Origin of the sequence: Streptomyces sp. R44, assembly GCF_041053105.1 — a bacterium.
GTDB lineage: Bacteria > Actinomycetota > Actinomycetes > Streptomycetales > Streptomycetaceae > Streptomyces.
In genome coordinates, this window is the sequence record NZ_CP163444.1 from 111965 (window position 1) to 224995 (window position 113031).

General features: G+C 70.4%; 100 protein-coding genes and 17 pseudogenes (2 of these 117 only partly in view). 54 read left to right on the forward strand and 63 right to left on the reverse strand.

Annotated elements, in window-relative coordinates:
• Nucleotides 1-968 carry the 5' portion of an N-acetylmuramoyl-L-alanine amidase gene (locus AB5J54_RS00580; protein ID WP_369141871.1) on the reverse strand. 880 nt of this gene lie to the left of the window's left edge, so 968 of the gene's 1848 nt are visible here — the first part of the coding sequence; the start codon lies at nt 966-968; its stop codon lies off the left edge, out of view.
• Between the two features lie 168 nt (nt 969-1136).
• A complete protein-coding gene (locus AB5J54_RS00585; RefSeq protein ID WP_369141872.1) occupies nt 1137-1358 on the reverse strand; it encodes a hypothetical protein in 222 nt (73 codons plus the stop codon).
• Between the two features lie 108 nt (nt 1359-1466).
• On the opposite strand from AB5J54_RS00585, the gene AB5J54_RS00590 reads away from it, so the two are divergent.
• The gene (locus tag AB5J54_RS00590; RefSeq protein ID WP_369141873.1) at nt 1467-2240 is read left to right on the forward strand and encodes a glycosyltransferase family 2 protein; all 774 of its coding nucleotides are present in this window, start codon (nt 1467-1469) and stop codon (nt 2238-2240) included.
• 110 nt (nt 2241-2350) lie between these two features.
• Here AB5J54_RS00590 and AB5J54_RS00595 read toward each other — a convergent pair.
• A pseudogene (locus tag AB5J54_RS00595) lies at nt 2351-2452 on the reverse strand (IS5/IS1182 family transposase); the annotation flags it as partial.
• A gap of 333 nt (nt 2453-2785) precedes the next feature.
• Between AB5J54_RS00595 and AB5J54_RS00600 the strand changes: the two are divergent.
• Entirely contained in the window at nt 2786-3100 is a 315-nt protein-coding gene (locus AB5J54_RS00600) for a hypothetical protein (protein ID WP_369141874.1), read from the forward strand.
• 143 nt (nt 3101-3243) lie between these two features.
• Nucleotides 3244-4326, forward strand: coding sequence for a hypothetical protein (locus tag AB5J54_RS00605; RefSeq protein ID WP_369141875.1), 1083 nt, complete (start codon nt 3244-3246; stop codon nt 4324-4326).
• Nucleotides 4327-4911: 585 nt separating this feature from the next.
• On the opposite strand, the pseudogene AB5J54_RS00610 reads toward AB5J54_RS00605, so the two are convergent.
• Nucleotides 4912-5102 (reverse strand): annotated as a pseudogene (locus tag AB5J54_RS00610) (IS481 family transposase); the annotation flags it as partial.
• 103 nt (nt 5103-5205) lie between these two features.
• Nucleotides 5206-6069 carry an NAD(P)-dependent oxidoreductase gene (locus tag AB5J54_RS00615; RefSeq protein ID WP_369141876.1) on the reverse strand — a complete coding sequence of 288 codons (864 nt, stop codon included), beginning with the start codon at nt 6067-6069 and terminating at the stop codon, nt 5206-5208.
• A gap of 60 nt (nt 6070-6129) precedes the next feature.
• Here AB5J54_RS00615 and AB5J54_RS00620 point away from each other — a divergent pair, with 60 nt between their 5' ends.
• The 6 genes from AB5J54_RS00620 to AB5J54_RS00645 all read left to right on the forward strand — a co-directional run bounded on the left by AB5J54_RS00620 (nt 6130) and on the right by AB5J54_RS00645 (nt 11809).
• Nucleotides 6130-6741 (forward strand): CGNR zinc finger domain-containing protein, encoded by a 612-nt coding sequence (locus AB5J54_RS00620; RefSeq protein WP_369141877.1) that lies wholly within the window; start codon nt 6130-6132, stop codon nt 6739-6741.
• A gap of 206 nt (nt 6742-6947) precedes the next feature.
• Nucleotides 6948-7346: an NTP pyrophosphohydrolase gene (locus AB5J54_RS00625; RefSeq protein ID WP_369141878.1), complete on the forward strand. Its 399-nt coding sequence runs from the start codon at nt 6948-6950 to the stop codon at nt 7344-7346.
• A gap of 547 nt (nt 7347-7893) precedes the next feature.
• Entirely contained in the window at nt 7894-9093 is a 1200-nt protein-coding gene (locus tag AB5J54_RS00630; protein WP_369141879.1) for a low temperature requirement protein A, read from the forward strand.
• Nucleotides 9094-9276: 183 nt separating this feature from the next.
• A complete protein-coding gene (locus tag AB5J54_RS00635) occupies nt 9277-10014 on the forward strand; it encodes a VOC family protein (RefSeq protein WP_369141880.1) in 738 nt (245 codons plus the stop codon).
• 415 nt (nt 10015-10429) lie between these two features.
• Nucleotides 10430-11158, forward strand: coding sequence for an SDR family oxidoreductase (locus AB5J54_RS00640; RefSeq protein WP_369141881.1), 729 nt, complete (start codon nt 10430-10432; stop codon nt 11156-11158).
• Nucleotides 11159-11524: 366 nt separating this feature from the next.
• Nucleotides 11525-11809: a cupin domain-containing protein gene (locus tag AB5J54_RS00645; RefSeq protein WP_369141882.1), complete on the forward strand. Its 285-nt coding sequence runs from the start codon at nt 11525-11527 to the stop codon at nt 11807-11809.
• A 199-nt stretch (nt 11810-12008) separates the two neighbouring features.
• Here AB5J54_RS00645 and AB5J54_RS00650 read toward each other — a convergent pair whose 3' ends face one another.
• The 4 genes from AB5J54_RS00650 to AB5J54_RS00665 form a co-directional block, all read right to left on the reverse strand.
• Entirely contained in the window at nt 12009-12383 is a 375-nt protein-coding gene (locus tag AB5J54_RS00650) for a PRC-barrel domain containing protein (protein ID WP_369141883.1), read from the reverse strand.
• 61 nt (nt 12384-12444) lie between these two features.
• A complete protein-coding gene (locus AB5J54_RS00655; protein ID WP_369141884.1) occupies nt 12445-12666 on the reverse strand; it encodes a DUF6458 family protein in 222 nt (73 codons plus the stop codon).
• 208 nt (nt 12667-12874) lie between these two features.
• Complete coding sequence (locus AB5J54_RS00660) at nt 12875-13180, reverse strand: putative quinol monooxygenase (RefSeq protein WP_369141885.1); 306 nt, start codon at nt 13178-13180, stop codon at nt 12875-12877.
• A 23-nt stretch (nt 13181-13203) separates the two neighbouring features.
• Nucleotides 13204-13590 carry a VOC family protein gene (locus tag AB5J54_RS00665; RefSeq protein WP_369141886.1) on the reverse strand — a complete coding sequence of 129 codons (387 nt, stop codon included), beginning with the start codon at nt 13588-13590 and terminating at the stop codon, nt 13204-13206.
• Nucleotides 13591-13653: 63 nt separating this feature from the next.
• Here AB5J54_RS00665 and AB5J54_RS00670 point away from each other — a divergent pair, with 63 nt between their 5' ends.
• The gene (locus AB5J54_RS00670; RefSeq protein WP_369141887.1) at nt 13654-14607 is read left to right on the forward strand and encodes a helix-turn-helix transcriptional regulator; all 954 of its coding nucleotides are present in this window, start codon (nt 13654-13656) and stop codon (nt 14605-14607) included.
• 8 nt (nt 14608-14615) lie between these two features.
• Here the strand turns inward: AB5J54_RS00670 and AB5J54_RS00675 are convergent, their stop codons facing one another.
• The 6 genes and pseudogenes from AB5J54_RS00675 to AB5J54_RS00700 all read right to left on the reverse strand — a co-directional run bounded on the left by AB5J54_RS00675 (nt 14616) and on the right by AB5J54_RS00700 (nt 19601).
• Nucleotides 14616-15239, reverse strand: a complete 624-nt coding sequence (locus AB5J54_RS00675; RefSeq protein ID WP_369149175.1) for a GNAT family N-acetyltransferase — start codon at nt 15237-15239, stop codon at nt 14616-14618.
• 126 nt (nt 15240-15365) lie between these two features.
• Nucleotides 15366-15884 (reverse strand): annotated as a pseudogene (locus tag AB5J54_RS00680) (flavoprotein); the annotation flags it as partial.
• Nucleotides 15885-16178: 294 nt separating this feature from the next.
• Nucleotides 16179-16493, reverse strand: a complete 315-nt coding sequence (locus AB5J54_RS00685; RefSeq protein WP_369141888.1) for a hypothetical protein — start codon at nt 16491-16493, stop codon at nt 16179-16181.
• Between the two features lie 466 nt (nt 16494-16959).
• Nucleotides 16960-17240: pseudogene (locus tag AB5J54_RS00690) on the reverse strand (transposase); the annotation flags it as partial.
• A gap of 242 nt (nt 17241-17482) precedes the next feature.
• Nucleotides 17483-18568, reverse strand: a complete 1086-nt coding sequence (locus AB5J54_RS00695; RefSeq protein ID WP_369141889.1) for a hypothetical protein — start codon at nt 18566-18568, stop codon at nt 17483-17485.
• Nucleotides 18569-18581: 13 nt separating this feature from the next.
• Nucleotides 18582-19601: a hypothetical protein gene (locus tag AB5J54_RS00700; RefSeq protein WP_369141890.1), complete on the reverse strand. Its 1020-nt coding sequence runs from the start codon at nt 19599-19601 to the stop codon at nt 18582-18584.
• Nucleotides 19602-19991: 390 nt separating this feature from the next.
• On the opposite strand from AB5J54_RS00700, the gene AB5J54_RS00705 reads away from it, so the two are divergent.
• From AB5J54_RS00705 to AB5J54_RS00720, 4 genes and pseudogenes are all read left to right on the forward strand, one after another.
• On the forward strand, nt 19992-20258 hold the full coding sequence (locus AB5J54_RS00705) for a hypothetical protein (protein WP_369141891.1): 267 nt from the start codon (nt 19992-19994) through the stop codon (nt 20256-20258).
• A gap of 195 nt (nt 20259-20453) precedes the next feature.
• Nucleotides 20454-20588 carry a hypothetical protein gene (locus AB5J54_RS00710; RefSeq protein ID WP_266608575.1) on the forward strand — a complete coding sequence of 45 codons (135 nt, stop codon included), beginning with the start codon at nt 20454-20456 and terminating at the stop codon, nt 20586-20588.
• Between the two features lie 41 nt (nt 20589-20629).
• Nucleotides 20630-21159: pseudogene (locus AB5J54_RS00715) on the forward strand (transposase); the annotation flags it as partial.
• A 578-nt stretch (nt 21160-21737) separates the two neighbouring features.
• On the forward strand, nt 21738-22709 hold the full coding sequence (locus tag AB5J54_RS00720; protein WP_369141892.1) for a quinone oxidoreductase: 972 nt from the start codon (nt 21738-21740) through the stop codon (nt 22707-22709).
• A 395-nt stretch (nt 22710-23104) separates the two neighbouring features.
• On the opposite strand, the gene AB5J54_RS00725 is transcribed toward AB5J54_RS00720, so the two are convergent.
• The 3 genes from AB5J54_RS00725 to AB5J54_RS00735 all read right to left on the reverse strand — a co-directional run bounded on the left by AB5J54_RS00725 (nt 23105) and on the right by AB5J54_RS00735 (nt 27176).
• Nucleotides 23105-23398 carry a putative quinol monooxygenase gene (locus AB5J54_RS00725; RefSeq protein WP_369141893.1) on the reverse strand — a complete coding sequence of 98 codons (294 nt, stop codon included), beginning with the start codon at nt 23396-23398 and terminating at the stop codon, nt 23105-23107.
• Between the two features lie 32 nt (nt 23399-23430).
• A complete protein-coding gene (locus AB5J54_RS00730; RefSeq protein ID WP_369141894.1) occupies nt 23431-25992 on the reverse strand; it encodes a GH32 C-terminal domain-containing protein in 2562 nt (853 codons plus the stop codon).
• A gap of 221 nt (nt 25993-26213) precedes the next feature.
• Entirely contained in the window at nt 26214-27176 is a 963-nt protein-coding gene (locus AB5J54_RS00735) for a carbohydrate kinase (protein ID WP_369141895.1), read from the reverse strand.
• A 256-nt stretch (nt 27177-27432) separates the two neighbouring features.
• Between AB5J54_RS00735 and AB5J54_RS00740 the strand changes: the two genes are divergently transcribed.
• The 4 genes from AB5J54_RS00740 (at nt 27433) to AB5J54_RS00755 (ending at nt 31560) form a co-directional block, all read left to right on the forward strand.
• Nucleotides 27433-28461: a sugar ABC transporter substrate-binding protein gene (locus tag AB5J54_RS00740; protein ID WP_369141896.1), complete on the forward strand. Its 1029-nt coding sequence runs from the start codon at nt 27433-27435 to the stop codon at nt 28459-28461.
• 140 nt (nt 28462-28601) lie between these two features.
• Nucleotides 28602-29621 (forward strand): ABC transporter permease, encoded by a 1020-nt coding sequence (locus AB5J54_RS00745; protein WP_369141897.1) that lies wholly within the window; start codon nt 28602-28604, stop codon nt 29619-29621.
• Nucleotides 29618-30454, forward strand: coding sequence for an ATP-binding cassette domain-containing protein (locus AB5J54_RS00750; protein ID WP_369141898.1), 837 nt, complete (start codon nt 29618-29620; stop codon nt 30452-30454). Before AB5J54_RS00745 ends, AB5J54_RS00750 begins: the two co-directional genes overlap by 4 nt.
• Nucleotides 30455-30528: 74 nt before the next feature.
• Nucleotides 30529-31560: a LacI family DNA-binding transcriptional regulator gene (locus AB5J54_RS00755; protein WP_369141899.1), complete on the forward strand. Its 1032-nt coding sequence runs from the start codon at nt 30529-30531 to the stop codon at nt 31558-31560.
• 91 nt (nt 31561-31651) lie between these two features.
• On the opposite strand, the gene AB5J54_RS00760 is transcribed toward AB5J54_RS00755, so the two are convergent.
• Nucleotides 31652-32395: a dienelactone hydrolase family protein gene (locus AB5J54_RS00760; protein ID WP_369141900.1), complete on the reverse strand. Its 744-nt coding sequence runs from the start codon at nt 32393-32395 to the stop codon at nt 31652-31654.
• Nucleotides 32396-32647: 252 nt separating this feature from the next.
• Between AB5J54_RS00760 and AB5J54_RS00765 the strand changes: the two genes are divergently transcribed.
• The 3 genes from AB5J54_RS00765 to AB5J54_RS00775 are packed head-to-tail and all read left to right on the forward strand — an operon-like array spanning nt 32648 to nt 34768.
• Nucleotides 32648-33010, forward strand: coding sequence for a MarR family winged helix-turn-helix transcriptional regulator (locus AB5J54_RS00765; RefSeq protein WP_369149176.1), 363 nt, complete (start codon nt 32648-32650; stop codon nt 33008-33010).
• Nucleotides 33007-34440 carry an MFS transporter gene (locus AB5J54_RS00770; protein WP_369141901.1) on the forward strand — a complete coding sequence of 478 codons (1434 nt, stop codon included), beginning with the start codon at nt 33007-33009 and terminating at the stop codon, nt 34438-34440. The genes AB5J54_RS00765 and AB5J54_RS00770 overlap by 4 nt, the downstream gene beginning before the upstream one ends.
• A 34-nt stretch (nt 34441-34474) precedes the next feature.
• Nucleotides 34475-34768 carry a DUF1330 domain-containing protein gene (locus tag AB5J54_RS00775; RefSeq protein ID WP_369141902.1) on the forward strand — a complete coding sequence of 98 codons (294 nt, stop codon included), beginning with the start codon at nt 34475-34477 and terminating at the stop codon, nt 34766-34768.
• 50 nt (nt 34769-34818) lie between these two features.
• Here the strand turns inward: AB5J54_RS00775 and AB5J54_RS00780 are convergent.
• From AB5J54_RS00780 to AB5J54_RS00795, 4 genes and pseudogenes are all read right to left on the reverse strand, one after another.
• Nucleotides 34819-34926: pseudogene (locus AB5J54_RS00780) on the reverse strand (IS5/IS1182 family transposase); the annotation flags it as partial.
• Nucleotides 34927-34966: 40 nt separating this feature from the next.
• Entirely contained in the window at nt 34967-37090 is a 2124-nt protein-coding gene (locus tag AB5J54_RS00785) for a xanthine dehydrogenase family protein molybdopterin-binding subunit (protein WP_369141903.1), read from the reverse strand.
• Nucleotides 37091-37198: 108 nt separating this feature from the next.
• A complete protein-coding gene (locus tag AB5J54_RS00790; RefSeq protein ID WP_369141904.1) occupies nt 37199-38200 on the reverse strand; it encodes a xanthine dehydrogenase family protein subunit M in 1002 nt (333 codons plus the stop codon).
• A complete protein-coding gene (locus AB5J54_RS00795; protein ID WP_369141905.1) occupies nt 38197-38730 on the reverse strand; it encodes a 2Fe-2S iron-sulfur cluster-binding protein in 534 nt (177 codons plus the stop codon). Before AB5J54_RS00795 ends, AB5J54_RS00790 begins: the two co-directional genes overlap by 4 nt.
• Nucleotides 38731-39288: 558 nt before the next feature.
• On the opposite strand from AB5J54_RS00795, the pseudogene AB5J54_RS00800 reads away from it, so the two are divergent.
• The 3 genes and pseudogenes from AB5J54_RS00800 to AB5J54_RS00810 all read left to right on the forward strand — a co-directional run.
• A pseudogene (locus AB5J54_RS00800) lies at nt 39289-40086 on the forward strand (alcohol dehydrogenase catalytic domain-containing protein); the annotation flags it as partial.
• A 670-nt stretch (nt 40087-40756) separates the two neighbouring features.
• On the forward strand, nt 40757-41422 hold the full coding sequence (locus AB5J54_RS00805; protein ID WP_369141906.1) for a nitroreductase: 666 nt from the start codon (nt 40757-40759) through the stop codon (nt 41420-41422).
• Nucleotides 41423-41734: 312 nt separating this feature from the next.
• Complete coding sequence (locus AB5J54_RS00810) at nt 41735-42997, forward strand: alpha/beta hydrolase (RefSeq protein WP_369141907.1); 1263 nt, start codon at nt 41735-41737, stop codon at nt 42995-42997.
• On the opposite strand, the gene AB5J54_RS00815 is transcribed toward AB5J54_RS00810, so the two are convergent.
• Both AB5J54_RS00815 and AB5J54_RS00820 read right to left on the reverse strand, forming a co-directional pair.
• Nucleotides 42994-43947, reverse strand: coding sequence for an IS481 family transposase (locus AB5J54_RS00815; protein WP_369141908.1), 954 nt, complete (start codon nt 43945-43947; stop codon nt 42994-42996). The two genes, AB5J54_RS00810 and AB5J54_RS00815, sit on opposite strands and share 4 nt — an antisense overlap.
• Nucleotides 43948-44135: 188 nt before the next feature.
• Nucleotides 44136-45740, reverse strand: coding sequence for an FAD-binding oxidoreductase (locus AB5J54_RS00820; protein WP_369141909.1), 1605 nt, complete (start codon nt 45738-45740; stop codon nt 44136-44138).
• 243 nt (nt 45741-45983) lie between these two features.
• Here AB5J54_RS00820 and AB5J54_RS00825 point away from each other — a divergent pair, with 243 nt between their 5' ends.
• A complete protein-coding gene (locus AB5J54_RS00825; protein ID WP_369141910.1) occupies nt 45984-46751 on the forward strand; it encodes a peptidase inhibitor family I36 protein in 768 nt (255 codons plus the stop codon).
• Nucleotides 46752-46753: 2 nt separating this feature from the next.
• Nucleotides 46754-48232 carry a phosphodiester glycosidase family protein gene (locus AB5J54_RS00830; RefSeq protein ID WP_369141911.1) on the forward strand — a complete coding sequence of 493 codons (1479 nt, stop codon included), beginning with the start codon at nt 46754-46756 and terminating at the stop codon, nt 48230-48232.
• A gap of 209 nt (nt 48233-48441) precedes the next feature.
• Here AB5J54_RS00830 and AB5J54_RS00835 read toward each other — a convergent pair whose 3' ends face one another.
• Genes AB5J54_RS00835 through AB5J54_RS00850 form a run of 4 tightly spaced genes read right to left on the reverse strand, consistent with a single transcriptional unit; the run spans nt 48442 to nt 52182 of the window.
• Nucleotides 48442-49683 (reverse strand): ABC transporter permease, encoded by a 1242-nt coding sequence (locus AB5J54_RS00835; protein ID WP_369141912.1) that lies wholly within the window; start codon nt 49681-49683, stop codon nt 48442-48444.
• Complete coding sequence (locus tag AB5J54_RS00840) at nt 49683-50543, reverse strand: ABC transporter ATP-binding protein (protein ID WP_369141913.1); 861 nt, start codon at nt 50541-50543, stop codon at nt 49683-49685. The genes AB5J54_RS00835 and AB5J54_RS00840 overlap by 1 nt, the downstream gene beginning before the upstream one ends.
• Nucleotides 50543-51688: a peptidoglycan-binding protein gene (locus AB5J54_RS00845; RefSeq protein ID WP_369141914.1), complete on the reverse strand. Its 1146-nt coding sequence runs from the start codon at nt 51686-51688 to the stop codon at nt 50543-50545. Before AB5J54_RS00845 ends, AB5J54_RS00840 begins: the two co-directional genes overlap by 1 nt.
• Complete coding sequence (locus tag AB5J54_RS00850) at nt 51685-52182, reverse strand: hypothetical protein (protein WP_369141915.1); 498 nt, start codon at nt 52180-52182, stop codon at nt 51685-51687. The genes AB5J54_RS00845 and AB5J54_RS00850 overlap by 4 nt, the downstream gene beginning before the upstream one ends.
• Before the next feature lie 89 nt (nt 52183-52271).
• Between AB5J54_RS00850 and AB5J54_RS00855 the strand changes: the two genes are divergently transcribed.
• Together AB5J54_RS00855 and AB5J54_RS00860 are read left to right on the forward strand one after the other, a co-directional pair.
• On the forward strand, nt 52272-52931 hold the full coding sequence (locus tag AB5J54_RS00855; protein ID WP_369141916.1) for a response regulator transcription factor: 660 nt from the start codon (nt 52272-52274) through the stop codon (nt 52929-52931).
• A gap of 86 nt (nt 52932-53017) precedes the next feature.
• Nucleotides 53018-54238 (forward strand): ATP-binding protein, encoded by a 1221-nt coding sequence (locus AB5J54_RS00860; RefSeq protein WP_369149177.1) that lies wholly within the window; start codon nt 53018-53020, stop codon nt 54236-54238.
• Nucleotides 54239-54307: 69 nt separating this feature from the next.
• On the opposite strand, the gene AB5J54_RS00865 is transcribed toward AB5J54_RS00860, so the two are convergent.
• The 3 genes from AB5J54_RS00865 to AB5J54_RS00875 form a co-directional block, all read right to left on the reverse strand.
• A complete protein-coding gene (locus AB5J54_RS00865; protein WP_369141917.1) occupies nt 54308-55198 on the reverse strand; it encodes an MBL fold metallo-hydrolase in 891 nt (296 codons plus the stop codon).
• Nucleotides 55199-55353: 155 nt separating this feature from the next.
• Nucleotides 55354-55821 (reverse strand): DUF5990 family protein, encoded by a 468-nt coding sequence (locus tag AB5J54_RS00870; RefSeq protein ID WP_369141918.1) that lies wholly within the window; start codon nt 55819-55821, stop codon nt 55354-55356.
• Between the two features lie 29 nt (nt 55822-55850).
• Nucleotides 55851-56768 (reverse strand): LysR family transcriptional regulator ArgP, encoded by a 918-nt coding sequence (locus tag AB5J54_RS00875; protein WP_369141919.1) that lies wholly within the window; start codon nt 56766-56768, stop codon nt 55851-55853.
• Between the two features lie 69 nt (nt 56769-56837).
• On the opposite strand from AB5J54_RS00875, the gene AB5J54_RS00880 reads away from it, so the two are divergent.
• Entirely contained in the window at nt 56838-57458 is a 621-nt protein-coding gene (locus AB5J54_RS00880) for a LysE/ArgO family amino acid transporter (RefSeq protein ID WP_369141920.1), read from the forward strand.
• A 57-nt stretch (nt 57459-57515) separates the two neighbouring features.
• Here the strand turns inward: AB5J54_RS00880 and AB5J54_RS00885 are convergent, their stop codons facing one another.
• The 6 genes from AB5J54_RS00885 to AB5J54_RS00910 all read right to left on the reverse strand — a co-directional run bounded on the left by AB5J54_RS00885 (nt 57516) and on the right by AB5J54_RS00910 (nt 64916).
• Entirely contained in the window at nt 57516-58787 is a 1272-nt protein-coding gene (locus tag AB5J54_RS00885) for a geranylgeranyl reductase family protein (protein WP_369149178.1), read from the reverse strand.
• A 203-nt stretch (nt 58788-58990) separates the two neighbouring features.
• Nucleotides 58991-60478 (reverse strand): SulP family inorganic anion transporter, encoded by a 1488-nt coding sequence (locus AB5J54_RS00890; protein WP_369141921.1) that lies wholly within the window; start codon nt 60476-60478, stop codon nt 58991-58993.
• Between the two features lie 14 nt (nt 60479-60492).
• Nucleotides 60493-61074 (reverse strand): carbonic anhydrase, encoded by a 582-nt coding sequence (locus AB5J54_RS00895; RefSeq protein ID WP_369141922.1) that lies wholly within the window; start codon nt 61072-61074, stop codon nt 60493-60495.
• A gap of 68 nt (nt 61075-61142) precedes the next feature.
• Nucleotides 61143-61520, reverse strand: coding sequence for a hypothetical protein (locus AB5J54_RS00900; protein ID WP_369141923.1), 378 nt, complete (start codon nt 61518-61520; stop codon nt 61143-61145).
• A gap of 266 nt (nt 61521-61786) precedes the next feature.
• The gene (locus AB5J54_RS00905) at nt 61787-63187 is read right to left on the reverse strand and encodes a DUF5685 family protein (RefSeq protein WP_369141924.1); all 1401 of its coding nucleotides are present in this window, start codon (nt 63185-63187) and stop codon (nt 61787-61789) included.
• A 229-nt stretch (nt 63188-63416) separates the two neighbouring features.
• A complete protein-coding gene (locus AB5J54_RS00910; RefSeq protein ID WP_369141925.1) occupies nt 63417-64916 on the reverse strand; it encodes a DHA2 family efflux MFS transporter permease subunit in 1500 nt (499 codons plus the stop codon).
• A gap of 313 nt (nt 64917-65229) precedes the next feature.
• On the opposite strand from AB5J54_RS00910, the pseudogene AB5J54_RS00915 reads away from it, so the two are divergent.
• Nucleotides 65230-65392 (forward strand): annotated as a pseudogene (locus AB5J54_RS00915) (IS1380 family transposase); the annotation flags it as partial.
• A gap of 183 nt (nt 65393-65575) precedes the next feature.
• Here the strand turns inward: AB5J54_RS00915 and AB5J54_RS00920 are convergent.
• The 3 genes and pseudogenes from AB5J54_RS00920 to AB5J54_RS00930 form a co-directional block, all read right to left on the reverse strand.
• Nucleotides 65576-65814, reverse strand: a pseudogene (locus AB5J54_RS00920) (IS1380 family transposase); the annotation flags it as partial.
• Between the two features lie 109 nt (nt 65815-65923).
• Nucleotides 65924-66169, reverse strand: a complete 246-nt coding sequence (locus AB5J54_RS00925) for a hypothetical protein (RefSeq protein WP_369149179.1) — start codon at nt 66167-66169, stop codon at nt 65924-65926.
• A gap of 240 nt (nt 66170-66409) precedes the next feature.
• A complete protein-coding gene (locus AB5J54_RS00930; RefSeq protein ID WP_369141926.1) occupies nt 66410-66844 on the reverse strand; it encodes a MarR family winged helix-turn-helix transcriptional regulator in 435 nt (144 codons plus the stop codon).
• Between the two features lie 118 nt (nt 66845-66962).
• Between AB5J54_RS00930 and AB5J54_RS00935 the strand changes: the two genes are divergently transcribed.
• The gene (locus AB5J54_RS00935; protein ID WP_369141927.1) at nt 66963-68090 is read left to right on the forward strand and encodes an NADH:flavin oxidoreductase; all 1128 of its coding nucleotides are present in this window, start codon (nt 66963-66965) and stop codon (nt 68088-68090) included.
• A 394-nt stretch (nt 68091-68484) separates the two neighbouring features.
• Nucleotides 68485-68886 (forward strand): SMI1/KNR4 family protein, encoded by a 402-nt coding sequence (locus AB5J54_RS00940; RefSeq protein ID WP_369141928.1) that lies wholly within the window; start codon nt 68485-68487, stop codon nt 68884-68886.
• A gap of 391 nt (nt 68887-69277) precedes the next feature.
• Here the strand turns inward: AB5J54_RS00940 and AB5J54_RS00945 are convergent, their stop codons facing one another.
• The 3 genes and pseudogenes from AB5J54_RS00945 to AB5J54_RS00955 all read right to left on the reverse strand — a co-directional run bounded on the left by AB5J54_RS00945 (nt 69278) and on the right by AB5J54_RS00955 (nt 71728).
• Nucleotides 69278-69997, reverse strand: coding sequence for a Clp protease N-terminal domain-containing protein (locus AB5J54_RS00945; protein ID WP_369141929.1), 720 nt, complete (start codon nt 69995-69997; stop codon nt 69278-69280).
• 163 nt (nt 69998-70160) lie between these two features.
• Nucleotides 70161-70918: pseudogene (locus AB5J54_RS00950) on the reverse strand (IS5 family transposase); the annotation flags it as partial.
• 378 nt (nt 70919-71296) lie between these two features.
• Nucleotides 71297-71728, reverse strand: coding sequence for a helix-turn-helix domain-containing protein (locus AB5J54_RS00955; protein ID WP_057606767.1), 432 nt, complete (start codon nt 71726-71728; stop codon nt 71297-71299).
• Nucleotides 71729-71825: 97 nt separating this feature from the next.
• Here AB5J54_RS00955 and AB5J54_RS00960 point away from each other — a divergent pair, with 97 nt between their 5' ends.
• Both AB5J54_RS00960 and AB5J54_RS00965 read left to right on the forward strand, forming a co-directional pair.
• Nucleotides 71826-72176 (forward strand): DoxX family protein, encoded by a 351-nt coding sequence (locus AB5J54_RS00960; RefSeq protein WP_369141930.1) that lies wholly within the window; start codon nt 71826-71828, stop codon nt 72174-72176.
• 169 nt (nt 72177-72345) lie between these two features.
• Nucleotides 72346-73425, forward strand: a complete 1080-nt coding sequence (locus AB5J54_RS00965; RefSeq protein WP_369141931.1) for an IS701 family transposase — start codon at nt 72346-72348, stop codon at nt 73423-73425.
• Nucleotides 73426-73747: 322 nt separating this feature from the next.
• Here AB5J54_RS00965 and AB5J54_RS00970 read toward each other — a convergent pair.
• Both AB5J54_RS00970 and AB5J54_RS00975 read right to left on the reverse strand, forming a co-directional pair.
• Nucleotides 73748-73899 (reverse strand): annotated as a pseudogene (locus AB5J54_RS00970) (IS5/IS1182 family transposase); the annotation flags it as partial.
• 28 nt (nt 73900-73927) lie between these two features.
• Nucleotides 73928-75412 carry an MFS transporter gene (locus AB5J54_RS00975; protein ID WP_369149180.1) on the reverse strand — a complete coding sequence of 495 codons (1485 nt, stop codon included), beginning with the start codon at nt 75410-75412 and terminating at the stop codon, nt 73928-73930.
• A 157-nt stretch (nt 75413-75569) separates the two neighbouring features.
• Between AB5J54_RS00975 and AB5J54_RS00980 the strand changes: the two genes are divergently transcribed.
• Nucleotides 75570-76136, forward strand: a complete 567-nt coding sequence (locus AB5J54_RS00980; protein WP_369141932.1) for a TetR/AcrR family transcriptional regulator — start codon at nt 75570-75572, stop codon at nt 76134-76136.
• Nucleotides 76137-76449: 313 nt separating this feature from the next.
• Here the strand turns inward: AB5J54_RS00980 and AB5J54_RS00985 are convergent, their stop codons facing one another.
• Nucleotides 76450-76905: a MarR family winged helix-turn-helix transcriptional regulator gene (locus tag AB5J54_RS00985; protein WP_369141933.1), complete on the reverse strand. Its 456-nt coding sequence runs from the start codon at nt 76903-76905 to the stop codon at nt 76450-76452.
• A 130-nt stretch (nt 76906-77035) separates the two neighbouring features.
• Here AB5J54_RS00985 and AB5J54_RS00990 point away from each other — a divergent pair, with 130 nt between their 5' ends.
• Complete coding sequence (locus tag AB5J54_RS00990; protein WP_369141934.1) at nt 77036-77905, forward strand: NAD(P)H-binding protein; 870 nt, start codon at nt 77036-77038, stop codon at nt 77903-77905.
• Nucleotides 77906-78098: 193 nt separating this feature from the next.
• Here the strand turns inward: AB5J54_RS00990 and AB5J54_RS00995 are convergent, their stop codons facing one another.
• Nucleotides 78099-79319, reverse strand: coding sequence for an alpha/beta hydrolase family protein (locus AB5J54_RS00995; RefSeq protein ID WP_369141935.1), 1221 nt, complete (start codon nt 79317-79319; stop codon nt 78099-78101).
• 206 nt (nt 79320-79525) lie between these two features.
• Nucleotides 79526-79768, reverse strand: coding sequence for a hypothetical protein (locus AB5J54_RS01000; protein ID WP_369141936.1), 243 nt, complete (start codon nt 79766-79768; stop codon nt 79526-79528).
• Between the two features lie 81 nt (nt 79769-79849).
• Here AB5J54_RS01000 and AB5J54_RS01005 point away from each other — a divergent pair, with 81 nt between their 5' ends.
• The 3 genes and pseudogenes from AB5J54_RS01005 to AB5J54_RS01015 all read left to right on the forward strand — a co-directional run.
• Nucleotides 79850-80419 carry a hypothetical protein gene (locus AB5J54_RS01005; RefSeq protein ID WP_369141937.1) on the forward strand — a complete coding sequence of 190 codons (570 nt, stop codon included), beginning with the start codon at nt 79850-79852 and terminating at the stop codon, nt 80417-80419.
• Nucleotides 80370-80726, forward strand: a complete 357-nt coding sequence (locus AB5J54_RS01010) for a hypothetical protein (protein WP_369141938.1) — start codon at nt 80370-80372, stop codon at nt 80724-80726. Before AB5J54_RS01005 ends, AB5J54_RS01010 begins: the two co-directional genes overlap by 50 nt.
• A gap of 428 nt (nt 80727-81154) precedes the next feature.
• A pseudogene (locus AB5J54_RS01015) lies at nt 81155-81265 on the forward strand (DNA-binding response regulator); the annotation flags it as partial.
• 68 nt (nt 81266-81333) lie between these two features.
• Here the strand turns inward: AB5J54_RS01015 and AB5J54_RS01020 are convergent.
• From AB5J54_RS01020 to AB5J54_RS01030, 3 genes are all read right to left on the reverse strand, one after another.
• Nucleotides 81334-83070, reverse strand: a complete 1737-nt coding sequence (locus AB5J54_RS01020; RefSeq protein WP_369141939.1) for a GAF domain-containing sensor histidine kinase — start codon at nt 83068-83070, stop codon at nt 81334-81336.
• Nucleotides 83071-83240: 170 nt separating this feature from the next.
• Entirely contained in the window at nt 83241-84101 is an 861-nt protein-coding gene (locus tag AB5J54_RS01025; protein WP_369141940.1) for a universal stress protein, read from the reverse strand.
• Nucleotides 84098-85006 carry a universal stress protein gene (locus AB5J54_RS01030; protein ID WP_369141941.1) on the reverse strand — a complete coding sequence of 303 codons (909 nt, stop codon included), beginning with the start codon at nt 85004-85006 and terminating at the stop codon, nt 84098-84100. The genes AB5J54_RS01025 and AB5J54_RS01030 overlap by 4 nt, the downstream gene beginning before the upstream one ends.
• A gap of 437 nt (nt 85007-85443) precedes the next feature.
• Here AB5J54_RS01030 and AB5J54_RS01035 point away from each other — a divergent pair, with 437 nt between their 5' ends.
• Nucleotides 85444-86448 (forward strand): nitroreductase family protein, encoded by a 1005-nt coding sequence (locus tag AB5J54_RS01035; protein ID WP_369141942.1) that lies wholly within the window; start codon nt 85444-85446, stop codon nt 86446-86448.
• 194 nt (nt 86449-86642) lie between these two features.
• The gene (locus AB5J54_RS01040; RefSeq protein ID WP_369141943.1) at nt 86643-87443 is read left to right on the forward strand and encodes a GNAT family N-acetyltransferase; all 801 of its coding nucleotides are present in this window, start codon (nt 86643-86645) and stop codon (nt 87441-87443) included.
• A gap of 287 nt (nt 87444-87730) precedes the next feature.
• Here the strand turns inward: AB5J54_RS01040 and AB5J54_RS01045 are convergent, their stop codons facing one another.
• From AB5J54_RS01045 to AB5J54_RS01055, 3 genes are all read right to left on the reverse strand, one after another.
• Nucleotides 87731-88132 carry a hypothetical protein gene (locus AB5J54_RS01045; protein ID WP_369141944.1) on the reverse strand — a complete coding sequence of 134 codons (402 nt, stop codon included), beginning with the start codon at nt 88130-88132 and terminating at the stop codon, nt 87731-87733.
• 122 nt (nt 88133-88254) lie between these two features.
• A complete protein-coding gene (locus AB5J54_RS01050) occupies nt 88255-89181 on the reverse strand; it encodes a hypothetical protein (protein ID WP_369141945.1) in 927 nt (308 codons plus the stop codon).
• 818 nt (nt 89182-89999) lie between these two features.
• Nucleotides 90000-91442 (reverse strand): aldehyde dehydrogenase, encoded by a 1443-nt coding sequence (locus AB5J54_RS01055; protein ID WP_369141946.1) that lies wholly within the window; start codon nt 91440-91442, stop codon nt 90000-90002.
• Between the two features lie 334 nt (nt 91443-91776).
• On the opposite strand from AB5J54_RS01055, the gene AB5J54_RS01060 reads away from it, so the two are divergent.
• Nucleotides 91777-92265, forward strand: coding sequence for a TetR/AcrR family transcriptional regulator (locus AB5J54_RS01060; protein WP_369149181.1), 489 nt, complete (start codon nt 91777-91779; stop codon nt 92263-92265).
• A gap of 349 nt (nt 92266-92614) precedes the next feature.
• Nucleotides 92615-95377, forward strand: coding sequence for an AAA family ATPase (locus AB5J54_RS01065; RefSeq protein ID WP_369141947.1), 2763 nt, complete (start codon nt 92615-92617; stop codon nt 95375-95377).
• Between the two features lie 51 nt (nt 95378-95428).
• Here the strand turns inward: AB5J54_RS01065 and AB5J54_RS01070 are convergent, their stop codons facing one another.
• Nucleotides 95429-96295: an alpha/beta hydrolase gene (locus AB5J54_RS01070; RefSeq protein ID WP_369141948.1), complete on the reverse strand. Its 867-nt coding sequence runs from the start codon at nt 96293-96295 to the stop codon at nt 95429-95431.
• 235 nt (nt 96296-96530) lie between these two features.
• Between AB5J54_RS01070 and AB5J54_RS01075 the strand changes: the two genes are divergently transcribed.
• Both AB5J54_RS01075 and AB5J54_RS01080 read left to right on the forward strand, forming a co-directional pair.
• Entirely contained in the window at nt 96531-96941 is a 411-nt protein-coding gene (locus AB5J54_RS01075; RefSeq protein ID WP_369141949.1) for an SsgA family sporulation/cell division regulator, read from the forward strand.
• 178 nt (nt 96942-97119) lie between these two features.
• Entirely contained in the window at nt 97120-98187 is a 1068-nt protein-coding gene (locus tag AB5J54_RS01080) for an alpha/beta fold hydrolase (RefSeq protein ID WP_369141950.1), read from the forward strand.
• A 60-nt stretch (nt 98188-98247) separates the two neighbouring features.
• Here AB5J54_RS01080 and msrA read toward each other — a convergent pair whose 3' ends face one another.
• The gene (gene msrA / locus AB5J54_RS01085; RefSeq protein WP_369141951.1) at nt 98248-98766 is read right to left on the reverse strand and encodes a peptide-methionine (S)-S-oxide reductase MsrA; all 519 of its coding nucleotides are present in this window, start codon (nt 98764-98766) and stop codon (nt 98248-98250) included.
• A 206-nt stretch (nt 98767-98972) separates the two neighbouring features.
• Between msrA and AB5J54_RS01090 the strand changes: the two genes are divergently transcribed.
• From AB5J54_RS01090 to AB5J54_RS01110, 5 genes are all read left to right on the forward strand, one after another.
• Nucleotides 98973-99824, forward strand: coding sequence for an alpha/beta fold hydrolase (locus AB5J54_RS01090; protein WP_369141952.1), 852 nt, complete (start codon nt 98973-98975; stop codon nt 99822-99824).
• 89 nt (nt 99825-99913) lie between these two features.
• Entirely contained in the window at nt 99914-100342 is a 429-nt protein-coding gene (locus AB5J54_RS01095) for a hypothetical protein (protein ID WP_369141953.1), read from the forward strand.
• A 564-nt stretch (nt 100343-100906) separates the two neighbouring features.
• On the forward strand, nt 100907-102160 hold the full coding sequence (locus tag AB5J54_RS01100) for an IS110 family transposase (RefSeq protein WP_369149182.1): 1254 nt from the start codon (nt 100907-100909) through the stop codon (nt 102158-102160).
• Nucleotides 102161-102212: 52 nt separating this feature from the next.
• Entirely contained in the window at nt 102213-102707 is a 495-nt protein-coding gene (locus tag AB5J54_RS01105) for a hypothetical protein (RefSeq protein WP_369141954.1), read from the forward strand.
• A gap of 295 nt (nt 102708-103002) precedes the next feature.
• Nucleotides 103003-103449, forward strand: a complete 447-nt coding sequence (locus AB5J54_RS01110; protein ID WP_369141955.1) for an SsgA family sporulation/cell division regulator — start codon at nt 103003-103005, stop codon at nt 103447-103449.
• Nucleotides 103450-103559: 110 nt separating this feature from the next.
• On the opposite strand, the pseudogene AB5J54_RS01115 reads toward AB5J54_RS01110, so the two are convergent.
• Together AB5J54_RS01115 and AB5J54_RS01120 are read right to left on the reverse strand one after the other, a co-directional pair.
• Nucleotides 103560-103733, reverse strand: a pseudogene (locus AB5J54_RS01115) (MFS transporter); the annotation flags it as partial.
• A gap of 39 nt (nt 103734-103772) precedes the next feature.
• A pseudogene (locus AB5J54_RS01120) lies at nt 103773-104109 on the reverse strand (IS5 family transposase); the annotation flags it as partial.
• 216 nt (nt 104110-104325) lie between these two features.
• Here AB5J54_RS01120 and AB5J54_RS01125 point away from each other — a divergent pair.
• Entirely contained in the window at nt 104326-104550 is a 225-nt protein-coding gene (locus AB5J54_RS01125) for a hypothetical protein (RefSeq protein WP_369141956.1), read from the forward strand.
• 78 nt (nt 104551-104628) lie between these two features.
• Nucleotides 104629-104946 (forward strand): annotated as a pseudogene (locus AB5J54_RS01130) (IS110 family transposase); the annotation flags it as partial.
• A 146-nt stretch (nt 104947-105092) separates the two neighbouring features.
• On the opposite strand, the gene AB5J54_RS01135 reads toward AB5J54_RS01130, so the two are convergent.
• The 4 genes and pseudogenes from AB5J54_RS01135 to AB5J54_RS01150 all read right to left on the reverse strand — a co-directional run bounded on the left by AB5J54_RS01135 (nt 105093) and on the right by AB5J54_RS01150 (nt 109236).
• Nucleotides 105093-105725: a hypothetical protein gene (locus AB5J54_RS01135; protein ID WP_369141957.1), complete on the reverse strand. Its 633-nt coding sequence runs from the start codon at nt 105723-105725 to the stop codon at nt 105093-105095.
• Nucleotides 105726-106046: 321 nt separating this feature from the next.
• Nucleotides 106047-107666: a tannase/feruloyl esterase family alpha/beta hydrolase gene (locus AB5J54_RS01140; protein WP_369141958.1), complete on the reverse strand. Its 1620-nt coding sequence runs from the start codon at nt 107664-107666 to the stop codon at nt 106047-106049.
• A 245-nt stretch (nt 107667-107911) separates the two neighbouring features.
• Nucleotides 107912-108621: pseudogene (locus AB5J54_RS01145) on the reverse strand (cytochrome b/b6 domain-containing protein).
• Nucleotides 108569-109236 (reverse strand): annotated as a pseudogene (locus AB5J54_RS01150) (molybdopterin-dependent oxidoreductase). The pseudogenes AB5J54_RS01145 and AB5J54_RS01150 overlap by 53 nt, the downstream one beginning before the upstream one ends.
• Before the next feature lie 466 nt (nt 109237-109702).
• Here AB5J54_RS01150 and AB5J54_RS01155 point away from each other — a divergent pair.
• Together AB5J54_RS01155 and AB5J54_RS01160 are read left to right on the forward strand one after the other, a co-directional pair.
• Complete coding sequence (locus tag AB5J54_RS01155; RefSeq protein WP_369141959.1) at nt 109703-111337, forward strand: ABC-F family ATP-binding cassette domain-containing protein; 1635 nt, start codon at nt 109703-109705, stop codon at nt 111335-111337.
• A gap of 79 nt (nt 111338-111416) precedes the next feature.
• Nucleotides 111417-113031 carry the 5' portion of an ABC-F family ATP-binding cassette domain-containing protein gene (locus AB5J54_RS01160; RefSeq protein ID WP_369141960.1) on the forward strand. 44 nt of this gene lie beyond the right edge of the window, so only the first 1615 of its 1659 coding nucleotides appear in the window; it begins with the start codon at nt 111417-111419; its stop codon lies off the right edge, out of view.

Here is a 113031-nt window from a genome sequence, read left to right on the forward strand (position 1 = left end):
CAGGTGGGTCCCTGGGCGGCGTATCCCTCCAGCTCGATACCGATGCCGTGGAGGTTGACCCAGTAGTTGCCGGCGTGGAAGGCGATGTCCTTGGTGGCGACCATCTGCGTCGCCTCAGTGCCGTCGGCCTTCAACACGTAATGCGGGGAGACCCCGCTGACGGGGTCCTCGAACCAGCTGACTCCCCCGTCATAGGACCCTTCGAGGTCATGGATGACGATAAAGTCGACGTCCATGCCGTTCGAGTTCCGGGCGGACACCTGGTAGTTCGAGGCAGCAGCGGGGACGAACCGGCAGTTCAGCTCGCTGGGGCACTCCGGCACTGCCGCCGCGGCCTGCGTCCGCAGCCCCAGAGACGCGAGCTGCGACCTCGCCGGACGAACGGACGGCGTCTTCGGCAACGCCACACTCTGGCCGTCCTTGCGCACCTTCTGCCTGCCGCCACGGATCACTTCGAACACCCCATCGGCGAACCGTCCGGCCGCGGCGGTGTCGGGGGCCTGGCTGTAGTGCGCCACAGCCCCGTACCAGCTGCCTGGGTCCCGCGGCATCACGCGGGTGATCCGCCGTTGATACGAGGCGAGCAGCGCGGCACCGCCTCGAAGGTTCTGCAGTTCGTCCCGCTTGAGAGCCTGGGGCGCGACGCCGATCATCGCGGCGGCAGCTTGCAACGTGTGTTCGGACGGGTCGTCGGTGCCCGTGGTGTCCACCGGCCCTTCGCCCGGGCGATGGGCGTACGCTCCCCCGGACGTCGTGTCCGTCAGCTGCATCGGACCGTAACCGCCCTTGGTGCTGGGGCGGCCGTCATTGGCCTCCCACCACGAGGACTCGTAGCTGACGCCGAGAAGTACTTCCTTCGGCACACCGAATTCCGCCGCCGCTTGCTCGGCCGCCCGCTCGAAGCCGCCGGGTGTCGCGTCGGAGGGCCGGGCATTCCCAGCAGTGGCACATCCCCAGATGAGGGCCACCGCCACTCCCGCAGCGCCGAAAACCCGGTGCCGCCTGTGTCTTCTGGTCACACCCTGTCCATTTCGCTCTGGCGGTCGTCGTTTGGTCAACGCCGATGGCGCGGCCGCCACCATCCTTTGGACCGAAGCCTCCCGGCCCCGCCGACACGCCCAACACACGCACGCCCGTCACCACACCAGAGCAGTGAACCCGCGCTCGGGGACCACGGTGCCGCCGACGATCGGCACGGCGTCCCTCGCGAAGCGCGTACGGGCCCGGACCCGCGCGCATGTCACGTCCTCCACGTACAAGTGGCCGACGGCGATCTGCTGCACACGCCGGTCGTCCACTTCGTAGCCGAGGGGACGGTGGCCCACCGCTGCGACGTGCACGGCAAGCGGCAGCCCCACATAGCCCCCGCATAGCTCTGACCTGGGACAACAACACGCGTGGCGGATCCCACTACGATTCCAGTGCTTGAATGGAGCGTCGTCTTTGACCGAGCGAGGAGAAGCGCTGTGCCCCTGGTGTCCGTCGTCATGCCCGTGTACAACTCGGCGGCGACGCTCGGCGCAGCCGTTCGGTCGGTGCTCTCGCAGACCCACAGCGACGTGGAGCTGCTGGTGACCGACGACAAGTCTTCCGACGGCTCCATGGACCTGCTGACGGAGTTCGCCCGGCAGGACGAGCGCGTCAAGCCTGTGTCGGCACCGGAACAGGGCGGTGCCGGGCGGGCCCGCAATCTCGCGATCGAGCGGGCCCGGGGGGATTACGTCGCGTTTCTCGACAGCGACGACCTGTGGCTTCCGGAGAAGACCGCGCGGCAGATCGAGTTCGCTGCTGCCGCTGATGCGCCCTTGACCTTCACCTCCTATTACAAGATGGACGCCGACTACGAAGGCGAGAGCACCGACTTCGTCCCGAACGGGCGGGTGGTCCGCGCGCGGGAGCACGTGGACTACCGGGCGATGCTGGTACGGGACTACATCGGCGCGCTGACCGCCATGTACGACCGCAGAGTCCTCGGCACACGGCTGATGCCGGAGATGCGAAAGCGGCAGGACTACGCGCTGTGGCTGTCGATCATGCGGGACGGTGCTGACGCCCGGGGCCTGGCCGAGCCGCTCGCGGTGTACCGGGCACACCAGGCGGGATCGCTTTCTTCCAACAAGATGTCGCTGATCCCGTACAACTGGGAGTTGTACCGCGAGCACGAGGGGCTGTCGGTCCCCCGGGCAACGAGGGCGCTGGCCGGCGCTGTGTGGCAGTCGCTGCGCAACTCGCGGATCTAGGCCGTGTTTCAGGCAGCGCGGGTGGCCAGCCACTTGGTGAGGTCGCCCGCGATCCTGTACTGGTCGAATGCGTGGCAAGCCTCGCACGACCCGCCGGCGGGGGTGGCCCACAGCCACTGATGGATTGCGGCGACGTGGACGGCACCCTCGAACCGGACAGCAAGCTTGTCAAAGCGGGTGCCCACAGCCCTGTGCTGCTTGAGCCGGCTGATCCACCGCTCGCCGCATGACGTCGGAAGCGAGGAGACCCACGGCGCACACCCGCGTCGATTCCGCCGGCGGGGTGCTGTGTGCCGGTCCCACGAAGCTGCTGCGGATGTCCGTCGTACGGCGGCCGATGCCTCGGCCGGTCGGCGGCCGGCTTCACAGGCGGGGCCGGGCAGACGGGGGAAGCCGAGGTGCTGGGAGCGTAAGCGGGATCCCAAGTGAGCCCGTGCGCTGTGCCCCATGCGCGTGACTCGTCCCTCATGCCATGGGAGGGGACCCGGGGCAGGGGTCATGTTGAGGGTGCGACCCCGACACCCTGACGAAGGAGGCGGCTCACCGTGGCCGACCACACGCAAGGAAGCGAAGAAGCAGCGGCGCCTGCTCGCACCGCCGTCTACATCAACAGGCGATCGGTCCTGCGGATCGACATCCCCATGGCGCACACCATGACACCGCACAACAACGGGTGGCGCATCACCTTCGACGCTGCGGGAAGGCTCCGTGTCGTCATGAACGAAGGGCACAACGACTTCATCGACGTCAAGGTAAACGACTTCCTGCTGTCCAGTGGGGAGGACTTCTTCCTCTCGCTGCTGGCGGCCACCCCCGTCAGTCCCGCCGCTCACCAGGCCATGGCGGGAGAGGCACGCTGATGACCACCCCCGTCACTCCCGTCAAGGACGTCCTCGACTCCCTCGCGCACACGCTTCAGGCAGTCGCCAGACCGCGACCGGGCGGCACACTCGTCGATGCCACGATCGAACCACTACCCGGCCAGGTCGAGATCGCGGAGATCGTGAAGGGCGCCGTCGACATGACGTTCATCACGAAGGACGTCAGGTTCTCGGGCTTCAAGCCCGAATCGGCCCTCACCCCGACTGAACTGGGCAACGCGATCACAGGCGGGCAGCCCCTGGGCGGCGTGACCGCGCCAGCCGGAGTCAACGGCCTGCTCGGCCAGCTCACCGGCTCCATCCCGATGCTCAGTAAGACGCAGGTGCCGGTTCAGATGGAGGTGGTGTGGAGCGTCCAGGACGAGAACGGCAACCAGCTCGCCGACGACCAGTGGGACATCAGCAAGGGAGCCCCCGCAGACGCCAGCAGCACGCCCCAGGTCAAGGGCACCGACATCGCCATCGCCTTCAGGCCGGAGGTGGCCGAACTCACCACGACAAATCCGGTGCCGGCTCCGGTCCGTCGCCAGCTCGTCGCCACCGTCACGCTCAAGGCCCTTGGGAAGAGCTCCGACCCCGTGGCGCTGCCGGCCGTCCCCGTGCTGATCCCCACGCTCCTCATCCCGAAGCTGATCGCGGCATTCAGGCACGGGGAGTTCCAGCCCAAGGCCGGCGACGACGACGGGTTCGTCTTCCTCATGGTCCCGGGGGCCTCGCCGCTGCGCAGCGTCGACCAGCTGAAGGCAACACTGGCGACCGTGCGGGACACGTTGACCACGCTGAAGTCTTTCGCCGATCTCGCGGCGTTCCTGCTGAGGCTCGACTCCCTGGTCAGCGGGATCACCGCCAGTCCGTACTTCGCGTTCGCCGCGGAGGACGGGGTGCCGGTGCTCAACGACACCACGGTGATCCAGAACGACCTGCTCACCAACGATATCGAGCTCGAGGACGAGATCAGCTCGATGATCTTCATCGGGCCGCCGGGCAAGACCGTCCATTGGTTCTGCGAGGACGACTTCAGCACCGAGAACGGCGACTTCAGTCTGAAGGTCGGGCCGCAGCTGTTCACCGTCATCCGGGACCTCGGCGGGGCCGTCCCCGTTTCGGATCCGGTCGGTACCCCTCCCCTGGTGACCGTGCATCACTCGCCGTCGGGGGGGTCGGACACTTTCAACGACTTCCTCTCCTCCGTGAGATTCGAGTGAGGCAGACGCTTCGCGTGGAGGTCCCCGGCCCGGAGTCCTGCTGGACGCTCTCCGTCGACGGAGCTCGCCATCCCGTCAACGAGAGCGTTCAGGTAGTGCCGGGCCGGCGCCATGTCGACCTTCGCTGTGACCTGCTCTGGGCCGCCGGACAGGCTGAAGGGCACCTCACCTGCACGGTCCACGTACCGACGGGAGGGAGTGTGCATCTCGCAGCGCCTGGTGCGGGGCTGGTGTCCCCACCACGCAGCGGGTCCTGATCCAGGCATGCCATGCACTGGACTCCCCCGGCGAGTAGTGGGCGTACCGGGCGGAGGCTTCGACCGGAGTTCCAGGAGACCGGGGACCGGGGACGTGGTTGGAGAGGGTGCCCGGGGACACGCCCAGCCGCTTCGCGATCGAGGTGATGCACAGCCGCCGGGCCGGGCAGCAGGTCACGGGCGGCGCGGATGCCTTCCTCGGTGGCGACGCTGGGCCGCCCGCCAGCCGTGACGCCGGAGCAAGTACGTCACGCCCGCGACCTGCTCTCCCGCACTGAGAAGGCCGTGACCTCGATCGCGCGGAGTCCTTCGGGGATGCGACCGGATTCTTCACGTCCACGTGCACCATGCGCCCGGGGCTGCGGGCGTGGATCTTCCGCAGTTCGCGGTCGTCTCCCCGATGGGGTCGATGAACTTCCGCCAGTTCAGCCCCAGCGCGGCGAGGTGGCGAGCGACCGTCCGGCGCGAGATCGCCACGTCGTCAGCGGCGGGGTCGAACATGAACCGGGTCGCGGACCACGTTCGACGGTCGGCGGGGCGTTGCGGTGCGGCACGGGCGCCATGTGGGCCTCCCTGCCCGGCGCTGGGCACCGCGCGTCGACGACCGTACGAGCGGGGGCGTTCATCGCGGCTGCTGCTCGGCGATCACAGCCCAGTCGTCCGCTGCGCGGCCGTCGGCGATCGCCTGGTCGAACACGCCTCTGAGGAGTTCACCGAACGGCAGGGAGACCTCTTGGCCGGCTGCTGCATCAAGGGCGAGGTGGAGGTCCTTGCGTCCGAGTGCCGTGGAGAACCCGGCCGACTGGTACCTCCGCTGCGCGATCATCGACCCGTACCCGGAGTAGACGGGTCCGGGGAAGAGTGTCGAGGCCAGCAGTTCGACGAACTGTTCCGGGTCGGCGCCGGCCGCGTCGGCGACGCTGACCGCCTCCCCGAGCGACTGGATCGCGCAGGCGATCAGGTAGTTGCCCAGGACCTTGGCGATGTTGGCCTGCTCGGGCAGCTCGCCCAGGCGCCACGTGCGGGATCCGATCACGTCGAAGAACGGCTGGGCCCTGTCGATGAGTTCGGGGTCTCCTGCGGCGAGGATGTTCAGCGCACCCGCCTCCGCGACACTGACCCGGCCGAACACCGGGGCGGCGACATAGCCGATCCCGTGCGCAGCGTGCGCCTCTGCGGCGCGGCGGGCCAGTCCGACGCTCACCGTAGCCACGTTGACGTGGACCGCCCCAGGCCGGGCCCCGTCGAGGGCCCCGGAGTCGAGGAACGTCTCCGCGAAGGCTGTGTCGTCGGACAGGACCGAGAACACCACCGGACACTGAAGTGCCTCCGCGACGGACGCGACGCGGAGGGCACCCGCTTCCGCGAGCTCTTCCGCGAGCCCCGCCGAACGGTTCCACACCACAGTCTCGTGACCTGCCCGCACCAGATTGTGCGCGATCGCCCGCCCCATCCCGCCCAGACCGATGACTGCAACCTCGCCCATCGCACGACCTCCATCCGCGAACCGTCTAAGACGGTTCCATTGTGGCGGGGATCGACGCCGGTGTCGAACCGGCTAAGCTGGTTCGAACAGCGGTCCATGGTGGTACGGGAGGTGGTGACCGTGGAGGCCCGTCAACTATTCCGGCTGGACAACGAGGTGCTGGCGTTCCGCTTCACCGCCACGATGAGCGACCGGGCCGACGGGGCGCCCCAGGAGCGGCTCTCCAGCCACGACCGGCTGAAGCTCTGGCTGCACGTCGCGGGGCTCGGCGTCCCCGACGTCTCACCCTCCGAGCTTCAGGAGGCGCTCGGCCTGAGGGAAGCGATCTACCGTGCCGGGCTGGCCGTCACGGTTACCCATCGGCCCGATCCGGGTGACGCGGCGATCCTGAACAGGGCCACGACCGCCGGACAGTCCAGGCCGGCACTCGACGAAAACGGGCTCGCGGTCTGGAACCTCGGCGAGGAAGCACCGGTACGGGACGCGCTCGGCGTGCTCGCCGCCGACGCCATCCACGTACTGGGAGGCCCCGACCGGGACCGGATCAAGGCATGCGAAGGCCCCGGCTGCGCCGGCCTGTTCCTCGACACCAGTCGTGGCGGGAATCGCCGTTGGTGCTCGATGAACACCTGCGGCAACAGGGTCAAGAAGGCCCGGCTCGCCAACAAATAGACGACTCCAGGGACTACGCGGGGGGGGGCCGCCTCCATCGGGAACCGATCTCCCTGTCGGGACACCTCGCCCTGTCCAGCCGGAAGGGGGCGGCAGATGCGCGGAGGGCCGAGGTCGCGACAGATCCAGTGTGCCCCGGCACTCGTGACCTTGATCGTCACCTGGCTGACCCCGTACACGCCCTCGCTCTTTGACATCCTGGAGCGGTGAATCCAGAAGATCTGCCTCTTCGTCCCCTGCTCGTGGTCGACGGGGCCAACGTCGTGGGATCCGTCCCGGACGGCTGGTGGCGCGACCGACGGGGAGCGGCCGAACGCCTGCGTGACCGGCTCGCCGCGACCGGCGGGCCTTCCGACGGCCCGTTCCCCGGCCCCTACGAGATCGTCCTGGTAGTCGAGGGCGGCGCCCGAGGCGTCGCTTCGGTACCCGGCGTGCGCGTCGAGGAGGCTTCCGGCAGCGGCGACGACCTGATCGCCGAACTCGCCCGGGGCGCGAACGGCCGGCCGTGCCTGGTGGTCACGGCGGACCGGGAACTGCGTGGACGAGTGGAGCGGGAAGGCGCCCGCTGTGCGGGCCCCCGAAGCGTGCTCCGACCGTCTCCGTAGGGATCCTGGATCCGTACCCGGACGGTTCGAGCCGCCGGCCCTTTCAGGCGCCGCCCGCCGGGGGACCCGGGAGGTCCAGCGGATCAGCCCGACCGAGCAGCTCCGCGAGTGGAGTGCCGGTACGAGCGGCGATGGTGCGGCGGACACGCAGCTGCGCACGGGTACGTGGGCGGAACTTGGGCTCTCGCCGACAACCACAGGTTTCAAAGCCTTCGTAACGCAACCCGGCGTTCAGGACCACCGCGACGACCGACCATGCCTTTCGGTTGCTCCGGCGGGGTGCCGCGAAGTCGTGCCCGGCGCACAGCAGCGGCCCGTTGCAGCGCGGGCACGTGTGTCCGGCGTCGCGCGGGTGCCTCTTGAAGCTGATCCGGCACGACACGCATGCGTAGTGCAGCTTGTAGTGGACGACGGCGTAGGTGCACACGCATGGACCGTATCGGCGGCCTTCGCTCGTGGCCAGGGGGCGGGTCGCGGGCGTGGGGAGGCGTTTCGTGGTCTGATGCAGGCAGTCCGTGTCCGGTCGTAACCTCACCCGGATGGCCTGATGAGCACTCCGTACCCTGCGGTTCCCTCGCCGCCGCCTCCGCCCTCGGGCGCTTGGGAGGCCGAGCCCGAGCCCCGGCACGCCGGCTGGCTGGAGCTCTTCTTCGACCTGGTGTTCGTCGCGTTCGTCGCCCAGCTCTCGCACGGTTTGCACGGCGACCCCGGCTGGCGCGAGTTCGGCGTGTTCCTCGGGCTGTACTTTCCGCCCTGGTGGATGTGGGCCAACCTCACCGTCTCCGCCAACCTCTTCCAGGACGACAGCGCCCGTCGCCGCCTCGCCATGCTGGCCGCCATGCTCTGCCTCGCCCTGATGGCCGCGGCGGTCCCGGAGGCCGACGGGGACCGCGGCCCCGCCTACGCGCTCGGTTACGCGGGGACCCGTCTGGTCCTCCTGGCACTGTGGTGGCCCGCCACGCGATTCCCCGCGCCTGTCAGGATTCCACGCTGGCGGCCGCTGACCTACTGTCTGATGTCCGCGCTGCTCTGGGCGGGCTCCGCGGCCGTTCCCGCGCCTTGGCGGTACGTGGTCTGGGCAGGGCTGCTCCTTGCGGAGATGGCCCTTCTGCTGACCGCGCGCGGGCGCGGCATCCCCCGGCGGGTGCACACCGGGCACCTGGTCGAGCGAGTCGGCCTGTTCGTGATCATCGTGCTGGGCGAATCGGTCCTCGGCCTCATCACCTCCACCGACCACACCTGGACCGTCCAGGCCGGTGTCGTCGCGGTCATCGGCTTCATCCTCCTGGCCGCGCTGTGGTGGTCGTACTTCGACTTCGCCTCGACGGCCGCGGAGCGGGTCATCGGAACCGCGAGCGCCCGTGAGGCGTACCTCCTCGCCCGTGATGTCGGCGGCTTCCTGCACTTCTTCGTCACTGCTGCCGTGATCTCCATGGCTGCCGGACTGGCCACGGCCGTGGACGATTCCGACTACGACCACCTCGCCCGGGGCACGGTGTCGGCGCTCGCCGGCGGGCTCGCGGCCTACCACGCGGCACACGGCCTGATCGGCCTCCGCTTCGGCCGGCCCGCTCGCGAGGTGGCCGTCTGGGCGGTGCCGGGGGTGGTCATCCCCCTCCTCCTGGTCCTCGGCGGGGACGTGCTCGCACCCTGGCTCGTGGTCCTGCTCCTGGCGGCCGAGGCCATCGCCCACCTGTTGTACGCGAAGGCCGCGATGGCCCACCGTGCGCGTGCCGCCATCGGCTAGAGCGGGTGTGCAGAGGGCTCGGAGGCCGCGAGCACCGCATCGGCGAGCCCGCCTTCAGACGCCCGAACCGACAGGGCCGGATGGAACGCCGACCGCTTACGCCCCGGTTCAGGATTCAGTCGCGACGGACAGGTCGTCCCCCTCACCTGAACGCCGACCGGCGGCAGCTTCTAACATCTGCGCATGGCGACACGACTCGTGCAGATCAACATGAAAGCCCAGGACGACGCGGCACTCGGCCGGTTCTGGGCGGAGGCACTCGGCTGGGAAGTCGACAGCGAGGCCCCCGGGGTGACCAACCTCGAACCCGTGGGCTTCACCTACCCCGACCCCGTGGCCGTCTGCGTCGACATCGTGAACAGCCCGGAACCCAAGACGGTGAAGAACCGGGTGCACCTCGATCTGGCCACCGACTCGGCCTCTCATCAGGCGGAGTTGGTCGCTCGCCTGCAGGATCTAGGCGCGACGCTCGCCGACGTGGGGCAGGGTGACGTCCCGTGGACAGTCATGGCCGACCCGGAGGGCAACGAGTTCTGCGTACTGGAGCCGCGTCCGGTCTACCGCGGCACCGGCCCGATCGCCGCGGTGGTGGTCGACTGCGCCGACCCACGGGCGATGGCCCGGTTCTGGGGAGAGGCCATGGACTGGACGGTGCACGAGGTCACCGACGGCCACGCCACCATGCGTTCCTCCGAGGGCGTCGGCCCCTACCTGGAGTTCGTCCGCACTCCCGACACCAAGCACGTGTGGAACCGCGTCCACCTCGATGTCCGCCCCTATCCCGGTGACGACATGGCAGCGGAGGAAGCCCGGCTGCGCTCCCTGGGCGCCACCGACCCCGGGATCGACCAGTTCGAGCTCTCCTGGACGGTACTTGCCGATCCCGAGGGCAACGAGTTCTGCCTCCTCACCCCTCGCTGACCCTGAGCAACGGCCCCGCTCTGTTCCATCCAGGCCGACGGCGAAGGTCGTGCGTCCTTCGCTCCGCTGCTCCTGGACGGCACGGTCCGTCGCTATCAAGTAGAGGTTCAGTCGTCCGCCCCGCAGCGCAACACGGACCCGCAGGTCGGGAGCCTGTGGGCCTCCGTCCGTAGCACGCGGGTGCGACTGACCGTGGCAGGCACGACGCATGCCTCGCTGACCGAGCCGCAGCGTGCGGCGGCGACCGACCGCGCTCTCCTCCCGCGGCGTCCCGGGAGGCGTTGGGCTCGTACTCGGAGATGGCCTCCCGCCTGCTCAGTCGCCCCCACGGGACAGCTCCGTCACAGCGAGACCAGGGGTTGGCGCGCCGCGGGCTAGGGTCGTGATGCTCATCTTGAAGTGGAGGGGGTACGCCATGGATCTCACCGGGCGAAGAATGGTCATCACCGGGGCGGGACGTGGGTTCGGGCGCGCGTTGGCGTTGCAGGCCGGACGGCTGGGTGCACAGGTGTTCGTGTCCGCGCGCTCGCTGGAGACCGCCCGGAAGGTGGCCGACGAGGTGAAGACGGACAGCGGTGCGCCTGCTCACCCGTTCGTCTGCGATCTGGCAGACCCTGCCTCGATCCGGGGCTTCGCCCAAGGCGTGGCGGGCCACACCGATCGGGTGGACGTCCTGGTCAACAACGGCGCCCGCTACCTCGACGGTCCCGACCTCTGGGACGCTGATGACGACGCGATCGCCGACACCGTCGCCTCGGGAGCTACGGGCACGCTGTTGACGAGCAAGCACTTCATGCCGCTGCTGCGTGCCTCCGCCGGCGCGGACGTGGTCAACCTGGTGTCCTCGGCCGCGGAGCCCCGCGATCACCGCTCCCAGGCGCACCCCGCGTTCTACGCCGCCAAGGCGGCCCAGGCCGGATTCGCCGACATCCTTTCGCAGCGGCTGCGCCCCGAAGGCATTCGCGTCATCTCCCTCTACCCTCCCGACTTCAGCGACGGTGACCCGCTGGCCTCCTCCTGGGACGACGCTCCGCGGACCGCCGGCGATCCGTTGACCGCCCAGTCCGTCATCGACTGCGCCCTGTTCGCGATCGCCCAGCCGAGGGACTGCTTCATCCGTTCCTTCCACTTCGAGCAGCTCTGACATCCGGCCTTCGGCCTGGCCGCTGGAACCGGTGCGGGCGCCGTTCGGCGATCCGTCTCGTAGGAAATCGAGGTCGACTCGGCGGCCGCCGCGGCACAATCGCGCACCCGCCTGTGCGAAGCGCTCCGCCCCGGGACAGTGCCCCGTGGCCGCGAAGCTGCCGGTCCCGTGGGCGGACGGCTGGAAGACGGCGCATCCGGACCGGTTCGTCCTCCGGTGAACCCGTCGACGCCCCGGGTGGGTCCATGAACCCGGGTTCAGGGGCGGGTCCCCCTCATGGCGAGCCAGGCGAGCGGCTAATCTGCAGATCAGGGCGCTGCCGGCCTGACGCGGCGCCCGGATCCGACGACCGCGAAAAGAGCGACCATGTCCACCACGGCCCGCGCGACGAAGCAGCACGAGGACGACCGGGTCCGCGTCACCCGCTGGGACTTCGAGCCAGGTCAGTCCACTGGCCGTCACATCCATGCGTACGACTACGTCGTCGTCCCCGTCACCGACGGGCGGACCCACGTGATCACCCCCAACGGCACGGTCACCGTCTCCGAGCTCAGGGCGGGTGAGTCCTACGCCCGTCCGGCCGGCGGCGAGCACGAGGTCGTCAACGCCGGCACCGCCCCGCTGGCTTTCGTCGAGATCGAGTCGAAGTAGCCCCGCCGCGCGCCGCGGACCCGTTCCTCGCGAACAGCCGACAGCCCCGCACCGGAGGAACCACGGTGCGGGGCTGTCGCGCGGCTGCCGGCCCGCATCTTTGCCTGCGGGCGGGGGTCGGGAGGCGGCCCCGGCGCTCCGCCACCCGCCTGCCCACGACCCGGGCGGCCATGAAGGCCCCGTTTCGAACCGCGTCCCCTCACAGAGCGCCCGTACCGCCGGGGAAGGGACCGCCGGGGCGGTAGTACTGGCCGAGCTCCTCGCGGTAGCGCAGGTCGGCCAGGTGCTTGTCGGAGACGAACTCGGGTGCGTCCTTGACCTGTTCCTTGGACAGGCCGAGGTGGATCGTGTGTTCCTCCAGGTCGACGCGGGTGACCGCGCTCGCCGGGATCAGCACTTCCTTGCCGAAAATCCAGACGCCCGTGTCCACGACCAGGTAGGAGTCCTCGACCTCGTCGGAGTGCTTGTCCACCCTTCCGATATGACCGTCGGCCGCCTCGACCTGCCATCCGGTGAGGTCGGTGCCCGCCAGATGGCCGGACTCCGTGCTGTAGGACCAGAGATGCTCGGTCATCGCTGAAACTCCTCTGTCGCTGTACTTCGTGTCCGTCGCGGCACCGAACGTGCCGGCCGTGTCAGAGCAGGTCGCGCCGGTCCTCGGTGACCGTCGGGTCCACGGGCGGGACCACCACCCGGCGACGGCGGAGGACGCTCGTGTAGACGGCGGTTCCGAGGAATCCGACGGCCATCAGGTTCAGTCCGACCAGATCGAGGTCGACCGCATCGAGTTCCCAGTCGGTCGCGAAGGTGAGGATGGCACCGACGGCGATCATCATGATGAACAGTCCCAGACGCATGCTTGCTCCCTCCATTGCGGGGTTGCACCGTCCGCGTACCCGGGTCACCAGGAATCACGCCGCCTCATCCCGGCGAACGGCGCTGCCGGCCGCCGTTACGTCAGCGCCCGCGTCGTCAGCGGCGCGACGGACAGTCGGGCCGGTCGTACGCGCCTCGGGCCGCAGGAATGACATCCGAGCGGGCCATTCCCGCGGCCAGGGGCGTGCGTCAGGCCTTGCCGTCGGCAGGAGGGGTGCCCACTCCGCCCAGGACCGTGAGGTCCGTACGGTGCGGTGGGGACGACAGCAGCGCCAGGACATCTGCGGGATCAGGACCGTCGGCGCGCGACGGAGCGGCGAGGGCGGCCTGCGCACTGGCCTCGTCCTGCCAGACCTCGGTGACGTACACCGTGTCCGGGTTTCCTGCGTCCTGGCTGATCAGGTAGATCTCGCAGCCAGGGAAGCCGTACAGCCTCTCCGCGACCCTCAGCAGGACGGCGGCGAGTTCGCCGCCCTTCCCTGGGTGCGCGGTCACGGTCATCAGTCTGCCGATCACGTTCAGACCAGGGTGGTGATGCAGAACGGATGGCCGGCGGGGTCCAGCAGGACCAACCACCGGTCGGGCTGTGGCTGGGTCGGGGGCTCGACAGCACCGAGGGCCAGCAGGTGCGCACGCGCGGTCTCCAGGTCGTCGACGCCCAGTTCCATGTGCGCCTGCTTCTCCTGGGAAGGGTCCGGCCAGGTGGGGCGCCTGTAGTCGGCCAGCCGGTTGAACCCCAGTCCGGCCGAGCCCTCCTGACCGAGCAGGATGAAGTCGTCGCTGGAGTAGGCGACGGGCAGGCCGAGGGCCTCTCCGTAGAAGCGGGCCAATTCGGCGGGGTCCGGGCAGTCGAACGTGACGGCGGCATAGCGGATCGCGGGTGCTGATGTGTTTCCAGTGCTCATGGGGAGGACGCTATGACGGGACCAGGACAGATTCGGTCCTGGTCATGCGGGACACTTCACGATGTGATGAGCACATCCGCCCGCCTGCTACGACTGGTCTCCCTGCTGTCCGCACGGCCGTCGTGGACCTGCGGACAGCTGGCCGACCACATGGCGGTCACCGAGCGCACGGTGCGAAGGGACGTCGCCAGGCTCCGGGAGCTCGGCTATGGAGTCGAGTCCGATCCCGGCCCATGGGGCGGTTACCGCCTCCGCGCCGGATCCCGGGTGCCGCCGTTGGTCCTGGATGACGAGGAGGCGCTCGCCGTCGCCGTCGGGCTGCGCGAGGCCGCGCTCAGCGGTGTTCTCGGCGACGACCAGGCCGCGCTGTCCGCTCTGCTGAAGCTGCGTCAGGTGTTGCCGCGCCGGATCGCGGACCGGCTGGGAGAGATGGATGCCGCTCTTGTTCACACCTCAAGGCTCGACGCACCACAGATCGCGCCCGGCATGCTGCTGGAATTGACCGGTGCCTGTCGCCGGGCAGAGCGTTGCCGCCTCTCCTACCGGGATCGGGCGGGGAAGGCCACGGTCAGGGAGGTCGACCCGTACCGTCTGGTGCACACGGGACGCCGTTGGTACTTCGTCGCCCGGGACGTGACACGGGACGAGTGGCGCACCTTCCGGGCCGACAGGGTCGGCCGGATACAGCCGACCGGGCGCCCGGTGGAGCTCGTCGACCCACCCGACCCGGCTCTGCTCGTCTCCCGCTCCATCGCGACCGGCGCCTACCCGCTCTACGTGACGATCCGCCTCCCGCTGCCCATGGACCAGGCGCTACGGCTGATCCCGCCGACGGTCGGTACCCATCGCCCGGAGGGAAGCGACGTCACGATCGTCGACATCGGCGGCCCCGACGCGGACGGGCTCGCCAGGTACCTCCTCAGCCTGGCCACACCACTGCGGGTCCTGTCACCTGACGACGTGCGGGAAGCTCTGCTCCGGCGTACCCGGCAACTGTTCGAGGACAACGCGGGATGAGTGTCTGCTCACCTGCGCCGACTGCCACCCCTGCCTGGTGAGGCGGTATCCGTCGTCGGACCGACCTCCAAGTCGCCGATCGGTGTCCACTCGTCCGCCAGGATCGAGTAGGTGATGGAATCCCGCCATGCTCCGTGAACGAAGACGTGGTCGCGGATCCGCCCGTCCTCGGTCATACCAGCCCGTAGAAGCGTCCGTGCGGAGGCCTCGTTGAGCGGCGAACGAGCCGCCCAGATGCGGTGGAGACCAAGGGTCCGGAAGCCGAGTGCGCACAGCAGGTGGACGGTCTCGGTCCCCATCCCCTTGCCCCACTCGTCCGGGTGCAGGGCGAATCCGATGGTGGCCGCCTGCTGCGGTTCGGTGGCCAGGCGCGCGTAGCCGATCAGATGACGCTCGCCGCGCCGGGTGATGGCGAGGCAGTACTCGGTCCTGGGGGTGTCCGTGGCGGAGGCGATGGACCGGTCGACAATCGACTGGACCTGCTCGGGGGTACGGGGCTCGAAGCTGAGGTGCCGCGTGGCGTCGGCATCTCCGTAGATGGCCAGAAGGCCGTCGGTGTCCTCGGGTTCGACTTCGCGCAGGGCCAGGCGCGGGCCGACCAGGTGGAGGGGCGTCACATGCACGGCACTCACCTGTGGGGAGAGTGGATCCCTCCCGTACTGCGCCGCTTCCGGCTGATGCGGTCCCCGGCCTCCGTCGACGTCTCGCTCCTGCGGCGGGACAACAGCGGCGCGCGGACGCCTCGACTCCTCGCCGCCCAGCAGTTCGAGCGCCTCCTCCCATCGGAAGTGCTCCGCTCCCCCACCGGCCTTGGGGCGGTGCGGTTCGTACGAGCCGACCAGTACGCCCATCTCCCGCAGCTGGTCCAGGCTCCGGCGGAATGCCGGGTGCGCGGCCATGGCCGCGTTCACGCACGGCAGCACCACGGTCAGGATCCCCAGGCCGTGGGCCTCGCACAGGATGCCCAGGGCGAGGGTGTCGGCGATCCCTGAGGCCCACTTGTTGACGGTGTTGAACGTGGCCGGCGCGACGGCGATGGCGTCGGCGGGCGGCAGCGGCCGCGGATCACCGGGGCTGCGCCAGGCGGAGCGGATCGGGTTGCCGGTCTGGGCCTCGATCGCCTCGGTGTCGAGGAAGCCGAGCCCCTGTGGTGTCGCAACGACCCCGACGTCCCACCCCTGTTCCTGTGCGGCAGTGATCAGCTTGTGGGCGTCGCCCGCAATGCCGGCGGCGCAGATGACGACGTAGAGGAAGGGGTTCTCCGGCCGGTCGCTCATTCTTCCTCTGCCTCCTGCGCCGATGGTCAGGCTCGCCGCTTCTTGGGCGCACCCACACGAGAGCATGACGCCGGGGCCGCCGGGCCCGTAAGGCCCTGGGCGCCCAGTACGGCGCAGTCGACGATCACGGTGGGCGGGTCGGCGTCCGCGAGGGAGGCCAGGCATCGCCGCGAGAACGACGGCGGTGGTGAGCCCTGCCGCCCCGGCCCTCCCGCGACGACGCCTTCTCCGGCAGTCGTGATCCTGACCCTAACGACGAGGTGGCGTCGACGGGGCATGTTCAGCAAGGACGCTTCAGTGGAGCGGGTGAGTCCGTTGATGCTGACCGGGTGGAGAGAAGCTCAGGCCGTTCTCGTCGAGAGCGTCGAAGACGGTCACCCGGCTCGCCTCGAACACAAAGCTGACGTCGACGTTTCCCTCGGCCAGGTCCCCGCCCGTCCACTCGATCAGCTCGACGCCTTGGAGCGGCAGTCCCTGCACAGCCTGAAGCCCGGGAAGAGGACCAGCACGCCACTGCAAGTCGGAGCCAGGCCACCGGACAGGAGCGCTGGGGTCGACCACGCTCCAGGTCAGGGAGAGATCATCAAGCTTCTGGTGATTGATCTCCACCTGCTCGCCCTCGAAGTCGAAGAAGACAGGGCAGTCTCGACGAGTACTGGGTCACGTGCGAGATCCGGTTCGCGAACGAGAGTGCGGAGGGTCCCCTGCCGGCCGACGTGCTGTGGGACGGCTACCGTCAGCGGCTGGAGGCGGACCTGGACGCCGAGGCCGTCACCTACTCGCTGTGGGTGGACTGGTTTGAGGACCACGCCACTTCCGTGACGGCCTTCGCCGAGGTTCTCGGTGACGACATCGACCGGGTGGTGGCCGAGCGATCGGAAGCCCTGCTCCGCCGAGCCCGTCGGGTTCTGGAGTGTTCGGGACCGGTGCGCTGGACGGTGAAGGAGCTGACGTACCGCACCGCCATGCGGCTTCCTGCCCTGCACTCGGCCGTCTTCCGCGGCCTCCTGGCGAGCTTCCACGACGTCTACGGCGACCTGGAGCCGACTGCCGCACTGACCTTCCTCAGTCGGCTGGATGCGTCCTGCTTCTCGGAGTGGGCCAGCACGAGCACCCCGTCCAGGTCCACGATCACCTGCCCCGCGGCATCCGGCGCCGCAGTGCCGGCCAGCTTCCACACGTGCTCGCGCACGCCGGCCCGAGCGGTCCTGATCGCGGGCAGGGCCTTCGGCCCGGCTGCGGCGAGGGCGTCGACGAGCCGGGAGACCGTGGGGCGGAGGCCACCGGCCCGAACACGCCGGGCTCGGCCCGCAGCGTCCCGACATCCGCGAGGCAGTCCCCGCCCAGCGCGACCGCGAGGTGCTGCGCCTGAACGTCGCACGCCTCTACGGATGGCCAGCCACCGCCACCACGTACGAGCACGTGGAGCAGTGGCTCCGCTCGCGCTACTGCACGATCGTCTGGCACCGCACCCGTGCGTCGGGCACGCTCGTCGACCTGGTCGCCGCCGACTCGATGCCGTGCCCGGCCAGCGTCGCGCTCTACCGGACGGGCCCGGGACGCGTCGCGCGCCCGGGCCCGTCCCGTATCGGTGCAGGTCAGTGGACCTGGACGGATGCGACCAGAGTGTTTAGGTCCGGCCAGATCTTCTTGTTCGTCTCCGGCAGTACGACCCACAGCACCGAGGGGCGGACCCGCCCGGTGTCGACCACAAGGACCGCGTTCAGGTCCATCGTGGACGGCACCCCGCGTTTGTGGAAGTGGATCTCGCTGACCAGCAGCCAGGCGTCATGTCCGTCGACCTTCAGCGGCTGCGAGGCGACGTCGACCAGGATCGCCTGGTCGCGGGGGTACTCGTAGCGCCGCCGCTCGTCCATCACCGCGCCCGCCACGCCCCGCAGCTCCCCGGTGCCTCCGGCTGCGGCCATGATGTCCTCGTCGACCTGCGTGGACTTCACGAGTGCGCGCTGGCGCCCCTCCTGCTTGCGGGTGAAGCCGTCGAAGACCGGATCCAGCGTCTTGCTCCGGTCCCACGTGCCGCCCAGCTCCGCGTACTCCAGGGAGGAGTCCGTGACGGTGCCGATGACCGGCGAGCCCTCGCCCGGGTAGTCCGGCACCTTGACGGTCCCGGTGAGCCGCCGCTCCTCGGGCAGCGGGGAGGCGCCGGGGGTGAGAGTGGGCACGGGGATGCCCCGCTGCGGGGCATCCGTGGTACTGCCCGCGCAGGTGGCGGACGAGGAGTCCGGTGTGCTGTGCGCCTGCTGGACCACCTTGCCGCCGACCAACACGGTGCACGTGAGAGTGCCCCCTTCCTGGTCCTCGCGGCTTCTGACGTCCAGATAGAAGTCGGCGCCCGCCGCCAGCTCGACGGTCTTGCGGTAAGGCAGGATGACGACCCCGTGGGGCTCGTGGTTGCCGTTCGCCTCCCCGACGGTGAGGTTCACCGAGGGGTGGTCGCCCGTCGCTATGTAGGTGACCTCGACCCGCCGGGATTCCTTGTCCGGGGATGCCCCGTCGCCGCTCGGGTCGCCGACGGCCAGGGCCAGGCCCACCGCGCCGAGCGTGACCACCTCGAAGAGGATCACCAGGGCGCCGACCAGGTAGAACCCGCCCGGGATCCGGTCGAAGGTCTTCTTGCCGCGGCCGGAGTGGAACTCGCGTCTTGGCTGTGATGTCTGGGTCATGTCGTCCTCCCCCTCACGCCCGGCCGCTGTCGCCGGACCGGCGGTCGGCCGGCTCGTCGGCGAACCGCGTGGCCAGCAGCCCCGCCTCCCGCGCCTCGTCCAGCATCCGGTGCAGGTCCTGGAGCCGGGACCGGTCGGCGAGCCCCTCGATCTCGGCGACGGCCAGCTCGTCCCGCACCGTGTTCACCACCAGCTCGTGCATGTCCTCGCCGAGTTGCTCCAGCTCTCGTACGGCCTCCCACTCGCGGTACGCCGCGTCCGCCGCGCGGGTGTTCTCGGCGTAGCGCTCCAGCGCCTCCACCCGCTCCTCCAGCGCGCTCGACGACAGCCGCAGCGCCTGCCGCTGAATCCGCAGCACTTCCTCCACCCGCGAGCCGGAGGCGTCCCCGGCAGCGGTGCGCACCTTCCGCGCCAGCCGGGTCAGCTCGGCCAGGCGCTGGGCGATCTCGTACTGTTGGGCGGGCAGCGTCACGTCATTGGCGATGTCGTCCAGCAGCCCGTCCCGGTCGACCTGCGACTGCAGTACCGCCGTCACGGCGGCCTGGGCGCGCTCCATCCGGCGCAGCGGCGAGTGGCCCAGCAGCTCGCGCAGGGAGTCGTCGCCGAAGTCCTCGGCCAGGTAGTAGCGACCGTGGCGCAGCCGGGCCACCCGCTGCCGCTCGTCGGTCCCGCAGCCGAGGACGACGATCAGCAGCCAGGCCAGCAGGTGCACGCCCACGACGGTCAGGATGAACGCCTCGAACCCGAACTGGACCCCGACCCAGATCAGCCCCGCCTGCGCCGCGAGCCCGACGGCCAGGCCGGGCCACACGCCGATCAGCGCCCACAGGATCGTCACCGGCAGTAGCGCGCACACCGCGGAGACCCCCAGGGCCGTCCAGATGTCCGCCTTGGTACGGCCGCCCAGCCCCTGTTCCTCGGGCAGCGGCAGCGTGGCTGGGAAGAGTCCGTCGGCGGACTTCTCCAGCAGCGCGCGCTCCGCGTCCTCGAGGGCCGGATCCACCACCGGCCGCAGCGCAATGTCCTGCGCCATTCAGCAACACCCCCCACAGGTTGGGGGAGATCGTGACACACGCCGGAGGGGCTGCCCACGCCACCCCTGTTCCCGGCCGCCGACTGAGACGGCGCGAACCCGAAGACAAACTGTCTTCCACCCTTGGCCTGATGCCGCTGAGGCCGACGGGGTGCGACGCGCAGCCAGAGGCGCGAGAGGCGCCCCTGTCCGGTAGTGGGCGTCCCCAGTCCTGCGCCCGGTGACCCCTGTCCGGGCGCTGGCAATTGCCACTTCACACGCTTCTGTGCATTCCCTTGAATGTAACTGGCGCGTGCACCACGCTAAGGGCTGTCCCGCTATGACCTGGAGGCCTCTGTCGGGGTTCGAAAAGTGGCGATGCCGTGCGAGCAGTGTGTGTACGGTGCCGGAGTGATCGACACTGATGGCGCTCGGTTGGGTGCGGAGGCCGCGAGGCGGTTGGCTGAGGCGGACTGCTGTGAGATAGCTCCAGGGCTCACGGATGAAGAGTTCAGCCGGATCGAGGCGACCTATGGGTTTGAGTTCTCCCCAGAGCATCGTGCCTTCCTGGCGGCAGGGTTGCCGGTTGCCTCACTTCCCGAGGAAGGCGCGTCGTGGCAGCAGCCCTGGCCCGACTGGCGTCACGCGGATGTAGACGACCTGCGCCATCGGCTGTAGTGGCCGGCACGAGAAGTGTTGGGCGACGTCGCTCACGGCAGCTGGCATCCGGCCCTGGGGGTGCGTCCCGCCACCACTGAAGAGGCCGTGGAGGTAGCCCGAGCGGTACTTGCGCAAGCGCCGCACCTCGTTCCCGTATACGCGCACCGCTTCGTACCTGCGGGTCGCGACACCCCAGGACATCCGGTCTTGTCGGTGTGGGGAACCGACATCATCTGTTACGGCCACGATCTGGCCGATTACATCGACCACGAGTTCGGCGAGGTTGACGAGGATGCGCCTTGGGCTCCGCAGGCGTCCGTGCCGTTCTGGAAGGACTTCCTCGGCTGAGACTGCCGCCAGCTGGCACCGACGGGTAAATCGAGCCCGGCGGCGAGATCCGCGACGGCGCCTGGGTCGCCGAACTGTCCGGCGACTGCCTGAAGGGCTGGCCGAAGGGAGGGCGGGGCTGATCGTCCGCAAGGAACGGCCCCACCCCGGTGTCCAGCTGCGGATCACCGACGCCGCTGGACTGCGACTGACCTGCTTCGCCACCAACACCACCGTCATGCCGATCGCGGCACTGGAGCTACGACACCGCCAGCGGGCGCGGGCCGAGGACCGCATCCGGGCCGCGCGGACCACCGGCCTGCGCAACCTGCCCCTGCACGACACCGCGCAGAACCGGATCTGGCTGGAGATCGTCCAGCTCGCCCTGGACCTGCTGGCCTGGATGCCGATGCTCGCTCTGACCGGCGAAATCCGCAGGTGGGAGCCCCGCCGCCTCCGGTTCCGCCTGCTCTCCGCCGCCGCCCAGATCGTCACGACCGCCCGCCGCCGCTATCTGCGGTTCGCCCGCCACTGGCCCTGGACCGGCGTGATCACCGACGCCCTGGCACGGCTCGAAGCTCTCCCGACCCCGGCTGAGCAGCACGTTCCCGTTCCTGCGAGCAGCATTACCCCGACCGGAGCCGTGGAACCCGGCGCCCACCCGACGCGACAGCCGGGCCATCAGCCTGGCTGCCACCAGCCCGAACAGCCGAAGCGGCCCGCCGAAAGAACCGACGGACCGTCACGAAAGATCGAGACCAAAGCGCCTAAGTTCGCGATTTCTGAGGCGCTGGCACCACGAACTTGGCTCTGGCGGCCGGGATCCTCGGCTGTGTACGGCTCGGTTCCGACTGATTCGGTGTCGAAGTGCACGACGTTTTCGGTGCCCGGTGAGCCGATCCGTGGTCGGCCGACTTCAGGTACCGCGCCAGGCGGAGCAGGCTCCTCCGCGGTGACACGCCGGACCTCCTTCGACAGGCCCACCGAACCTCCTGAGCTGGCACGCTGAACGATGCTCGGCCGCAGCCTCGGGCTCTAGGGCAGATGCTGCGGCACGGCCGGCTTCATGTCGCTGACCTGAACGTGACGGCTACGACACCTCACCGCGAGCGGAAATAGGATCGCCACGAGTGGAGTTGGTGGGGGAAGTTAGCCGTTTCAGGAGGGGTCATGCGAGCGATTCAGGTTTCCGAAGTGGGCGGTCCCGAGGTGCTGCGACTGGTCGACATCGATCAACCGACGCCGGGCCCGGGCCAAGCAGTCGTGGAGGTCGCCGCGTCCGGCGTCAACTTCCTCGACGTATACCACCGCCAGGGCCGGTACACCCTCCCGCTGCCCTTCACCCCGGGCACTGAGGGCGCGGGCACGGTCCTCGCGGTCGGACCCGGCGTCACCCACGTCGCTGTGGGAGACCGGGTCGGCTGGGTGGAGATTCCCGGCACCTATGCCGAGCAGGCCGTCGTGGACTCCTCCCGGCTCGTGCCCCTGCCCGACGGCGTCGACTTCGAGGCCGCCGCCGCCGTGCTGCTGCAGGGCATGACGGCGCACTACCTCGTCAAGGACGCCTACCCGGTCCAGCCAGGCGACACGGTGCTCGTGCACGCTGCTGCCGGCGGCATGGGGCTTCTGCTGACTCAGCTCATCACCCATCTCGGCGGCAGAGTGATCGGCACAACCTCGACACCGGAGAAGGCCCAGCTGGCGCGGCGCGCCGGGGCCGCCGAGGTGATCCTCTACTCAACGGTGGACGATCTCGCGGCCGAGGTGAAGCGGCTCCATGGCGGCCAAGGCCTGCCTGTCGTCTTCGACGGCGTCGGCAGGGACACCTTCGATGCGAGCCTCGCCAGCCTGCGAACCCGCGGCCACCTGGTGCTCTTCGGTGCCGCGAGTGGTGCGGTGCCGCCCTTCGACCCCATCCGGCTCGCCCACGGCGGTTCACTGACCCTGATCCGGCCAAGCCTCGGGGACTTCATCGCCGATCGGTCCGAGCTGCTCCAGCGCGCCGCCGACGTGCTCGAATTGGTGCGCACCAAGGTGCTTGAGACCACCGTGACGGCCCGCTACCCGCTCGCCGAGGTCGCCCAAGCTCACCGCGACCTGGAGGCTCGGCGTACCACCGGCAAGCTACTCGTCATCCCGTAGGCACGGGGTATGGAAAGCAGCCGGTAGCAGATTCCCCAGGGAGACGCCTACCTCACCAACATTGGCTCCGAACCAGACGGGCCAGCACGACGGTCACGGCGGATCGTCACATACAGCTCAACCTTGGACACGAATACGCGCATGCGGGCTCCCAACGGGACAGCACACCGATCCTCCCCGTCGAGCGAGCCGCGAGTCACCGCAGTGCACCGCGGGTTCCTCGCCCGCTGCCAGCCGCTCGACGGCGGCCACGGCTGGGCACAACAGGCGTGTCCTCCTGGTCTCGGTCCGCCGGTCGGCATCACGCCCCGCCTGAGCAACGCCGCCGAGGTCGCCGGCCGGCTCGTCAAGTCCACCCGGCAAGGGCCGGGCCCTCATTGGGGGCCCGGTCGATGTCAGGTCGACTGGTCGAGGAAGGTCAGGACCGAGGCGTCCTCCTCGATCAGGGGGGCCAGCGCGGCGTTGAAGGGGTCGCCGTACGGGGCCCTCAGATGCGTCTGGAAGGCGTCCTCGTCCCGGTACACCTCGAAGATCCAGAAGGCGCGCGGGTCGGCTGCCTTGGTGTAGACGTCGAAGGTGAGGTTGCCCTCTTCCTCGCGCACCTTCAGGGCGTAGTCCCCGATCAGGCGGGCGACCTCGTCCTGCACGCCCTCGCGTGCGGTGAACTCGGCGAGCAGGGTCTTCTTCACGGTTTCGTGTCCTTGTCGGTCGGCAGCGGGGGTCATTGGTGTGCGGAGCCGAGGTGCCAGACGGCGGCCGCGTCCAGCTGCACGGAGCCGTTCTGGGCGAAGACCTGCACCCCCTGGCTGGTGGGGTCGGGGAAGATCTGGTCGGTGATCGCGGCCTCGCCGCTGCCGCCGAAGACCTCGACGGACGACCAGTCGACGAGGATCCGCAGTTTCACCTTGCCGTTCTCGGCCCGCAGAGGTGCGGTCTGGACGCCGGGGAAGGTGCTGTTGAAGTCGACGGCGCCGGAGTGGGTGCGGTCGACGTACAGCTCCTGGGTCGTGGTGTCGTAGCCGATGACGGTCTCCTCGCCGTTCGCGCCCGTGCGTACCTTCAGGCCGAACCTGTCGGCGTCCTCGAGGGTGAATGTCGCCTCGATGTCGAGGGCCTTGCCCTGGGCCGCGGGGCCGATGAGCGGCTTGGAGGTGTTCTCGACGGTGACGTCGGCCGCGGATGCCGGGGGCTCCTGTCGGAGGGACGTCACGCTGTTCACGGGCCGGCTGGTCAGCCGGATGCGGTGGTCGACGGTGCGCAGGGCCATCTCCCGGGGGACGCTCTGCGCGCCGCGCCAGGGGGAGGTGGGGATGGCGCCGCTGTAGTCCCAGTTGTTCATCCAGCCGATCATGTACCGCTTGCCGCCCGGCGCGTTCTCCCAGGACACGGCCGCGTAGTAGTCCTTGCCGTAGTCGGCCCAGTCGGCGCGCTGGACGACGGACTTCGCGGGGGCGTCGGCGGCGGTGAACCGGTCGGCGAGGACGTGGCCCCAGCCGGCGGTGTTCATGTCGACGATCTGGATCTGCGCCTTCTTGCCCGCGTAGGGACGCAGGTCGAAGGAGGCCCAGTCCAGGGTCTCGCTGTTGGAGCCGGTGGCGCTGCGGACCACCTTTCCGTCGACGATCAGGTTGACGGAGGTCTCCCGGGAGACGGGCTGGGCCTGGGTGTCGGACAGCATGATGTGGTCGACGTTGATGTGGCCCCAGCCGCCGGTGTTGTCGTCGACGATTCTGATCCGCGCTTTCTCGCCGGCCAGGCTGCGGACGTCCCAGGAGGCCCAGTTGAGTGATTCGGCGTCCTGTCCTGTGGTGCTGCGGACCACCTGGCCGTCGACGAGGAGTTCGACGGCGGTCGGGCTGCCGGAGCCGGCGGGGTGGTTGCCGCCGCCGATGAGGAAGTTGACGTAGCTCTTGTCGAGGGTGAATTCCGGCGAGGTGAGGGTGCCGGTGGTGGAGTCGCCGTCGAGGTAGGTGTTGACCAGGCCGCGTCCCCGATAGCCGCTGACCTCCTGCTGGTTGGGGAGGGTGCCGCCGGCGGGGGCGGTACCGAAGGCGGTCCCGGCGGCCGTCCAGTCGCCGTAGGTGTCGCCCTCGAAGTCGGCGAGGACCGTGCCCGCGGGCGGGTCTCCCTGCTCCATGACGGTTCCGTCCACGTGCGGGTGCCTGCCGCCGCCGACCTTGAAGTTCAGGTACTTGCTGTCCACGGTGAAGGAGGGCGAGGTCAGGGCGCCGGTGGCGCCGTCGCCGGAGTGGAAGCTGTTGGCGAGGCCCTTGCCGTCGTACCCGTCGACCGTGCTCTGGCCGTCCACCGCGCCGGCGGCCGGCGCCGGGCCGAACGCGGTGCCCGTGGCCGTCCACGATCCGAAGTCCGTGCCCTCGAAGTCCTGCGTCACCGTGCCGGTGGGCGGGGTGTAGGTGCCTCTGTCCTCGGCGGTGAACTTCTTGCCGTCGAAGTCTCCGATGAAGTACTGGGCGGCCGAACCGCCCGCGATGCCACCGGGGTTGATGTTGACGACGAGGACCCACTTGATCCGCTTCGGATCCCCGTCGACCGCGAGGGGGAACAGGTCGGGGCACTCCCACACGCCGCCCGTCGCGCCGGCCGGCCCGAAGTCGCTCAGCGGTGTCCAGTTCTTGAGGTCCTTGGAGCCGTAGAACCGCACCTTGTGCTCGGCGGACAGGGACACCGTCATCAACCAGCTCCTGGTCGGCGCGTACCACTGGACCTTGGGATCGCGGAAGTCCCTGGAACCGATGTCGATGACGGGATTGCCCTGGTACTTGGTCCAGGTGCGGCCGCGATCGGTGCTGTACGCGAGCGACTGTGCCTGGATGCCCGAGCTCTTGGCGTGGCTGGTGTAGACCGCCACCATGGCCGGGTCCTGTTTCGTGCCGAAGCCGGTGGTGTTGTTCCAGTCGACGACGGCGCTCCCGGAGAACACCATCTCCTCGTCGTCGTGCGACAGGGCGAGCGGCAACTCCTTCCAGTGCGTGAGGTCCTGGCTCACCGCGTGGCCCCAGGACATGTCTCCCCAGGAGTCGCCGTGGGGGTTGTACTGGTAGAAGAGGTGGTACTCGCCCTTGTAGTACACGAGTCCGTTGGGGTCGTTCATCCAGTTCTTCTCCGGGGTGAAGTGGAACTGGGGCCGGTACGTCTCGGAGTACGGCGCGGGGGCGGCTGCCACGGCCAGAGGGACCGGCGGCGCCGCGGACAGGGCGCAGACGGTCGCCGTCGCCGCGATCATCCGCACGCCGGCGCGCCGGGATACACGTCCAGAGCTCATGGTGTCTCCTGTGATGCGGCCGTCCACCGGCGGAGCGTGGGCTCTGGCGTGGACCGACCGGAACGTGACGCCCTGGCAGACGACGTCGTCCACGCCGTCGGCCAAGGGTGTCATCGTTGACTTATGTCATCGATGACATCGAGTGGCCCGATGATGGGTGCGATCGGGCCGACACGTCAACGGTCCTGGCGGGATTGCCCGGTACGGACTTCCCTGGCGAGTCAGGCGCCGCCGGCCGTCGCGAGCTGCTCCAACTGGCTCCGCCACGGCGGGTTGGGGCCGACGACGGAGCAGGTCAGGGCAGCGACGCGAGCGGCGAATCGGCAGGCTTCCGCGACATCTTCGAGACCGATACCGGCCAGACGGCCGTCGAGGAGTCCGCGGTGGCCCAGGTGGTGCAGCAACCCGGCCGTGAACGAGTCCCCGGCGCCCACCGTGTCGACCACCCGCGCGGCCACCGCGGGCAGGCGGAGCCGCTCGCCGTCGAGTGAGACCAGAGCGCCCTCGGCGCCGAGCGTGATCACGACGAGGCGGGCCCCGCCGGCGTGCCAGGTGTCGCACGCCCGCTCGGGCGAGGCGCCCGGCAGGAGCAGCTCCAGGTCGTCCTCGCTCAGCCGCAGGATGTCGGCGAGGCCGCACCAGCGCGCCAGCCGGTCACGGTAGAACTCGGGACGCACCAGCAGCGGCCGGACGTTGGGGTCGATGCTGACCGTGACCTGCGGAGACACCGCCGCCAGGAACTCCTCGACGACCGCACCGCCGGGCTCCCTGACCAGCGCCAGCGACCCGGTGTGCACACACGCCGTCCCGGACAGGTCCACCGTCGCCAGCTCCCCCGGGGCCCACTGCCAGTCGGCCGTGTCCTGGGCGTGGAACGAGTACGCGGCCTGCCCGTGGGCGTCCAGCTCCGCCACGGCCAGCGTGCTGGGCTCGTCGGCGGCCACGGCGTACGACAGGTCCACGCCGGATGCCTCCAGATGCGCCCGGAACAGACGGCCGAACACGTCCCCGGACAGGCGCGCCAGGAAGCGGGTCGGGGTGCCGAGGCGGGCCAGGGCCACCGCCGTGTTCGCGGGTCCGCCGCCCGGCAGCACCCGGAGGGCGAGTTCGTTCGAGGCGTTCGCCGGTTCGGTGAAGGCGTCCGCGACGCACTCTCCCAGAACGGTGATCTGACGCGGGCTCATGGGCTGCTCTCTCTCGGATGGGCTCGGGAACGACCGGCAAGGGCGGTGCGGAGGCACGGCCGTTGACCGGCTGTGCGGAGGACGAGGCTGCGGACGTTGCCGATTTGTGACGAGGGGAAGGCATTGACGTTGCCGGGATCCGGAGTCCATCATCCTCGCCAGACAGTGTCAACGATGACATAAGTCAACGATGACACTCTGAGCAGCATGCTCTCCTCCCCGTCCCGTGCCGCTCGCTATCCCACAGGAGCCGATCATGTACCGCACCACTCGCCTGTCCTCCTCCCTGTTCAGAGCCGCCGCGGCCACGGGCGTCGCCGCCCTCACCCTGACGGCCTGCGGCTCCGGCTCCGGCTCCGGCTCCGGCACGGGCTCCACGAGCTCCGGCTCGGGCAGCGTCAAGGTCGGCCTGATAACGAAGACCGACACCAACCCGTTCTTCGTGAAGATGAAGGAGGGCGCGGAGAAGGCCGCCAAGGAGAACGGAGCCGAACTGTCCACCGCGGCGGGCAAGTTCGACGGCGACAACGCCGGACAGGTCACCGCCATCGAGAACATGGTCGCCGCCGGAGTGAAGGGCATCCTGATCACGCCGAGCGACTCCAAGGCGATCGTTCCCGCGATCCAGAAGGCCCGCGCCAAGGGAGTCCTGGTCATCGCCCTGGACTCCCCCACCGACCCCGAGAGCGGAGTCGACGCCCTCTTCGCCACCGACAACGTGAAGGCCGGCCAACTGATCGGCGAGTACGCCAAGGCCGCGATGAACGGCAGGACCGCGAAGATCGCCACCCTCGACCTGGCGCCCGGCGTCTCCGTCGGCGTCCAGCGGCACGACGGCTTCCTGAAGGGGTTCGGCGCCACCGACAAGGACGTCCTCTGCGCCCAGGACACCGGAGGCGACCAGGCCAAGGGCCAGACGGCGATGGAGAACTGTCTTCAGAAGGAACCCGGCATCAACGTCGTCTACACCATCAACGAGCCCGCCGCGCTGGGTGCGTACACCGCGCTCAAGGCCAAGGGCCGGGAGAAGGACGTCCTGATCGTCTCCGTCGACGGCGGCTGCACCGGCACCCAGGCCGTCAAGGACGGCAAGATCGCCGCCACCTCCCAGCAGTACCCGCTGAAGATGGCCGCCGAGGGCGTCAAGTCCGTCGTGACGTACGCCAAGGACGGCAAGAAGGCCTCCGGTTACACCGACACCGGCGTCACCCTGATCACCGACAAGGCGCAGACCGGGGCCACGTCCAAGGACACCGCCTACGGCCTGGAGAACTGCTGGGGCTGAGGAGCCGGCGAAAAGCGCACGACCCGCCCGTCCCTTCAGCGGGGTGGCCGTTCCTTCCAGCCGGGTGACGGCCACCCGCTCGTCCTCTTGTCCTCCGCCAAGGAAGGACAACGACTTCTGTCTTCCGACAAGGACTCCGCATGACCGCCACCGCCACGTCCACATCCCCCGGCACATCCACGCCGTACGCCGGCCTCACAGCACCGACCACGGTCCGCAGGCTGCTCACGGCGCCGACCACGGGCCCCCTGGTCGCTCTCCTCCTGGCCTGCGCCTTCTTCTCGCTCTCCACCGACCAGTTCCTCACCGGTGGGAACTTCTCGCTGATCGTCCAGCAGGTCATGGTCGTCGGTACCCTCGCCATCGGCCAGACCCTGATCATCCTCACGGCGGGCATCGACCTCTCCTGCGGTGCCGTGATGGCGTTCGGCAGCATCGTCATCGCGAAGACGGCCGCCGAGGGCTCCCTCCCCCCGCTCGCCGCCATCGCGCTGGGCATCACCGTCTGCGGCGGCTTCGGGCTGCTCAACGGGCTTCTGGTGCAGAAGATCCCGCTGCCGCCGTTCATCGTCACCCTCGGCATGCTGAACGTGGCGTTCGCGCTGACCCACATCTACTCCGAGGAGCAGACGGTCACCGACCTGCCCGGCCCGCTGACGGCCCTCGGTGAGACCTTCCCGCTCGGCCACACCGACATCACCTACGGTTCCCTGGTCACCATCGCCCTGTTCCTGCTGCTCGCCTACGCGCTCAGCAGCACCGGCTGGGGCCGGCACGTCTACGCCCTGGGCAACAGTCAGGAAGCGGCACGCCTGAACGGCATCCGCACGTCCCGCCTGACCATCGGCATCTACGCGGTGGCCGGTCTGCTGTACGGCGTCGCCGCCCTGCTGCTCATCTCCCGCACCGGAGTCGGCGACCCGCAGGCCGGCCAGACCGACAACCTCGACAGCATCACCGCCGTGGTCCTCGGCGGCACCAGCCTCTTCGGCGGACGCGGTTCGGTCCTGGGCACCTTCATCGGCGTCCTGATCGTCGGTGTCTTCCGCAACGGCCTGCAACTGATGGGCGTCGCCTCCATCTACCAGACGCTCATCACCGGCGTCCTGGTGATCCTCGCGGTGACCGTCGACCAGATCTCCCGGAAGAAGGCCCGATGAGCATCATCTCCTCTGCCACGCCCGTGCTGCAGGCCCGCGGTCTGGTCAAGCGCTACGGTCATGTCACCGCCATCGACGGGGCCGACTTCGACCTGATGCCCGGCGAGGTGCTCGCGGTCATCGGCGACAACGGAGCCGGCAAGACCAGTCTGATCAAGGCGCTCACGGGCGCGGTGGTTCCCGACGCGGGCGAGATCCGCCTCAACGGCGAGCCCGTCACTTTCTCCGGCCCGCAGAGCGCACGTGCCCACGGGATCGAGACGGTCTACCAGGACCTCGCCGTGGCCGCCTCCATGGACATCGCCTCGAACATGTTCCTCGGGCGCGAACTCCGCCGCCCCGGCGTCCTCGGCAGCGTCTTCCGCATGCTCGACAAGAAGCGCATGCGCCAGGAGGCCGCCGAGCACATGGCCGACCTGAAGATCGGTCTGCGCTCGCTGACACAGGCGGTGGAGACGCTCTCCGGCGGACAGCGGCAGGCGGTCGCGGTCGCCCGCTCCGTCGCATGGGCCAGCAGCGTCGTCGTCATGGACGAACCCACCGCCGCTCTCGGCGTCAAGGAGTCCGGTCAGGTCCTGGACCTCATCCGCCGGGTCCGCGACAAAGGCATGCCGGTCGTCCTGATCAGCCACAACATGCCGCACGTCTTCGAGATCGCCGACCGGATCCATGTCCATCGCCTCGGCCGGCGCGCCGCGCTGATCAGGCCCTCCGACTACTCCATGGCAGAGGTCGTCGCTATCATGACCGGCGCACTCAACATCGACGAGGCCGGAGACACCGTCGTAGCGGATTCGGAAGCCGCGAAGGCCGCCGGCGTCCAGGCCATCTGACAGTACGAACCCGCTCTCGCAGTTCCGGCCGAGGCCGCGGCCGGAACCGAGGGCCTTCAGGAGACGGTTTCTCCATGGCAGCGAACCGCCGCCCCACCCTGGCCGACGTGGCCCGAGAAGTCGGCGTCAGCGCCAAGACGGTCTCCCGGGTCCTCAACGAGGACGGACCCGCCTCCGCGCAGACCAGGGAGCAGGTACTCGCGGCGGTGGCCAAACTCGGCTTCCAGCCGAACCTCATGGCCCGCAACATCCGCGTCGGCGGCCCGGACACCACCATAGGGCTGGTCATCCCCGACCTCGCCAACCCCTTCTTCGGAGCCGTGGCCCGCGCCATCGAGGACACCGTCAGCGAACGCGGCCTGACCCTGCTCATGGGTTCCTCCGCGGACGACCCGGAGCGCGAACGCGCCCTGACGGACAAGTTCCTCGCCCGTCGGGCCAGCATCCTGATCGTCGTACCGTCCGTCGGCGCCGATCACTCGCACCTCAGGTCCCACCGTACGGCGGGGCTGCCCGTGATCTTCCTCGACCGGCCCGGAGCCGGTCTCGCCACGGACAGCATCGTCAGCTCCAACCGTGCCGGAGCCCACGAAGGCGTCGCCCACCTCATCGCCCACGGCCACCGGCGCATCGGCTTCGTCGGTGACCTGCCCCAGAAGCTGTACACCCGCCGCGAACGACTGGCCGGCTACCGTGCGGCCCTGGAGGAGGCCGGCCTCCCCTACGACCGCTCGCTCGTCGTCAACGCCCACGACCAGCAAGGGGCCGAAGCCGCGACCTCCCAGCTGCTCGACCTGGCCGAACCCCCCACGGCCCTGTTCGCCGGCAACAACATCATGGCCCTGGGCATCGTCGTCGAACTGGCCCGCAGCGGGCGCAAGCACGTCGCCGTCGTCGCCTTCGACGACGTAGCCCTGGCCGAGGCCCTCGAACCGGCCCTGACCGTCGTCGTCCAGGACCCCGAGGAACTCGGCAGAACAGCGGCGACCACGGCCCTGGCCCGCCTCGACGGAGACCGCTCCCGCGCCCGCACCGTCACCGTCCCCACCCGACTGATCGTCCGAGGCTCGGGCGAGCAACCCGCACCCGGCTCGCAGCAGGCCTGACCGAGGGGCACCTCGTCCGCGGCGGTGTACGACGACGGTGGGGCGGACGGAGGTACGACCCGAGCGCCGTCAGTGTCCGGGGCCAGGATGCTTACTGGTCATGCCCCGGATCCTCCGTCACGGGCAGGCACTCGGCGAGCAGGTCGACGACGTCGCGCCAGGCTCGCTGCGCGTGGCGTGGGTGGTAGCCGACGCCGGGGACCGTGGGGTGGGCGACCGGCGGGTGGTGGAAGGCGTGCAAGGCGCCGCCGTACACCGTGAGGCGCCAGTCGACGCCCGCGGCCTGCATCTCGGCGGTGAACGCGTTCCGTTGCGCGGGCGGCATGATCGGGTCTTCCGACCCGACCCCGGCCCACACCGGGCAGCGGATGCGCGCCGCCTCGCCCGGTCGGCCCGTGGTCAGTGCGTTGACTGTCCCGATCGCGCGCAGACTGACACCGTCACGTCCGAGTTCCAGCCCGACGGCGCCCCCGGTGCCGTAGCCGACGGCGGCGATCCGGTCGGGGTCGGTCCGCGGCTCGCTGCGCAACACATCGAGCGCCGCATGGCCGATGCCTCGCATCCGCTCGGGATCAGCGAGCAGCGGCAGGCAACGGGCCAGCATCTCCTCGGGGTCGCCCAGATAGCGCCCGCCATGAAGGTCGAAGGCGAGCGCTACGTATCCCAGCTCGGCGAGAGCATCGGCCCGGCGGCGCTCGACGTCGCTGAGCCCCATGCCCTCTGGTCCGAGCAGCACCGCGGGCCGGCGGTCGACACCGGCCGGGAGCGCGAGGTGCCCGATCATCGTCAAACCGTCGGCCGGATACTCGACCGCACGCGTCGTCATCGTCGTCATGGGACTCGACTGTATGGATCGCCGAGCCCGTCCGGCCGGTGTTCCGCCGCTGGCAGAACGGCGCGAGCATCCCTCTGAGATGCGGCGACGGCCGTGCAGCCCGCGCCAGTCGACCATTTACATAAACCATGAATATAAAAGCACTATGCTTCGACCATGAGTCGTCAAGACGCCGCTCCCGGCGCGTCCGCCGCCATCGGGGCAGCCCTCTACGGTCTGGCCACCAGGGCCGCGAGACGCCTGCCCCGGGACATGAGCCTGACGTCCGCCGCCACCCTGGCCACCCTGGACCGGACCGGCCCGCGGCGCATCACCGATCTGGCCGCGGTCGAGGGCGTCACCCAGCCCGCGATGACCGCCCTGGTCCGGGTGATGGAGGAATCCGGCCTGGTCGAGCGGCGGGGCGACGCGTCCGACAAGCGGGTCACGCTGGTGTGCCTGACCGAGGCCGGCGCCTCCTATGTGCGGACGCGGCGCCAGGCGGGCGCCCACGCGTTCGAGCGGTTGATCGGCGAGCTCACCGGCGACGAGGTCGAGGCGCTGGTGGCGGCCCTTCCGGCGCTGAAGCATCTGGCAGAGCTCGAGAGCCAGGACCGCGAAGGGCCGAGGCAGTGACCGGGCAGCCGGTCCGCGGGGGCGCGGTGAAGGCATCACCGGTGGCGCGTACCGAGACGCGGCTGCTGGTCCCCGCCCTGATTTTCATCGCTCTGGTCGTGGCGGCGGTCGCCAGCCTCGGGACGCCGCTCATCACCAGCGTGGCGACCTCGTTCCACGTCTCGCTCGGCAGCGCGCAGTGGACGCTGACCGTCGCGCTGCTCAGCGGCGCCGTCGCCACGCCGGTCCTGGGCCGGCTCGGTGCCGGCCGGTACCGGCGGGTCACGATCCTCGTCACGCTGGCGGTCGTCGTCGCCGGCAGCGCGCTCACCGTGCTGCCGCTGCCGTTCGCGTGGCTGCTGGCCGGCAGGGCGGCCCAGGGCGTCGGGCTCGGGCTGACGGCGCTGATGATGGGCGTGGCCCGGGACCACCTCCCGGAGGAGCGCAGCGCGGCCGTGATCGCCCTGATCTCGGTGGTCTCGATCATCGGGGCCGGCGTCGGCTACCCGCTGGCCGCACTGCTCGCCGAGCTCGGCGGGGTACGGGCCGCCTACGGCCTCGGCCTGGTCGTCACCGCCGCCGCCCTCCTGACCGCGTGGCGCTCCATACCCGAAGCCCCCGAAGGCCGCTCCGCCCGTGTGGACGTGGCAGGCGCGGTCGTCCTGGCAGCCGCGCTGCTCCTGGTGCTGTTCCTCGCCGGCGAACGGAAGCTGTGGAGCCGGCACCTCGCCGTGGCGGCGGGCCTCGCCGTCGTCGCGGTGGTGCTGTTGTGCGTCTGGGCCGTCATCGAGCTGCGCAGCGCGACGCCCCTGGTCGATGTGCGGGCGGTGCGGCACCCGGCGGTCGCCGGGGCGAACCTCGCCATGTTCGTCGGCGGGATCGGCATGTACCTCCTGCTCACGCTCGTCACCCGGTTCGCGCAGACGCCGCACGATGCCGGCTACGGCTTCGGGCTGACGACCTTCGTCGCCGGGCTGGTCCTCATCCCGTTCTCGGTGCTGGGGTTCGTCGCCGGCAAGCTCACGCCGCGGGTCCGGACGCGGATCGCCGACCCCCTGCTCCTGGCCGGCAGCGCCGTCGTGGTCGGCGGCGGGTTCGCCCTGTTCGCGGCGGCCCGGTCGGACCTGGCCGAACTGTTCGCGGTGATGGGCGTGCTCGGCTTCGGCGTCGGCGGCTTCTCGGCCGCGATGCCCGGCGTCATCCTGGCCGTCACGCCCACGAGCGAGACGTCGAGCGCCATGAGCTTCAACTACGTCGTCCGAAGCGTCGGGTACTCCCTGGGCAGCGCCATCGGCGGCCTGATCCTCGCCGCGGGCACCGGCCCCGGCCACCTCTTCCCCGACGACAGCGCCTACACCACCGCGGCGCTGGTCGGCATCGGCGCCATGGCGATCGCTACGCTGACAAGCCTCGCTCTCGCCCGCCGACGCTCGTCCGAGACCAACCCGTAAGTCGGTTGCACTCATCCCCACACTGGAGGTTTCCATGCCCAAGGGCTACTGGGTCAGCGTCTACCGCACCATTGCAGACCCTGAGAAGCTGGCTGCCTACAACACCCTGGCCCGCGTGGCCGTCGAGGCCGGCGGCGGTCGGACCATCGTCCGTGGCGGCCGGGTCGAGGCGCATGACGCCGGAATCGCCGAGCGCACCGTCCTGGTCGAGTTCGACAGCTTCGAGCAGGCCGTCGCGGTGCGCGAGAGTGCGGCCTACCAGGAGGCGCTGGCCGCCCTCTCCGACGGCGTCGAGCGCGACTTCCGCATCGTCGAAGGCACCGACTGACCGAGGTCCAGGCGGATCTTCACTGCTGAAGCAGCGTTCGACCACGTTGCGCCGTTCACCACCTGGCGCCGGTCCCGCACAGGCCTGCCCATCCGGCCCGGCGTCAACAACGGATCGATCAACGCCCGCAAATCATCCTTCAGTTCATGTCGCCGCACAACGAACGGAGCAACGAGCCATCGACTTTACGGACACGCTCTAGGGGCTGGGCGCCCGAGCGGTGAGCAGCGGGAGGAGGTGGTCGGGGGTCAGGGGGAGGTGTCGGAGGCGGACGCCGCATGCGTGGTGGACGGCGTTGGCGATCGCCGCCGCCGTTCCGACGATGCCGATCTCCCCGATGCCCTTGCTGCCCATCGGGTTGAGGTGGGGGTCGTGCTCGTCCACCCAGTGCGCCTCGATGTCCGGCACATCGGCGCAGACGGGGACGTGGTAGGAGGCCAGGTCGCGTTCGCGGAAGTCGCCGAAGGCGAGGTCCATGGTGCTGTGTTCGGTGAGCGCCATCCCGATCCCCATGGTCATGCCGCCGATGAACTGGGAGCGGGCGGTGGGCGCGTTGAGGACGCGGCCCACGGCATAGACGCCGAGCAGCCGGCTCACGCGGACCTCGCCGGTGACGGTGTCGACGCGGACCTCCGCGAAGTGGGCGCCGAAGGCGTGGCGGGCGTACGGGGACGTCCGCCTCGCCTCCTCATCCGTGCTCGCCTCGACCGTGACGCCCTCGGGCGGCAGCGGACGACCGGGGTCGGCGGCCAGGGTCGCGCGCAGCGCGGCGCAGGCCTTGTGCACGGCCCAGCCCCAGGACGCGGTCCCGGAGGAGCCGCCGGCGACGGGGGCGTCGGGCAGTCGGCTGCTGCCGAGTTCGACGCCCACGGAGTCGAGCGGGGCGCCGAGGGCGTCGGCGGCGATCCGGGCGAGGACGGTCCGCGCCCCGGTGCCGATGTCGGTGGCGTTGACGCGGACGACGAAGCGGCCGTCCGGGGCGGCGTGGGCGGAGGCGCGGGACGGGCTCAGGAGTACGGGGTAGGTGGCGGCGGCGACACCCGTACCGGCCAGCACGTCCCCGTCCCGCCGGACGCCGGGGCGCGGGTCCCGGTCCGCCCAGCAGAACCGGCGCGCGCCGTCCCGCAGGCAGGCGGCGAGGCCCCGGCTGCTGAACGGCTTGCTGCTGTCGGGCTCGGTGTCGGGTTCGTTGCGCAGCCGGAGCTCCACCGGGTCGACGCCGACCGCCTCGGCGAGTTCGTCCATGGCCGTTTCGAGGGCGTACATCCCGGACGCCTCGCCGGGGGCGCGCATCCACGACGGGGTGGGCACGTCCAGGGCGACCACCCGGTGGGTGGTGCGGCTGTGAGGAGAGGTGTACATGGTGCGGGCGGGGACGGCGGCCTGTTCGACGAACTCCTTCACCGTGGACGTCTGGGTGACCACGTCGTGGGCGAGGGCCGCGATCGTGCCGTCGGCGGCGGCGCCGATGCGGACGCGCTGGATGGTGGGCGCGCGGTGCCCCACGGTGGCGGGCAGGTCACGGCGGGGCAGGGCGAGCCGGACGGGCCGGCCGGTGTGCCGGGCGGCCATCGCCGCGAGGACGGCCGGCGGCCGGGGGGTGCCCTTGGAGCCGAAGCCGCCGCCCACGTAGGCGGAGACGACGGTGACCTTCTGCTGGGGCAGCCGGAACAGGCGCGCGAGGACGTCCCGTACGGTGGTTGCGCCCTGGCTGGAGTCGTAGACGGTCAGGTTGTCGTCGTCCCACCAGGCAGTGGCGGCGTGCGGTTCCATCGGGTGGTTGTGCAGGGCGTCCATGGTGTAGGTGGCGTCGATGCGGACCGGGGACGCGGCGAAGGCGGTGTCGAAGTCGCCCCGCTCGCGTACGGCCGGGTGGCCCCCGTTGGCCTCCTCGGGCGTGTAGAGACGCGGGTGGTCGGCGCTCAGCCGGACGTCGTGCTCGCTCGGCGCGTAGTCGATCCGCAGCACGTCGGCGGCGGCGCGGGCGTTCTCGGGCGTGTCGGCGACCACGACGGCGACGAACCAGCCCCGGTGGGGGACCCGCTCATCCTGGAGCAGCGCGAGCGTCGGGTCGTCGGCGTCGCCGAGGCGCGGGGCGTTCTCGTGGGTGAGGACGGCGTGCACGCCGGGGCGCTGCAGGATCTCGTCGGCGTGGATGGCGGTGACCCGCCCGCGGGCGACGGCGGCGGGCACCGGGCAGGCGTGGACGCAGCCTGGCGGCGTCCGGTCGACGGCGTAGCGGGCCTCGCCCGTCACCTTCTGGCGGGCGTCACGCCTGACGGCCGCCGAGGGCTGAGCGGTCGCGGGTTCATGACGGGTCATGGCGTGGTGCCTCCTCCGGTCGGCGTACGGCGGGGTGTGGCGGGCGGACGGATGCCGGGCGGGCGGGGCGACGCGACCACGACGCGCCCGCACCCGTCTGCCCACGCGTCACGGGGCGGCCGCGGCGGCGCGGGACGCGAGGTCACCCAGGAGACTCACGGCGAGGTTGCGGGCCAGCGGCACCTTGAAGCCGTTGTCGCGGAGGGGCTCGGCGGCGGCGAGTTCGGCATCGGCGGCCCGCCGGAAGGTCTCGGCGGTGGCCGGCGCGCCCCGCAACACCTCCTCCGCCGCCCGCGCCCGCCAGGGCTTGTGGGCGAGACCGCCGAAAGCGAGGGCGGCGTGCCCCACCCGGCCGTCCTCGACGGTCAGGACGAGGGCGACGGAGGCGAGCGCGAAGGCGTACGAGGCGCGGTCGCGTGCCTTGCGGTAGGCGCTGAGCGCGCCGGGCGGCGGCGCGGGGAGCGTGACGCCCGTGATGAGTTCGCCGGGGGCGATGACGGTGTCCAGGTCCGGGCGGTCGCCGGGCAGCCGGTGGAACGCGGCGACGGGCACCGTCCGCTCGCCGTCCGCCCCGCGCAGCCGGACCTCTGCGTCGAGGGCGGCGAGGGCGACGGCCATGTCTGAGGGGTGCGTGGCGACACAGTGGGTGGAGTGACCGAGGACCGCGAGGTCCCGGTGGACGCCCTCCCGGGCGGGGCAGCCGGAACCGGGCAGACGCTTGTTGCACGGCGTGGACGTGTCCTGGAAGTAGGGGCAGCGGGTGCGCTGGAGGAGGTTGCCTCCGGTGGTGGCCGCGTTGCGGAGCTGGGGCGAGGCGCCGGCCAGCAGGGCCTGGGACAGCACGGGGTAGCGGGTGCGCACGTCGGGGTGGGCGGCGACGTCGCTGTTGCGCGCGGTCGCCCCGATCAGCAGGCCGCCGTCGGGGGTCTCCGCGACGCCGTCGAGGGGCAAGGCGCCGAGGTCGACGAGCAGCGGCGGGCCGGTGACGCCCAGTTTCATCAGGTCCACGAGGTTGGTGCCGCCTGCCAGGAAGCGGGCGCCGGGGTGGGCCGCGAGGTGCGCGATGGCCTCCTCGGTGCGTTCGGGGCGCACGTACGCGAAGGGCTTCACCGTACGAGCTCCTCGATCGCGGCCACGATGTTCGGGTAGGCGCCGCAGCGGCAGATGTTCCCGCTCATGCGTTCCCGGATCTCGTCCGGTGTGAGGGCGACGGGCTCACCCGGCAGTCGTTCCGGCGGTGTCACATGAGAGGGTTCGCCGCGCGCCGCCTCGTCCAGCAGGGCCACGGCCGAGCAGATCTGGCCCGGTGTGCAGTAGCCGCACTGCAGGGCGTCCCGGGCGACGAACGCCTCCTGGGCCGGATGGAGGTGCTCACCGTCCGTGAGGCCCTCGACGGTGGTGACGGAACGGCCCGCGCACGCGACGGCGAACAGCAGACAGCTGTTCACGCGCCGCCCGTCGAGGAGGACGGTGCAGGCACCGCACTGCCCGTGGTCGCAGCCCTTCTTGGTGCCGGTGAGGTCGAGGTGGTCGCGCAGCGCGTCAAGCAGGGTCGTGCGGTGGTCCAGGGTGAGCGAGTGGTCCGTTCCGTTGACGCGCAGCGCCACCGTGGACGCGCGCTCCGGCAGGGTCTGGTCCACCGGTTCTCCTCCTCACCTCGGGGTCTTCGCCGGCGCGGGCCCGAACGTCCGCCGCGTGGCGGTACGTGGGCGGGCCCGACCGACCGGGTCGCCGCTCGACACGCCCGCCGACCTGTCCGCACGCGGGCGCGGACTCGTGTCCGTCGGCGTGTCCATCCGTACGCGCCTGCGTCGACGCTATGCGACGACCGCCTCCCCCGCCTCCCGCGAGCCAGGCGTCCGGCCCGTGGGTGACCTCAGTCGAAGGTGTGCCGTCGACCGGTGGTCGTCCGGGTTCGAAGCCACTGATCGGTCGGTGCGTGGTTGTCTCGCCTCGGGGCCGACGGGTACCCGCACAGCAGGCCGCCGGAGCACCGACGCTCCCTTGGGCGGGTCGGCGGCGGAAGCACCGTTCCCCTCATCAAGGTGAACGGCTCCCAGAGGCGCGCCGGAGTCACAGCCCCCGTCGCAGCGCTTGCGAGAGTCGGGTTCTCTGTGCCTTCCACACCACCGCCGTGCCGCCACGTCAAGGGAAGTCATCATGAGGCAGCGGTATACGAAGGACCGCGAACGGTCACAGTGAAGGACGTACCGGACGCGAAGATCGAGCACCCCTGCGACATCATCGTCAAGATCACCGCCACCAACATCTGCGGTTCGGACCTGCACATGTACGAGGGCCGCACCTCGTTCGAGTCCGGCCGCAGCCTGGGACACGAGAACATGGGCCGGAGGTCGGCCCCGCCGTCCGCAAGGTCCAGGTCGTGGAGGCGAGTACGTGGTCCTGCCCTTCAACATCGCCTGCGGCTTCTGCAAGCAGTGCGAGCAAGGTCTGACCAACTACTGCCTGACCATGCAGCCGGAACCCGCCCTCGCGGGAGCCGCCTACGGATTGTGATGCTCGCCGACATCTTCCCCCAGGCCACCCTCGGTCCGGGCGCCGACAACGCCTGCGAATGCGTCGGCTACCAGGCCCACGACCCCCAGGGACACGAGGACGCCGGCCTCACGCTCAACGGCCTGATCGACTCGGTCGGGTTCACGGGCGACATCGGCGTGGTGGGAGTGTTCCTGCCCCAGGACCCCGGCGGCGCGCAGGCCCAGGGCGAGCTGGAGGCGCAGGGCAAGGTCCCGATCGACTTCGGCATGATGTGGTTGAAGGGCCAGCGCATGGGCACGGGGCAGGCGCCGGTGAAGAAGTACAACCGGGCGCTGCGGGATCTGATCACAGGCGGGAAGGCGAAGCCGAGCTTCGTCGTCTCCCACGAGCTCGGCCGGGACGAGGCCCCCCTCGCCTACGAGCACTTCGACGCCCGTGACGAGGGCTGGACCAAGGTGGTCCTGCATCCGAACGGACACGGGAACGGCCACAAGCGGGAGGAGACCCGAGGTCGCCATCCCCCCTGCTTCCCCTCGTATGCCTCGCGGTCGAAGGCCCGCGGGCGGCCACCGGATCGGCCTCTTCGCCTGCGGTCGGCGGCCTGGTCGGCGGGCTGCGGAATCGCTGCCCGGATCCCTCGTCGGCGCAATGCGCTCGGGTCGCACGCGACGAGAAGCCTTGTCGGCCAGGAATGACGAGTGCGGCTGCGGTGACGGTGCCGAGGTGGACGTAGCCGCGTAGCGGCGGGTTCGGCGGTTGCCGTAGCCCTTGTCGGCGCTGACGCTGTCCGGCTTCGTACGAGGCCTACCGGTGGCCAGCCGGCCTTGGCACGCGGGTCTAGTCCATGACCGGCTCGAACTGGGTGCAGTCGGCGCACTGCCCGGGCGTGATGACCAGCGAGAGCACCCGGCAGCGGCCGTCCGCACTCCGGTGGATCGTGGCGGTCCCGCCACCTGCCGCAACGCCCGTTGCTCACCGGTGGAAGCGGATCCAGCCGCTCCCACTGAGCATCCGTCAAGTCACTCCTGTCCCCCATGGTCCTATCAACGACTGGACTGATCGTCGGGCCACCTTCCAACCCCCGGCGATGCTCGGTGCCGACCGCTGCATACGGTGGAGGCGTGGGCGGTGGCGGCGGCCCCCGGCCGATCGAGAGGACGCGAACACGTGGATGTGTATGAGGCCGTGGACAGTCGCCGGGCCGTGCGGGCGTTCAGCGATGAGCCGGTGCCCAAGGAGGTACTCGAACGAGTACTGACCGCAGCGACGCGGGCTCCATCCAGTGGGAACCTCCAGCCGTGGCATGTGTATGTCGTCACCGGCGAACCCTTGAGCGAACTGAAGAGGCGCGCGACGGCGAGGGCCCTGGCGGGAGACCCGGGTGATGAGCGGGAGTATCCGATGTACCCGGACGAACTGACCTCGCCGTATCTGGATCGCTTCTCCGCTGCGGCGAGTCAGCGGTACGAAGCGCTGGGGATTGAGCGCGACGACCCCGCCCGGCCCCAGAAGATCGCAACCTTGAACTCGGAGGCGTTCGGGGCGCCGGTCGTCTTGTTCTGCTACCTCAACCGGACGATGGGGCCCGGGCAGTGGGGTGACGCGGGGATGTACCTGCAGACGGTCATGCTGCTGCTGAGGGCGGAAGGGTTGCACAGCTGCCCCCAGGTGATGTGGACCACGTACCGCAAGACCGTCAGCCGAACAGTCGGAGCCGATGACGAGCTCGTGCTGTTCTGCGGCATCTCAGTGGGATTTGAGAAGGAAGGCGCGCCAAGGCGGCGTACCGGGCGCGCGGACATGACGGAAACGGTGAGCTTCATCGGGGTGTGACCGCTGCCGGCCGAGATCGACAGGACAGCCCCAGGGGCGTCTTTCCGACCATTGGATCGTGGGGCCCCTGGCAGACCGTCCACGGACGGTTCGCCCGCTGCGCCGCCGACGGCACCTGCCACGACGGGTTCCCTCTCCGTCGGCGGGCCCGGCGTTCGGCTCCTGGCCACGGACGGACTGCACAGCCGGACGCCGGGCCCAACCCGCCTCCGCCCGGGGGGGATTCCCTGGTTCCGGGGTGGGGCTGGCCGCACCCCCGGCCGGGGGACCGTCGGATGTCCCGGTGGTCAACGGCTCCGTAGCGTCGTCGCCATGACCCACACCACGACCCACACCCGCTTCCGGCCGACGGTGCAGCGCAGACGCGTACGCCGGTCCCTGGCCGCCGCAACCGCCGTCGTCCTCACCGCCCTTGCCGCCACCCCGGCGGTCGCCGCGTCCGAACCCCGCCCGGCCCAGCAGAGCACCGTGCGTGGGGCCCTTCTCGGTGTCACTCCCGTCGCCGACCTGAGCCGGGCCGAGGTCGCCGCGTTCCTCAGGGGCGCCGGCATCGACGCGGCGACCGTGCGCCACGGTGTGCGCGGCTACCGCCTCACGTACCGGACCCTGACGCCTCGGGGCGAACCGACCACAGCCACCGGCCTGTTGGTGCTCCCCAAGGGTGGCGAGCGCCGGCTCGACCTGGTGGCCGACACGCACGGCACGATGGTCCACCGCGACTACGCGCCGTCCGTCGCCGAGGACTTCGGGCTGTACGCGCCCTATCTGCACGCCGCCGCGGGCCGCGCCGTCGCCGCACCCGATTACCTCGGGCTCGGCAAGGGACCCGGCCTCCACCCGTACATGGACACCGCCTCCTCCGTCGCCGCCTCGCTCGACATGCTGCGGGCCTCCCGGACCGCCGCGCGTGTGCTGGGCCGGCCGCTCACCGGAGACGTGTACGGCACCGGGTTCTCACAGGGCGGCCAGGTCGCCATGGCGCTGGGCCGCGAGCTGGCGCGGGGCGCGGACCGGCACTTCCGTCTGCGGGCGCTCGCGCCGGTCGCCGGACCGTACGACTTGCAGGGCGCCGAGATCCCCGCCCTGCTCGACGGCCGCGTCAACGACATCAGCGGTGTCTTCTACATGTCGTACTTCCTCACCGCGCAGAACCGGCTGCACCCCGTCTACGACAACCCGGCCGAGGCCTTCCGGCAGCCGTACGCGGGGTACGTGGAGGAACTCTTCGACACCCGGCACACCGAGGAGGACATCGTCACGAAGCTGCCCGGCTCGGTGAAGGAGCTGCTGACCGACGGCTTCTACGAGCGGCTGCGGCACCCGGACGGCGGCCTGCTGGCCGCGCTCAAGGCGCAGGACGGGACCTGCGACTGGAAGCCCGACGTGCCCGTACGGCTGCACAGCGCAGCCGGCGACACGGACGTGGCGATCGCCAACTCCATCAGCTGCGCCGCTGATCTGGCCCGCAACGGGGTGTCGGCCCCCGTGATCGACCACGGAAAGGCCGACCACAACGGGTCTTTCAAGCTGGCGGGGCCCCAGATCGTGCGCTGGTTCGACACGCTGGCGCGCTAGGTGTATTGCCCTGTGAGGTTGGGGATGCGGCTGGCGGGTGGTTTGCCTGCGAGCGCGGTGTGTCCGCGGTGGTGATTGTAGGTGTGCAGCCGGCTGGGGAATGCGTCGCGTCGTTGCTGCTCTGAGTGGTAGGGGCGGGCGTAGGCCCACTCGTCGAGGAGGGTGCGGTTGAGGCGTTCGACCTTGCCGTTGGTCTGGGGTCGGTAGGGCCGGGTTCGCTTGTGGGTGATCCCGGCTGCCGTCAGGCTGTCGCGCCAGTCGCGGGAGCGGTAGCAGGAGCCGTTGTCGGTCAGGACGCGTTCGACGGTGATCCCGACGCTGGTGAAATAGGCGTGGGCCCGCTGCCAGAAGGCGGTGGCGGTCTCCTTCTTCTCGTCGGTGTGGATCTCGCTGTAGGCGAGGCGGGAGTGGTCGTCGACGGCGGTGTGGATGTAGCTGTAGCCGGCGTTCTTGCGGGTCTTGCGGCCGGCCTGGCGGCCCAGCACCCTGTGGCCGCCGCCGTCGGGGATGTTGCCGAGCTTCTTGATGTCCACGTGCACCAGTTCGCCGGGCTTCTCGCGTTCGTAGCGGCGTATGTTCCGGCCGGTTGCACGGTCCAGATGGGTCAGACGGGCCAGCCCGAACCGGGTCAGGACCCGGTGCACGGTTGAGGGCACCAGTCGCAGGTGGTGGGCGATGCGGGCCGGGCCCCAGCGCCGCAGGACACGGACCTTGATGATTCGCCGCTCGGTGCGGGTCGGGGTCCGCCCGGGACTGTGACGAGGGCGTGAGGATCGGTCGGTCATGCCCGCTTCGCCGTCGTGGCGGTAGCGGGCAGCCCACCGCTGGGCTGTGGTCGGTGAGACCTGGAAGCGTTCGGCGGCACGCCGCAGCGGCCAGCCGTCCTCAACCACACAGCGGGCCAGACGCAGGCGCCCGGTCTCGGTCAGGGGTGCATTACGGTGGGGCACGAGGGCCTTTCGGTCAGGTGTAGACGTCGCAATCCACACCGAACCGGAAGGCCCTCACCTGTTCAAGATCCCTCAACCGAGACCTGGCTCACCCGTCCACAACCTCCCAAGACAGAACAGCTAGGCAGCGCGCAGATGGCGCGGATCAAAGGTGCGGGCGTACTCCGCGACGACATCCCCCCGTCGACTCAGAGGGCCTGTGGGAAGTCGAACAGCCTGTCCGGGTCATAACGCCTCTTGAGCTCAGCCAGCCGGTGAGCGGCCGAGCCGTAGTACGCGGAGCGCCAGTTGCTGAGACTCGCGTCTGTGTAGTTCTGGTACGCCGCGCCCGAGGCGTACCGGCGCATCGCGGTGTGCGTGCCGTCCAGCCAGGCCGTCGCCGCCCCGGCGGCATGGCCGGCGGGCCAGGATGCGGTGTACTGCGCCAGGAAACGTGAGTTGCGGTGTACGAAGGCCGTCGCCTGCGGAGAGACGCGGTTGACGGCCCCGCCCAGGGCGGTGAGCGCGACGGATACGGCACCGCCGCCGCTGCTGCGCCCGTAGCGTTCGACCTGGTCGAGCAGCGATCGGATGCCGGCGGTGGTCAGCGAGCGGTCGAAGAAGTCCGAGCGTGCCGCGTACGTCTCCCGCTGGAGCACACCGGTGGGCTGCCGACCCGGGGTTCCGCCGGGCAGATGGCACTGGGCGGTGGACTTCGTCGCGCAGCCCGCGTACATCCGCATCGTGTCGAGGTAGCCGCGGCGGCGCATGGTGATGTGGGAGGCGGCGCCGGGGCCGCCGGGTCGGTCGGCCAGCCGGTCGACGGCGTTCTGCAACGCGCCGTAGGTGCCGAGTGAGAAGCAGCTGATGGAGACGGTGGGAGTCCGGCCGGCGACGGCGGACAGGTGCAGCGCCGACCAGATCTCGTCGGGCTGGGCCGGGCCCCACTCCTGCCAGGAGCGGAGTGCGGCGGCGGCCTTGGACCAGGGCCAGGTCATGTGCGCGGTGACGCCGTCGGCGGCTTTGTGGGTGCGGAACCGGAGTTCGGTGACGACGCCGAAGTTTCCGTTTCCCGCGCCGCGCAGCGCCCAGAACAGGTCGGTCTCCCGGTCCTTGGACACGTCGAGGGTCCTGCCGTCGGCGGTGACGATGCGGGCGCCGGTGAGGTTGTCGGAGGTGAGCCCGTAGGCGCGCGAGACCACACCGTGGCCGCCCCCGAGTGTCAGGCCGGAGATGCCGACCGTGGGACACGAGCCGCCGGGGACGGTGACGCCGTGTGCGCCGAGCTGACTGTAGACGTCGATGAGCTTGGCGCCGGCCCCGATGACGGCACTGCCGGAGCCCGTACGAATGGACTTCAGCGCCGAGACGTCGATGACCAGGCGTCCGTTGCCGCTGGACCAACCGGCGTACGAGTGGCCGCCGTTGCGGATGGCGACGGGGGTGCCGTGGCGTCGTGCGAAGGCCAGGCATTCGGCGATGTCCGCGGTGTTGGCCACGTAGGCGACGGCGGCGGGGCGCAGATTGTCGAAGCGGGTGTTGTACAGCTGGCGGGCGGTGGCGTAGTCGGCATCGCCCGGACGTATCAGACCGCCCTGGAGGCCCCTGCCGAGCGCGGACCAGTCGGCGGCGCGGGGCGCGGCCGACTGGGTGCCGATTGGGGCGGATGCGGAGCCAAGGGGGCGCTGCCCGCTGGTAGCAGCGGCCGAGCCGCCGTTGGGCGCGGCTCCCACTTGCCCGTTTCCCCACCCCATCGTCCAGGCGGCGGTCGCCGCGACGCCGGTGCCCGCTGCGAGCAGTGTGCGCCGTTTCATGGCGGCCTCCGTTCACGATGCTCTGCTGTCTCTTATGCAGAGTGCGAATGGGTGGTGTTGGTTCCGCGTGGTGGACATGTGCGCTGCGGGCGTCCACCGGCGGCCTGACCGTGATGTTGCCCTCGGCCTCGGATGTGCCTGCGAGAAGGACGGCCTCATGGCTCAGATGCACCGACAGAAGCCTCTGATCTCGCCTGATCTGGTCTGCCGTGATGTGTATGGCGTTCTCTAGAGTTCACGACCATGCGCGTGATCAAGAGTTCACTCGGCAGCCTGCCCGTCGCGGGGCTGGCCGCCGTTCTCCTGGCCGCCTGCCTGGTGTGGTCGCAGGCCGGACCGGCGCAGGCGGCGTACGGCGACTGTCCGGCGAAGACGTTCTGCCTGTACACGCAAGCCGGTGGCGGGGGCGAGATGGTCTCGCTCGCGCCGCAGGACGGGCCCGTGCTCGACTACGGCACGGTCGAGCGCCTGAAGGACCGGACCTTCCTGTCGTTCCGTAACAACACGGCCTCCTGGACGTGCCTCTACGACGACCCGGCGTACGGCGGGACCGATATCCAGGCCGTGCTGCCCGGGCAGACCGGCGGCGACCTGGCCAAGGGCGCCGACGGGCTGCCGAAGGTGACGGTGGCCTCGCACAAGTTCGCCCCGTCCAAGTCGCTCTGCCGGACCGGGTTCGACCGCTGCGATGCCGGCCGGGTGTGCATCTTCCAAGGCCCCAGCGGGCGCGGTGTCGGAGGCGTCACGAGCCAGTCCGAAGTCCTTCCCGACGGGGTCCTGGGCAACAGGGACTACGGCGTGACCTGGGACGACAAGCTGGTGTCCGTCGCGAACCGCTCGCACAAGGCCGCCTGCTTCTACCGGGATCCCGGATATTCCGGGACCTGGCAGGCAGGCGGCGTCGCGTACCGGGCGTTCGTCGTCCTGCCGGGCGAGGAGACGACCCTGCCCGCCGTGTACCAGTCGTCCGTCAGCTCCCACAAGCTCGCCGACGCGGAAGGGAAGTGCTGACCGTGAACCCCGCCACGAACTCCGCCGGCCGCTCACGCATGCGGCGCGTCGCGGCCGTTCCCGTCGCCCTGGCGACCCTGGCCCTGACCCAGAGCGCGGCGGTCGCCGACCCCGCCACCAACGACGTGCAGTCGGTCCTGGACACCCTGACGCCCCATCACCTCACGGTGGCGGAGGGCATCACGCGGACCACGTACTCCAGCGACTCCTCCGAGATCGTCGTCCGTGTTGCGGTCATCGACCCGGACCTCGGGGCGATATCCCTGGACAGCACGGTGGGCGCCGGGGTGGGCGTGAAGGAGCCCACCACCGCCATGCTGGCCACCGTCGGGACCACCGCGAAGGACGCGCCGTACGTCGGTGTGAACGGCGGCTACTCCGTGTCCACCAAGGACGAGGACGACGCCACCGGCAAGAGCATCCCGGAGGAACGGTCGTTCCCGATGGTGACCTCGGTCCAGGAGGACGTCGTGCAGGGCGCCGCCTGCCTGAAGGGGCAGAACGCCGTCGTCCTCCAGCACGGTCGGCCGCACTTCACCAAGATCACGACGACGTTGGGAATCACGTCCGACCGGAACACCGCCGACACCGCCGACGACGCCACGCGCGTGGTCGACGCGGTCAACCGGTACCCGGGCTGGATCGCGTTCTGCCCGCAGGAGGCCGGTGACAAGTCCCTCCCGTACACGACCGACGCGAACGGTGACGTCCAACGGCTCGACCAGTACGGCAATGTCATCAAGAGCGGTCCCTACTACCAGGACTCCAGCGAGATCGTCGTCTTCACCTCCGCCTACGGCCAGAAGACGCCGGAGCCGCGGCACACTCCCTTCGTGGCGGCGGACGACGCCGACGGTGTCGAGGTCGCCGTCGACGCGTCGGGCCGTGTCACGGCGGTGAAGTCCCCGCGCGGCGGAATGGACGTCCCTCCGGGAGGCATGGTGCTCCAGGGCATCGGTGACGACGCCCAGACCGGGGGCGGCGCACAGTGGCTCAGGGATCACGCCATGGTGGGCGCGAAGCTCACGTACACGCAGCGCGCCACGGACCTGGGCGTCGTCGAGGACCCCACCGACGACGTCGACCTGCCGCTCGACCCGGCGTACCCGTCGATCGACGTCGTCAACGGCACCCACGATCTGATGCGGCACGGCAGGGTCGTGGCCGAACCGGCCGACAACGTCGCGAACGACCCCCGCACCGCCATCGGCGCGGACGGCTACGGACGCACCCTCCTGGTCAGCGTCACCGCCAGGGACGAGGGCCTGCGCCGCGGTGTCCCGATCTACGACCTCGCGAAGATCATGGAGGACCTCGGCGCCGTCGACGCCCTCAACCTGGACGGCGGCGGATCCACCACGTTCGTCGTCGACGGGCAGGTGAAGAACGTCCTCTCGGACGCGGGCGGCGTCGAACGGCCCGTCTACGACGCCGTGTACGCGGGACGCGGCGGACACGGTCTACCGGCCGGCGGCAACTGACGCCTCCCCCTGGCGGTCGCTCCGGAACCACCGCCGGTCTCCCGCCTGGCGGTCGCTCCGGGACCAATGCCCGAAGCGACCGCCCCGTCGTCATGGCGGCAGGGGCCCCGGCGTGGGGAGAGGCGGTCAGGGACCGCTCGTCACGGGCGGTGTGGTGGCCCCGCGGTCGGCCCGCTCTGAGCCGGCGGGCTGGCCGCGGGGCCGGGGCGTCACGCCGCGGCCAGGGCCAGGGTCGGTGACTGGCGGGCGGCGCGGACCGCCGGGTAGAGGCCTGCCACCGAGCCGATCGCGAGGGTCGCGACGAAGCCTGCCGCGGCCGCCCAGGGCGGGACCACCCAGGGCAGCCCGCCCGTGGACGCGTACACCGCCGTCGCCGCCGCGCCCAGGGCCACGCCCGCGATGCCGCCGAGCCCCGACAGCATCAGGGACTCCGTCACGAACTGGATCCTGATCTGGCCTCGCGTCGCGCCGAGCGAGCGGCGCAGACCGATCTCGTGGCGCCGTTCCAACACCGAGATGATCATGGTGTTGGCCACCCCGACGCCGCCCACCAGCAGGGCGATCCCGCCCAGTCCCAGGAGCAGCGTGGAGAAGGCGCCCTCTGTCGCCGCCTTCGCCTTCAGCACCTCGGAAGGGTCGCTCACCGCCACGTTCTGCGGGTTCTGCGGGTCGATCGTCGGAGCCAGGAGCCGCTGGACCTGGCGGACCGTCGCGTCCGTGGAGCGCTCGTACACCGCGGTCGGATGCCCGTCGAAGCCGAGGATCCGCTGGGCGCTCTCCCAGCCGACCAGCGCCGAGCGCTCGATCTCGGGTGCGAGCGGCAGGGGGTCGAGGATGCCGACGACCGTGAAGTACCGGTCGTCGATCCAGACCTGCCTGCCCGGCCGGTCGATGCCCAGCCGTTCCGCGGCGACGTGCCCGAGCACCACGGAGGGGTAGCGGCCGTTGGCCGCGTTCAGCCAGGTGCCGGACGCCGTCGTGCCGCGCAGCACGTCGAGCAGTCCCTCCGTCGCCGCCTTCACCGCGATGCCGCCGGTCTCCTCCTCAGGGATCTTCTCCGAGCGGCGTACGGAGTGCTGGAGGTCTCCGCTCGCGCCGGCCTTCTCCACGCCCTCGATGCGCCCGACCATGCCGACGGCGTCCTTGGGCAGCTTCACCTCCTGTCCGCTGAACATCCCCTCTCCCGGTGTGGCCACCAGCATGTTCGTGCCGAGGGCGTCGAGCCGCTGGAGCAACTGCGCCTGGCTGGAGGCCGAGATGCCCACCACCGCGATCATCGTCGCGATGCCGATGGCGATCCCGAGCGCCGACAGCACCACCCGCACGGGCCGGCTTCGCAGGCCGGCCGAGCCGACGTGCAGGACGTCGCGCGGGCCGAGCCGGCGGGCAGTGAGCGCGACGGGTCGCCGTTCGGTCGCCGTGGATGTCGTCCGCTTGCGCCTGCCGGGCATCAGACCACGACCTTTCCCCGGGCCGAGTCCGCGACGACCTTGCCGTCGCGGATCCGGACCGTTCTCGGCAGGCGCTGTGCGATCTCGGCGTCGTGGGTGATGACCGCGATCGTGGCGCCCTCCTGGTTCAGGGCGTGCAGCAGTTCCATGACCGCCTCGCCCGAGGCGGTGTCCAGAGCGCCCGTCGGTTCGTCGGCGAGCAGCAGGTCGGGCTGCCCCACGACGGCGCGGGCGATGGCGACGCGCTGTTTCTGGCCGCCGGACAGCTCGTGCGGCCGGTGCCGCGCACGGTCCGCGAGACCGACGCGGGCCAGCGCCTCGGCGGCGAGCTTGCGGCGCCGGGCCCGGGGCAGGCCCGAGTAGAGCAGTCCCTCGGCGACGTTGTCCACGGCGGTGACGCCCGGAGCCAGATGAAAGGCCTGGAAGACGAAGCCGATGTGGCGGGCGCGCAGGGCGGAGAGCCGACGGTCGGTGAGGGACGCGACGTGGTGACCCGCGATCGCGACGGTGCCGGTGGTCGGCCGGTCGAGTGTGCCGACGATGTGGAGCAGTGTCGACTTTCCTGAGCCCGAGGGGCCGACGATGCCGACGAGTTCTCCCTCACCGATGGCGAGGTCGACGCCGTCGAGCGCGCGGACGCCTCCGGCGTACTCCTTGACGACGCCGCTGAGCTCGACGACCGGGACCCGGGTGAGGGCTGGGCCGCCGTGGACCGAGCCGACGATCGCGGGCGGGGTCGGACTCGGGAGGGAGATGAGGCCTGCCGGCGGGCCCGGGGTGAGGCCCGGGGTGAGGCCCAAGGGCGAGGTGAGGCCCGGCGTCTGGCCGGGGTCTTCTACGGGGCGCGCGGTGTCGGTCATCAGGACGGCACCCCCACCTTCATGCCTTCGCGCAGTCCCTCGCCGCTGATCTCGACCCTGCCCTGTGCGAACATCCCGAGCTCGACCCTGACGTCCCGCGCCGCGCCGTCCTCGACGACCTGGACGCCGAACCCGCCGTCGGGGAGGGCGAGCAGGGCGTTGACGGGTACGGAGAGGACGTCCCGGCGGGTTTCGCCGGTGAGCTCGACGGTGACCGGGGACTGGTCGACGCCCTTGGCCTTGGCCGGGTCGTCGAAGGACACCGTGATGTCGATCTTCGGGGTCTTGTCCTGCGGGTCCTCACCCGCCGTCGCGGTCCTGCCGACGGCGGACACCCTCCCGGGCAGGCGGGTTCCGTCCGGCAGCGTGACCTGGACCCGTGTCCCGGTCTTCGCCGATCCGGCCTCCGAGGCGGGCACCTTGAAGCTCACGACCCGCTCGGAGCCCGTCACGGTGAGCACCGGTGAGCCGGGGGTGACACGGTCTCCGGGAGCGATCCGGTCGCCGCCGCCCGAGCCCGTACCGGAGTCGGAGCCGGCTTCCTCGACCCGTACCGCGCTGCCGGCGAAGGCGATCCGCTCCGGACCGAGGGTGCCGCTCTGCTTGAGGTCGTGGGACTTCTGCCAGCGCTTGACCGCCGCGGCGGTCTTCGCGGTGTACTCCTCGTCGACGTCGAAGCCGGTGTACCCGAGGGCGGCGAGGTTCTCCTCCAGCTGCCGTACGTCCTTGCCCTTGTCTCCGGTCTTCAGGGTCCGGTACATGGGCTGGTCCCCGTACATCAGCCGTACGGCCTCGCCGTCGACCTCGTAGAGCCGCTCGTCCCGCCGCACGACCGAGCCGGGTGGGGCGAGCCAGGTGAGGGTGCCGCCCGGGCCGCCCGCGTTGACCTTGCGTTCCCCGAGGTGGCCGAGCGTGCCGTCCCGTTGGGAGCTGTCGGCGAGGTCGCCCCGGGTGACGGGCGCCGTGGCGGGCGGCAGTCCCCTGGTGCCCGCACGGTCGGGCGAGGGCTTCTCCGGGGAGGCCAAGGCGGTGACGGCGACGCCGCCGCCCGCGATGGCGACGACGGTGAGGAGGGCCAGCGCGAGCCGGCGCCGTCCCAGCGGCCTCCGCTCGCCCGCGTGGGGTTCGGTGGCGGCGCCGCTCATCGGGCCGCGCCTTCGCACGCCTTGGCGGCCTTGTCGAACTTCTCCTTCTGCGCGCCCTGCGGTATCGGCATGGCCTGCTGCGCGCTGCCGTCGAACTTCGGGTCGGGCATGTTGAAGCCGTTCTCGCGCATGCACTTCGCGTAGGCGACTGCCTTGTCCTTGTCGGCCTGCGTCGGCTCCTTGCCGAACCCGGCGCCGCCGGCCTTGCTCGCGCACGCCTTGAACGCCTTCTCCATCTTCTCCTTCGACATGCCGTCGCCGCCGATGGTGAGGCCGACTCCGCTCTCGCCCGGCTTGGGCTCGGGCACGTCGAGCCCCTGTTCACGCAGACACTTGCGGTGTTCGAAGGCCTGGTCGGCCTTCTTGCCCTCCTCGTTCACGCTCCCGTCGTCCTTTCCACCCGGGGCCGTACCCGAGCAGGCGGTGGCGAACAGGGCGAGTGCGGCGGCCAGCGAGGGGGCGGCGGCCGTGCGGATGATCCGTCGAATCGTCATGCCGCCGAGGGTGCCGCGCGGGGATGTTTCGCTTCTCTCAACGGTTCCGTTTACATCGGCGAAAGGTCCCTTTCGGATAGACAGGGGCCATGCGCGTACTGGTGGTGGAGGACGAGGCGTTCCTCGCGGAGATGATCGCCGAGGGGCTGCGCCGGGCCGCGCTCGCCGTGGATGTCGCGGCCGACGGCCTGGAAGCTCTACGGAAACTGCAGCTCGGGGAGTACGACGTTCTCGTCCTCGACCGTGACCTGCCCGGGATCCACGGCGACGACGTGTGCCGTCGGGTCGTCGAGCAGCGGCTCATGACCCGGGTCCTCATGCTGACGGCGGCCGGCACGGTACGTGACCGGGTCGAAGGCCTCGGCCTGGGCGCCGACGACTACCTGACCAAGCCCTTCGCGTACGACGAGCTCCTCGCCCGGGTGCTGGCCCTCGGCCGGCGTGCCAGACCCGCGCTGCCGCCCGTCCTCGAACAGCGCGGGATCGTCCTGGACACGGCACGCCGGCAGGCCAGCCGCGACGGCCGGCACCTGCACCTGTCGCCCAAGGAGTTCGGCGTACTGGAGGCGCTGCTGCGCGCCGAGGGAGCCGTGGTCAGCGGCGAGGACCTGATCGAACAGGTCTGGGAGGAGCACACCAGCTACCGCACGAACGCGGTCCGGGTGACGCTCAGCAAGCTGCGGGCCAAGCTCGGCGAGCCGCCGGTGGTGGAGACGGTCCCGGGCGCGGGCTACCGGATCGCGTCGTGAACGGCGTACGGAAGCTCCGCGCGTCGCTGCGCCCGGGCCCCCGCGGGCCGCGGACGACCGGCCTCGTCGCACAGCCCGGCCGCAAGCTGTCGTTCCGCAGCGAACGGGCCCGGCTCACCGCCCTCTACACCGGACTGCTCGTGCTCGCCGGGGCGCTTCTCACAGGAGTCGTGTACGTGCTCGTGGAGGAGGGCATGTACTCGTCGATCAGCATGGCCGTCACCACGGCCGTGCCGGCGCAGCGGCTGGAACGACTGCCGTCCGCCTTCCCCTCCGGGATGCCGAGCGCCGCGCCCGCGAGCCCCGCACCCGCGAGCCCCGCACCGAGCACGGGGACCGTCGTCCCGGGCGAGGCACTGGCGATCACGCGGACGCTCAGCGACGCGGCCGAGTCCGCGGCCCTCGACCGGCTTCTCACCGTCTCGGTGACCGTCTTCGTCTGCTACGCGGTTCTCTCGCTCGCGCTCGCGTGGTGGACGGCGGGCCGGGTGCTCCGGCCGATCGCCGTCATCACCGAGACCGCCCGCCGCCTCTCCGGTGAGAACCTGCACGAGAGGATCGCCCTCGACGCCCCGCCCGGCGAGCTCAAGCGGCTCGCCGACACCTTCGACGACATGCTCGGCCGCATGGAGCGGCTCGTCTCCGCCCAGCAGCGGTTCGCCGCGAACGCCGCGCACGAGCTGCGCACGCCGTTGGCCGTGCAGCGGGCGGCCGCCGAGATCGGGCTCGGCGGAGATCCGTCCCCCGAGCGGGTGGCGCGCATGCGGTCGAAGCTGATCGAGGTCGCGGACACCAGCGAGCAGATCATCGAGGGCCTCCTGCTCCTCGCGGCCTCCGAACAGGGGCTCAAGGAACGTCGCCGTGTCGCCGTGGACGAGCTCGCCCGGCAGGTCGTGGCAGCGCTCGGCGACGAAGCGGCGGAGCGGGGTGTGCGCGTCACCGTCCGGACGGCGCCGCTGACCATCGACGGGGATCCTGTACTCCTGGAGCGCCTCCTGCACAATCTGCTCGTGAACGCGGTGCGGCACAACGTCCCCGACGGTCGGGTCGACGTGCGCATCGGAGCGGACATCGGCATCGAGGTGACCAACACCGGGCCGGTCGTTCCGTCCGCCACGGTCCCTCTGCTCTTCGAGCCCTTCCGCCGGCTCAACGAACGCACCCACGCGCCCGGGGAGGGCGCCGGCCTCGGCCTGTCGATCGTCGACGCCGTCGCCCGGGCGCACGGGGCCGAGGCGACGGCATCGGCCAACACGGAGGAGGGCGGTCTGACGGTTCGTGTGGTGTTCCGGCCGGCCGGACCGTGATGGTGGTCGGGACGGCTCGGATCGTGGGTTCGGGGACGGCCGAGCCGCTGGGCACGCTCGCCGGGTGGGTCAGAGGGCGATGAACGGGTCGGTCAGGTGCGGTGTCGCGAGGTAGAGGGTGTCGGTGTTCCGGCAGAGGAGGGCTCGTTCCCCAGAGGCGTCGGTGCTCCGGGAGCGAACGACTGGTTCCCTTGAAGTGCCGCTGCTCCGGCAGCCAAGCACTCGTTCCCTGGATGCCCTTGCCTGGGCTGGGTCCCTCTCGTGGGCGTAGGCGAGTTCCGGGTGGAGCAGCTGGATCGCGTGCACGAGCAGGTCACCGGTGACGGCGACCAGTTCGCGCCGGGACGCGACGAGCACGCTCTGGTGCCCGGGTGTGTGACCGGGCGTGGCGAGTACGCGTTCGCCGTGGCGCAGCGTGGTCTCGCCGTTGAGCAGCCGTAGCCGGCCGGCCTTGCGGAGCGGGTCGATCACGCGGGATCGCAGGTCTGGGTTGACCTCCTCGATCGCGTCGAGTTCGGCCTGCTGCAGCAGGTACTCGGCGTTCGGGAAGAACGGTCGCGCCTGTGCGCCGCCGACGACGGCCCAGCCGACGTGATCGGTGTGGAGGTGGGTGAGCACCACGGTGTCCACTTCGGATGGTTCGATGCCCGCGGCGGCGAGCGAAGCCGGAAGCTCCCCGGGGACGGGCGCCCAGGAGGCCGCCGCGCTGTCGGCCGGGCCGATTCCCGCGTCGACCAGGGTGACGCCGCGGTCGCCTCGCTCGCTGCGGATCGCGAACGCGCGGAACTGGAGCCGCCAGTTTCCGTCGGGGTCGAGCGCCCCGGGGTCGAACTGGTCGGCCGCGGCCCACTGCTCGGTGGTGGCGTCGGGAAACGCCTCCGCTCGGGAGGAGAAGAAGGGGCCCGTGCCGTCGGCGAGCGCCGTGACGGTGTAGGGGCCGAGATGGAGGGAAGGGGGCATCCCGGAGATCGTGCCACCGGGGGCGGCCCACGGCCAGACCCGGATGTCCTCGATGAGTTGTCACGTACCCCGGACCGTCTCGTACGCCGGACCGTCACGCGCCCCGGACCGTCACGTGGCCCGGACCGGGATGTCGCCGCGCACGACGTGGTGTCTCAGTCGCGGGGTTCGGCCGTCCACGTGACGCGGGGCGGCACGACGCGGGCGCACAGGGGTTCGCCGCAGGCGTCGGTGAGGCCCAGGCGTCCGACGAGGAGCCCGCCGCTGACGGCGGACTCCAGTTCGTGGGCGGGGACAGCGTCGAGCATCAGCTTCGCCCGTCGGAACATGGTGAAGGAACCCTCTTCGTCGACCGCGCCCCACGACAGATAGATGAATCGGTTGCCGGGACGCCCCTGGATGTAGGGGCCTTTCACATCTGTCCCGCCGCCGGGCGAGGCGAGGGCGGTGCACTCCAGGGTCCAGGTCGCACTCGCCGCGTCTCCGGGCTGCGGGTCCAGGAGCTCGGCCGGGCGGTCTCGGCGCTGGACCGCCACATGGACGTTCCGGTAGGCCGTGTCGGAGGAGTCCCCCGGCGGACAGGTGAGGCCGGGCAGCTCGACGGCGTCGATACGGATGCGCATCCCACAAGGTCCCGGAACTCCCGGCGATCTCATGGCCTTCCGGCCGGCCTACCGGGCAGCAGTGCCTCGGCGGCGACCGCCGCGACCGCCTCGGCAACCGCTGACAGGGCCGGCGAGTCCAGCTTCCATTGCTGCCAGTACAACGGGACGTCCATGGGACGGCCCGCGGCGAGCTCCACCAGTCGCCCGGCCCGCAGGAGTGACGCGGCCTGCGGTTCGGGCACCAGGCCCCAGCCGAGGCCGGCGGCCACCGCGTCCCGGAACCCGTCCGAGGCCGGCACCATGTGCCGGATCTTCCCGGCCCCCGACCGGCCGCGGGTCAGCGCCCGGACGAAGGTGTCCTGGAGTTCGTCCCGTCGGTCGAACACCACGGTGGGCGCCTCGCAGAGGTCCTGGGCCAAGGCTCCGGTCAGGTGCCGGGCCGCGAATTCCGGAGTCGCCACGGCCAGATAGCGGGCCAGTCCCAGCAGACGTACCGAGCACCCGGCCACCGGGTCGGGCGAGGAGGTCACGGCCGCCATCACCTGTCCCTCGCGCAGCAGGGCGGTGGTGTGGGACTCGTCCTCCCGGTAGAGCTCGAAGCAGACCGGAGGGTCCTGCGGCACTCGGGTGAGCGCGGGCAGGAACCAGGTCGCGAGGGAGTCCGCGTTGACCGCCACCGGAACCCGCGCGGGGCCCTGCTCCGCCGCCAGCCCCAGTTCGGCGCGGGCGTCCCGCTCCAGCCGCGCCAGCTGCCGGGCGAATCTGACCACCACCTCGCCGGACTCGGTGGCCCGTACCGGCTTGGTACGCAGCAGCAGGACCCGCCCGGTGCGTTGTTCCAGGGCCTTGACGCGCTGGCTGACGGCGGAGGGGGTCACGTGCAGGGCGGCGGCCGCGGCGTCGAAGGTGCCTTCGTCGACGACGGCCAGCAGGGTTCTTACCTGATCCAGGGGAAGCTCATCCATAAGTAGCGCTAAGGGTACGTAAGAATCCTTAGCTGTACTCATTCCTCGCCGGTTCGTACGGTCGACACCATGAACAGCAGCATCGCCGCCGTACTCGCCGGTTTCGGAACCGGCCTCTCGCTCATCGTGGCCATCGGGGCCCAGAACGCCTTCGTCCTGCGCCAGGGCGTCCGTCGCCACGCCGTCCTCGCCGTGGTGGTCATCTGTGCCGTGTCCGACGCGGTGCTGATCGCGCTCGGAGTCGCCGGGGTGGGCGCGGTGGTCACGGCCTGGCCGGCGATGCTGACCGCGGTCGGTCTCGCGGGCGGGGCGTTCCTGCTCTGCTACGGGTTCCTGGCCGCCCGGAGGGTACTGCGCCCGGATCCGGCGGCCTCGCTCTCAGCCGGTGGCCCTGACGCGGGTTCCGCCCGGCGGGCGGTTCTCACCTGCCTGGCCATGACCTGGCTGAACCCTCATGTGTACCTGGACACCGTTCTCCTGGTGGGTTCGCTCGCCTCCGACCGGGGCGACCTGCGCTGGGCCTTCGGTATCGGCGCGGCCCTGGCCAGCCTGGGCTGGTTCTTCGCCCTCGGCTTCGGTGCCCGCCTGCTGTCGGGTGTGCTGTCCCGCCCCAAGGCCTGGCGGGTGCTGGACGGCCTGGTCGCGGTGACCATGCTGGCGATGGGCGCGATGCTGGTCGCGGGCGCGTAGACCGCCGCCGCCGGACCGCTGTTCGTGACGGCCGACGGACGGCAGGTCGGGCGCGGGCTACCGACGCGGCACGGGGACGAGGCGCAGGAGTGTGTGAAGTACGGAATCGATCGTGTCCTGCGAGGGCTCGTCGCTCACATGGGTCAACAGGCGGGCCAGGACCCTCAACAGCTGCGGCGAGGCCATCACCCGGGGGTGCAGGAGGGGACGATAGCCGAACCGGGAGAAGAGCAGATCGCCGGCGAGGTTCCCCAGCCGGTAGTACCGCGCCCATCGACGCTGGATCTCGGCCGGGTACTGGTGCAGCGCGTGTTCCCGGCGCGGTCCGGCCGGCCTGGCCAGCGCAAGGGCGATGATCTCCGCCGCCACCTCGGCGGTCTCCATCGCCTGGGCGATGCCCTCGCCGCTCCACGGGCTGACCATGCCCGCGCTGTCACCCACGAGAAGCAGGCCTCGGTGGTATTGCGGACGCCGGTTCAGTCCCATCGGCAGCGGCGCGCTGCGCAGTGGGGAATCGGCGCTCCCTTCGTGCAGGTCCCACTCCTCGGGCAGGCGGGGCAGCCAGTGGTCCAGCGCCGCCCGCAGGTCCACGGGTCGGCGCCGGCGCTGTTGCGGCAGCGCGCCGAGACCCACGTTGACGCGGCCGTCCCCCAGGGGAAACACCCATCCGTATCCGGGCAGGTCGAGTCCGGTGCGGGGGCAGCGCAGGTCCGCCCACAGCTCCAGGTAGGGGTCGTGGGTGCGGGTCGTGCTGCGGTAGTACCTGCGGGCGGCCGCCGCGACGGGGCGCTTCGCGTCCCGTTCGAGCCCGAGGCCGAGAGCCGTACGCGCCGAGGCGCCGTCGGCCGCGACCACCAGGGGGGCCAGGTACCGCACCGGTTCCGCACCGGGCCCGTGGGAAGCGGTCACGCCGATGACCTGCCCTGCCCGGTCGGTCAGCGGGCCCGTCACTTTGACGTGGGTGCGCAAGCGCGCTCCGGTGGCGCTCGCCTGCGTGGCGAGCAGGTCGTCGAAGTCATGGCGGCTCCGGGTGAGTCCGAAGTCGGGGAACGCGCCCAGGCGCGGCCAGTCCAGCTCCGCGCTGTGTCCGCCGCAGACCCAGCGCATCCCCTTGTTCCGCATCCAGCCCGGCGCGTCGATGTCGATGCCAAGCCGCACCAACTGGTGCACGGCGCGCGGCGTCAGCCCGTCACCGCACACCTTCTCGCGGGGGAAGCCGCTCTTCTCCAGGAGCAGGACGTCCACACCCGCTCGTGCCAGATGCACCGCGGCGGCGGATCCCGCCGGCCCCGCCCCCACCACGATGACCTGGGCCTCCTCGTCCCCCACGCCGTCGGATCCCCTACCGCCCTCGCCACTGCCGCCGGCCTCGTCACGTTTGGTGATCACTCCCCTACTATGCCCCTCGACGGGCACCCACACTCCGTGCGGCACGCCTGAGAGGCCGGCCGTCCCTGTCCGGGCGGTGGGCCTCGGGTGAGGCCGGTGAGGCCCACCGCCCGGTCCGCCGGCGTCGGTCCGGGGTTGCCCGCCTACGCTGCGGCCGCGCCCTCGCGGCGGTTCGGGGCCGTGGCCGCCCGTACCGCCTCGGCGTCGGCGCCGCTGTGCCGTTCCGCCCATGCCTCCAGCGCGGCCCGGCAGGCGTGGTCGAGGTGGTGGACGCCGGAGAGGTCGAGGACCACCCGTCGGTCGTTCGGCAGGTCCTCCAGGCTGTCGAGTATCTGGGGCAGCCGAAGGAAGGTGACCGTCCCCTGGAGCCGTACGCGCAGCACGTCGCGTCCGTCGTCACTCTGCTCGATCCGCAGCTGCGAGGCCTCCCACGCGGCCTTCCCGACCGACATGACGAGGCCGATCAGAACACCCTCGAACATGCCGACCGACACGATCGCCGCCGCCGTCGCCACGAGGACGACGGCCTCGCCCCGGTGACGTCGCCACAACGTCAGGACGCCCTTGAACGGGATGAGTTTCCAGCCGGCGTGCACGAGGATCCCGGCCAGGGCGGCCAGGGGGATGTACGCGAGGACGGCGGGCAGCAGGGTGACGAAGAGCAGCAGCCACACACCGTGCAGGATCCGGGACGCCTTCGTCCGTGCGCCGGCCTCGACGTTGGCCGAGCTGCGCACGATGACCGCGGTGAGCGGCAGTGCGCCGAGCAGACCGGACAGCGTGTTGCCCGCGCCCTGTGCGATGAGTTCCTTGTCGTAGTCCGTGCGCGGTCCCGAGTGGAGCCGGTCGACCGCTGCCGCGCTGAACAGCGATTCGGCGGAGGCGATCAGCGCGAACGCGAGGACCGTGCCGAGGACGGCCGGGTCGACGAGGGAGGAGAGGGCTTCGGAGCCCGGCAGGTGGACGGCCTCCAGCACGCCGCTGACCCTCACGGTCTCCACCGGAAGGCCGAACACGGCGGTCGCGAGGGCGGCGAGGAGAACCGCCACCAGGGCGCCGGGAACCGCCCGGGCGCGGCGCGGCATCCGTCGCCAGCCGACGATGACGAGCACGGTCCCGGCACCGACGGCGAGCGACACGAGGGCCGTGCGGCTGCCCAGCGCCTCGGAGAGGGCGGTCGGCAGGCCGATGAGCTTGTCGAGGCCCGAGTCCGGGGCGGCGGTTCCCGCCGCGGCGTAGAGCTGGCCGGCGATGATGACCAGCCCGATGCCCGCGAGCATGCCCTCGACGACGGAGAGGGAGATCGCACGGAACCAGCGCCCCCACCGCAGGAGACCCATGACGATCTGCAGCACGCCGGCCGCCAGCACGATGACTCCGAGCGCGCCGAGGCCGAAGGCGCGGACCGCTTCGAGGACGAGGACGGTGAGGCCGGCGGCCGGACCGGAGACCTGGAGGCTGCTGCCCCGCATCAGGCCCGTGACGACACCACCGACGATTCCGGTGATGAGGCCCAGTTCGGCGGGGACGCCCGAGGCGACGGCGACGCCGAGGCAGAGCGGGAGGGCGACGAGGAAGACGACGAGCGAGGCGGCGATGTCCTGCCTCGGGAACGGGAGGGAGCGAAGCATCCGGACGTCCTTCCTCACAGCGCCTCGAAGGAGTCGGCTCCGGAGCGGTACTCGAGGACGGCACCGGTGTGCACCTCGTAGTACCACCCGCGCAGGCGGAGCCGGCCCTCCGAGAGCCGCCGTTCCACACACGGATAGGAGCGCAGGCGGAGCAGTTGGGCGAGTACGTGGCCGTGGACCGCGTCGGTGACGGCCGGGTCGTCGGCGCGCCCCGGGACTCCGTCGGGAGCGGCGTGGGCGAGCCAGTCCCGTACGGCAGGGACCGCGCTCAGGTCGTCGCCGCGGACCAGCGAACCCACCGCGCCGCAGTGGGAGTGACCGCAGACGACGACGTCCTGGACGGCGAGGACCTCGACGGCGTACTCGATGGTGGCGGCCTCGCCGCTGGGGTTGCCTTTGCCGTACGGGGGCACGATGCCGCCCGCGGTCCGCAGTTCGAAGAGCTGGCCGGGCCGGGCGCCGGTGATCAGGGCGGGTACGACCCTGGAGTCGGAGCAGGTGATGAACAGGACGTCCGGGGACTGACCCGCGGCGTACGCGGCGAACTCCTCGGGGCGCTGTCCGAATCGGCGGGCGTGGTCGATGAGAGGCTGCATGAATGATTCCTCCTGGCGCGCCGTGGGGCGCGTCGGGCTGACAGGTCGGCGCAGGGGGAAAGGGCCTGTCAGCAGCGGAACACCTGCAGGGCGGAGGGGTCGTCGGCGCCGAGCGGTCTGGGCCGGGTGTCCGCGCCGCGGGGGCGGCCGACGGGCGGATCCGCGAGCGGGACGGCCCGGGCGACCAGTGGCGGGCCCGGGAGGTCCGCGGCGGCGGTGACGGGTCGCCGCCGGTCACGGTGGAGGACGGAGCGGCCGGGGCTGTCGGCGTCGCAGCCTCCGGCGTGCGCGGACTCGAACGCCGCGGTCGGCGCGACCTTCTGGGCGCAGGGTCCGTGAACCTGCGTCGCGGAGCCGGCGGGGGTGAGGGGGAGGCCGGCGCAGAGGAACGCGAGGACGAGGAGGAGGGCCGCGCGCAGGATCGCGGACACGGGGACGGACAGCATCTCGGCGTTCCTCCCTCTCGTTGAACCGTCATCAACATTCGCCAATGCAAGCCCAAGGGCGAGTCAAGGAAGAGTAATGCACCCAGGTGAACTGGATTCCGCAACACCCCTGCCGTACGCGGGTTTTCGAATGGAATCAGCCTGATGTTGACGTGAAGGGCTGCATGGACGTGCGCGCCCACCGACGACGTCGGCCCACCAGGAACCCTGGTGGGCCGTGTGCCTGGTGGGCCGTCTATCTGGTGGGCCGTCAGTGCATCCGTCGTTCAGTCGCAGCAGTCACAGCAGTCACAGCAGCACTTGCACGGGTTGCAGCAGCCCCCGCCGCAGCCGTCGCCCGAGCCCCCGCCGGAGCCACCGGACCCATGGCCTCCTGACCCGTGGCCACCACCCCAACCGCCGGAGGAGCCTCCCGAGTTCCCGCCGGCATGCCCGCCGAACCAGCCGTCACCCCCGGAGCCGTCCCTGCCGGAACCATCCCGAGTCGAGCTGCCGCCGCCATTGCCTTCGCCGAACTGCCAGGGCTCTCCATCACCCGAATCCGTGTCGTCGTCGCAGCGGCAGCAGTTGTAACAGAGCCTGCAGTCACCACACAGCCGGCGCTGCTCGCGACACCGTCGGCACTCCCCCTCCGGCGGGCGGCCCGATGCCGTCGGCACACCCTCCGGGGCCACGCCCGCGAGCACGCCGACGCCGCAAGCCGCGCCTGCGCCCGTGCCGGTCTCCGAGGGCTCTTCCGTCGCCGTACGGCGACCCAGCCAAGGGAGCATGCGCAGGCCGCGCGCCTGGCGGTTGTGCTGATGGTGGCGATGCCGGGGGTCGAAGACCCGGTCGACAGCGCGCTCCAGCTCTCCGCCCAGAAGAACCCGTACCAGCCGCCCGTCGACGAACTCGGCATCGGCCAGGGAAAGCCGGATTCCGTGAACGGCGTCGTCGCAGAGCCTGCGCACCTCGGCGCGGTCCGCGCCGGTCACGGCGATCGGGTTCCACGCGCCCGACGCCTCGTCCGCGTCCAGGTCCTCCACGGCGTCCAGCAGATGCGCCAGTCGGCCGAACAGACGCCCGGCTTCCGCGAGCGGTGCCGCGTTCTCCGGGCGATTCGTGAGGACGGCGGTGTACGCGAAGGCGGCGGCGGTCGCCGATTCCGTGGGCTCCGTGACCGTCAGAAGCGAGCCGCCCCGGCCGGTCGACCGCTCGATCTCCGGCTGGCGCTCGACGGCCTTGAGCAGCACCGAGGTGTCGAACCCGAGCCGTTCGCCGCCTGCGGCACCCGCACGGTCCCAGCCGTGGGCGATCCGGCGTGCCGCCAGCGCCACGGGGCGGCGTCCCAACAGACCGTCGCGGTCGGCCACATGGTCACGTACCTTCGCGGCGGCGAGCACCAACGACACCGTCGCCGCCAGTCGCGCGCCCTCGCCCTGCGCCACGTCCGCCGAACGCATCCCGCGCAGCGGGCACGGACCGGCCGCGCGCCGCCAGTCGCCGGTTCGCTCCGACTGCGCTTCGGTCAGTACGGAGACGATCAGACCGTCGTAGTTGGTGGCCACCCTCGCGAACTGCCCGTACTCTCCGCGAAGCGCCAGGCACAGCCCACACAGGTGCGCCATCCACTCGGTACGCAAGCCCTCGCCCAGCCGATGACGGCATGGCCTGATGATTCCGAACACCGAAAATCTCCCCCCGTGCGACAAGCACCCACACGCGTCCGGTCGTGCGACGCGCGGTCGTCATCCTAGAGGGGTCCCTATCGAGAGGGGTCCGCGGAGGCCGGACGCGATCCCCGGGGGCCGTCCTGGCGGAAGGGCGCCGACGTCGGTGCGGTTCAAGAGGCCGTCCTGGCGGAGGGGTGCCGACGTCGACCACGTCGGCACCCCTCAGCCCAGGGCCTCCAGGCCGCTACGTGGGCGTAGGGGCGGTCTCGTTCGTCGTGGTGCCGTCTTCGTCCTGTGTCTCCGGCGCAGCGGGCTGTTCCGGAACGGGCGGAGTGCGGACCAGCAGCGCCACCAGCACCGCCAGTCCCCCGAGCACGGCGCCGACGCCGAATCCCCACCGGATGCCCATGGCCAGGGCGTCCGTGGAGGTGGCGCCATCGGCGGCCGCCGTGGCAGCGCGGCCCGACATGACACTGATGACCAGGGCGGTGCCGGCGGCGGCCGCGACCTGCTGGAGCGAGCCCAGGATGGCGGAGCCGTGGGGGTAGAGGTGCGGCGGGAGTACGGCCAGTCCGGAGGTGAAGACGGGGGTGAACACGAACGCCATGCCGGCGCTCAGTGCCACATGAAGGGCGAGCACCAGCCACGGCGAGGTCTGGGCGCCCGTGAAGGCGAACAGACCGAGGCAGAGCGCGGTGAGTGCGGCTCCGGGGACGACCAGCCGTGGCGCGCCGAGCCGGTCGTAGAGCTTTCCGACCTGCGGCCCGAGCAGGCCCATGGTCAGGCCGCCCGGGATGAGGAGCAGCCCGGTCTGCAGTGAGGTCAGGCCGCACACCTCCTGCAGGTACATCGGCAGCAGAATGAACGCGCCCATGAGCGCCATGAACGACAGGCACATCAGGCCCAGCGCTACGGAGAAGTGCCGGAACGTCAGGGCCCGCAGGTCCAACAGAGGTGTGGACGAGCGCTGCAGCGCCAGCTGCCGCCAGGTGAACAGGCCCACCAGCACCGCACCGACCAGGGTCGTGACCTCCGGGGGCACGACCGCCGACGCTTCGTCCCCGGCGCCGAGGCCGCTCAGGCCGTAGACGAGGGCGCCGAAGCCCGCGGCCGCCAGAGGGACGGACAACCAGTCGATCGGGCCCGCCTGCGGCTCGCCGATGTTGACCAGCTTGCGCCGACCGACTATGGCCATGGCTCCGGCGATGGGCAGCACCGCCAAGAACAGAAGGCGCCAGGTTCCCAGCTGCAGCAGGACGCCGGAGGCCGCGGGGCCGAGGGCGGGTGCGACGGAGATGACGAGGGTGATGTTGCCCATGACACGACCGCGGTCCTGCGGGGGCACAAGGGTCATCAGCGTCGTCATGAGCAACGGCATCATGACGGCCGTGCCACTGGCCTGGACGACGCGGGCGACCAGAAGCACGGGGAAGGCGGGCGCGGCCGCGGCGAGCGCCGTGCCGACGAGGAACAGCGACATGGCCAGGCCGAAGGCGGTCCTCGTCGTCACGCGCTGGAGGAACCATCCGGTCACGGGGATGACGACGGCCATGGTGAGCATGAAGGCCGTGGAAAGCCACCCTGCCGCTGCCGCCGTGACCTCGAACTCGCGCATGAGTCGCGGGATTGCGTTGACCATGATCGTCTCGTTGAGGAGGACGACGAACGTGGACAGCACGAGGATCCTCAGCACGCCGCTGACACGGCCGGGCTGGAGGTCGGGTGTTGCGTGTGGTGCGAGCATGGCGCCTTCCGTCATGTGAGTGTCCTCCGCACGTAGCGGGTCACCTTGACTGACCTCGGCGCCGGGAAGAACTCATCGGTATTCCCGATCCTGTCGGGTCGGCCGCCCCCGCTCAAACGATTTTCCGAACCGGCACGGTCGATGCAGCACGCAACCAGGCTGGGGGCCCAGGCTCCGGCCAGCAGCCGCAGGAGGGCCTCAGCCCCTGGCCTCGACGTTTCGTGACGGTCCGTTGGTTTCTCCGATGGGCCGTTTCGGCTTGCCGGGGCGGCTATGGGCACGTTGATGGCCCGACTTTCGCGTCGGGTGGGTCCCGGACTCGGCTTGGACCCCGCGGTCGAACCCGACGGTCAGCTCCGCGATGGCGCCTGGGTGGCCGAACCGCCCGGGGATCCCTCAAGGGTCGGCCGGCCGGGATGCGGCTGATCGTACGCAAAGAACGTCTTCACCTCGGTGCGCAGTTGAGGCTCACCGACGCTGCCCGCCACTGGCCCTGGACCGACGTGATCACCACGGCTTTCGGCCGGCTCCAGGCCCTGCCGAACCCGGCTGAACAGCAACAACCCACCCCGACCAGCAGCCGTACGCCCTCGGTGCAGCACGGCGTGGTGGACGGCGTCGGTGATCGTCATACCGATCGAGGTAGGACAGCCAGCGCCGCGTCTGGTGAGCCAGTCCAGGAACTCGTGGGTGCCGCCTGCGGAGTTGGCGCGGATCAGGGTGCGGCGGCCGCGCCGGTACAGCTTGGGCAACTGGGCCAGGGCTCCCCTGACCCGGCCGACCCGCGGTCGACGAACGTAACCAAGGGGTGGTGTCCGAAGGTCCGCTTTCACGTCGCCGTGGCGTCCTGCTTCTCGGAGTGCGCCAGCACCAGAACCCCGTCGATGTCCACGATGACCTGGCCACCGGCGTCGGGGGCGTCGACGGCGGCCAGCTTCCATTCCCGCTCAGCGGCATCGGCCCTGGCGTGGCGGATCGCGGTCAGCGCGCGTGAGCAGGGCGCGAGGTCAGCCGTTTTCCCGGCCAGGCAGAGGCGCGCCCTCCAGGAAGGCGTGATAGGTCTCGACGGCTTCCGGCTCGATTTCAGGGTTGGAGGGGCCGTAGCGGGTGTCGGTGCGGTCCCGCTTCGGCCCGGAGACCCAGAACTCCTCGTTGGTCTGCACGTCGTAGAAGTTCGCATCGAACATCCCCCCTGCCCGGCGCAACGTCCTCCCGCGGAAGTACGCGGTACTCCAGGTCTTCGAGAAGTCCACCCACCCGATCCACGAGGGTCCGTGGTCGGTGTTGTAACCAGTCTTCAACTGCACGAACATGAGACGTCGAGGCATACGCTCAGGGTCCTGCACAGACCGCACCCGTGACCAGCCATTTTGCGGGCGCCTACGAGACCTCGCGGCACCGCCGACAAAGGCTCGGACAGGCGGGTACGGCCCGAGGCGCTCGTACACCCGCGGTCGGCCGTGAGCGCTACGCGCCGGTCGGAGCGGCGAGGGTCAGGCGGTGGGTCGCGGGACGAAGACTCGTTCCAGCAGGGTGTACAGGGTGTCCCGGTCCTGACTGCCGAGTCCGTCCAGGCCCTCCTGCGTGGTGCGCATCTTCGCGCGGATCGCGTCGGTGACGCGCTCGCCCTCGGCCGTGAGGGTGACGTACTTGACGCGCCGGTCGGCGGCTCCGGCCTCGCGGCGCACCAGGCCGCGCTTCTCCAGCCGGTCGATGATTCCGGTCATGTTCGATGCGTCGCAGGTCATGGTCTCGGCCAGGGCGCGCATCGCGGCGGGTCCCCGCCGCAGCACGGTCAGGGCCTTGCCCTGGCTCGCCGTGAGGTTCTCACTCGCCGCCGCGACGGTGAAGTCACCGTAGTAGACGCCGAGCGACACGGAGAGCAGCTCCATGAGCTGGGCCGTGTCGATGCGGGGAGCTTCTGTCATGTGGGCCACTCTACCCGGAGATACTTGACTACCTCAATCATTGCGCTCTACCGTTCCCGCATTGCATGAAGTTCTCAAGCATCAAGGTTGTCAAGCAGTTGCCACGAGGAGCGTCCCTGTGACCGTCACCGAGTCCCCCGCCTCCCGCGCGGCCGAGATCCTGTCCCGGCCCGTCGCGCTGAACGGCCTGACCGTCCCGAACCGCATCGCGATGGCGCCGATGACGCGCATGTTCTCCCCCGGCGGTGTACCCGGCGAGGACGTGCGGTCGTACTACGCCCGTCGCGCCGCCGCCGGCGTCGGCCTGATCGTCACCGAGGGCACCTACGTCGGCCACGAGTCGGCCGGGCAGAGCGACCGCGTGCCGCGGTTCCACGGCGAGGAGCAGCTTGCGGGATGGGCGAGGGTCGCCGAGGCCGTGCACGCGGCGGGCGGCACGATCGTGCCGCAGCTGTGGCACATCGGCATGGTGCGCAAGCAGGGCCAGGACCCCTACGCCGACGCTCCGGCGATGGGCCCCTCCGGCATCCGCCCCGACGGCACCGAGGGCACTGGCAAGGCGATGACCCAGAGCGACCTGGACGACGTCATCGGCGCCTTCGCCGAGGCCGCCGCGGCCGCCGAGCGCATCGGCTTCGACGGCGTCGAACTGCACGGCGCCCACGGCTACCTCATCGACCAGTTCCTGTGGGCGGGCACGAACCGCCGTACCGACGCCTACGGCGGCGACCCCGTGGCCCGGACCAGGTTCGCCGCCGAGATCGTGACCGCGGTCCGCGAGGCCGTCTCGCCCGAGTTCCCGGTGATCTTCCGCTTCTCGCAGTGGAAGCAGGACGCCTACGACGCGCGGCTCGCCCACAGCCCGCAGGAGCTGGAGGCGATCCTGGCCCCGCTCGCGGCGGCCGGCGTCGACGCCTTCCACGCCTCCACCCGCCGTCACTGGATACCCGAGTTCGAAGGATCCGACCTCAACCTGGCCGGCTGGACCAAGAAGCTCACCGGCAGGCCCACCATCACCGTCGGCTCGGTCGGCCTCGACGGCGACTTCATCCACGCCTTCGCGGGCGAAGGCGCGCCGGTTCAGGGCATCGACGACCTCCTCGACCGCCTGGAGCGCGACGAGTTCGACATGGTGGCCGTGGGCCGCGCGCTGCTCCAGGACCCGGAATGGGCGGCAAAGGTCCTGGCGGGACGAACGGACGAGCTCAAGCCGTACGACGCGGCCGCGGTCAACACCCTGAGCTGACCCCGAGCCCTCCCCCCGTCGTCGTTGCCGGGTGCAGCTCACAAAGATCATCTGTACCCGCTGAGGCCACGGAATCACCAGACGCGACCTGCCGGAGCACGTCCACCACGACCCGCCGGACGCGAGAGCAGACACCCGGCAATCGCCATGGACGGGGGCGGACGCCGGCTCTCGCCTCTCTGGCGACCGTCAAGGAGACGCCGGTCGCCAGCCCCGCCGGCCGGCAAACGATGGTGACAGTGTGGATGCGACGAAGGTCATCTCGCCGACCCAAGCCCGCACCCACGAGCGGCACGCAACCAGCCAAGCCCTGTCGCCCCAGGGACACATGAGCAGTTCGCCGCTGCCCTCGCCCAGCGCCTGAGCTGAAGGCCCCCCTTGATAGAACTGCCTCATGAGTTCGATTGACGACCCGATCGCGCGGGTCGAGCACCACTTCGGAGTTCGGTTTCCGCAGGACTACCGGGACTTCTTGTGCACTACGGGGAGTCTGCGTCAGTTCGTTCCTCCCGCTGACGACTTCCTGGTGATCGATGCGCTGGACGAGCTCATCGGCATCAACGAGGCCGGTGAATTCCAGAAACGCTTCCCCGGCGCCGTCGTCATCGGTGGGGACGGAAGCCGCGAGCTGCTTGCCTACGACTTCCGCCAGGACACACCACCCCTGGTGACACTCGACGTCTCCGCGGAAGACTGGTCATCCGCCATCCCTCAGGCAGCCTCCCTCTCAGCCCTGCTGGAGAAGTTCCCTCAAACCGGCTGGCAATGGGACGATGCCCATCCCCCGCTCTCATGACCACCGCTCTTTCGAAATGGCCGACCACGTGCGGCGAGTGAGCAGCCAAGCCGGCCGTGAGATCCTCTCCACCGTGTTCCAGAGCCAGCGCAGACAGCGATCGATAGCCCATGTCGAGACCGCTGGGCCTGAATCACCGCCGGCTGCTGGTCCACGGTCGAGAGCAACGGCCACGGCGTCGAATTCGTCCTCACCGCGCCCGTCCGCGATGAACGGTTCGCCCATCTCCTGGCCATGACCGCGTACTACCACGCCAACCATCAACTCGACCTCGGGCACAGCCTGCCCATCGGGGAACCCTGGCTGCCCGGCTCCCACTGCGACCACCTCCTTCGGCCCCGCTTCTGGGGAGGCGGCGTCCGGGTTCCGGCGCGCGCGGCGTCGGTACGCCTTACGGTCTCCCGCGCTCGGCTCGGTTATCGACAGGCGCGGGGTCGAGGGTTGCAAGGGTGAAGCCGACCTCGGTCAGGACGGTGGCGGCCACTCCGCGGCCGACCCCGGCAAGGCCGATCAACAGGTCCTCGCAGCCGATGCGGTCCGATCCCTGCTGCTGTGATCGTGCCTCCGCGATGTCGATGGCCTTACGGGAGTAGGGAGTCCAGGCGATCCGTTCGGCCGCCTGGGAAGCTCCCATGCTCAGTCGGCTTCCGACGGAGCGGTGGACCTCCTCCGGTGAGACGCCGACCGTCTGCAGGAGCCGGGTGGCGCTGTTGTCCTCCGCGGTCAGCCCCCAGAGCAGGTGCTCGGTGCCGATGTAGTTGTTGCGGTGGTGCACGGCTGCCCGCTTGACGTGGACCATCGCCTGGCGGAGGTCGTCGGTCATTGTCTCGGGGCTGTAGCGCTTGTGAGGTGCATGGAAGCGTTGCTGGACCGCCTGCCGGGTCACGCCCAGGGCGGTGCCGATGTCTGTCCACGAACTGCCGTGCATCCGGCAGTGCTCGACGTAGTCCTCCACCAGGTCGTCTGCCAGGGCCTGCAGTTGGCCGCCGAGTTGGGCGGCGACGGTCAGCAGGGCGAGCCAGTCAGGCTGTTCTTGCCCGCCGGGGCGGTGTGCGGTGTCGCATCTCCGGTCGACTTCCGCGATGAGATCGTCCAGATCCGGGAGAGTCATAAGGCAAGTACGCCTTGACAATTCAAGACTGTCAAGGCGTACTTGCCTCATTCTGTCCCTGGGCAATTTTGGTCCGATCCGCCCTGTCGATTGCCGAGTTGTGCACGCATCTCGGTAGCTGGCCGAGCATTGAGAGGAGTAAGCCGACAAGGACAGCAGCTGAGATGCCGCGCCACTGCTTCAAACGGTTGAAGCACCGTTCCACGACGTTGGCGCCGCTTGTAGACCTGCTTGTCGAAGGCCGGCGGGCGGCGGCCCCGGCTGCCACGCCGGGCCCGGTTGCCGGCCTGGTCGGCCCTTTCCGGAATGGTGTGCGGGATGTTCCGGCGCCGCAGCCACGTGCGGATCGCCTTCGAGCTGTAGCCCTTGTCGCCGATGACGTGGCCGGGCCGGACACGCGGCCGTCCCGGCCCGAGCCGGGGTACGCGTATCGCCTCCATCACAGCGGTGAACTGGGTGCAGTCGTTGGTGTTGCCACCCGTGACCACCAGAGCGAGCGGGCGGCCCAGGCCGTCGCAGGCCAGATGAATCTTGCTGGTCAGACCGCCTCTGGAGCGTCCGAGCGCCGGGCTGCGGTGCCCCCTTTTCGGGCGCCGGCCGCGTGCTGGTGGGCCCGGACGATGCTGGAGTCGACCGACACCAGCCAGTCGATGTCCCGGCCGCGTCCGCCCGAGCCTGCGCGATCTGCAGCATCCGGTCGAACGTGCCGTCTGTGGCCCAGCGGCGGAAGCGGGTGTGCAGGCTGGCCCAGGATCCGTACCGCTCGGGCACGTCCCGCCAGGCCACCCCTGCCCGGAACTTCCACACGCTCCCGTTGAGCATCGTCCGGTCATCCAGTCGAGGGCGCCCCATTGATGTCCGAGGCAGCAATGGCCGTACGAAATCCCACTCGTCATCCGTCAGTTCATGACGGCGTATCACCCGGCCATAATCCACCAGCCGAGATCACGTAGACGACAGAACCTAGCAACTAGTACTCCAGCTGTAGTTCTTGATCACTGTTGCGGAGCGACCTGTCGTTGCCGCCGCCCGTCGTCGATCGTGGGTGGCCTCGTCCGTGCCTCTGCGCCGGGCGGACTGGAAGGCTGAGCCAATGGCTTCGAGTATCGTCTCCAGTACACCGAGTATCTGCGGACTGGTACGAGCGCCCTCTGGGTTCGGTTGCGGGAGCGCCTTCAGGACCAGGGGCTTGACCCTGAGGTGACGGTCGTCGTTGGCCTCTTTCAGGAGGGCCCCGATCACGAGGATGGCCAAGTCTCCGGCGACGGCAGGGTCTACAGGTCCAGCCTCTCCTATTGATCAGAAACGGCTCGGGTTCTCATCAACATGAGGGGTCTTCACGGGGGTCGCCTGATCCGCCTCGATGGTCCTGGCCGCCTCGGCTGCTTCCCGGAAGGTGACGACCGCCTCGCCGTTCTCCCGCGCCCATGCGGTGAGCATCCTGATGGGCTCCTCCAGGGTTCGCCCGAGATCGGTCAGGCCGTACTCCACGCGCGGCGGCGCCTCGGCGTACGCGTGCCGCTCGACGAGCCCGTTGGCTTGGAGTCGGCGCAACGTCTGGGTCAGTACCTTGCGCGAAATGCCACCGCTCAGCTCGACCAGCTCGCCGTGGCGCAACGGGCCGTCGGTCAGCGCGAAGAGCGTGACCATGGACCACTTGCTGGCGATGATCTCCATGGCCAGGAGAGCGGGACAGTCGGCGAGGAAGGCGATTCCGGGGCGCAGGCTCATGCCTCCGAAGGTTACCTGGAGGTACCTGACGGCCGCCTATCGTCGTCGAGGTGCGCACGCCCCCTTACTCGCATCTCGCACGATTGAGGTTTCAGCCATGTTCGTCTCCCTTGCCGTCGTCACCGTGTTCATGGCGGCGCTTCTCCTGGTATCGGCCGGTGCCAAGTCTCTGCGGACGCGGCACATCACCGAGCAGATGTCCACCCTCGGAGTGCCGCAGAGCATGATGGCTTTCCTGATCGGCGCTCAGATAGCGGGCGCGGCCGGTGTGATCGCCGGACTCTGGTGGGGACCCGTCGGAATCGCCGCCGCGATCGGCCTGACGCTCTATTTCGCTGGGGCGGTCGCCTTCCACCTGCGCGTCGGCGACCGCAAGGGAGCGTCTCCGGCGGTGGTCCTCACTATGGCCTCCGTCGCCCTGATCGTGCTGCGTGCCGCCACCCTCTGACAGCGGACAGCCGGTCTGACGCCGGCCTTGATCGTGCTGAGTGAGGCCGGTCTCCGATGAGGACGGCCACCGTCGATCATCGTGAGTTGTGTCGACGAACGAAGATCAGCCGGTGGCCGTGGGCCACAGCGTAGATCCTGCTCGGTGGCAATCGGTATTCGAGGGCCTGATGGGCAAGGTGGCGGCCCGGTTCGCCCGGGTGGAACCCCGCCGCCGAGCAAGGGCGTTCGTGCAGGGGCTGCTCGCGGACCTGCCAAGGAAGAACTGCTGGACGATCGCCGAGCACGCCGGTAATGCCGGCCCGGCCGGCATGCAGCACCTGCTCAGCCGGGCCCGCTGGGATGCCGACCGAGTGCGTGACGACGTACGGGACTTCGTGGTCGAGCACCTCGGCGACGAGGACGCCGTACTGGTCGTCGACGATACCGGGGACCTGAAGAAGGCACCGCGAGCGTCGGGGTCCAGCGCCAGTACACCGGAACCGCGGGCCGGATCGAGAACTCAGGTCGCCGTCTACCTCGTCTACGCGAGTGCGGCCGGGCACGCCGCCATCGACCGCCGCCTCTACATCCCACGGTCCTGGACCCAGGACCCGCAGCGGTGCCGCTCGGTCGGCATCCCCGACGACCTGAGGTTCGCGACCAAGCCAGCCCTGGCCACCGAGATGATCGCCCAGGCCCTGGACGCCGGAGTCCGGGCCAGGTGGGTCACCGGTGATGAGGTCTACGGCGGCGACCCGCACCTGAGCGCCGACCTGGAACAGCGTCAGATCGGCTACGTCCTGGCCATCTCGCGCAAGCGGCCCGTCCCCACCCACGCGGGCATCATCCCGGCTGGCGTGCTGGCCCACAGCCTGCCAAAGAAGGCCTGGCAGCGGCTGTCGGCGGGAGCCGGAGCCAAGGGCCACCGCTTCTATGACTGGGCCCAGGTCGAGATCACCAGCCCGAGTGACGCCTCGGGGCATCGGTGGCTGCTCGTGCGACGCAACCGACGCACCGGCGAACTCGCCTACTACCGCTGCTACTCACCCCGCCCCGTCCCCCTGACCGCACTGGTCAAGGTGGCCGGCCGCCGCTGGACAGTCGAGGAGACCTTCCAAGCCGCGAAGAGCCTGGCCGGACTGGACGAGCACCAGGTCCGTCGCTGGGTCTCCTGGCACCGCTGGACGACCCTGGCCATGCTCGCGCGGCCGTCACAACCGCCATCGAACGGGCCACGACCACCACGACCCCCGAGCTCAGCCCGCTGACCTGCAACGAGGTCCAAAGACTGTTTGCAGCCCTGCTCGCACCGGCCCGCGACCTCGCCCACCGCCTGCACTGGTCCGCATGGCGCCGCCAGCACGAAGCACGCTCGCGCACCAGCCACTACCAGCGACAAGCAGGGATATCGGGCGGGTAGCACCTGTCCGCTGGGGCAAAGCGGGCTCCATGGTGAAGACCGGGGCGGAGGGGGATGGGGCCGCCGGGCAAGAGAGTCATCCGTGCCGGCTCCGGAGCGGGCACGGCCCCGTTCTACCAGCAGCCGTGACCCTCGCTCCTGATGTGAGCGTGGCACTTTGACGACATCTCCTAGCGCTGCCCGCGCGATGACCTGGGCCGCCTCCAGCGGATCAATGCGCACGCGAGCCTGAGACGATCAGGAGGGCGAACGCGCGCCCTACGACCCAGCGCCGGGCGCCCAGGCCGGAGCCGTGCTCGGTGCCGCGGCGAGCGATCAGTGGCTGAAACGAACCACGGGGTGATCGTGGTTCAGTTCGGGCTGTTCACGGATGCCTCCTTCAAGGTGGTGGCCGCATCTGGGTCGGCGGAGCGTTCCGTGGCCGCGGAGCGTTCCGCGGGCTTGGACCTCGCCAGCCACAGGCCCGTGATTACGGCCGTGGCCAAGGTGATGGCGCCGGCCGTGACGAAGGCGCTGTTGAGGCCGGCCTCGAAGGAGGCGCCGCCGGACTGCCGGGTGCGGACGACGGCTCCGAGTACCGCCACGCCGAGCACCGCTCCGATCTGCCGGGTGGTGCTGCTGATGCCTGATGCGAGGCCGCCCTCCTGCGGGCTGACCGCTTGGATGGCGGCTCCCGTCAGAGGGGACATGGTCAGGGCGAAGCCGATGCCGACGATTCCCAGCCGCCACCACACGTTCCCGTAGCCGGTGTCCGCGTGCACCGTGCCGAGCGCCAGCAGTCCCAGGCCGGCCAGCGCCAGGCCGGTGGTGACCACGATCCGGAAGCCGTGCCGGGCGGCGAGCCGGCCCGCGTACGGGCTGACGATCACCATGCCGAGGGATGTGGGCAGGGTCTGCAGACCGGCGCGCAGGATCGAGCTCCCCTGGACGTACACGAAGAACTGCGAGAAGAAGAACGACGAGCCCATGAGCGCGAACCCCACCACGGTCATGGCGGTGTTGGACACGGTGAACAGACGCTGCCGGAACAGCCGTAGCGGCAGCAACGGTGCGCGGCGGCGCGCTTCGACGGCGGTGAAGGCGGCGAGGAGGATCGCCGCGGCGGCGAAGCTTCCCAGGATCACCGGCGACGTCCAGCCGCGGGCACCCCCTTCGATCAGCCCGTAGGTCAGCGCGCCCACCCCCAGAGCGGACAGCACCGTCCCCGGGACGTCGATCGCGGGGGCGCTCGGATTGCGGGTCTCTTCGAGGCTGCGCAGACCGACCAGCACAAGGACCACGCCGATGGGCAGATTGACCAGGAAGATGGCGGGCCAGCCGAAGGCGTCTGTCAGCACGCCGCCTGCCACGGGGCCCGCTGCCAGACCGATCCCGCTGAATCCGGCCCACAGCCCGATCGCCCTGACTCGTTCCTGCGGCACGGGGTAGGCGGCGACGAGCAGGGCGAGCGAGGCAGGGCTCAGCGCTGCCGCCCCGATGCCCTGCAGCACCCGGCCGACGACCAGCCAGCCGAGCGAGGGCGCGAGGGCGCACAGCACCGAGGCGGCGGTGAACACCACCACGCCGGTCAGATACACCCGCTTGCGGCCGAACCGGTCGGCGAAGACACCGCCGGACAGCAGCAGCATGGCGACCAGCAGTACGTACGCGTCGACGATCCATTGCAGACCGGTCAACTGAGTGTGCAGCCGGTGCTGCATATCGGGCAGCGCCGCTCCGACAATCGTGTTGTCGAGCAGGACCATGAATTGGCCCAGGCAGGTCACCGCGAGCAGCACGGCCCGGTTTGATCGGCTGCCTGAAGCCGCAGCCGCAGCCGCATGCGATTCAGCCATGGGGTTCCTCTCCATCGTCAGTGGGGCCCGGCCACCCGGCCACGTCGATGCCCGTGGCGATACACCCGAGCGCCCTAAAGCAGCCAGCGACTGCGTTAGGCGACTGTAAGGAGGGTCGGCCCACAAACGCAAGTCCTTCCTGCGTTAAGGTGGGGGCATGAGTGAGCGACAGCCCGCCCGGCGACCCGGCGGACGCAGCGCCCGCATTGGCGCGGAGGTGCACCAGGCGGTCACCGACCTGATCAGTGAGCGCGGCTACGGCAACTTCACCGTCGGCGAGGTCGCAGCCCGTGCGGGCGTGGCCGACAGCAGCATCTACCGCCGGTGGGGCAACCTGGAGACCCTGCTCACCGACGTGGCGCTCACCCGCCTCAACGCACAGTCGCCGATGCCCGACACCGGGAGCCTGGACGGCGACCTGCGCACCTACGCGGCCCAGGTTGCCCGCGAGATCACAGGCCCTGACGGTGTGGCGGTGGTGCGCCTGGCCGTCGCCCTGTCGAGCAGCGGCGAGCAGGGCGTGCAGGCGGCGGAAGACCTCCGCGCCGAACGCACCCGGCAACTGCAGTCCATGCTCGATCGCGCCCGCGAACGCGGCGAGCAAGCACCCGACGCGTTCGACGTGCTGGACCACATCCTGGCCCCGATGTACATCCGTGTCCTGTTCGGCATGGTCCCGCTCACGCCTGACTACATCGACGGGCTGGTCGACCGATTGCTGTGACCTCACCCCGACTCCCGCGACCAGCCTCCGGACGCGGTGCCAGGACGCCGTGAGGCGCTCGCCGACACACACCCGGCCGACGCAGGTATCCGACCCCTGGCCGGCTCACGCGACCTGGCCGCATCAGCCGGCCGATCGGCGGGCCGTCGCCGGCGATCGGGGTGAAGACCACGTCCAGGCACGAATGGCAGGCATCGGGTTCGCGGACGAGCGCGTGGGGGGCATCAGCCGAAACGGCGGACGCGCTCGGCCAGGTAGTCAGATTGGTCAGGCAGCCAGGCCGTCAGGTACGGCGAGGCCTCTCCGCGGCTTGTCAGGTGGCAGCCGAGTCGACGTGACCGCCCGGGGCGTTCAGCAAGTCGCTTGCCGATCGGTGGATCTTCGCCAGGGCGCTCAGGAGGTGCCTGCGTTCGTTCTCGGTGAGGTTCGCCGTGACCTTCTCCTCCATGGATCGCCGTTCGGCCTCGATCGGTTCCTGCAGTGCGCGCCCCTCGTCCGTGAGCCAGAGTCGGACCAGGCGGTTGTCCCGGTCGTCGCGGCGGCGGGTGATCAGCCCCGCGGTGGTCATCCGGGTGGACATCTTGACGACCGTGGGCGTCGTGACGTTCAGCGCGGCGGCGACCTCGCCAGGGGTGCGGCCGTCCTGTTTCCACAACTCCGCGAGCAGCAGGTTCTGCCCGAGGTGCAGTCCGTGGCGGCGCATCGCTCCCTCGGCGAGAGCCCGGAGCGCCTTCGTCGTCCTGCTGTGCAGGTCCAGGAACTCGGGCATCACAGCCTCCGGTGGTGAGCGGGATCGGCTGTCCAAGTAGGCAGCCCCACAGGTCGATTGACGGCTAATCAGTTCCCGGCTAGCGTTCCGGGCGGAAATCGCTAGACGGCTAACAACTCTAGGGGGACTGATGATACTGATCACCGGGGCCACCGGAAACATCGGCCACGAGCTCGTCCGCGAACTCGACGGGACGGGCACCGAGGTCCGCGCTCTCATCCGCGACCCCGCCCGCGCCGCCGCCCTCCCCGCGCGCGCCAAGGGCGTCGTCGGCGACCTGGACGAGCCGGCGACGCTGGCACCCGCGTTCGCCGGCGTCGACAAGCTGTTCCTGCTCACTCCGGGCATCGGCACGGACCACACCGCCCACGCCGTCGCCGCCGCACAGGCCGCCGGAGTGAGCCACATCGTGCACCTGTCCTCCGCCAACGTCCTCGGCGACCCGATGCCCGCGATGGGCCGCTGGCATCACGAGCGCGAGGAGATCGTCCGCGCCTGCGGCATACCCACGACGGTCCTGCGACCCGGCGGCTTCATGACCAACGCCCTCGAATGGGCGCCCACGATCCGGGAGGAAGGGTACGTCCTCGACCCGGTCGGTCCGGGCCGCTACGCGCCGATCGATCCCGTCGACATCGCCGCCGTCGCCGCCCTCGTACTCACCGAGAACGGCCATCAGGGCGAGGAGTACGTCCTCACCGGCGACGAGGCCCTCACCGTCACAGAACAGGTCCAGATCATCGCTGCCGCCGCCGGCCGCCCCATCGAGGTCCGCGCGGCGCTCACACCGGCACAGGCCGTCCGCTCCCGCTTCCCCCGCGGGGTGCCCCGGGCGCTCGCCGACGCCATCACCGAGGGGTTCGCACTCATGCGCGCCGACACCGTCGGGTTCCGCACCGACACCGTGGAGAAGCTGCTCGGCCGCCGCCCCCGGACGTTCGCGCAGTGGTGCGCGCGCAACGCCGGCGCGTTCCGACCGGATGCCACCGCCCGTCCGTAGCCCCGACCGCCGCTGGAGGCGCACGGCTGTGAGGGGGCGGCTCACGGCCAGGAGACGAGCACCCAGCCGTAGGCGGCGCGAGGACACTCCGACGCGCCTTCATGCCGGCTTCCGCCGAACGCCGCCGCCGGCTCACCAGGGGTCCCGCTCCCTCACGGACCCGCGAGGGACAGCGGGCTGCGCTCCCGCGTACTCAGGGGAGGAACGTCACTGCCGGGAAGGCCGGGGACGGCCCGTCGAGCAAATGACCCCGGCGGTGGCGCAGGTGCTCGTCGAAGAACGCGAGCGGATACGCCTGCTGGATCTTCACCGCCTGGTCGGGATCGAGGGTGCCGATCACCTCCTGGAGCTGCTGCGCACTCCACCCGAACAACTTCGCCACCTGCGGGAAGAGCGCCTCGTTGTCGCCGTACGAGACGTGGGAGGCGCCCTGGGCCTCGATGTTCAGCCGCCAGCCGCGCAGGTGCGACCAGAACGCGGCGACCGCGGGATCCGTGGCTCGGGTGAACTCGGCGGACATCATCATGAACGGCCGGTCCAGGTCTTCGGACAGCGGCGGGTTCATCTGCATCGGGCCGTCGAGGCTCAGCCCGGCTCGGATGCGCTCATCGGCGAGCGTGGCGCGGGCGGTGGCCGTCCCGCCCTTCGACCAGCCGAACGCGCCGATACGCCGCGGGTCGAGGGAGCCGAGCAGCCCGGCCGGCAGCTGCTTGCGGTCGACGTCGGGATTGCACCCGGCGGCGAGTTGCTCGACGCAGTCGATGACGAAGCGCAGGTCGGCGGCGAAGTCCCCCGGCCGCGTCGGCGCCTGCCTGTCACGGGACGGGACGGCGATCCGGCCGTCGGGGAACTCGGTGTAGGTGTCGTACTGGTGAGCCACCGTCACCACCGCGTATCCGTGGCTGGCGAGCTCCTGGACCACGACGGTGTGATCGCCCTGGTGGCTGTGCGCGCCGTGCGAGAACACGACGACCGGCAGCCGCCGGCTCGTTCGCTGTACCGGAGCGCCGACGTGGCCGGCGGTGAGCGGCGCCAGGGGCACAAGGTCGCTGAACCCGACATCGGCGAGGAACGCCTCAAGCGCACCGGCCGGCATCCAGGGCGCCACCGGGTACCGCTGAGCGTTCCGGGCGGGATACCAGACGGAGGCCATCAGCTCACGGAAGTGCCCCGGGCCCGCGATGTCGTCCGGACGCGACCGGTCGACGAGGTGCAGCTGGACCGTGCCCACGGGATGCGGCCCGGTCGGCCCGGGCAGCATGAGCCGCGCCGCGGCGGGGGCGGCCGCGGCCGGGCCGGCCCACGCGGGTCCGGCGACGGCGCCAAGCGGCACGGCGGCCCCGGCGGCCAGCGCCACCCCCAGCATGCTGCGTCGCGTCATGCCCTTCCGGCTGATGAACGGTGTGTCGGTCATGGGCCCCTCCCGAGGTGACGGGTCGTCAATCGTGCTGCGACGGGCGGTCCGTGCGCACAGAACAACGCTGTCACGTGCCCCTCCCCCGCAACATCGGCCCACGGGTGTACACCCTGGGGCGACGCTGTCGGTCGATGTCGGCGAACTTGGCTCCGACCCGGCCGATGTACGTGCCGCGCCCGGCCGGGCGAAGGGCCGACCGGACCTCACCAGAGCTCCCAGCCGACGCGGCTGAGACATTCCGCCGGCATCGCCTCGGGCGTACGACCTGCCCGGCGTATGACACCGCGAACGCCGACAATCAGCGCCCAGAACAGGAGAGGGAAAGCGGCGGCCCGTTCCATACCTCCCATGCCGAGACCGAGGTAGTGGTGGGAGAGGAACAGCGCGAAGGCCGTGATCGCCGTGACGCCCATCAGGCTGGTGCCCCACCGCAGGGTGGTCGGCATGTGTTTTTCAGAGACCGGAACCCGCTACCGGCGGCGCCGTTGGCAGGGCTGGGCGCGACCGGGTCCGCGCCAGCGACCACGGTGGACGGGGGCGCGTGGTACGAGCTGATCAACCAGGGCAGCGGCAAGGCGCTGGCCCTGGTCACACCCGGCGACACCACGCACTGGATCGACGGCCTGCGGGACGGCGAGCACACGGTCCGGGTCGTCAAACGCAACGACACCCCCGGGGACACCAGCACGTTCGGAGGCTTCGTCGCCGCGCCCGGGGGCGCCGTACTGAGCAAGCCGGCGCCCCGGGACCGCCAGATCGAGTTCATCGGGGACTCCCTCACGGTGGGCTACGGCAATGTCTCGGGCACCCGCGTCTGCGATCCGGAGCAGCTCAAGAGGAACACCAACACCGACGTGAGCCACGGCGCCCTCACCGCCCAGCGGCTGGACGCCGATTACCAGATCAACGGCTTCTCCGGCCTCGGCATGGTGCGCAACGTCGCCGGCATCTCCCCTGACGTCACGTACCGGACCTACTACGACCGCGCCCTGCTGAACGTGGACGGCGACGTCTGGCAGAAGCCGGGGACGTGGCCGCCCCCAGATCGTGGTGGTCAACCTCGGCGCCAACGACTTCTCCGACCTCACCCCCGGTGAACCGTGGACGCCCGACAGCCTCGCGGCCGCCTTCCGCACCGCCTACGGCGATTTCCTCCGGAAACTGCGGACGCGCTACGGTCCCGGCACCGCCCTCGTGGCCGTCGGCTTCGACACAAACGCCGAGCATGTACGGCAGGTCGTGGAGGCGTGCAACGACGCCGGCGACAGCGGGGTCCATTACTGGTTCCTCGATCAGTCGGGCCTGGACTTCCTCGGTTGCGACCGGCACACCTGGGCTCACGACGACCGGGTGATCGCCGACCGACTTGTTCCGTTCCTCGGCAGCCTGCCGACGGGATGGTGAGGGACATGACCACCCGTGAAGCACCCTTGACGGTCCCCGGTCCCGCTGCCGAGTCCGGCCGCCGGGCGAGGAGCTGATCTCGTAGCCGCACCGGACGTCGCCGATGGTCTCGCTGCCGGACGGAGGACTGATCCGGGCCGGCCCGGCGGGCTCCCGTCAGTGGCCGACACGCGTCGCCCTCCAACGGCATGACTTCGGGCAGCGGGGGTGCCAGGATCCGTCGCCGGGATCGCTGTCGCCGGGGGACGGGGGACGGGGGGACCAGTTCCGTGCTGCGCATTCACTTCACGGCCGAGGACTTCGCGCGCGTCAGGGTGGTGAGCAATCCGGATCCGTTCTGGGAGATCGTGTGCAGCCTCTACCACCTGGGGACCTCTCAGGGCCGGTGGGCCCACGCGTCGTGTAGAGGGCTCAGCACCTCTCACGCGGGCTCCGACCTGGTGCAGGCCATGCGGACCGTGGCCGCCGGACAGTCCATGCTCGACCCGGCGACCACCGCCCGGCTGATGCACGCGCTGCGCGATCCCGATGCGGCGAAACAACCGGAAGGCGAGCACGGGACCGCCACCCACCACGACCACGACTGCGGCAAAGCAGTCGGTCCTCCTCAGCCTTCGGCGGGCCGCAAGGGGACACGCCATTCGAGCACCGTTCCGCTCGCCGGCTTCGGACGGGCGCGGACGGTCAGGTCGCCGCCGAGGCGTTCCGCGCGTTCGGCCAGGTTGCGCAGGCCGCCGCTGCCACCGTTCCGCCGGATTCCGACTCCGTCGTCGCTCACCGTCACCGACAGGACGTCGTCGCCCGCGATGACCGCCACCTCGACGCGACGGGCGCTCGCGTGCCGCGCCACGTTGGTCAGTGCCTCGCCGATGACCGCGAGCACTTCCTCTGCCACGCCGGCCGGCACATCCGTGTCGAGCAGGCCCTCCATGCGCAGGGCCGGCGCGAATCCGAGGGTGGACGCGGCCGCGTCGACCGCCTGGACGACACGGCGCCTGAGCTTCGGCGCGGCACCCGGTGCCTCGTGTTCCCGGAGGCCGAAGATGGTCGATCGGATGATCTTGATGGTGGCGTCCAGGTCGTCGATCGCGCGGGTCAGCCGATCCACGGCCTCCGGGTGCTCCACGAACCGGCGGGCGCTCTGCAAGGTCATCCCGGTGGCGAACAGCCGCTGGATCGCGAGGTCGTGCAGGTCGCGGGCGATGCGGTCGCGGTCCTCCAGGAGGGTGACCTGCTCGGCGTCGCGGCGCCGGTCGGCCAGTTCCAGGGCGAGGGCCGCCTGCCCCGCGAAACCGGGCAGTGCGGTGATCTCGACGTTCGTGAAGGGCGTCTGCCCACTGCGGCGGGCGAGGATCAGTACACCGTTCAATCGTTCCTTCGTGCCGATCGTGACGGCGACCGCCGGCCCGAAGCCCTTCCAGCGCTCCGGCTGGACGGTCACGCGCTCGTCCCTCGCCACGTCCGCCAGCGTGACGAGGCCGTCCTCCTGGGCAAGAGCGGCGGCCGCCAGGGTTCCCTCGCTGCTCGGCAGCACGACACCGCGGTGGATGTCAGCGCCCTCGCCCCGCGCCAGCGACCCCCTCAGTTCGCCTTCCGGCCCGACCAGATAGAACACCCCCATGTCGGCGCCGGCGATGTCCACCGCACGCTCCAGCATGCCGTCGAGCACCTCAGCCTCGTCCGTACCGGACAGCAGGGCACTGGTGAGGTCTGCGCTGGCTGCCAGCCAGCGCTGGCGCAGACGGCCCTCCTCGTACAGTCGGGCGTTCTCGATGGCGATTCCGGCCGCGACGGCCAGGGTCGTCACCACCGCCTCGTCCTCGGCGTCGAAGTCGGCCCCACCGCGTTTCTCCGTCAGGTAGAGGTTGCCGAACACCTCGTCGTGGACGCGGATCGGGACGCCCAGGAACGAGTGCATCGGCGGATGGTGGGCCGGGAAGCCGTACGACGCGGGGTGCTCGGAAAGCTCCGGAAGACGCAGCGGCGCGGGGTTGCGGATGAGCTCGCCCAGGATGCCGTGCCCGGACGGCAGGGCCCCGATCCGCCGCCGTACGTCGTCGTCGATGCCGATGGGCAGGAACTGCGAGAGTTTCCGGCCCTCACCGATGACGCCCAGGGCTCCGTACTCGGCGTCCACGAGACTGACGGCCGCCTCCACGATGCCGCGCAGCACCTGGGGAAGGTCGAGCTCGCGCCCCACCGACATGACGGCTTCCAGAAGCCCGTTCAGCCGGTCCCTGGTGCCGCGCACCTCGTCGATGCGCACCTGCAGCTCGTCGAGCAGTTCGTCGAGCCGCAGCCGCGGGAGTCGTGTGTCCCCGGGCCCGGTGTCCTCCCGACCCATCGAAACCTCCGGTCACGCTGGGCGCGCACACGCCGTCCGTGCGCCCTGCGTCTTCACCGTAGTCCCGATGCTCCGGGCGTTCCTGCCGTACTCGCGCGGGCGGTCTCCGAGGTCGTCTCCAGCGGCCTCCGAAGTCGTCCCCGGTGGCCTCCGAGGTCGTCCTCGCGGCCTCACTCGACGGGGACCGTGATCACCGGGCAGTGGGCACGGTGCAGCAGACCGTGGACGACCGAGCCGACGCGCATCCCCCGGTATCCGCCGCCGCCCCGGCGACCCACGACCACGGCCAGCGCGTGCGCGGCAGCGTCCGCGAGCGTCTCGACGGGCGAGCCGATCAGCACCTCGTGGCTGAGCCGGACGTCCGGATACGTCTCCGCCCAGCCCGCGGTCGTCTCGTACAGAAGCCGCCGCTCGGCCTGGAAGAGCATGTCGCCCCTACGCAGCGTGAAGACGGGCGGCTGCCAGACGGCGACGGCCCGGAGCGCGCAGTGCCGGAGATCCGCCTCCTCGAAGGCCAGGGCCAGCGCCGCCCCGGCGGACTCGCTGCCGTCGACGCCGACGACGAGGTACGGCGGGTCCTGGGTGACGTGCTCGGCGTCGCCCACGACGACGACCGGGCACCGTGTCTGCGCCGTGACCGGCACGACGAGGGAGCCGGCACTCAGGAACTCCTCGGTGCGGCTGAGGTGGCGGGAGCCGAGCACCATCAGGGCGGCCTCGCGCGTCAGGCCGGCCAGCACCTGCGCCCGGAACCCCTGGAGGAGCCCGGTGGTCATCTCCACGTCCGGCTGCCGGGCCCGCACCCATGCCCCGGCGGTACGCAGGGCTTCCTCGCCCGCCGTCGTCCTGGCCCGGTGGCGGGCGGCGGTGTCGGCGTTCCGGGGGTGGTGCGGCGGCGGTACGGCGACCACGAGGCGCAGGGCGAGGCGGCGTCGGTGTGCCTCCTCGGCGGCCCAGGCGAGCGCGAGGTACCCGTGTCGGTCCGGGTCGACGCCGACGACGATCCCTCGGCGTTCCGTCGTGGCGGTCATGCGGTGCTCCCGTGACCGGGTCCGCCCCTGGGAATGAGCTCCACCGGGCAGTGGGCGTGTTGCAGCAGGCCGAGCGTGGTCCTGCCGAGGGTCGGGCCGAGGTAGCCGGGTGCCCGGCGCCCGCCGACGACCAGCAGGTCGGCGTGGCGGGAGGCCTCGACGAGCACACCGGGCACGCTGTGGTTCTTCTCGCCCTCGGTGAACAGCGCGAGTTCCGGGAACTCGTCCCCGAGAAGCTCGGCCACATCGGACAAGGCATGCACATGGAGGGAGGCGGCACCCTCAGCGGTCCTGTTCGGCCGTGTGTCCCGGACCACGGCGTACGGGGTGGTACGCCACACGTGCAGAAGTCGCAGCGGCACCTTGCGCAGCAGGGCCTCGTACGCAGCCACGCGGGCCACGCCCAGGTCGTCCCCGTCCCGGACCGCGGCGAGCACGGCGCCCGCCTCGACGAGGTCGGTGGCGGCTGCACGTACAACGACGACCGGGGTGGTGGCCGCGGCCGTGACCCGGAGGGCGACCGCACCGAAGGCGAGGGTGGGAAATCCGCCGAGGCCCCGGTGGCCGACGACGATCGTGCCACTCGGCGCGGCGGCGTCGCGCAGGGCGTCCGGGGCGGGGCGCCCGCTGAGTTCCGTGACGACGGGCAACGCGGGGTACTCCGCGGTCAGCGCGTCGGCGGTCCGGTGGAGCACGTCCCGGCCGCTCTGCCGCGCACGGTCGCGCTCCGCCGGCGAGAGGAAGAAGGATGCGGCCGCGGTGTCCGTGGCGTGGAGGAGACAGACGCCGATGCCGCGCAGCGTCGCTTCCCGCGCCGCCCACATCGCCGCCGTACGCGCGGTCGGCGATCCGTCCACACCGACGACGACCCTGCCGGGGCCGAGGCGGTCCGTGGTTCCGTCCATGGCTCCTCCTCGCCCGACTTCCCCGGACCCATGCGGGTCCGGGGCCTGCTCCCACCGTCCCACCGGGGCGGCCGGGGGCCGGAGGGCCGTTGGGGACAGGGCGGGGCCCTGTCGGTCCGTGACAGGGGACCGTTCGGCCCTCCCGGGGCGGCGTCGCGCGCCGGACAGTGGTGGCATCGGGCCGGGCCGGTGCCCGACAGCTCGGCAGCTCGGAAGCTCGGACGCCCCGCCGCTCGGACGCCCGGACGCCCGGACGCCGGGACGCTCGGACGCTCGGACGGGAGGTGCGGTGATCACGACCGCGAGACACGGCGCCTCATCCGCCCTACGGCACCGCGCGCACCGCGCGCACCGCGCGCACGATCGCTTCCGGTGCGCGACCCCGGCGCCACGCGAAGGAACAGCCACAGAGCCGTACCGCACAGACAGGACGAACCGTGTCCACCACCACCTCCCCCTCCCCCTCCTCGTTCCGAACGCTCGTGACGTCGCTGATCGAGGACGCCGTCACCGCCCCGTCGATGCACAACGCGCAGCCGTGGAGGTTCGTCCACCGCACCGCCACCGGCACCGTCGAGTTGCACGGGGACCCCTCGCGCGACCTGCCCCGTGGCGACCCGGTTCGCCGCGCCCTCCATCTCGGCTGCGGGGCCGCTCTGTTCGGCCTGCGGGTCGCCGCCGCACACCGCGGTCGCCACGCCGTGGTCCGGCTGCTGCCCGACCCGGCCGATCCGTGGCATCTCGCCGACGTCCGCCTTACCGAAGCGGTCGCCGACTCCGACGAGCTGAGCGTCCTCCGTCCGGCGCTCCGGGAGCGGCACACCAGCCGGTTCCCCTTCACCGAGGAGCGCATTCCGCCCGAGATCCTCGACGGGCTCCGTTCCGCGGCCTTCCTGGAGGGCTGCCGCCTCGTCGTGCCGGGCGCCTGGCACACCGACACCGTGCTGGAACTCGTCCACGACTCGGAGCGTTTCGAGTCCGCGGACGCCGCGGTCAGGAAGGAGATCGCCGCCTGGATCCGTACGGGGACGGAGGACGAGGGTTCCTTGACCGAAGGCATCCCCGCGTACGCCGTCGGGCCTCGGCAGTACGACGTCACCTCGCCGGTACGGGATTTCGATGCCCATGGACTCCTCCCCGGCCGGGTGTCGGCACGCTTCGAGAAGAGTCCCCAGATCGCGCTGCTCTGCACGGTCGAGGACACCCCGAAGGACTGGCTCACGGCGGGTCAGGCCATGCACCGGGTCCTGCTGCAGGCCACCCTCGACGGCCTGTCCACGTCCCCCGTCTCTCAGCCCCTCGAATGGCCTGAACTCCGCTCGATGGCGCGCGACCCGGGATCCACCACGGGATACGTCCACATGGTCATCCGCCTGGGCTACGGTCCCCGCGGCCGCGCCACGCCACGCCGACCGGTCTCCGAGGTGCTGACCTTCGCCTGAGTCCGACGGGCGTGAATCGGCCCGCCATCGCGGATCGCAGCCGGCCGCATCAGGGCCGGCTTCGAGCCTGTCGCCGACCGGCCGGGGATCGGAATCCGGCCTTCTTCGATCCGGAGGAAGTTCCGTGAACCACATCGTGGGACTCGTCGTTGTACTGGTGGGGCAACGTTCCGTGACCGTACAAGGGGTTTCTGTTGATGAATCTCGCGGAGTCGACCGAGTCGATGGAGCAGCTGGCCGTGGCGTGGCGGGCCATGGTGCTCGACCGGGATCCGGAGGCGGACGTCCGTGATCTTCCGGGTATCGCCGTGCGCTGGGCCGACTGCCGGTTCGCGTTCTGGAACTGCCTGACGCTGACCGAGGTCGGCGCCGACGCGGAGCTGCTGGAGCGGCGCCTGCACCAGGCCGCGGAGATCATGCGTTCCAAGGAGCGGCCCGGCTTCCTGTGGCTCTTCGAGGACCTGCTCGACGACCGTGCCCGGGACGCGCTGGAGGCTGCGGCCGAAAGGGCGGGGCTCGAACACGCCTTTCCCGGCACCGGGATGGCGGGAGATCTCCTCCCCGTTCCCGAGCCCACCCACCCCGACCTGACCTTCGTACGGGTGGCAACCGACGAACAGCTGCGCGCCTTCGCGGACCTCAACTCCCTTGCGTACGGCTTTCCGTTGGAGGACGGCCGCGACGGGCTCGTCGGCTCCACGCTGTGGAAGGAGGGGGTGCACGCCTATCTGGGGATGCGGGGCGATGTCCCGGTGACCTGCGCCGGGACGGTGGAGGCGGACGGCCGTCTGTTCGTGGTGCTCGTCGCGACCCATCCGGAGTGGGAGCGGAGGGGCTACGGCGAGGCGGTGACGCGGAAGGCGTTGTACGAGGGTGGGCAGGCCACGGGTCTCACTCGCGCCACGCTGCACGCGACAGTCGCCGGAGCGCCGGTGTACCCGCGCATCGGCTTCAAGCCGAACTCGCCCATGAGCTTCTTCGCCCTGAAGGGCTGACCACACCGGGCCTCGGTCGCCACGCGCAGAGAGCCGGGCCGACCGCACCCCACGACAACGGCCCACGCGACCGCATCCAGGTCACGTGGGCCGACGTCAAGGGCTCGGCGCGCCAGGGACTGTGCTTGACACGATGGCTTCAGAGGTTCGGCTGTGATCGGGCCATCGTCGGCGGCGGACCGGATCGGCCGGCCTCGGCGGCGGCTCGATCCGGTCCCCGTCGCATCAGTGACCACTCATCGGACGGACACATCGATGCACCGACCAACTGATCCTCGTGGCACGCTCTAGCCCCAGGTTCGGACCGAGGAAATCGAGTCGTTGTACGGGTAGTTGAGGACGTTCCACGTGTAGTTGTTCTGGAAGACGCCCTGGATGCCCTGGAAGTTGTTGTCGTTCCACGTGTAGAGCGTCTTGGCGTTCTGGATGGAGATCGAGGAGATCCTGTCCTGGAGCGCCGCCGTCCCGGAGCTCGAGTTGATGTCCTTGCCCATGTCGGTGACGTACGGGGCGTTGTCCGTCGTCCAGTAGTGGCACGTGTTGAGGTAGTTGTTGACGCAGAGCTGTGTCCCGTTCGGAATCGCCGTCGCGGCGGAGGCGGGAGTCGCCAGCAGGAGCGTGGCGAGGCTGGCGACAGAGGCCGCCACGCCGAGGGCAGACAGAGCATTCGACTTCTTGAGTACGCGCATGAACCGGTCCTTCGAGTTGATGGAAGTTCCCTGACTTGAGACACGTATGTCGGCCGGCCCCGGATGGGTTGACTCATCCCTGGAGCGTTTTGGACTGGATTCAGCTACCTGCCCGGGCCCGCTCATTTCCTTTCGGTGCGGTCTGATGAGCGCCCCGCCAGGGCGGTGCGCCACGCATCGGACAGCGCGATCTTCTTGAGCTCGTCGATTCCCAGAGCGGGTTCCCTGCGGGTTCCGGGGAGCCGGTAAGCCCTCGTGTTGAGTTCGTTGACGGCGACGCGCAGGCCGTCGGGGCGCCAGATGTCGACCGACCACAGGACCGCCCCGTCGCCGCCCTTGTCCGGGTGGCCCCGTGTGACCTTCACGCGCACTCCGTCCGCTTCCGTGATCGCCCCTCGGAAGACGCGCGTCAGCGCCTCGTCATCCGGTTCCCATTGCTGCACCGTGACCGCGACCAGGCACTTGCCTCGCCCGTCGTCCACCGTCAGATGCCCGTAGCCCGGCGCTCCCCCTCTGTCCGCCGTCCGCAGGTGTCCGGGAAGGTTCTGACTGATGACGTCCGTGACCTCGGCCGCGGGGAGGTACTGGAAGGACGGCATCGAGGTGGAGCCACGGGGAGGGGCCGGTACGGCGGCCAGGACGGGCTTCCATGCCGTCGACACGGCGATGTCGGTGAGCTGTCGCACGCTCAGGGGTGGAGTGGGCCGACTGGGGGTGGGGTTCCTGTCGCCTCTTGTGTTGGACGCCGCGACGGCGACCATGCCGCCGTCGCGGTCGGTGCGCACGGCTGTCCACCGTCGGCCGACCGATGGCCTGGTCTCGTCGGCCGGGGACTCGTCGAGGATGAGCGTGGCACCGTCTTCGAGGTGGGTGAGAGTGCAGTGGCTGAAGGGGTGTTCGGACAGATCCGGGCACTGGGACAGTTGCGGGGGCAGGGGTAACGGGAATCGTCCCACCGAGGCCGACACCTGGCCGATTCCGTCGGCGTCCGCGTAGCTGAGGACGGTCGGAGCGAGCGGGTCGTTCCCCCTTGCCTGGGCGTCGCGCACCACTGCGTCCTCCTCCTCGGGTAACAGGGTTCGGAGGACCTGGCTCACCGAGTGCGGGCTCGTTTCGGTCGGGGATGAAGGGGAGCAGCCGGCCGCGAAGACCATGCAGGCCAGCGGGGCGATCACTGCCGTGTACGGAGAAGCGCGCCGGCTCGGCGAGCCGGCGGCAGCTCGGGCGGACGTCCTCATACGGATCTGCCTTTCAGCGTGTGGGGCGACCGCGAGGGCGAAATGGGCGAGGTAGTTGGTGGAGAGCTGCATCTCCCATCCCTGCGCATCGACCTGACGGGCCGGAAGCATCATCAGGTCGGTGTTCAGGACGAGGCCGTCCAGGGGCCTGGTCCAGGCATCGCAGAAAGCTCGTACGAACGCCAGGTCGGCAAGGTCCAGCGCGACGGCCCGGGTTCCCGGGAAACCTCGACCGGTGGATCGGCTTCAGCGGGGTTGCGAGTGGCTACGGTCACCTGCGCCCCCGCGGCGGCGAGGGCACGAACCGTCTCGACGCCGAGGCCGGAGGATCCTCCCCTGACGATCAGCCGGCGCCCGCTCAGATCGACTCCGTCGAGCACCTCGGTGGCGGTGGCGCGCCGTCCGAAAGGCGTGGTGGTCAGTGACATACCTCTGCCCGTCTTCAGAAGGGGTGGCGGGATCACCATACAACGTGTGCACACGTATTAGTACCGCGATGGCGTATGTGTGCATCGACATGTGCTGTCACATGTTCTGCGATCAGGGCCTGCGCGCTGAGCGCAGCGGAGGCGTCGTCAACATCTCCGGCGATCGCCCCCGTTCCGTCCCGCACGGAGGGCCGGGTGGGATCAGACGGTGATGGTCTTGTATTCGGTGTAGGTACCGAGGCCGATCGCTCCGTACTCGCGGCCGATGCCGCTGGCCTTGAAGCCGCCGAACGGGCCGTCGAACGCGACGGAAGCGCCGTTGACGGTGACGGTGCCCGTGCGGATCCGGCGGGCGACCGCCAGGGCGTGTTCCTCGTCGGAGGACCAGACGCCGCCGGAGAGGCCGTACTCGGAGTCGTTGGCGATGCGGACGGCGTCGTCCTCGCCCTCGTACGCGATGACGACCAGGACCGGGCCGAAGATCTCCTCCTGTGCGATGCGCATCGCGTTGTCGACGTCGGCGAAGACGGTGGGGGTGACGTAGTTGCCCTTCTCCAGCCCCTCGGGGATCTGCGGGCCGCCGGTGACCAGGCGGGCGCCCTCGTCGATGCCGAGCCGGATGTACTCGCGCACGCGCTCCTGCTGGTCGGGGCGGATCATCGGGCCGATGAAGGTGTCGGGGGCATCGGGGTGGCCGACCTTCAGCGACTCCACCATGCCCTTCAGTGCGGTCACGACCTCCTCGTACCGACTGCGGGGGGCCAGGATCCTGGTCTGCGCGATGCACGACTCGCCGTTGTTGAGCAGGGATCCGAACTTCAGGCCCGCGACGGCCTTGTCGATGTCGGCGTCGGGCAGGATGACCGCGGCGGACTTGCCGCCCAGCTCCAGGCTGACACGCTTGAGCTGCTCCCCCGCGATGGCGGCGATGCGGCGGCCGGCCCGGGTCGAACCGGTGAAGGCGATCTTGTCGACCTCCTGATGGGAGATCAGGTACTCACTGGTCTCCCGGTCCGCGGGAAGGACGCTGATCACGCCCTCCGGGAGGCCGACCTGCTCCAGCAGCTCGGCGAGGAAGCCCATGCTCAGCGAGTTCTCGGGGGACACCTTGAGGACCACGGAGTTGCCGGCGAGCAGAGCAGGGATGATCTTCGAGGTCGCCGAGGAGAACGGCGAGTTCCACGGGATCACCGCGGCCACGACACCGACCGCCTCGCGGCGCACCACGTTGCGCACCGTTGAGGTGGGGTCGGAGGGCGTCAGCGTCTCCTCCCAGGCGAACTCCTGTGCCGCCTTGAGGTAGGCGTTCGCCTGTCGGGTGAGCCCGGGCTGTCCGGCGCGGGTGAACCATCCCGCCGACCCGTTCTCCAGCGAGATCAGCTGCGCGATCCTCTCCGCGTTCTTCTCGCGCAGTGCGTTGAACCTCCGCAGGACGGTGATCCGCTCCGCCGGCGGGGTCAGCGACCACTCCCCCGCCTCGAAGGACGCCCGTGCCGCGGCGACCGCGCGGTCGATGTCCGCCGGGCGTGCCTGAGCGGCGCGCCCGACCACCGACCTGTCGTGCGGCGAGGCGATGTCCAGCAGCTCCGGGTCACTCGGCTCCACCCAGGAACCCCCGATGAAAAGCCGGTCGTAGGTGATCATGCGTTTTCTCTCCTCCGGTGATCGGTCGTGGCGTGCTGTGTGGCTGTGTGGGGGTCGAGTGGAGTGGAGACGATCGTCCGGTCAGGACCCGCGAGGCCAAGGCGCTCATCGCGGCGGCCGCCCCGCCTGCCCGAAGGGATGCGAACCGCGGTGATCTCCACATCGCAGTTGCCCCTCCTCAACTAACTGCCACATTAATGTAGCAGTTATTGGATGCTTCTCAACATTTCAGTGGCTCTAGATGCCTCAACCGCAACATTTCCTGGCTAGACTCGGGCCGGTGAGAGCCGATGCAGCACGCAACCTCGAAGCCGTCCTGACCACCGGAGCACGCATGCTCGCCGCCGACCCCGGCGCGAGCATCGCGGGCATCGCCGCCGAGGCCGGGGTGGACCGGAGCACCGTCTACCGGCGCTTCGCCTCCCGCGAGGACCTCCTCGCGGCCATCTACAAAGCCCGCCTCACGGCCATCGAAGGAGCCATCGAGGACGCACGGCTCCGTGAAGCACCCGTCGCCGTCGCCCTGCACCGCTACGTCGAGAACATCATCACCGTCAACCGCACCTGGCCCGTGGACCTCGCCCGCATGCTCGCGGACGACACCGTCCACGCACGCCGCGACGCCGCCGTCCGCGAAGTCGACGCCTTCCTCGAACGCGCCACCGACGAAGGATTGCTCCGCCCCGGCCTTCCCGAAGGATGGGCCGGCGCCTTGCTGCCCGCGCTCATGAACCTGGTGGCCCGGCAGAGCGACGAGCTGAGCCCCGGCCAGGCGGCCGACATCGTCGTCGACACGTTCCTGAAGGGCATCGGAACGCCCTGAGACGGCGACATGCCCTCAGCGAGGACACGTATCTCCATGTGTCTCCGAGCGGGCATCGCAGAAGTCAGCCGTGCGGCAAGAACACTTTCGGCCATTCCAGGTGACGGAGTTTCCGGGGGACATCTAGTGTGGCCCGACGGCAGCTCACAAGGTGGGGCCCGCCAGGGCGCGGTCGCGGCGCAGGGGACGGTACGGAGCCTACGAACGGCACCGGCGCCGAGGGGCAGTCGTCCCACAGCGACGGGGAGAACGACAAGGTTGCCTCCCCGTCACGCCTGACCGGATCCGTGCGCGCGATCCGCGAGGCGTGCGCGCAGAGCTGGTTCAACGGGGAAGGAAGTGGGGGACTATGGAGTCGATCGACGGGGCGATGGTCGGCCGCGAACGCGAGCAGACGGTGCTGTCCGAGCTCGTGGCAGCCGCCGGAGGCCGAGCACTCGTCCTGCGCGGCGACGCCGGTGTGGGCAAGAGCGCCCTGCTGGACCACGTCGCCGGCCTCGCCGAGGGCGAGGAGCACCGAGTGATCAGGGCCGCCGGGGTCGAGGCCGAGTCCGAACTGCCGTACGCCGGCCTGCACCAGTTCCTGTACCCGCTGCTCTCCTCCATCGACCAGCTCGACGACCGCCACCGAGAGGTGTTCGACGTCGTCTTCGGCAGGGGCGAGAACTCGCCTCCTTCCGTCATGACCCTCGGCATCGCCGTCCTCGATCTCCTCTCCCTCGCGGCGTCGCAGAAGCCCCTGCTGCTGGTGCTCGACGATGGCCAGTGGTTCGACACCTCCAGCACCGAGGTGTGCGGATTCGTGGGGCGCCGGCTCACCGGCAGCTCGGCGAAGCTCGTCGTCGGACTGCGTGCCGGCGTGCCGTCGGGCTTCGACACCGCCGCGCTTCCGGAACTGGCGGTGACCACACTGTCGGGGAAGGAGTCGGAACAACTCCTCGACATGCGCCACCCGGAGCTGGACTCCCGGGTCCGCCATCTGATTCTGGACGAGGCTCAGGGCAACCCGCTGGCCCTGCTGGAGCTTCCGTCGTACGTGCGCGGCAACCGGACGGGGCACACGGCCGAGGCGGTGTTCGGGTACGCCGGCATCCCCCTGCCCCAGCGTCTCCAGCAGGTGTACGGCGCCCGGATCGAAGCCCTGGGTGACGATGTCCGCGCGGCGCTGCTGCACGGCGCTCTGGACGGCGTCGGCGCCGGCGCGGCGACCGGCCCCACGGGAAGCGCCCGTTACCGCATGACGGATGTCCATCAGGCGGTGACCGCGGGTCTGCTGGACATCGACGCGCTGAGCGGCGACTTCGTGTTCCGGCATCCGCTGGTGCGTTCCACCGTGGTCCAGATGGCGACGCCCAACGAGCGGCGTGCCGCTCACGCCGTCCTCGCCCAGGTCCACCGCGACGACGTCGAGCGGCGGGCCACGCATCTGGCGGCCTCGACGGTCGATCCGGACGAGCAGGTGGCGGCCGTCCTGGAGGCCGCGGCGGACTCGGCGACCCGGCGTGGCGGCTCACTGGCCGCCATCACCTGGCTGACCCGCGCCGCGGAGCTGAGCGAGAGCCACGAGGAGCGGTCCAGGCGGCTGGGCAGCGCCGCGTACATCGCCGGGCACTCCGGCCGGCTGGAACACGCACAGCAGCTGCTCCGCTCGGGCACGGGCTCCGCCACCGATCCCTCCCCCGACTCGGTGGTCGCGTCGGGCTATGTCGCGTTCTTCGAGGGCGAGGACATCCGGTCTTCGCAGCGTCAGGTGTTCGCGGCGATCGAGAGCATGCGCGACAGCGGGCCGCGGGAGCCGGACGAGGTACTCACCCGCTTGGTCGACCTGCTGCTGGCCATCAACCAGTACGCGAGTGACGAGGTCTGGTGGGAACGGACGCACGAGCTGCTCGGCTCGCTGGGCGATCTGGTGTCCCCGTACTCACGTATCTACCAGGACGCCTGGGGCGACGTGGTGCGTCGCGGCGCCGGTGTGCGGGAGCGGGTGGAACGCGCCTTCGCCGGCCTTCACCTGGAACCGTGGGACGTCACACGGCTCGGTGCCGCCTCGTACCACGTGGACACCCTCAGCCAGTACCGGCCGCTGCTGCAGCGCGCTGCGGACCGCGAGCTGGAGACGGGGGCCGTGAGCGACGCCATGACCATGCTGCACCTGATCATGCTCGACCAGATCGCGGTCGGCGAGTGGGACGAGGCCGAGCTGACCGGCCGGCATTGCCTGGAGCTGACGACAGCGCACGGGCACGGTCTGTTCGTGCACCACACGCTTGCGTATGCGGGCCTGCTGGCCGCTCTGCGCGGCCGGGTCGACGAGGCCCGGGAACTGCAGGCCGTGGTCGACACCTGGGCCCGTCCCCGCGGCGTCGGATTCCTCACGCAGATCGCCGACGCCATCGGCACCACCGCCGCACTCTCCGAAGGCGACTACGAAGCCGCCTACCTCCATGCCATCGGCCTCACCTCCCCCGGCTCCTTCGCCCCCTACGCCCACCAGGCGTCCCGTACCCTCCTCGATCTCGTGGAGGCGGCCCTCCACACCGGCCGCGCCGATCAAGCCCGCAGACACGCCCTGGCCGCCCAGGAAGCGGGCCTCCCCGGCATCTCCCCCCGCCTGGCCCTCGTCACCTACGGCGCCCTCGCCATGACCACCACCGACCCCACCGAAGCCGACGCCCTGTACGAGCGCGCCGAATCCCATCCCGCCGGGGCCGACTTCCCCTTCGAACTCGCCCGCATCCGACTCGCCCGCGGCATCCGCCATCGCCACACCCGGGGACGCGCAGCGGCACGACGGCCCCTGACGCTGGCGGCGGAGACCTTCGAGCGGCTCGGGGCGACCACCTGGACGGAACGGGCCCGGGCCGAACTCCGCGCCACCGGCACTCCCCCGGTCACCTCCTCGGCACACCTCTCCCCACTGACCTGGCAGGAACGCCGCATCGCGGACCTCGCCGCCGGCGGCCTCACCAACAAGGAAATCGGCGCGCGCATGCACCTGTCGCCCCGCACGGTCAGCTCACACCTCTACCGCGTGTTCCCCAAGCTCGGCATCACCGCGCGCGCCGCCCTGCGCGACGCCCTGGGGAAGCTGCCCGACGGCCCGAACATGTGACGCGGCGGCCGGCGGGCGGGACTCCAGGATTCTCCTCGCGGCCGCGCGCGTTCAGCCCGCTGTGGCGCGGAAGCCGCGTTCCTCCAGCCAGCCGAGCACGTAGTCGGCGACGAATCTCCAACCGTTGTCGATGACGAGGGAGTGGCCGCGGTCCGCGAACTGCTTCAGGTCGGTCACGGCCGTCGAGTCGCCGTACTCCTTGTACACCGCTCGCGTGACGGCGTCGGGCACCAGCCGGTCCTCCTGCCCCGACATCAGAAGCAGGGGGCCGCGGTGCACGTTCCCGACGTCGACCTCGGGACTGCCGGCCTCGCCTGCGGCTCCGAGTTCGTCGACGAGACGGCGGGGAGCCGGCACGACATGGCGCTCGAAGAGCCGGTACGACTCCTCTGCCGCGACCGTGTTCGCGAAGTCGCGGCGGAACCGCTCCGGAGACAGCGTCACCAACCGGTCGGCGGCACCTGCCTGGCCAGGGGTCCATAACCGGGCCGAGGAGGGAGGCAGCGGGATGTCGTTGATCGGGGCCGGAGCGATGGCCACCGCGGCTCGGCCGATGTCGGCTCCGATGAGATGCTGCGCGATGAGGCCGCCGACCGAGTGGCCGACGACGACCGGCGCAACGTCGAACGACCGCACGATGTCCGCGTAGTGGGCGATCAGCATGTCCAGGCCGATGCCTGCGAACGTCTCGTCGGACGATGTACGTGTCTCCCCTGAGGTACGTGTCTCCCTTGAGGTGCGCGTCTCCCCTGAGGTGCGTATCTCCGCTGAAGTACGCGTCTCCCCCGAGGTGATTTCCCCAGGCCAACCTGGTGTGAAGGCGCGGAATCCCCGGCCCGCGAAGCGCTCCGCCCATGACTCCCAGGAGAGCGCGTGCAGCCACGTGCCATGGATGAAGACGACGGGAGTGTGGTTCACGGATGGCCCCTCCGAGCATGACGATCACCGGCGCTGACACGCAGACGACTGTCTCAGGATCGTTCAGGCGCGAAGCGGAGGCGACAGTCGAATGACTTAACGCTGATCGCCCACAGCGCACGAGAGTAGGCCTGGCCAGCCGCCCGTCGCAGAGAAAGATCCACACATCATGAGCGGTGACCGACCCCGTGGACAGGTCCGCCCAGCGCTGCCGATGGGCCCCGTCGAGCTGAGCTTGAGCTTGGACATCGAGCGGGTGCTGGGCCTCTCTGCCCGACAGGCCATCAGGGCTGAGTTCCGGTTCTCGCCGGAGGCCCCCCTGGCCGTGGGGGTGGAGTTACTCGTCCAGGGCGGCCCGCGCGTGCTGTGGCGGATCGGCCGCGACCTCCTGCACCAGGGACTGCGCTCGGCGACGGGCTTCGGCGACGTACGGATGTGGCCGTCGCCGTCCGAGGAGCCGGCCACCGCATGGCTTCAGCTGACCTCCAGGGAGACGGCGGCCCTGTTCGAGATACCCGTGCGCCCGCTGGCGGAGTGGCTGGAGTGCACCTACGGGCTCGTTCCCGCCGGTCGCGAGGTCGACATGATCGACTGGGCGGTGACTGCCGCGGACTTGCTTCGGAGACCCACGTCGGACTCCGACTGATCGGCCCGCCGGACGATCTCGTGCTTGCGACGCGCATCCGGCGCGCATCCGGCGTGTGAGAGTCCCGGTGTTCCTGCTCGTGCCGCACCGTCATCTGACTGATGTGTCGGCTTGGGACGCGCGCCAGAGTGGCTCCGGTTGCCAGCCGGTCACCTGAACGCACGACGGAGGAATTCACATGATCAACAGGCGTACCTTCAGCAAGGCCGTCGGCCTGGGCACCGGCGCGGCGGCCGTCTCGCTGTCCGGCCTGCAGACCGACGCGTTCGCCGCGAGCGCCTCGTACGGGCCCGGCGGCACGCAGGGGCCCACCGTGCCGAGCATCACCCCTGGCACACACACGGAATTCCGGAGGTACAAGCAGGTCAAGGCCGGTGTCCTCGACATCGGTTACGCCGAGGCCGGCCCCGCGCACGGCCCGGTTGTCCTCTGCCTGCACGGCTGGCCGTACGACATCCACAGCTTCGTCGACGTCGCCCCGCTCCTCGCCGACCTGGGCTACCGCGTCATCGTTCCCTATCTCCGCGGCCACGGCAGCACCCGCTTCCTGTCTCCCCGTACTCCCCGTACGTCCGAGCAGTCCGCCATCGCGCTCGACATCATCGCCCTGATGGACGCCCTGAAGATCGACAGGGCCGTCCTTGCCGGCTTCGACTGGGGCTCGCGTACCGCGGACATCATCGCGGCGCTGTGGCCGGAGCGCGTCAAGGCCCTGGTGTCCACGAGCGGATACCTCATCACCGATCGCAAGATGCAGCTGGAACCGGCCGCCCCGGCCGTCGAGCACAACTGGTGGTACCAGTGGTACTTCGCCACCGACCGCGGCAAGAAGGCGATGGAGGACGAGGAGCAGCGCATCGCGCTGTGCCGGTTCGTGTGGACGCTCGTCTCCCCCAACTGGAACTTCGACGACGCCACGTACGCGCGCACCGCCGAGGCCTTCAAGAACCCCGACTACGCCGCCATCGTCCTGTTCAACTACCGCTGGCGCATCGGTCTGATCGACGGGGAGGCCCGCTACGACCGGTACGAGAAGCAGCTCGCCGCCCAGCCTCCCATCCAGGTCCCCACCGTCACCCTCGACGCCGCCCTCGACCCCTTCACGGCGCCGGGGGACGGCTCGTCCTACCGCGGCCACTTCACCGGCCCCTACGCACATCGCACTGTGGCGAACATCGGCCACAACCTGCCGCAGGAGGCTCCCACCGCCTTCGCCCAGGCGGTGGTCGACGCCGATCACCTCTGACTCCCACCACTCACGTCCGCGCGGCCGGGAGGAGCATGCTCCTCCCGGCCGCGCGGGTGTTCAGGACGCTTCGCGCCTGGGCAGGCGCCAGTTCGGGCGCGGGAAGTGGCAGGTGTAGCCGTCCGGATAGCGCTGGAGGTAGTCCTGGTGCTCCGGCTCGGCCTCCCAGAACGCACCCGCCGGCTCGACCTCGGTCACGACCGGTCCCGGCCACAGTCCGGAGGCTTCGACGTCGGCGATGGTCTGCTGAGCGACGTGCCGCTGCTCGTCGTCGACGTAGTAGATGGCGGAGCGGTAGCTGAGCCCCACGTCGTTGCCCTGGCGGTTCCTCGTGGTGGGGTCGTGGATCTGGAAGAAGTACTCCAGGATCGTGCGGTAGTCGGTGACCGAGGGGTCGAAGGCGATCTCGATCGACTCCGCGTGCCTCCCGTGGTCGCGGTAGGTGGGACGGGGCTTGTCGTCGTCGCCGGTGTAACCCACCCGGGTGCGTACCACTCCGGGAAGCGACCGGATCAGCTCCTCCATGCCCCAGAAACACCCACCCGCCAGCAGCGCTCTCTCCTCCGAGACGTCACTCATGCCACTCGCCTTTCTGTGCGTGCGTGTCCACAGGTGCCGGCGCGCCTCGTACGCGCGACCGGAACCCCACCATCATAGTCACCCTCTTGACAGGTGACACCCTGCCCTGACAGATTTCGTCACCAGTCAGAGCGGTGACGCGCATCGGCGAGGCCGATCCGCCTCCGTTCCGTCTCCGTTGCCGAAGCACCTGAAAGGGAAATGCCGTGGTGAGCATCAAGAGTGGACGCAGGCGACTGATGACCGGCGTGGCCGCGTCACTCACAGCGGGGCTCGCGCTCGGCGCGTTCACCCTCGGCGGCACCGCCAACGGCGCGGACGAGACCGCCGAGGCCGACAGGCACACCAAGCCGACGATCGTCCTGGAACACGGCGCCTTCGCCGACGGCTCCAGCTGGAACGGCGTCATCGAGGAGCTGCGCGCCGACGGCTATCCCGTCATCGCCACAGCCAACCCGCTACGTGGCCCCGCCTCCGACGCCGCCGCCCTGCGCACGGTCCTCGACCACGTGAAGGGCCCCAAGATCCTCGTCGGCCATTCCTACGGCGGCAACGTCATCAGCCAGGCCGCCGGCGACGACCCCGAGGTCAAGGCCCTCGTCTACGTCGCCGCCTTCCTTCCGGCCCCCGGCGAGAGCGCCCTCGAACTCACCAACAAGTTCCCGGGCTCCACTCTCCCCGACACCCTCGACCCGGTGACCTACCAGCAGGCCGACGGGTCCACCGCGACCGACCTGTACATCCGGCAGGACAAGTTCCACCAGCAGTTCGCCGCCGACGTCCCCGCGGAGCAGGCGGCCCTCATGGCCGCTGCGCAGCGCCCGATCGCCCAGGCCGCCCTCGGAGAGAAGGCCACCACGGCCGCCTGGAAGACGAAGCCCACGTGGGACATCGTCACCACGCGCGACCTCAACATCCCCGCGGACGTACAGCGCTTCATGGCCAAGCGCGCCCACGCCCGAACCACCGAGATCGCCGCCTCGCACTCGGTCGCGGTGTCCCACCCCCGCCTCGTCGCGGACGTCATCGAGCGGGCCGCCCGCACCACCGTCCGCTGAAGTCGAAGTAACCATATGGGCAGGTGGCGAGCGTGCAAACAAATCCCCCGTCACCTGTCGGAACGGTTACCCCCTAGTGAGGAAAGCCCATGCCAGTCGTACGTTTCCACCTCGTCTCCACGCTCAGCCCAAAGGACGTCCAGGCAGTGCTGACCGACTTCAGCCCCTCCCGCGCCGACGCCTGGCCCACCATCGACGCCGAGCACTTCCAGGTCCACGACCTCGGCGACACCTGGGCCGAGGTCACCGAAGGCACCGCCGCCGCCTGGGAACGGGCTCGCTACGCATGGGAACCCGACGGTGACACCGTCACCATCACCACCCTCGACTCCAAACTCTTCGGAGCCGGCGGAGGCTGGGTGTTCAGGACCACCGCTCACGCCGACGGCACCCGGGTCGACATCGAGCTGACCCGGAAGCCCACCACCACCAAGGGCAAGATGCTCGCCGCCCTCCTCCCCCTCGTCGCCCCTTCCTCCCTGCGTAAATCCTTCAGCGGCCCTCTCCGGGCCATGTGACCTCCCGCAGGTCCAGTCACGTCCCCGAGAGGCCGACGGCGCAAGCCGTCGGCCTCGTCGCCATTCCCGGACGCTCGTGAACGCCACTACATCCACCGCAGCCACCGGCCGGCGAGGCGGGCCCAGCTGCCGCGCGGACAGCACATTGACTGACGACACCTCTAATTCGTTAGTAATTAGAGGTTCTGGATCTCTGAGGGGCCCGGGGCGGCGTTGTCCAGCCTGGGGCAGGACGTGTGTGGTCCGGTCGGTGCCGTCGTGACCCCTACGACACCTCCGACCGTGCGAGGTCTTTGCAAAGACTGGTGGCGCTGGGCGCCGGCCGGTCCTCGCACGTTCTGCCCCCGCGGACCTGTCAGGTTCGGGATCCTCGATGGATGAGCTGCCGCACGGTGACGCGTTTTCTCCTCACGAGCTTCGAGCTCTGGACACGGCGCGCGCCCGTGCGGCTTGCGGCGCCGCGCACGGCTGATGAGGTGGCGGGCCTTGGAGCCCTGGAATTAGTGCGCCGTGCGGCCCCGCGTGCTCGCCTTCGAGAACGGCACCGGAGAAGGGGCGGGATCCATGGACGTGTTCTGCGGGATCGACTGGGCGGAGGGACACCACGACGTCGCGCTCGTGGACGACACCGGCAAGCTGCTGGCCAAGTGCCGGATCAACGACGACCTGGACGGCTACCGACTGCTGCTGGACCTCCTGGCCGAGCACGGTGACACCGCCGAGACGCCGATCCCGGTGGCCATTGAGACCAGCCGCGGCCTGTTGGTCGCAACGCTGAGGCAGGGCCTTCGGAAGATTTACGCGGTCAACCCGATGGCTGCCTCCCGCTACCGCGACCGCCACGGAGTCAGCCGCAAGAAGTCCGACCCCGGCGACGCCCTGGTCCTCGCGAACATCATCCGCACGGACGCGCCGACGCACCGCACTTTGCCCGCCGACGCCGACCTGGCCCAGGCCGTCGCTGTCCTGGCCCGGGCGCAGCAGGACGCGGTCTGGAACCGGCAGCAGGTCGCCAATCACCTGCGGTCCCTCCTCAGGGAGTACTTCCCGGCGATGATCGAGGCATTCAAGGACAAGCCGGGAACCCTGACCCGCCCCGATGCTCGCCGCATCCTCGCCGTCGCACCCACGCCTGCCCTGGCCGCCAAGCTGCAGATGTGGAAGCTGACGGCCATGCTCCGGCGAGCCGGCCGCCGCCGAGGTATCGAAGCCGACGCCGAACGAATCCAGCAGTTCTTCCGCGAGGAGGCCCCTCGGCAGCTGCCCCTCGTCGAGGACGCCATGGGCGACGCCATGGGCAAGCAGGCACCGGCCCTGCTGCTGCAGCTGGACGCGGCCTGCGAGGCGGTCGATGACCTGGCGCGTGCCACCGAGGAGGCATTTCGCTCGCACCCGGACGCGGCGATCATGCTGAGCTTCCCGGGGATCGGCCCCCAGGTCGGTGCCCGCATTCTGGGCGAGATCGGCGACGACAGGAGCCGGTTTGCCACGGCCGGAGGGCTGAAGGCGTACGCCGGCTCGGCCCCGATCACCCGGGCCTCCGGCAAACGCCGCTACGTCGGACGCCGGTTCGTCAAGAACAACCGGCTCAACCACGTCGGCCACCTGTGGGCCTTCGCCTCCCTCAGCGGTTCATCCGGTGCGGACTCCCACTACCGGCGCCGCCGGGCAGGTGGGGACTGGCACATGCAGGCCCTGCGGCACCTGTTCAACCGGATGCTCGGCCAGCTCCACCACTGCCTCCTGGCACGCGTCCCATTCGATGAAGCAATCGCCTTCCCCTCAGAGCCCCAGGCAGCAGCGACAGCTACTGCGTGAATAGGACGGCCCTGTCTCTCCGCTCCCGCCCGACGGGCGGCAGGATGTGCGGATGGCGAAGAGCGAGATAGAACTGCTGGCCCTGCTGCGCGAACTTGATGACCCGGAGCAGCTGGAACGGCCGCTGCACTACGACCGCGCGGCGACCGGCCTCAAGTTCGGCGGGCTGGTGCGTCGGCTCGAAGTAGACTTCGGTGCCTCGTGCGAGTCCGAGCGGGACACCCAGGACTCCAGCGAGTACGGACGCGTACACGTGCCTGCGGACGCGACGGTCTGCGGGACACGGATCGTGGTCTGCGTGAGCAAGTTCGGCTCCCTGGCCGAGGTCTGCGCAGACAATCCGGGGGCCTTCCTCGGCACGGCCGAGGCCCACGAGGAGGGAGCGCTGGACCTCGGCGACCTCGCCACCGTGGAGCGGGCGCTGGCCGACCTCGGCTACGTGAGTGTCCCCGAGGAACTGTTGGAGAGCGACTACGAGGGCCCCAGCGCGCTGAAGCACCTCACGAGGCGGCCCACCTGGTGGACACGGTTCTTCGGCCTCTGGTGACTCACCCGCCCGGCCTCCACCCTCAGCTGGCCTCTGGGCGCCGGCTGAGGCCCGGGGCGGACCCTCGGCAAGATCTGTAACGAGACGGCCTCACCCCCCATGGCTTGACGGCTAACTCCATGAGGTGTCTTTCACAGCCCGTACGAGACCTTCCGGCGCGATCAACCACCCTCCGCACTCCCGCTCTTCGACCGTCAACTGACCGATGTGCGGATGCGGCGCCGGGCGGACAGTGGGAGACGCAGACCCCGTCCCACGGAGGGAATCTCCCGTCATGCATCGTGACCAGTCACCCTTGCGAGCGCGTTCCACGCCCGAGCAATTGGCGCCGCTCCACCTGGGCATCGACCAGTTGCTCGACGAGTTCACCCGGCTGCCGATGCGGGCGAAGTTCCACTTCGACCCGGAGATGGCCGCGGTGATCACGGTCGAGTTCCTGGCTCAGCGCGGGCCCAGTCTCATCTGGCACATCGGCCGTGAACTCCTGCACCGGGGTGTGTCGTCCATGAGCGGGGCCTGCGACGTGCGGATGTGGCCGACGCTGGACCGAGAGCGGCCCTCGTCGTGGCTGCTCCTGGAGTCCGAGGAGGTGGAGGCCCTGTTCGAGGTGCCCGCCGCGCCGCTGACGGAATGGCTGGCAGCCACGTACCAGATGGTCCCAGCCGAGCGGGAGATGGACGGCCTGAACTGGGACGCCTTCCTCATGGGCCTGCTCGACGGGCCGGGTACGCCGACCGGATGACCGAGCGCGTGTCCCGTCCGAGCGGACGGGACACGCCCCCTGCTCGAAGCCGCCTGGCACGAACGGGTGGAGCACGGCTTCGCCACGTACACCATGGACCCTGGACTCTTTCAGGATGCCTTTGCGCCGCCGTGCTTCTCGATCTCGGTGGCCACCCGCGCCCCTCGGAAGAGCACCGGAAGCCACAGGAGACAGGCCAGCAGAGGGACCGCGGCGTAGACGGCCATGCCCACGCTGGAACCCAGTCCGTCCATGAGTGCGCCGAGGACGAGATAGCCGATGCCACCGCCCGGTGGTTCCTTCTGCAGGTCACCCTGCTTGCGGGCATCGGCCGCATGCTGATGAGCACGGCACACGGTGGAGTCGACACTCAGGTCCCACGTGATCGCGCCTTTCGCATCCGCCAGGGACTGGAGCCGGGTGAGGATGCGGTGCCAGGTGCCGTCCCGCTGCCACCGGCGGAACAGGTCGTAGACCCGGCCCCACGGCCCATACTCAACGGGGTGCGTCCCGCCACGGAACACCGGTCCGGACCCGGAACCATATGCCGTCGATCAGCTGCCGCCGGGACCAGACAGGCGGCCGCCCTGCCTGCGCCCCCTTCGGCAACAACGGCTCCAACGTCGCCCACTGCTCGTCCGTGAGATCTCCCCGGCCCATGAACCGTGATCATTCACAGCCCGAGATCCACTTTCGATACACGGCCTAGCCCCACCACGTCCTCGTGACGTGGCCGGCGAGTTCAGACCGGCCCCGTGACGCATGCGTCGACCCCAGGAACGGGCAGGCAGGAGGAGTCTTTGCCCTGAGGGCGCCTGCGCTGACGCCGCGGGGCACCTCCTGGGAATGGTGAAGACGGCGACTCGGAAACACGGCATGACCACGTGGCGACTCCGCGAACGCACGGAGATCGGTGGAGCCGGTGAGGTCCGGGGCTGCACCAACGGCCGCCACAGCCCGTTCCACGGTGCCGTCGCCCTTCACCAACCCTGCCGTGATACGGCACTGCTCGACCTGCGCGAGGAACACCGTGGCCTTGGGCCGTCCGAGTTCCGTGACTCCTCCGTCCTCGGCGAGGCCCCGCAGGGCCCGCGCGGCTGACCCGCACCCAGATCCAGGCCGCCCTGAAGCGCGCCGGCCGCCAGCGCGGCATCGAAGTCGAGCAAGCAGATACATGCCCTCCTCATTCAGCTGGACGACCACATCCGCTTCGCCGACACCCGCGGTCTCAAGGCCTACGCCAGCTCCTCGCCCATCACGCGCGCTTCCGGCAAGAAGTCCGCGATCACCAGACGGTGGGTGAAGAACGACCGGCTCAACCACGCCGGCCGCCTCTGGGCCTTCGCCTCGCTCAGGGCATCCACCGGGGGCAACGCCTACCATCGGCGTCGACGCGAACAGGGCGACTGGCATGCCACCGCCCAGCCCAGCCCCTTCAACCGCATGATCGGCCAGCTCTACCACTGCCTCCAGAAGCGCGAGCTCTTCGACGAACAGTCCACGTTTCCTGCGTCGCCCTCGGTGGCGGAGGCAGTGGCTGCGTGGTCAGTGAAGGACGCCTGCCGGCGCGCTCGTTGTAATGCCCAGCCGGCCGCCCGCAAGCATGCTGACGGCTGCCCACCAGCCGACCACGAGACGTCGCCCTATGGCTTGGAGGGCAGCGCCAAGGTTCGGGCGACGGCCGAGGTCACGGAGGCGGCATGGTCAGGCAGGTGTCGAGCAGTCCAGTCGGCTGTGAGGGCGACGAAGGCAATCAGGTCGCGTTCGGCATCGGAGAGAAGACGGCGGAGCTCGGTGACGGACACCTCGATTACCGGGCTGTCGCTCTGTTCGACGTCAACGGTCAGCCGGACGGTGTCGCCAAGGCGCTCGGCGAGAGGGTCGGGGTCGTGGCCGAACGAGGCACTCCCGCTGCCATCGAGGACCTCGTGCCAGTCACGCCAGTCCTCCAGGCCGGTGCAGCAGCCCGGAAGGAACGAGATTCCCCTGGAGCTGTCCGTGACCCGCAGGCCGCCGGCCGCGAAGAGGGTGTCGAGAGTGAGCAGTCCATGGAGAAAGGATCCGAGTGGATCCGCGGGCCGAGGCGGACGGTCGTCATCCTCGGGGCTTGGATCGATGTCGTTGCAGTCGGCGAGGCGCATCAGCGCTGTTCCGACCTCAGTGGGACTGAGCCGGCCACTGAGTGGCAGGAAGCTGTACGGCTTGACGTCAGCGACAGGCCACAGCGCGAAGCCCTCAGTGGTGGAGATCTCCAGAACGGGCTGCATCACGATCATCAGGGCAGTGTTCCGCACCTCTGGTCGTCTCGCCTCTCCGTTACGCCAGAGTTCCTTGCTCAGGACTCCGGCAGAGGCCAATCATGCGACCCCGAGGTCTCAGGTCCAGGCATTCGTCGGCGACGGCCCGCTCCCCAACTGGGACGGAGCCAAGAGGAGATCGACCGGCGCGTCCAGCGGCTCAACGCGATAGGGAAACGGTTCGACCCGCACCCCCGAGGGGCGCGGGTCGGACCGTGTGTCGCGGGATGGCTCAGGCAGTACGGGTGCGTAGTCGGCGGAGCTTCCGGCGCAGAGGTCAGCGGGTCCGCCGCGGCCCGATCAGTACCGGGACGGGGTCACGCACCGGAAGTTCGAGGCCGCGTCCAGGTCCCCGTAGCCCTTGTAGTGGGACACCTGGGGGTACCGGCACAGGTTGCGTGCGACCCGCTCGCCATTCGCGTTGATCAGTGTGGCGGGCAGCGTCTTGGGCGCCTTGCCGTGCTCGACCCAGGCGGTCAGGGCGGCGAGGCCGTCGGCCGAACCGTCCTGGCCGTTCAGGCCGCAGTGGCTGGTGTTCGGGGCGATGAAGAGACGGTAGAAGTCGTCGACCTTCTGGGCGCCGCCCATCTTCCGCTCGACCTGCTTGCGGTACTTCACGGTGCCCTGGGTCGGGATGTACTCGTCGGCGTCGCCGTGCCAGGTCAGCAGCTTGCCGCCGGAGGCGCGGAAGCCGGACAGGTCGGGGTCGTCCGTGCCGATGGTCTCGTCGTACTCGGCCCGGGACTGCTTGAACAGCTCGGTGAACTGGCTGTAGGTGATCGTCGAGACGTCGAAGGACGGGTCCTTCTTCACCCAGCGGGAGACCCAGTGGGCGGGCACCGGGAAGGGCGCGCCCTTGAGGGTGCCGTCGGTGCCGGGGAGGGTGGCCGCCAGGCCCTTGAGGTCGGCCCCGACGGGGACGCCGGGCCAGAGCTTCTTGCCGGTCGTGGTGCGCGGGCCGTCCCAGATCTTGCGGACCACGGCCGCGTCGGCCGCGGTGATGACCAGCTCCTTGCCTTCGCAGACGACCTTGGTGCCGATCAGCCGGCGCGGGTCGAAGTCGCAGCGGGAGGCGTCGTTGACCAGGCCGTCCTCGGCTCCGTCGAGCGGGTCGCAGGCCTTGACGGCGGCGTTGGTGAAGGCCTCCAGTTCGCAGCCGGTCGGGTAGGTCTTCTCGCTGTTCATCACGACCTGCGGCCACAGCGTGGCGACCTCGTATTCGGCCCAGCTGATCGCGGGCGCGTCGGCGAGGATGCCGTCGTAGTCGTCGGGGTGGCGCTGGGCCTCCATGTAGCCCTGGCGTCCGCCGGTGGAGCAGCCGGTGAAGTAGGCGTACGAGGCACGCTCGCCGTACATCGCGGCGACGACGTCCTTGCCGACGAGGGCCGCCTCGTGCTGGGAGCGGGAGGCGAAGTTCTCCAGGAGCGCCTTGTTGATCCGGCCCTCGCCGTTCAGGGCCCAGTCGACGTCGAGGACGTCACCGACGCCCGCGTCCGTGGTCGTGACGGCGTATCCGCTCTTGACCGCGCTGCCGAGCCCGACGCCGTTGTCGCCCGCGCGGTAGGCGGCGCCTCCGATCGCCTGGAAGCGGCCGTTCCAGCCCTGTTCGGGCAGCCAGGTCGTCACCTTGGCGTGGTCGCCGTCGCCCGGGTGCGTGAGGGTGACGGTCACCTCGCAGAAGGCCGGAACGCCGGTGACTTCGCCCCGGAGGATCCCGGTGCCCTTGATGGTTCCACCGGGCTGGCGGACCGCTGTCACGGACTCCACGTCAGTGCCTTCCGGGGCCTTCACCGGCACGGTCCTGCAGGTGAGCGGCGTGGACGCGGCAGGGGTCTGGGTCTCCGCCGAGGCCGTCGGCAGGTACACGGCCGCGGAAAGCGGCACACCGGCCGCGAGGGCGATCAGGAGTCGTCGTTTCATGGGTTCCGTCCAAGAGGTAGGTGTGTACTCGGTCGCGTGGCGACACATGTGTACGGAGGAGGAGCAGGCCGGCGGCTGGAGCGAGGGCTCACGGCACGCCGAAGACTGACCCGGACCATATCACCGGTTAAACCGGTGACGTAAGGGTGTGGAGTTCAATTCTGCCGTGGCGCCGCCCTGTTACCACTCTGCGGGCTCGTCGGGCTCTGGAGAACAGTCAGTTGACGGTCCGCTTCCATGACTCCTCACCCCCTGCGCGCGAGTTTCAGGGACCGTGCATCCGCTTCCGGAGACGGCCGCCCTTCCTCCCTCAGCCACTGGGAGTCGTGCCCCTCGGCCCAGGACCGGCTGACGTACCCGGTACGCATCCCGAGCCGTGACCCCGGGTCCTCCAGGGCTCTGCGCATGTGCCCGATGACGACGAAGGTGATCGTCCAGGCCACCAGGTCGTGGACGAAGATCGCGCTGGTGCGGGAGATGAAGGGCAACAACCCCATGACCCACATCAGCAGTCCGGTGAACAGCATCACCAGGACGGCCCCGGCGATCCAGCCGGCATAGAGCTTCTGCCCCGCGTTGAACTTGCCGGCCGGGCGCGCCTCCAGCGAGGTCGGCACCTGCGGACGGCCCCCAGCCACTGCCGGTCGTACGGCGCGGACCGGTTCAGCCTGCGCAGGTCCGCGCGGAATGCGGCCGAGAACAGCCCGAGGAGGAAGGGCAGCGGCAGCGAGATGCCCGACCATTCGTGCAGGAGGACCAACAGATGCCGTCGCCCGACGAGTTGGGCGAGCGGTCCGAGGTAGAGACAGGCGGCGGTGGCGAGGCACACCAGCATCAGGTAGCCGGTGGCGCGGTGGACCATGCGTTCGGCGATGCTGAAGCGATGGACGCGGCCGGAGGGATCAGGCGGCGTCACTGTGCCGGTCTGCGCCGTCGAGCCAGCCGTCGGTCGCATGACCGCGTTCCTCCCAGAAGCCGGGAACGACCTGGTCGGTGACCGAGATGCCCGACAGCCACTTGGCCGACTTGCAGAAGTACATGGGCGCCACGAAGAGGCGGACCGGGCCGCCGTGCTCGTGGGTGAGGGGTCTGTCCTGCATGTTCAGCGCCACCAGGACGTCGGAGCGGCGGGCCTGCTCCAGGGTGAGGCTCTCGGTGTACGCCCCGTCGAAGCAGGTGAAGCGGACCGCCGCGCCCGGGGAGCGCACCCCCGAGGCGTCCAGGATGTCCGCCAGCTTCACTCCCTTCAAGGGCGTGTCGTCCACGCGCCATCCGTCCGTGCACAGCACGCCGGCGACGACCCGCTCTGCGGCATCGCCCGCAGGTCGGCGGGGGTGTAGGTTTTCGGCTTGTCCACCAGACCGTCGACCGTGAGCACGTAGTCGGTCTCACCCTTGTGCGGCACCAATCCGACGACGCTGCAGTACCGGAAGCCGCCCGGATCGGGCAGCAGTCCGGTGAGGCCGGTCGAGTCGATCCGGGAGGCGGCGCCGAGGAACCTCTCCCAGCCGCGTTGCAGAGGAGGTGCGAGGGCGAGTGACGCGGCGCCCGCGCCGAGCATGCCCAGCATCGCCCGCAGTCCCATCGGCGCTCCTCCCCCGGCCTCGGGCTTCGGTTTTCGTGCCATGGTCGCTGCGCTCCTCAACGTGATGGTGTTTCCGGAGAGGTGTGTCGTCGCCGTCCGGGTCGACACGTGTGAACGTTGCCGGATTCCGCATTGCGTCACCAGTTCAATCGGTGACGACGATCGCGGCATCTGCCCCTCCGGCTGTCAACGACACCCGACACCCACATGCGTGGGCATCCGTGCGGCGGCAGCACGAGCTGCTACGCTCGTATGTGACATAGATCGTTTATCGAGGAGTCAGCAGACGTGGTGGGTGACGACGACATCTCCGGGTGAGATCCGGATCTGACGGCCACCGGCCGGCGCCGAGGAGCGCTGCCGAGGTGGCTCGTTTCGTCGTACCCCCTTTTCCCATGTCTGCCCAGGGCAGAGAACCATGCTCCGCCCTCAGTGCCTCCGAGGTCTCTTCATGTCCGACGCCGCCATCGCCTGCTCGAACCTCTCCTTCGCCTGGCCCGACGACACCCCGGTCTTCCACGACCTGTCCTTCAGCCTGCCCCCCGGCCGTACGGGCCTCGTCGCCCCCAACGGCTCCGGCAAGTCCACCCTGCTCAAGCTGGTCGCCGGCGAACTCAAGACCGCGACCGGCTCGTTGCACGTCGACGGCACCCTCGGCTACCTCCCGCAGAGCCTGCCCCTGACCGCGCACCTCACCGTCGCCGAGGTGCTCGGCATCGCCGAGGTGATCCGCGCCCTGGACGCCGTCGAGTCCGGCGACGTCGACGAGCGGCACTTCACCACCATCGGCGACGACTGGGACATCGAGGAACGCACCCGCGCCCAGCTCGACCGCCTGGGCCTGGCCGGCCTCGCCCTGGACCGCAGCCTGAGCACACTCAGCGGCGGCCAGGTCGTCTCTCTCGGCCTCGCCGCCCAGTTGCTCAGGCGTCCTGACGTCCTGCTGCTCGACGAGCCCACCAACAACCTCGACCTGGAGGCCCGGCACAAGCTCTACGACGTACTGTCGGACTTCAACGGCTGCCTGCTCCTGGTCAGCCACGACCGCGCCCTGCTCGACCGCATGGAACGCATCGCCGAACTCGGCAGCGAAGAACTGCGCCTGTACGGGGGCAACTTCACCGCGTACGAGGAAGCCGTCCGCGCCGAGCAGGAGGTCGCCGAGAAGAACGTCCGCAACGCCGAACAGGAACTCAAGCGGGAGAAGCGGGAACTGCAGCAGGCTCGCGAGCGCGCCGATCGCCGCGCGAGCAACGCCGCCAAGAACCTGAAGAGCGCCGGTCTGCCCCGCATCTTCGCCGGAAACATGAAGCGGGGTGCACAGGAGTCCGCGGGCCGGGCCGGACAGATGCACGCCTCCCGGGTGAGCGAGGCCAAGGCCCGCCTCGACGAGGCCGGGCGCGCGCTGCGCGAGGAGCAGCGCCTCACTCTGGAACTTCCCGACACCCGCGTGCCCGCCGGCCGCAACCTGTTCCTCGGCGAGGGCATGCAGGTACGGCTCGGTGGCGAGGGCGTCTTCGCCGCGGGCGGCATCGACCTGACCGTCCGGGGCCCGGAGCGCATCGCGCTGACCGGCCCCAACGGCGCCGGGAAGACCACCCTGATGCGGCTGATCACCGGCGAACTCACTCCCGAAAGCGGGGAGATCAGGCGTGGGGACGGCCGGATCGCCTATCTGTCGCAGCGTCTGGACCTCCTTGATCTGGACCTCACGGTGGCGGAGAACTTCGCCAGGTTCGCCCCCGAGCGGCCGGAGGCGGAGCGGATGAACCTGCTCGCCCGCTTCCTCTTCCGCGGTCCGCGGGCGCACCTGCCGGTCAAGGTGCTCTCCGGCGGCGAGCGGCTGCGCGCGACCCTGGCCTGTGTGCTGTGCGCCGAACCGGCACCCCACCTGCTGCTGCTCGACGAGCCGACCAACAACCTCGACCTGGTCAGCGCGGGCCAGCTGGAGAGCGCGCTCGACTCGTACCAGGGCGCCTTCATGGTGATCAGCCACGACGAGCGGTTCCTCGCCGAGATCGGGGTCGACCGCTGGCTGCGGCTGGAGGACGGCGTGCTCAAGGAGACGGGAGCCCCCGTGGTGTGAGCGGTCGATGTGCGACCTGGCCCGCGCCCGAGGCCGTACGCCCGGCGGGCCGACCACCGCTCACATCGGACGGACACCCATGCCCCAGCCTGCTCTGCTCGCCCATGACCTCGTCCGTGACCTCGGCGGCCGCCGAGTCCTCGACGGCTTCTCCCTGACCGCCTCCCCCGGCCATCGCATCGGCCTGATCGGGGAGAACGGCGTCGGCAAGTCCACCCTGCTGCGGGTGCTCGCCGGCGTGGACGCATCCGACTCCGGAACCGTCTCGCGCCCCGGCGACCTCGGCTTCCTCCACCAGGAGATGCCGTTCGACGCCGGCTCGACCATCGCCTCCGTACTCGACGAGGCGCTCCGCGAAGCCCGTGAGGACCTCGCGGAGCTGGATCGGCTCGGCGAGGAACTCGCCCGAGTCCCGGAGGACGACCCCGGCCACCAGGAACTCCTGGAGGCCTACGGCAGACGCCTTGAACGTGCCCAGGACCGGGAGTCCTGGGACGCGGACCGTCGCGCCGCCCTGGTCCTCGACGGCCTCGGCCTCGGCGCGGTCGGGCACGACCGGCCGCTCGGGTCGCTCTCCGGCGGGCAGCGCGGCCGGCTGGCCCTGGCCGCGCTGCTCGCACGGCGCCCGTCGGCGCTGCTCCTCGACGAGCCGACCAACCACCTCGACGACGGCGCCGCCGCCTTCCTGGAGGAGCAGGTCCGCGGCCTGCCCGGAGCCGTGGTCGTGGCCAGTCACGACCGGGCGTTCCTCGACGCCGTCTGCACCGACCTGATCGACCTCGACCCGGCGGTGGACGGCCCGGTCCGCTACGGCGGTGACTACAGCTCCTACCTGTCTCAGAAGCGCGCCGAGCGCGAGCGCTGGGAGAGGCGGTACGCCGAGGAGCAGCAGGAGCTGGAGGAGCTGCGTCAGAGGGCGGGCGTGACCGCGCACCGGGTCGCCCCCGACCGCGGCCGCACCGACAACGAGAAGATGGGCTACGGCCACCGGGCCGGCCGCGTCCAGAACTCGATCTCCCGCCGGGTACGGGACGCCACCCGGCGGCTCCAGGAACTGGAGCGAACCCGGGTCGCCGAGCCGGCGCGCCCTCTGCGGTTCGCCGCCGGGGACCTGGCGGCGCGGGCGGAGGAGGGTCCGCAGCCGCTGGTGGCCCTGCGCGGTGTGCGGGTGCCGGGGCGGCTCGCCCTGGACGGCATGGAGGTGACGGCGACCGACCGGTTGCTGGTCACGGGCGGCAACGGGGCGGGCAAGTCGACGCTGCTCGGCGTGCTCGCCGGGCGACTCGCGGCCGAGGGGGAGGTACGCAGGCGGCGCGGCCTGACGGTGGGGCTGCTCACCCAGGACACCGGCTTCGAGCGTCCCGAGCGGACGGCCCGCGACACCTACGGGCTGTCGCTGGGCCCGGCACGGGCGGAGCGCGTACCGCTCGTCTCGCTCGGCCTGCTGCACGAGTCGGACCTGGACAAGCCGGTGGGCCGACTGTCCGTGGGGCAGCGTCGCCGCCTCGCGTTGGCGCTCCTTGTGGCCCGCCCGCCGCACCTGCTGCTGCTCGACGAGCCGACCAACCACCTCTCCCCCCGCCTGTGCGACGAACTGGAGGAGGCACTGGGCGAAGGGCCGGGTGCGATCGTGGTCGCCAGCCACGACCGCTGGCTGCGGCGGCGCTGGCAGGGCCGTGAGGTGCGGCTGGATC

Coding starts and splice junctions, on each gene's coding strand:
- AB5J54_RS00990 (WP_369141934.1), top strand. CDS start 77,036: ATGATACTGATCACCGGGGCCACCGGAAACATCGGCCACGAGCTCGTC.
- AB5J54_RS00940 (WP_369141928.1), top strand. CDS start 68,485: ATGAGTTCGATTGACGACCCGATCGCGCGGGTCGAGCACCACTTCGGA.
- AB5J54_RS00945 (WP_369141929.1), bottom strand. CDS start 69,997: ATGACTCTCCCGGATCTGGACGATCTCATCGCGGAAGTCGACCGGAGA.
- AB5J54_RS00650 (WP_369141883.1), bottom strand. CDS start 12,383: ATGACCGAGCATCTCTGGTCCTACAGCACGGAGTCCGGCCATCTGGCG.
- AB5J54_RS01000 (WP_369141936.1), bottom strand. CDS start 79,768: ATGCCGACCACCCTGCGGTGGGGCACCAGCCTGATGGGCGTCACGGCG.
- AB5J54_RS00845 (WP_369141914.1), bottom strand. CDS start 51,688: ATGAGCGGCGCCGCCACCGAACCCCACGCGGGCGAGCGGAGGCCGCTG.
- AB5J54_RS00960 (WP_369141930.1), top strand. CDS start 71,826: ATGTTCGTCTCCCTTGCCGTCGTCACCGTGTTCATGGCGGCGCTTCTC.
- AB5J54_RS00975 (WP_369149180.1), bottom strand. CDS start 75,412: ATGGCTGAATCGCATGCGGCTGCGGCTGCGGCTTCAGGCAGCCGATCA.
- AB5J54_RS00750 (WP_369141898.1), top strand. CDS start 29,618: ATGAGCATCATCTCCTCTGCCACGCCCGTGCTGCAGGCCCGCGGTCTG.
- AB5J54_RS00760 (WP_369141900.1), bottom strand. CDS start 32,395: ATGACGACGATGACGACGCGTGCGGTCGAGTATCCGGCCGACGGTTTG.
- AB5J54_RS00955 (WP_057606767.1), bottom strand. CDS start 71,728: ATGAGCCTGCGCCCCGGAATCGCCTTCCTCGCCGACTGTCCCGCTCTC.
- AB5J54_RS01065 (WP_369141947.1), top strand. CDS start 92,615: ATGGAGTCGATCGACGGGGCGATGGTCGGCCGCGAACGCGAGCAGACG.
- AB5J54_RS00910 (WP_369141925.1), bottom strand. CDS start 64,916: ATGCTCGCACCACACGCAACACCCGACCTCCAGCCCGGCCGTGTCAGC.
- AB5J54_RS00850 (WP_369141915.1), bottom strand. CDS start 52,182: ATGACGATTCGACGGATCATCCGCACGGCCGCCGCCCCCTCGCTGGCC.
- AB5J54_RS00720 (WP_369141892.1), top strand. CDS start 21,738: ATGCGAGCGATTCAGGTTTCCGAAGTGGGCGGTCCCGAGGTGCTGCGA.
- AB5J54_RS01100 (WP_369149182.1), top strand. CDS start 100,907: ATGGACGTGTTCTGCGGGATCGACTGGGCGGAGGGACACCACGACGTC.
- AB5J54_RS00765 (WP_369149176.1), top strand. CDS start 32,648: ATGAGCCTGACGTCCGCCGCCACCCTGGCCACCCTGGACCGGACCGGC.
- AB5J54_RS01025 (WP_369141940.1), bottom strand. CDS start 84,101: ATGACCGCCACGACGGAACGCCGAGGGATCGTCGTCGGCGTCGACCCG.
- AB5J54_RS01055 (WP_369141946.1), bottom strand. CDS start 91,442: ATGATCACCTACGACCGGCTTTTCATCGGGGGTTCCTGGGTGGAGCCG.
- AB5J54_RS00880 (WP_369141920.1), top strand. CDS start 56,838: ATGAACAGCAGCATCGCCGCCGTACTCGCCGGTTTCGGAACCGGCCTC.
- AB5J54_RS00895 (WP_369141922.1), bottom strand. CDS start 61,074: ATGCAGCCTCTCATCGACCACGCCCGCCGATTCGGACAGCGCCCCGAG.
- AB5J54_RS01095 (WP_369141953.1), top strand. CDS start 99,914: ATGCCAGTCGTACGTTTCCACCTCGTCTCCACGCTCAGCCCAAAGGAC.
- AB5J54_RS00615 (WP_369141876.1), bottom strand. CDS start 6,069: ATGGGCGAGGTTGCAGTCATCGGTCTGGGCGGGATGGGGCGGGCGATC.
- AB5J54_RS00775 (WP_369141902.1), top strand. CDS start 34,475: ATGCCCAAGGGCTACTGGGTCAGCGTCTACCGCACCATTGCAGACCCT.
- AB5J54_RS00785 (WP_369141903.1), bottom strand. CDS start 37,090: ATGACCCGTCATGAACCCGCGACCGCTCAGCCCTCGGCGGCCGTCAGG.
- AB5J54_RS00980 (WP_369141932.1), top strand. CDS start 75,570: ATGAGTGAGCGACAGCCCGCCCGGCGACCCGGCGGACGCAGCGCCCGC.
- AB5J54_RS00985 (WP_369141933.1), bottom strand. CDS start 76,905: ATGCCCGAGTTCCTGGACCTGCACAGCAGGACGACGAAGGCGCTCCGG.
- AB5J54_RS00900 (WP_369141923.1), bottom strand. CDS start 61,520: ATGCTGTCCGTCCCCGTGTCCGCGATCCTGCGCGCGGCCCTCCTCCTC.
- AB5J54_RS01045 (WP_369141944.1), bottom strand. CDS start 88,132: ATGCGCGTACTCAAGAAGTCGAATGCTCTGTCTGCCCTCGGCGTGGCG.
- AB5J54_RS00820 (WP_369141909.1), bottom strand. CDS start 45,740: ATGAAACGGCGCACACTGCTCGCAGCGGGCACCGGCGTCGCGGCGACC.
- AB5J54_RS01140 (WP_369141958.1), bottom strand. CDS start 107,666: ATGAAACGACGACTCCTGATCGCCCTCGCGGCCGGTGTGCCGCTTTCC.
- AB5J54_RS00655 (WP_369141884.1), bottom strand. CDS start 12,666: ATGCGTCTGGGACTGTTCATCATGATGATCGCCGTCGGTGCCATCCTC.
- AB5J54_RS00695 (WP_369141889.1), bottom strand. CDS start 18,568: ATGACCCAGACATCACAGCCAAGACGCGAGTTCCACTCCGGCCGCGGC.
- AB5J54_RS01030 (WP_369141941.1), bottom strand. CDS start 85,006: ATGGACGGAACCACGGACCGCCTCGGCCCCGGCAGGGTCGTCGTCGGT.
- AB5J54_RS01060 (WP_369149181.1), top strand. CDS start 91,777: ATGCTCGCCGCCGACCCCGGCGCGAGCATCGCGGGCATCGCCGCCGAG.
- AB5J54_RS00890 (WP_369141921.1), bottom strand. CDS start 60,478: ATGCTTCGCTCCCTCCCGTTCCCGAGGCAGGACATCGCCGCCTCGCTC.
- AB5J54_RS01020 (WP_369141939.1), bottom strand. CDS start 83,070: ATGGGTCGGGAGGACACCGGGCCCGGGGACACACGACTCCCGCGGCTG.
- AB5J54_RS00665 (WP_369141886.1), bottom strand. CDS start 13,590: ATGAGCACTGGAAACACATCAGCACCCGCGATCCGCTATGCCGCCGTC.
- AB5J54_RS00640 (WP_369141881.1), top strand. CDS start 10,430: ATGGATCTCACCGGGCGAAGAATGGTCATCACCGGGGCGGGACGTGGG.
- AB5J54_RS00740 (WP_369141896.1), top strand. CDS start 27,433: ATGTACCGCACCACTCGCCTGTCCTCCTCCCTGTTCAGAGCCGCCGCG.
- AB5J54_RS00835 (WP_369141912.1), bottom strand. CDS start 49,683: ATGCCCGGCAGGCGCAAGCGGACGACATCCACGGCGACCGAACGGCGA.
- AB5J54_RS00995 (WP_369141935.1), bottom strand. CDS start 79,319: ATGACCGACACACCGTTCATCAGCCGGAAGGGCATGACGCGACGCAGC.
- AB5J54_RS00755 (WP_369141899.1), top strand. CDS start 30,529: ATGGCAGCGAACCGCCGCCCCACCCTGGCCGACGTGGCCCGAGAAGTC.
- AB5J54_RS01135 (WP_369141957.1), bottom strand. CDS start 105,725: ATGATCGTGATGCAGCCCGTTCTGGAGATCTCCACCACTGAGGGCTTC.
- AB5J54_RS00855 (WP_369141916.1), top strand. CDS start 52,272: ATGCGCGTACTGGTGGTGGAGGACGAGGCGTTCCTCGCGGAGATGATC.
- msrA (WP_369141951.1), bottom strand. CDS start 98,766: ATGAGTGACGTCTCGGAGGAGAGAGCGCTGCTGGCGGGTGGGTGTTTC.
- AB5J54_RS00825 (WP_369141910.1), top strand. CDS start 45,984: ATGCGCGTGATCAAGAGTTCACTCGGCAGCCTGCCCGTCGCGGGGCTG.
- AB5J54_RS00875 (WP_369141919.1), bottom strand. CDS start 56,768: ATGGATGAGCTTCCCCTGGATCAGGTAAGAACCCTGCTGGCCGTCGTC.
- AB5J54_RS01105 (WP_369141954.1), top strand. CDS start 102,213: ATGGCGAAGAGCGAGATAGAACTGCTGGCCCTGCTGCGCGAACTTGAT.
- AB5J54_RS00635 (WP_369141880.1), top strand. CDS start 9,277: ATGGCGACACGACTCGTGCAGATCAACATGAAAGCCCAGGACGACGCG.
- AB5J54_RS00630 (WP_369141879.1), top strand. CDS start 7,894: ATGAGCACTCCGTACCCTGCGGTTCCCTCGCCGCCGCCTCCGCCCTCG.
- AB5J54_RS00730 (WP_369141894.1), bottom strand. CDS start 25,992: ATGAGCTCTGGACGTGTATCCCGGCGCGCCGGCGTGCGGATGATCGCG.
- AB5J54_RS00965 (WP_369141931.1), top strand. CDS start 72,346: ATGGGCAAGGTGGCGGCCCGGTTCGCCCGGGTGGAACCCCGCCGCCGA.
- AB5J54_RS01125 (WP_369141956.1), top strand. CDS start 104,326: ATGACCACGTGGCGACTCCGCGAACGCACGGAGATCGGTGGAGCCGGT.
- AB5J54_RS01080 (WP_369141950.1), top strand. CDS start 97,120: ATGATCAACAGGCGTACCTTCAGCAAGGCCGTCGGCCTGGGCACCGGC.
- AB5J54_RS00930 (WP_369141926.1), bottom strand. CDS start 66,844: ATGACAGAAGCTCCCCGCATCGACACGGCCCAGCTCATGGAGCTGCTC.
- AB5J54_RS00700 (WP_369141890.1), bottom strand. CDS start 19,601: ATGGCGCAGGACATTGCGCTGCGGCCGGTGGTGGATCCGGCCCTCGAG.
- AB5J54_RS00645 (WP_369141882.1), top strand. CDS start 11,525: ATGTCCACCACGGCCCGCGCGACGAAGCAGCACGAGGACGACCGGGTC.
- AB5J54_RS00870 (WP_369141918.1), bottom strand. CDS start 55,821: ATGCGCATCCGTATCGACGCCGTCGAGCTGCCCGGCCTCACCTGTCCG.
- AB5J54_RS00865 (WP_369141917.1), bottom strand. CDS start 55,198: ATGCCCCCTTCCCTCCATCTCGGCCCCTACACCGTCACGGCGCTCGCC.
- AB5J54_RS00735 (WP_369141895.1), bottom strand. CDS start 27,176: ATGAGCCCGCGTCAGATCACCGTTCTGGGAGAGTGCGTCGCGGACGCC.
- AB5J54_RS00840 (WP_369141913.1), bottom strand. CDS start 50,543: ATGACCGACACCGCGCGCCCCGTAGAAGACCCCGGCCAGACGCCGGGC.
- AB5J54_RS01155 (WP_369141959.1), top strand. CDS start 109,703: ATGTCCGACGCCGCCATCGCCTGCTCGAACCTCTCCTTCGCCTGGCCC.
- AB5J54_RS00810 (WP_369141907.1), top strand. CDS start 41,735: ATGACCCACACCACGACCCACACCCGCTTCCGGCCGACGGTGCAGCGC.
- AB5J54_RS00745 (WP_369141897.1), top strand. CDS start 28,602: ATGACCGCCACCGCCACGTCCACATCCCCCGGCACATCCACGCCGTAC.